The sequence below is a fragment of the Pseudonocardia sp. ICBG1142 genome (assembly GCF_020496255.1).
GTDB lineage: Bacteria > Actinomycetota > Actinomycetes > Mycobacteriales > Pseudonocardiaceae > Pseudonocardia.
Genome location: NZ_JAHLJC010000030.1, coordinates 1,465,381 through 1,577,457, shown reverse-complemented (window position 1 = coordinate 1,577,457; position 112,077 = coordinate 1,465,381). Strand labels below are relative to the sequence as shown.

The window sequence follows — 112,077 nt, the reverse complement described above, 5'->3', positions numbered from 1 at the left end:
CAACGACCGGCGGCGCGGGGTGCCGTCGGCGTCGGCCGCACCGGCATCGTCCGCGTCGCCGGCGTCGGCCGGGTCGGAGGCGTCGGTCGTGCCGGGGGTGTCGGAGGCGTCGGTGCGCCCGGCGTCGCCGGAGCGGACCGGGGTGGCGGACGGGACCGCGGCACCGGAGCGCTCGTCGAGGGCGACACCGCCGGTGCCGGTCTCCTCCTCGTCGGGCTCGTCGGTGCGGGTGCGCGGGCGGCCCGCGACCTGGGGCCTGCGGATGCCGCCCGCGGGGCGGCGGCGGGGGGTGGACATGCGGTGACCTCCTGGGGTGGTCGACCTGGGTGCGGGGCGGCGCGGGGCACCGCCGGGGGCCGGGGGTCGGGCCGGAGGGTCAGCCCGTGCCCGGGGTGACAAGCGGCTCCAGGGCGTCGACCTTCCAGCCGTCGTCGGTACGGACCATGCCGAGCTCGATGCGCTGGCGGGTCACGGTGGGCTGACCGCCCTCTGGCGTGACGTTCACGTCGACGCCGGCGAGCACCCGGGCGGTCCCGGCGCGCGGGTCGACCTCGGTCACCGCGGCGTCGGTGACGGTCGCGGTGGTGGTGCGCTTCTGGTCGGTGACCAGCTTGGCGTAGGCGTCGCGGTTGGACACGAACTCGTCGCGGACCGACCCGGCCGAGGACTGGATCCACAGGTCCAGTCCCTTCTGGGCGTCCTTGTGGTCCAGGGTGTTCAGGTTGATCACCGCCTGGCGGGCGTCACGGAGTGCCGCGTCGCGGGCCTGCGCGACCTGGGTGGCGTCGCTGTTCAGCGCGAACAGCCACAGGCAGCCCAGCACGACCGCGAGCACCGCCGCGACGACGGCGGCCACGGGCAGCGCCCTGGCGAGCGGCCCGGGCGGGGTCTGGCCGCCGTCCCGGCCGGTGGCAGGCTCCACGGGCGCGGAACCGTCGGGGGTGTCCGCCGTCGTGTCGGCCTTCGGGTCGGCCTTCGTGTCGGCGTCGGAGCCGGCAACGTCGGTGTTCATCGGGGAGCGTTCCTCCTCCCGGCTGCGGGGGCACAGCCGCTCGGCGACCGCACCGGGCGGCCGTGGGCCGGCCGTGGGGGTCCGCGTCGTCCGGCGGACGGCGGTCCCCCGCGGTCGTCGTGCCGGCCGGGCCCGGGTGTGGCCCGGCCGTCGTGCCGGTCGCGCCCCGGACGGGGCACGACCGTCGTGCTCAACCGCCCAGGATCTGGGCGAAGCTCGTCACCAGGCCCGGCGTCGCGACCCGCTCGGCACGGTCGTCGCCGAGCGACCCGGCATTCGGCCGCGGGGCCGGCCCGTCGGCGGGGTCGCCGCCGCCGTGCTGACCGTCACCGTGGCCGCCGAACCCCGAGTTGCCGGAGTAGTCCGGCACCTCGAGCGGCTGGGGCCTGGGCACATTCTGCATTCCGCGCACGTTGGTGGGGCTGCCGGGGGGCTCGGCGCAGCGGGCGTCCTCGTTCACCGGTCGCTCGGAGACGTCGAGGCCACCGCGGTTGGGCGTGCCCTCGTAGCCCCGGGTGCAGACCGGCGGGTCGGCGATGTTGACGACCAGGCCGAGGTGCGCGGTCCCGTCGCCGGGCACGACCTTCGGCGCGACCGACACCAGGCCGGGGTAGGTGACGAGCAGCTGACGCAGGCCCGCCTGACGCGGGGCCAGCAGCTCGGTCACCGTCCGCAGGTTCGCGATCGACTCGCCGAGCCCGGGGCCGCTCTCCCGGAGGAGGCCGCTGACCTGGTCGCCGAGGCGCGGGCCGTCGTCGATGATCCGACGCAGGTCCGGGTCGGACTGCTTGAGCTGCTCGGTGACCTCGCGCAGGCCCCGGCTGAACTCCTGGAACTGCGGCGCCACCTCGTTCTGCGTGGTGAGCACCGGGCGGGAGTCGCGGATCAGCGCGGTCGTCTGCGGCAGCGCGTCCGTGGCGGCCCTGGTGAACTCCCCGGTGGTGTCGAGCAGCTGCTGCAGCGGCTGCGCGGTGCCCTCGAAGCCCTGGCCGAGCTCGCGGACGACGGTCTGCAACGAGTCCTTCGGCACCGTCGAGACGAGCTGGTCCAGCTCGGTCAGAAAGGTGTTGATCTGGATCGGGGTCCGGGTGCGGTCCTGCGGGATCACCGAGCCGGCGGCGAGCGCCTCACCGCCGTCGGCGACCGGCTGGAGGTCGACGTACTGCTCACCGATCGGCGAGAGGTTCCCGACGACGGCCCGGGCGTCGGCCGGGATGGACGGCGCGGAGTTGTCGATGTCCAGCTGGACGTCGACGCCGCGGGCGGTCAGCGACAGCTGACCGACCCGGCCGACGCTCACGCCGCGGTAGGTGACGTCGGCACCGGTGAAGATCCCGCCGGAGTCGGCGAGCTGCACCGTCACCGGGTAGGTCGTCGCACCGAAGATGCGGTCGAGACCCGCGCAGCGGAAGCCCGCGTAGCCGACCGCCACGACGGTGACGAGCACCAGCGCGATCAGCTGCCAGCGGACGGTCTTGGTGATCACGATCCGCCTCCGAAGAGTCCGCCGAGCAGGCCGCCGCCGCCGGAGCCCCGCTCCGGCGTCGGGCTCGGTGTCGGGGTCGCCGAGGGCGCCGGGGTGGCCGGCGCGGTACCCGATGCGGGCGGCGCCGGCTCGGTGGTGGGCTGCTCGGGCCCCAGCAGCGGCAGCGCGGGCGCACCCGGGACCGCCGGGTCCGGCTGCCGCGGCGTCGCCCCGAGCAGCGGTGTCAGCAGCTGCGCGGTGGGCGGCAGCTGGGCCAGCTGCGTCGGGTCGAGTGGGAGCCCGAGCTGGTTGGAGTTGAGGATGTTGCGCAGGATCGACCCGAGGTCCAGGTCGAGCTTGGCGTACAGGTTGGCGTAGTCGCCGGCGACGGCGTCGGTGGCCGCGTCGGTGAACGGGACCGTCAACAGCAGCTGCAGAGAGTCCGGCAGGTTCTGGCCGGAGTCGGCCAGGTTCCGCAGCACCGGGCGCAGCGCCTCCAGGTCGGCGAGCAGGTCGTCGCGGGACCGGTTGACCACGTTCGTCGCGACACCAGACAGCCGGTCGAGCGCCTGCAGCATGCCGACCAGCTGGGTGCGCTGGGCCTCGAGCTCGCGCAGGCCGGGGCTGATGTTCTGCAGGGCGTTCTCGATCTGCGGGCGACGCTCGGCGAGCGTGGCGGACAGGCGGTTGAGCCCGTCGAGCGCCCGGTTGATGTCGTCCTTGGAGCTGTCGAGCGAGCCGACGAGCCGGTTCAGGTTGTCCAGCAGACCGCGGATCTGCGGCTCGCGCCCGGACAGCGCGTTGTTGAGCTCGGTGGAGATGGTCCGGATCTGGGCCACGCCGCCACCGTTGAGCAGCAGCGACAGCGCCCCGAGGACCTCCTCCACCTCGGCCGCGCGCCCGCTGGCCTGCAGCCCGATCTTCCCGCTCTGGGCGAGGTCGCCCTCGGCGGGGACGGTCGGCGGGGACAGCTCGACGAACTTCTCGCCGAGCAGCGAGGTCGTGCGGACCCGCGCGGTCGCGTTGGCCGGGAGCTTGACGTCGCGGTTCACCGACACGGTGACCAGCGCGTTCCACGACCCCGGCTCGACGGCGACCTTCTCGACCGCCCCGACCGGCACGTCACCGACGCGCACGATCGACTGCGGGACGAGGTCGACGACGTCGGCGAACTCGATCTGCACCGAGTACGGGTCGTCGCCCAGGTTCGCGCCACCGGGCAGCGGGATGCCCCGGAGACCGCCGTCCACCGCGCCGCAGCCGCCCGCGAACAGCGCCACCGCCGTCAGCAGCGCCGACACCCGGCCGACGCGGCCGCTGGAGCCGATCACGATCCACCTCCGAACAGGCCGAACAGTCCGCCGCCCCCGCGCTCCTCGGTCTCGGGGACCGGGGTGGGAGTGGCCTGCGGGGCCGTCGTGGTCGACGGCGCCGGGGTGGCCGGGGTGCTGGTGGCACCCGGTGCGGGCTGCCCGGCGGGGGCGGGAGCCTGCGGGTCGGCCGGGGCGCGCAGCTGGGAGCCCGGGTCGGTCAACGACAGCGGCGAGCCCCGCATCAGCTGCGGCACGGCCGGGTTGACCCCGGAGCCGCCGGCCTGCAGCTGCTCGAGCACCTGCTGCGGGGTCGGCAGCGGCACGGCGCCGTCGAGGATCGGCGCGAGGCCGTCGCACAGGGCGGCCGTGGGCTGGTCGAGGCCACCCGGGAGCTGGCCAGCGCCGCGGCGGAGGATCTCGCAGATCGCGACCGGCAGCGGGTAGGCCAGCTCGTTGATGTTGGCCCGGGTGTCCAGGGTCTCCGAGGCACCGTTGTAGATGTTGGTGAGGTTGCTCAGTGCAGCCGGGGCGACGTCGGCGATCTCGGACAGCGCCCGCTGGTGGTCGACGACCTCCTGCGACACGCTCGCGAGCTTGTCGACGTTCGACCGCAGGGTCGCCCGGTTGTCCTGCACGAAGTGCGCGACCTCGCCGAGCGCGTAGGACAGCTGGTTCAGCGCGCCGCCGAGCTCGCCGCGCTGGCTCGCGAGGAAGCCGGTCACGTCGGCCAGCTTCCCGTTGAGCTCGCGGATTCCGGGGTCGTTCTCCCGCAGCGTCCCGACGAACTTCTGCAGCTCGGTGACGGTGCCGAACAGGTCACCGCTGGAGCCGTTCAGGGTCGCCGAGAGTCCGCCGAGGTTGCGGATGGTGTCGTTGAGCGCCCGGCCGTTGCCGTCGAGGTTCTTCGCGGTGACGTCCAGGACGTCGTTGAGCGCACCGGTCTTGTTCGCCCCCTGCGGACCGAGGGCCCGGGAGAGCTCGGTGGCGGTCCGGGTGAGGTCGTCGACGCCGAGCGGGAACGCGGTGCGCTCCAGCGGGATCGGCTCGCCGTTCCACTCGGGGCCGCCGGTCCACACCGGGGTCAGCTGCACGTAGCGGCCGGTGACCAGGCTCGGCGAGACGACGGCGGCCTTGACGTCGGCGGGCAGGCGCACCTCGTCGTCGGTGATGGTCATGTCGACCCGCACCCGGTCGCCCTCCGGCGTGATCCGGTCGACCTTGCCGACCGGGACGCCGAGCACGCGCACGTCGTTGTCCTCGAACAGTGCGGCGGAACTGGTGAAGTAGGCGGTGATCTGGCGGCCCCCGCCGGAGGTGATCAGCCAGATCGCGCTCGCCACCAGGACGGCGACGACGGCGATCAGGGCACCGAGCTGGATCTGGCGCCGGTCGTTGGCCCAGGACCCCATCAGCAGTCACCCCCGAGCGGCACGACCGGCGGCAGCAGGCCGCACAGGTAGTTGTCGAACCAACGGCCGTTGCCGAGGGCGTTGCCGAACACGCGGATGAACACCGCTTCCTTGTCGAGGATCTCGCCGAGGTTGTCGCGGTTCTCCTCGAGCACCGCCTGCACGCGGTCGAGGGTCTCCAGCGCCGGACGCAGCTGCGCCTGGTTGTCGGCGACGAGACCGCGCAGCTGGATCGACAGGCGCTGCACGCCGTCGAGCAGGTTCGCGATCGCGTCCTTGCGGCGCTGCAGCTCACCGAGCAGCAGGTTGCCGTCGTTGACCAGCTTCACGACGTCGCCGCGGCGGTCGGCCAGCGTGGTCGACAGCTGCCGGGTGTTGGCGAGCAGCTTCTTCAGCTCGCCGTCGCGGCTGGAGATGGTGTTCGACAGCCGGGACAGCCCGTCCAGGGCCCCGCGGATCTCCGGCGGGGTGTCGCGGAAGGTGTCCGAGAGCGTGGTCAGGCTCGACGCGAGCTGCGTGGTGTCGAGCTGGTCGATCGTGCCGGAGAGGCCGTTGAAGGCGTCCACGACGTCGAACGGGGACTTCGTCCGGTCCCGGCCGATCGGCTCGTCGGGGTTCTGCTCGCCGTCGCCGCGCGGGTCGAGGGCGAGGAACTTGGAGCCGAGCAGCGTCGCGATCTCGATCGACGCCGTGGTCCGGTTGCCGACCCAGGCGTCGTCGACGGTGAACTCGACGTTCACGTGGTCGCCGTCGAGGGAGACCTTCTGCACCCGGCCCGCCTCGACGCCGGCCACGGTGACACGGTCGTTGGCCTGCAGACCCGCCGCCTCGGGGAACTCCGCGGTGTAGCGGGTGGCCCCGGAGAAGATCGCCTCGTAGTTGAACGCGGCCAGTGTCAGCGCCGCGATCAGCACGATTCCGATCACCGCCGTCAGGACGGGGCGCTTCTGCCCTGCCTGTGCCATCAGTTGCCTCCCGGCTGCAGCGCTGCTGTCGGGTCGCTGCTGGAGTCGACCGGGCCGCGGCCTGCCGCCTGGCCCAGCAGGCCGCCGACCGACTCGGTGGTCGGCTCACGCATCAACGGGTTGTTCTGGGCCCGGTTGTCCGGCTGGTCGCCGGGCTGCGAGCCGTCGGTCGGGGCGGTGTTGCCCGCCCCGATCCCGGACGGGTCCGGGCCACAGCGCCGCTCGGGGTTGCGGATCGGGCCGATGCCCAGGTCCTCCAGTGAGGTCGGCGGCAGGATCGGCGAGATGCCGATCTGGCCGTCGAGGCCGCAGAGGTAGAAGTTGAACCAGCTGCCGTAGGAGCCGACGCGGGCGATCCGGTTCAGCTTGAACGGCGTGTACTGCAGGAACCGCTCGATCGTGGGGCGTCCCTGGTCGAGCTGGGTCGCCAGATCGCCGAGGTTGCGGATGTCGTCGCGCAGCGGCGGGCGGGCGTCCTCCAGGAACGACCCGGTGACCTGGGTCAGCTCGCCGATGGACTGGATCGCATTGCCGATGGGCTCGCGGTCCTGGGCGAGTCCGGACACCAGCGCCTGCAGCGAGCTGATCAGCTCGTTGAGGCCCTCGTCGTTGCGGTTGACGGTGTCGAGGGTCAGGTTCAGGTTGTCGATGACCTGACCGATGACCTGGTCGCGGTCGGCGATCGAGTTGGTCAGCGACGACGTCGAGGCGAGCAGGCTCTGCACCGTGCCGCCCTCGCCCTGCAGGACCTGGACGATCTCCATCGACAGCTTGTTGATCTGATCCGGGTCGAGGCCCTGGAACAGCGGCTGGAAGCCGTTGAACAGCACGGTCAGGTTGACCGCGGGCCGGGTCCGCTCGATCGGGATCTGACCACCCGGGGGGAGGTCCTCCCCGGTCGGGCCCGCGCCCTGGTCCAGCGCCATGTACCGCTGGCCGATGAGGTTCTTGTACTTCAGGGTCGCGCTGACCGTCGCCGGCAGCGGGGTGGACGAGTCGACGTCGAACGCCACCTCGGCGACCCGCTGGTCGACGATGCGGACGTCCTTGATCGACCCGACGACGACGCCGGCGATGCGGACATCGTCGCCGGCCAGCAGGCCGGTCGCGTCGGTGAACCGGGCGGTGTACTCGGTGACCTGGCCACCGCGGGCGTTCGCGATGGTCAGGCCGAGCATCGTGGTGCCCAGCGCCGTGATCAGCGCGAAGACCAGGAACTTGACCAGCGCCGAGATCGGGAGCCTGCTCACGTCAGCGTCACCTCCGTGCCGCGCAGGAGCGGGCCGACCAGGGTCGCGCTCCAGGCCGGGACGGCCTGCGGGGAACCGCCCTGGTGGGCGGCCAGCAGCTGGGCGACGACCTGCTGCTCACCGGTGGAGTTCGCGACGCCCATGTCGACCGAGCCGCTCTGGTGCGCCCCGTCGTAGGACGACGGCTGGATGCCGGCCTGGCCGAGCGCGCTGGTCAGCGGGGGCAGCACGCCCGCACCGTTCTGCGCGCTCTGGTCCTGGATCAGACCGAAGCTGTTCGTGCCGTCGTAGGTGCCGAAGGTGTCGGTCCCGAAGTCCTCGGGGTTGCCCATCGGCTGCCCGGCCGGGGCCGGGCCGGGGACGGAGCCGTCGCGGAACGGGCCGTCCGGCGGGTACTGGGTGCCGGCCGGCGACGGGATCGGGTAGCAGCGCGGCCCGCGGTCGTCGCCGTAGCGGGGCTCGTCCTGGTTGGGCAGGTACTTGCCCTTGCTCGAGACGATCTCGAGGGTGATGTTGATGCCCACCCGGTCGGTGCCCGGCCGGATCGCGTCGTTGATCTTCGGGATCAGCTCGACGAGCTGGCGGGTCAGGCAGGGGAACTCGGGCGAGTAGCGCTCGAGCGTCTCCAGCGTCGGCCGGCTGGCCGCCGACAGCCCGATGATGTTCTCGCCGTTCGCGTCGAGGAAGGCCCGCAGGTCGTCCGACGCGCCGGTGATGGAGCGGTAGAGGTTCCGCAGCCCCTCGCGCTTCTCGACGATCGTGCGGCTGGTGACCGTCAGGTTGTCGAGCGCGTCGAGCAGGTCCGGCGCCGCCTGGTTCAGGTTGTCGGAGAACGTCGCCAGCTGGCGGATGTCCTCCTGCAGGTCGGGCACGGCCGGGTTGAGGCCCTCGACCAGCGTGTTGAGCTGGGTGAGGGTCTCGCCGAGCTGGTTGCCGCGGCCCTGCAGCGCCTGGGACAGCGCGCCGAGGGTGGTCGCGAGGTCCTGCGGGCGGACGGTCTGGAGCAGCGGCAGGAGATCGTCGAGCACCCGCTCGACCTCCAGAGCGGCCTGGCTGCGGTCCTCGGGGATGACGTCACCCGCGGCGAGGCGGGTGGTCGAGGGCGCGGCCGGCGGGACGAGCGAGACGAACTTCTCGCCGAACAGCGTCTTCGGCAGCAGCTGCGCGGTGACGTTCTCCGGGATCTCGTCGAGGTACTGCGGGTCCATCGACATGTCGATGCTGGTGGTCGTGCCGTCCGAGACGACCTTGTCGACCTGCCCCACGATCAGACCGTTGATCTTGACGTCGGAGCGCTCCTGCATCTGGGTGCCGACCCGCGCGACGTTGAGCGTGACCGGGACGCCGGAGGAGAACACCCCGGCGTACTGGGCGACGGCGAGGCCGAGCAGGACGACGATGACCGTGACGAAGGCCAGGCCCTGCAGCACGCGCTTGGTGGACCTCATCCGGCCACCCGCACCGAGGTGGAGGTGCCGAACATGACCAGGGTGAGGAAGAAGTCGAGCACCGCGGTGCTGACGATCGACAGCCGCACCGCCCGGCCCACCGCGACGCCGACGCCGGCCGGGCCGCCCTTGGCGGAGTAGCCGTAGTGGCAGTGGATCAGGATGATCACCGTCGCCAACACGATCACTTTGAGATACGACAGCAGTACGTCACTGACCGGCAGGAACAGGTCGAAGTAGTGGTCGTACGTGCCACCCGGCAGACCGTTGAGCAGCGTCACGTTGATCCGCGACGCGGCGTAGCTGGCGAGCAGGCCGAGCGTGTAGATCGGGATGATCGCGACGATGCCGGCGACCACCCGGGTGGTGACCAGGTAGGGCACCGAGGGCACGGCCATGACCTCGAGGGCGTCGATCTCCTCGGAGATCCGCATCGCGCCGAGCTGGGCGGTGAACCCCGCGCCGAGGGTCGCGGTCAGCGCCGAGGCGGCGACCAGCGGGGCGATCGAGCGGGTGTTGAAGTAGGCGGTGATGAAGCCGGTCAGCGCCTCGACGCCGAGGGCGTCCAGGGCCCGGAAGCCCTGCAGGCCGACCAGCGAGCCGACGAACAGCGACAGCGACGCCATGACACCGACGGTGCCGAGGATGACGATCAGCGCGCCGGACCCGAAGGAGACCTCGGCGAGCAGCCGGGCGACCTCCTTCTTGTAGCGGGTCAGCGCCTTCGGGATCCAGAGGATGGACCGGATGTAGAGCGAGAGCTGGTCGCCCAGCTCCTCCAGCTGGTTGAGCGGCGCCTGGGCGGCCCGGCGGGTCCGCGCTCCGAGTCGGGTAACCATCAGAAGCCCTTCGGCGGGACGAGCTCGAGGTACAGGGCGGTGAGCACGAGGTTGATGAGGAAGACGAGGACGAAGGAGATGACGACGGCCTGGTTCACCGCGTCACCGACCCCCTTCGCACCGGGCGGCGGGTTCAGCCCGCGGAACGCGGCGACGACGCCGGCGACGATGCCGAACAGGAACGCCTTCAGCTCGGACACGACGATGTCGCTGACCTGCGCGATCGCCGAGAAGCTGGAGATGTAGGCGCCGGGCGAGCCGCCCTGGATGATGACGTTGAAGAAGTACCCGCCCGCGACGCCGACGCAGGTCGCGAGGCCGTTCAGGACGACCGCGGTGATGCCCATGGCGAGCACCCGCGGGACGACGAGGCGCTGGATCGGCGAGATGCCGAGCACCTCCATCGCCGCGATCTCCTCGCGGATGGTCCGCGCACCGAGGTCGGCGCATACGGCGGAGCCGCCGGCGCCGGAGATCAGCAGCGCGGTGACGATCGGTGCGGCCTGCTGGACGATCGCGAGGACCGCGCCGGCGCCGGTCTGGGACTGGGCGCCGAACTGGCGGGTCAGCTCACCGAGCAGCAGCGCGATCGTCGCGCCGAAGGGGATGGTGAACAGCGCGGTCGGCAGCGCGGAGACCTTGGTGACGAACCAGGTCTGCTCGACGAGCTCGCGCCACTGGAACGGCCGGCGCAGTCCCTGGCGGCCGATCTCGGCGAACAGTCCGAAGAACTTGCCGACCGGGGTGAGCGCCCGGGTGACGGGACTGGTCATCGGTCACCGCCGGAGAGCTGGTGCCGGCCACGGGGGTCGGGGGTGTCGTCGGTGATCCGCGGGTGGATGTCGGTCGGGTGCTCGTCGCGGGCCTCGGAGATCGTGCTCCCGTCCTGAGCGGGGCGGGCGAACCGGGAGGTCGCGTCGGTCTCGGCGTGCTGCTCGCGGATCGCGTCCTGCGCCGACTGCGGCAGCTCGTGCAGCATCGCCTCGACGCGCTCCCGGCGACGGTGCACCGCCTTCCGGTCCGACATCCCCGTCGAGGCCACCAGCTGCGGCTTCATCGGCGGACGACCCTCCAGCTCACCCGCCTCCTCCATCTCCCGGGCAGCCTGCGCAGCGTCCTTCTCCTCCGACATCCCGATCGGACCCTCACGACGCCCGTTCAGGAACTGCGCCACCACCGGCTCGTCCGAGGTCAACAACACCTCCCGCGGACCGAACATCGCCAGATGCTTGCGATACAGCAGACCGATGTTGTCCGGCACCGTCTGCGCCGAGTTGATGTCATGGGTCACGATCAGGAACGTCGAATCCGTCATCGCGTTCAAATCGATGATCAACTGGTTCAGGTACGCCGTCCGCACCGGATCCAGACCCGAGTCCGGCTCATCGAACAAAATGATCTTCGGATCCAGCACCAACGCCCGCGCCAACCCCGCACGCTTGCGCATACCACCCGAGATCTCCCCCGGCAGCTTCCCCTCCGCACCCACCAGACCGACCATGTCGATCTTCTCCATGACGATGTCCCGGATCGCCGACTCCGACTTGCGCGTGTGCTCCCGCAACGGGAACGCGATGTTGTCGAACAAGTTCATCGACCCGAACAACGCACCGTCCTGGAACAGCACCCCGAACAGCTTCCGGATCTCGTACAGCTCGGACTCCGAGCACTTGCACAGATCCACACCCTCGATGACGATCGATCCCCGCTCGGGCTTCAGCAGCCCGATCAGCGACTTCAGGAACACCGACTTGCCGGTACCCGACGGCCCGAGCAACACCGACACCTCGCCCGCGGGCAGGGTCAGGCTCACGTCCGACCAGATGTTGGCCCGACCGAAGGACTTCGTCAGTCCCTCGACCTTCACCTCGACACCGGTCACGTGTCGCCTCCTCGCGCAATAGACCGACGAACCGCACCGGGGCCCGGGAACGCTGGGGAGCGGGGGCCAGTCGTCGGTGCTGAACGGCACAACGAGTCTGCGCGTCAGGGGTTACTTGCGGGTCGGCGGGGTCGCCGATCAGTGACCGTACCGTAGTCTACGTTACGGTTACCGAGGGTTACAGATCACCGCAGATTGTTGCGGACCGTGGGTAACAGTGCTCCCGGTCGGGTAGCAGGGCTGGTCCGAACGGCCTGAATGGGCGCGGTCGGCCGGTTCGGCCACCACCGCCCCACCCGCACAGAGGATCACCCGATCGGCGGCGTCACGTGCGGGGCGTACGACAGGATGAGGCGCTGGTAGTCGTCGAACAGGGCACGCAGGAGATCGCGGTCGCGGGGGTCGCAGGTCTGCTGGTACCCGGCCATCAGCGAGATGCCGAAGACGGCGAGCCTGCGGGCGTCGTCCGGGTCGGGCACCACCTCGGCCACCACCTGTTCAAGCGCGATCCTGCGCTGCACGTCCACGCGCGCCTGGGCACGACCGACCTCCGGGTCGATCTGGGCCCACGCCCGGATCGCGGCCTCGGCGTCGTGTCGCAGGGCCACCGTGAGCTGCTTGACCACGTCGATCCGCTCGACCGGGTCCGCGGTCGCCCGGGCCAGCTCGACGATCCGGTCGGTCTGCTCGGCCTCCCAGTAGCGCAGCAGCCCGCGGACGAAGCCCGCCCAGCCGCCGAAGTGGTGGTAGAACGATCCGCTGGTCACGCCGAGGGACCGGCACAGCGGGCCGATCTTCAGCCCGGCCGCGCCCTCGCGCGCGAGGATCGACATCGCGGCGTCGTAGTACTGCTCGGCAGCGATCTGCCGACCCGTCCTCCTGGCCACCCCGCCCCCTCTCCACCACCCGTGCCGGCCCACCAGGGTGCCACGCCGGACGCGCGTCCGATCAGGAGATCCTGCGCGGCGGGCGTCCGGTCCGCGCGTCACGCGTCGGGCGGACGGAACCCGGAGCAGGGCCGGACCGGCCGACCCGGCGCTGCCCGCCGGGGCCGGACGGCGTCGGTCCCGAACAACCGTGGCGGGCGGCGGAGCGGCTGCGCCCCACTCCCCCGGAAGGCCGCGGGACACCGACACGGGGACCGTCGGGGCGTCGACCACCGTCGTCGACACGTCCACGGCCACGTCCACGCCGACCTCCGCGTCCTCCGAGTCGGGGTACTTCCCCAGTAACGTAATCTACGTTACGTTCCGGTGGCAACGACGCACACTCACGACGACGTGGAGGAACCGTGCCCGGATTCACCGACGAGGACGAGCTGTACCGCTACATCGGCGGCATCTTCGAGACCGCGCTGGCGGACCCGGAGCTGTCGCCGAAGCTCCGCAGCACCGGCCTGGTCCTGCGTCAGCAGTGCACCGACCCGGACTCCGCGCTGATCATCGACCTGCCCGGGGCCAAGGTCTGGAAGGGCTCCGACGCCGGCGCCCCCGAGCCGCAGGCCACGATGACCATGTCCACCGAGACCGCGAACGCCTACTGGCACGGCACGGTCAACCTGACCTTCGCCATGGCCAAGGGCAAGGTGAAGGTCGATGGCACGGTCACCAAGCTCCTGCAGCTCGCGCCGTTGTCCAAGCGCCTGTTCCCCACCTACGTCGAACGTCTCAAGGCCGACGGCCGCGAGGACCTCCTGGTCACCAAGTGAGCCGCCGGGTACTGGTGACCGGTGCCGCGTCCGGGATCGGCGCCGAGGTCGCGCGCCGGTTCGTCGATGCCGGCGACGAGGTCGTCTCGCTGGACCTGAAGGACACCCCCGTCGACGTCGCGCGGCACGTGCACTGCGACCTGTCCGACGTCGCGTCGATCGACTCCGCCGTCGCCGCGCTCGGCGGGGAGTTCGACGCCCTGTGCAACGTGGCGGGAGTGCCCGGCACCGCGCCGGCCGAGCTCGTGCTGCGGGTGAACCTGCTCGGGCTCCGTCACCTGACCGAGTCGGTCGTCGAACGGATCCGCCCGGGTGGCGCGATCGTGAACGTCGCCTCCATCGCCGGCTACGGCTGGGCCGACCGGCTGGCGGCGCTGCGCGAGCTGCTCGCCACCGACACCGTCGACGAGGGGCTCGCCTGGTTCGCGGCGCACCCGCAGGCGGGCAACGCCTACAACTTCTCCAAGGAGGCCCTGATCGTCTACACGATGCTCATGGCCCCCGTGTTCGGCGAGAACGGGGTGCGGATGAACGCCGTCTGCCCCGGCCCGGTCGAGACCCCCATCCTCGGCGACTTCGAGGAGTCGATGGGCAAGGAGAACCTCGACGCGCTCGCCGCGTTCCTCGGCAGGCACGCCACCCCCGCCGACATCGCCGGCCCGGTCCTGTTCCTGGCCGGTCCGGAGTCCGCCTGGATCAACGGACACGCGCTCGTCGCCGACGGCGGCATCAGCGGTGCCGTGTTGACGGGCATGATCCCCCCACCCGAGATCTGATCCGGTTCCGACGACGCAACCGCGAGGAGGCAATCCCGTGACCACCACGGAGAAGCGCCCGTACGACCCGCTCGACATCTCCACCCAGGCGTTCTGGGCCCAGACCCCCGATGCCCGCGAGGAGCGGTTCGCCGAGCTGCGCCGCGAGCGCCCGCTGTCCTGGCACCCGCCGGCCGAGACCGACCTGCTGCCCGACCCCGACGCCCCCGGGTTCTGGGCACTGGTCACCCACGCCGACATCCAGGCCGTCAGCCGCGACGCCGAGACCTTCGCCTCCGGCCAGCAGTACGGCGGCGTGATGCTGGAGGACGTGCCCGAGGACATGCTGGAGGCCGCGCACTCCATCCTCGCGATGGACGCACCGCGCCACCACCGTCAGCGCAAGGTCATCAGCTCGGTGTTCACCCCGCGCCGGGTCCGTCAGATCGAGGAGCAGATCGCCGAGCAGGCCCGGCTCATCGTCGACGACCTGCTCGCCGGTGACGGCTCGGCGGACTTCGTGACCGCGGTCGCGGCGCGGCTGCCGATGTGGACGATCTCGCAGATGATCGGCATCCCGCCGGAGAGGCGGCAGGAGGTCGCCGACGCCGCCAACGCCATGGTCGGCTGGAACGACCCGGACTACATCGGCGACGGCGACCCGATGGCGGTGCTGCTCAACGGGCTGATGACGCTGCACACCGCGTCGTTCGAGCTGTCCGCGCTGCGCCGCGAGGCCCCCGCCGACGACCTGATGACCGCCCTGGTGCAGGCCGAGGTCGACGGTGACGCGCTCACCGACGAGGAGATCGCGGCGTTCTTCGTGCTGCTGTGCGTCGCGGGCAACGACACCACCCGGCAGACCTCCAGCCACGCCATCCTCGCGCTGGACCGCAACCCGGACCAGAAGCGGCTGCTGACCGAGGAGTTCGACGACCGGATCAAGCCCGCCGTCGAGGAGTTCGTCCGCTGGGCCAGCCCGGTGCTGACCTTCCGGCGCACCGCGACCCGCGACACCGAGATCCGCGGGCAGCGGATCGCCGAGGGCGAGCGGGTCGTGCTCTTCTACCACTCCGGCAACCGCGACGAGTCCGTCTTCACCGACCCGCACGTCTTCGACATCACCCGCGCCGAGAACCCGCACGTCGGCTTCGGCGGCGGCGGCCCGCACTTCTGCCTGGGCCACCACCTGGCCAAGACCCAGCTGCGCGCGCTGTTCCACCAGCTCCTCAACCGGGTCCCGGACCTGTCGGTGGGCGAGCCGGAGTTCCTGACCGGGAACTTCATCAACGGCATCAAGCGGCTACCGGTGACGTTCGGGACGGCGTCGTGAAGCTCGGCCTGGCGCTGGGCTACTGGGGCGCCGGGCCGCCGCCCCGAACGGTGGAGAAGGTCGACGCCGCCGAGGACCTCGGCTTCGACTCGATGTGGACGGCCGAGGCGTACGGCTCTGACGCGTTCACCCCGCTGTCCTGGCTCGGCTCCCGCACCACGCGGATGCGCCTGGGCACCTCGGTCGTGCAGATGTCCGCGCGCACCCCGACCGCGACGGCGATGGCCGCCATGACGCTGGACCACCTCTCCGGCGGCCGGATGGTGCTGGGCATCGGCGCGTCCGGGCCACAGGTCGTCGAGGGCTGGTACGGGCAGCCGTACCCGAAGCCGCTCGCGCGCACCCGGGAGTACGTCCGGATCCTGCGCGCCGCGATCGCGCGGGAGAAGGTGCTCTCCGACGGCCCGCACCACCCGATCCCGTACCCGGGCGGCACCGGGCTGGGCAAGCCGCTGCGCTCGACGCTGCACCCGTACCGGACCGACCTGCCGATCCTGCTCGCCGCCGAGGGCCCGAAGAACGTCGCGCTCGCCGCCGAGATCGCCGACGGCTGGCAGCCGCTGTTCTACGCACCCCGGAACGACGCGCAGTACCGCGAGTCCCTCGACGCCGGGTTCGCCGCCCGCGGCGGGCGCCCGGACGGCTTCGAGGTCGTCTGCATGGTGCAGGTCGTCGTCGACGACGACGTCGAGGCAGCCGCGGACCGGATCCGCCCGTTCCTCGCGCTCTACGTCGGCGGGATGGGCGCCAGGGGCGCGAACTTCCACTACGAGGTCTTCGCCCGCATGGGCTACGAGCAGGAGTGCGCCCGCATCCAGGAGCTCTACCTCGCCGGCGACAAGGACGCGGCCGCGAAGGCCGTCCCGACCTCGATGGTCGAGCAGGTGGCACTCATCGGTCCGACGGCGAAGATCGCCGAGGAGCTGCCGGTGTTCCGCGACTCGCTGATCACGACGATGGTCGTGGACGGTGCACCCGACCACCTGCGCACGATCCGCGACCTGGTCGGCTGAAGCCCCGGGGCCGTCCCACCCGCAGGGATGCGGTGGGACGGCCCCGGATCACCGTGCGGCGAGGTAGGCGGGCCAGCTGCCGTGTTCTGTGACGTCCCGGGCCCCGGGCGTCGCCGTCGTGCAGACGATCCCGGCGACCGGATCGCCGTCGTCGAGCAGGACCCGGCCCGGCGCGAGCGGCGCGGGCAGCACCAGGCCCGCGGCGGCCGCGGCGGGCAGGTCGAACACCTCCACCTCGATCGCCGCACCGCCCGCGCCGACCCGGAGCAGCCCGCCGCGCGGGACGTCGCCGTCGAGGGCGAGCAACCGGTACTCCGGCGCGGTCACCCGCACCGCCCGGAACCGGGCCCCGAGGGCGAGCAGCTCGTGGTGCAGCGGCTGGCCCCGCCGGTGCGCGGCGACGACCGCGAACACCCCGGTCAGCACGGCACCTCCGAGACGTGTGCTGCCACGATCCGCCAGGCGCCGCCGAGCCGCGCCCAGGTCTGGGTCTGCCGGCCCTCCCGCGCGCCGTCCGGGTAGCCGAACCGTGTGCTGACGACGGCCGCGTCGCTCCCGAGGGCGAGGACCGTCGTGCCGGACAGCATCCGCCCGGCCGGGACCCCGGGGTTCGCCCGGCGCCACGCGGCGATCTGGGCGCCGCCCTGCTGGCGGTCGGCGACGCCGTAGCGGACGCACCGGTCGTCGTCCCAGAACAGCTCGGTGAGGACGGCGACGTCGGCGTCGCGCAGCGCCCGCTCGTACCGGTCGAACGCAGCCCGCACCTGCGCGACGACGTCGGGCCGGTCCAGCTCGTCGGCCGTGGTGACCGTGCCGCGGGTCATGCCGTGGCCGGGCGGGGTCCGCCGACGGCGTCGGGGCCCTCGGTCGTGGCCGGGGCCGCGGCCGGCCGAGCCGGCTGCGGCTCCGCCGGGGCGACCGGCGCGGCGGGCTCCGGCGCGACGGCATTCCGGGCGGTGGCGCCACGTCGGGTGCCCCACCCGAACGCGGCCAGCACGATCGCCGCGAACAGGTAGCCGAGCGCGATCTGCCCGCCCACGTTCCAGCCGACGGCCTCGGCGTGCATCAGCCCGACGAACCCGAGCACCGCCCCGGCGGCGGAGTAGGCGGCCGCGGCGAAGAAGTTCTTGTCGATGACGAACGCGGTGATCGAGCCGAGCACCAGACCCGCGAGGATCGCGCCACCGCCGAGCAGCACGGTGCCGTGGTAGACCAGCCCGGCCCCGGCGAGGGCCTCCTCGCCCACCCGGGCCGCGGTCGTCCCCGCGGCCGACAACGCGTTGTTCATCAGCCCGGTGGCCCAGGCCGCGATGTTCGGGACGATCGCGATGACGACGGCGACGGCGTGGCGGCGCGGGGTCTCCTGGAACGCCTGGGCCCCGATCAGCAGGCCGATGTAGAGCAGGATCGGCACGATCGCCGGGGTCGGCAGCAGCGCTCCGAGCAGCGAGAACAGCCCGAGGAAGCACATCAGCGAGATGAACACCCCGGACGCCAGCGAGTACGTCGTCCGGCCGCCGGCTGCCTTCCAACCCGGGTGTCCGATGTAGACAGCGGGCGGGAACGGGCAGCCCATCGCGGCACCGACGACCGCGCCGGCGCCGTCCGCGGCGAGCACCGCGCGCATGTTGTACTCGTCGCCCGCGACGGCCGCGGACTCGATGTTCGTCATGCCCTCGGTGAAGTTGTAGATGCCCAGCGGGATCGCCGTGGCGAGCAGCGGGGCGACGTCGGCGAGCCCGGCACCGAGCCGGGCCAGGTCGACGGTCGGGAGGCTGATCGCGACGTCGCCGGCGGCGGAGACGACGTCGGGCACCGACATGTACCCGCCGACCCAGCCGATCGCGGTGCCGACGAGCAGCGCTGCCAGCCCCACCGGGATGTTCCCGGGCAGCTTCAGGTCGGTGAAGAACCCGATCAGGATGATCACCATGACCGGCAGCGCGATCCACAGGGCCTCGAACATCTGCGCGGCCGGTCGCATCGAGATGAACGCGATCGAGACGCCGGCGAGCGTGCCGAGCATCGCGGCCTGCGGGGTGAACCGCCGGATCCACGGCCCGACGAACGCGCCGAGCAGCACGATCAGCCCGATGATGAACGACCAGGCGAGACCGGCCGCCCAGGCGGTGAGCGGGTTCCCGGTGGCCAGCGCGATCGGCAGCATGATCACGAAGACGACGATGAACATGTGCGGCACGGACGGGCCGTAGGGCATGGCGCAGACGTCCGTGCGGCCCTCGCGGTGCGCCAGTCGGCGGGCGAGGTAGGTGTAGTAGACGTTGCCGATCAGCAGCTGGACGCCGAGCGCCGGGAGGATCACCCCGAACACCTCGGCGCCGGGGATGTTCACCACCCCGATGCACAGCCCGGTCAGGGTCAGCACGTTGACCAGCGTGTTGAACCCGAGCCCGAAGAACGCGTTGGTGTCCCCCGCGACCCACCAGGAGAGCCTCATCGGCTGGGGTGCGGTATCCGTCGTGGTCATGCCACGGCCTCCCTGGTCAGTGCGGTGAGCAGTGCGGACGAGGGCGCGACCCAGCCGAAGATGCCGCCCTGGGCGGTCACCATCTCCAGTGCGACGCGGTGGAACTCGGGGAAGTAGGAGCCGGTGCAGTCCGAGAGCACGAGGCACTCGTAGCCGCGGTCGTTGGCCTCCCGGACGGTCGTGTGCACGCAGACCTCGGTGGTCACGCCGGCCACGATCAGGCTGGTGATGCCGCGGGACCGCAGCTCGGCGCCGAAGGTGGTGCCGTGGAACGAGCCCTTGCCGGGTTTGTCGATCACGAGCTCGCCGGGCTCGGGCGTCAGCTCGTCGATGATGTCGTGGCCGTACTCGCCGCGGACCAGGATGCGGCCCTTGGGCCCCGGGTCGCCGATGCGCAGGCTCGGCTCGCCGCGGTTGAGCTTGGCGGGCGGGCAGTCGCTGAGGTCCGGGACGTGGCCCTCGCGGGTGTGGATCACGGTCATGCCCAGCGCGCGGACGGTGCGCAGTACCTCCTGCAGCGGCGGGATGACGCTGCGCAGCAACGACACGTCGTTGCCCAGGGTCTCGCCGAATCCCCCGGGCTCGCAGAAGTCCCGCTGCATGTCGATGATCAGCAGGGCGGTGGTCGCGGGGTCGGAGGTGAAGGTGCCGGGGTCGGCGTCGACCGAGATCACGAGTCACTCCAGGTGGTCGCCTCGACGACGGCGTCGGACGACCCGACGGCGCCGAACACCCCGCCCTGCATGGTCACCATGTGCAGGGCGGCGTCGTGGTTGGCGGGGTCGGTGGCGCCGGTGCAGTCGGCGAGGATCAGGCACTCGTAGCCGCGGTCGTTCGCCTCGCGCATGGTGGTGTGCACGCAGACGTCGGTGGTGATGCCGGTCAGCAGGATGTGGGTGATCCCGTTGGAGCGGAGGACCAGGTCGAGCTGCGTGGCGTAGAACGCGCCCTTGCCGGGCTTGTCGATCAGCACCTCGCCGGGCACCGGGGCGACCTCCGGCACGATCTCCCAGCCGGGTTCGCCGCGGACGAGGATCCGCCCGGCCGGTCCGGGGCTGCCGATCTCCGCCCCGATCCGCCGCGACCGCCAGCGCTTGTTCGCGGGCAGGTCGGACAGGTCCGCGGCGTGTCCCTCCCGGGTGTGGACGACGAGCATCCCGGTCTCGCGGGCGTGCGCCAGCAGCCGGGCGGTCGGGGCGAGGCCCTGTCGGGTGAGCCCGATGTCGTAGCCCATCCGGTCGACGTAGCCGCCGGGCCCACAGAAGTCGACCTGCCAGTCGATGCAGATCAGCGCGGTGCGGGCGGCGGGGACGGTGCCGTCGTAGGGCCAGGGGTAGGGACGGGCCGCGACCGGCCCGATGGCGGCGGTGCGGGTCGCGGCGTCGAGTGCGGGGTCGGGTGCGGTGTCGAGTGCGTCGGTCGTCATGGCGCCTCCGGTTCCGGTGGTCGGTGCGGGCAGAGGGGACGGGCACGGTGCGGGCGGTCTCATCGCGGCGGCCCGAGCAGCGCGGCCGCGGCGTGCAGCAGCCGGGCCTCGGAGAAGGCGGGGCCGAGCAGGGTGACCCCGAACGGCCGCCCGTCGTCGGTGGTCCCGGCGGGCACCGCGACGGCGGCGAGGTCCAGCAGGTTGGTGGCCTGGGTGTAGCGGCCCAGGACGAGGTTGCGCACGACCGGCTCGGCGGCCAGCTCCGCCCGGGTGAACGTCGTCGGCACGGTCGGGAGCAGCAGGACGTCCGCGGTCGCGAACAGCCGGGCGACCTCGGCGCGCAGCTCCTGCAGCCGGTACCGGGCGCGGAACGCCTCGACGGCGGAGAACCGGGCACCCGCCTCGATCACCGCGCGGGTCACCGGCAGCACGGCGTCGCGGTGGGTGTCGAGGACGTCGGCGAGGACGGCGAGCCGTTCGGCCACCCACGGCCCGCCGTAGAGCAGGTCCCCGGCCTCGCGCAGGGCCGCGGTGGGTGTGCCGACGGTGCCCGCGGCCCGGGCGGCGACGGTCGCCGCGACCCGGGCGAAGGCGTCGGCGATCCCGGTGTCGGCCGTCCCGTCACCGCGGTCGAGATCCAGGTCCTCCGGCAGCGCGACGACGACCGGGCCGGCGCCGGGGGCCTCCAGCGGGGCGGCCCGGGACCACGGGTCGTCCGGGTCCGGCCCGGCCAGCACCGCGAGCACCTCGGCGGCCCCGGCGAGGTCGCGGGTGAACACGCTGACGCAGTCCAGCGACCGGCAGGCGGGCAGCATCCCGGCCGTGCCCACGAGGCCGCGGGTGGGCTTGAGCCCGACGACGCCGTTCAGCGCGGCGGGCACCCGCCCGGACCCGGCGGTGTCGGTGCCCAGCGCGACCGGCACCAATCCGGCCGCGACAGCGACGGCGCTCCCCGAGCTGGACCCGCCGGAGATCAGGTCGCCGCCGAAGACGCTCTCCGGCGCCCCGTAGGGCGAGCGGCCCCCGTTCAGACCGGTGGCGAACTGGTCCAGGTTGGTCTTCCCGACGACGATCGCGCCCGCCGCGCGCAGCCGCCGGACCGCGGTGGCGTCGGCGTCGGGGGTGCGGGTGAACGCCGGGCAGGCGGCGGTGGTGGGGAGCCCGACGGCGTCGATGTTGTCCTTCACCGCCACCGGCACGCCCCACAGCGGGTGGCCGGCCGGGTCGAGTCCCTCCAGCTCACGGGCCCGCCGGTGCAGCTCGTCGACCGGGGTGCGGGAGATCCAGACGTGGTCGTCGCCGCGGGCGTCGATCCTGGCGGTCAGCTCCGCGACGACGTCCGCGGGTCGGAGGGCGCCGGAGGCGTAGCCGGCACGGAGGCCGGACACCGTCGCCGAGGGGCTGGACAGCAGCTGCATTCCGTCGATTGTCGACAGTTTTGTGTCACCTCAAGGTGTCCGAGGTAACAGCTGCGTGACGTCTGCTACTGCTCGTGCAGCTCGGGGCCGAGGTAGGCGCGGCCCCCGTGGTGGGCCAGCGCGTCGAGCACAGCCGCCCGGTCCCCGGCCACGACCGCCTCGTACAGCCGACGGTGCCGTCGCGCCCCCTCGGCCGGGGAGCGCTGCTCGGCCTCGCGACGCATGTTGGTCGCCATGTACAGCTGCAGCTGCAGGATGACCGGCTCGAAGACCCGGACGAGGTGCCGGTGCCCGGCCAGTCCGACCAGGGCCAGGTGGAACTCGCGGTGCGCCTCGGCGCGGTCGACCGCGCCGTCGTCGGCCGCGGCGCGTTCGATCCGTTCGGTGGCCCGCTGGAGGCGGGCGAGCCGGGCCGGGTCCCGGCGCCCGCTCCCGGCGAACATCTCGTCCACGGCGAACCGCTCCAGCGCGTCGCGCAGCCCGAACAGCTCGGTCATGTCCCGGGCCGAGAGTTCGCAGACCCGGACCCCGCGCCGCGGGAGGTGCTCGACGAGGCCCTGCTCGCCGAGCTGACGCAGCGCCTCGCGCACCGGCGCCCGGCTGATGCCGAACCGGCGGGTCAGCTGCTCCTCGACCAGGCGCTCCCCCGGCGCGAACACACCCCGCAGGATGTCCCGGCGGATCCGGTCGAGCGCCAGCTCCACCAGGCTCGGGGAACCGAGCTCCTCGAGCGGGGCCTCCGAGCTCACCGGGGCGACTCCTGGGACGACGGGACGGGAGGGTGACCCCACCAGCCTGTCAGATCCGGGTCGGTGCGAGTCGCCCCGGTCGTGCTCAGTACCGGATGAGCCCGCGGATGTTGCGCCCGGAGCGCATGTCCTCGTAGCCCTCGTTGACCTGGTCGAGGGTGTACTCCTTGGTGATCAGCTCACGCAGCTTGAGCTGTCCCAGGTTGTGCATCTCCAGCAGCCGCGGGATGTCGAACTGCGCCGCGGAGCTGCCGAACAGCGCGCCGCGGATCTGCTTCTCGTAGAGCGTGAGGTCGAGCAGCGACAGCGACGCCGTCTCCTCCTCGGCCCGGGCCAGCGCGGTGACGACGACCCGGCCGCGCTTGCCGACCAGCTGCAGCGCGGGCTGCAGGTCCTCACCCATCGCGACGCCGGTGCACAGGATCGCCGCCTCGGCCATCTGCCCGCGGGTCACCTCGCTGACGATCTCCCAGGCCTCGTCGATGCTCGCGGCGACGTGCGTGGCGCCCAGCTCGCGGGAGCGTTCCCGCTTGTGCTCGACCGGGTCGACGGCCACGACGTACCGGCACCCGGCCGCGCGGGCGCCCTGCACCGCGTTCGCGCCGATGCCGCCGATGCCGACGACGACGGCGGTGTCCCCGGCCCGCAGGTCCGCGGTGCGGACCGAGGAGCCGAAGCCGGTGGTGACACCGCAGCCGACCAGCGCCGCCAGGTCGAGCGGGAAGCCCTCGTCGATCTTCACGGCGGACTTCACCGGGACGACGGTGTGCCGGGCGAACGTGCCGAGCAGACACATCTGGCCCAGGTCCTCGCCGCGGGCGTGGAACCGGTAGGTGCCGTCGAGCTGCGGGCCGAGGGTGGCTCCGGCGCCGTCGTTGCAGAGGTTCGGCTGGCCCTTGGAGCAGTACGGGCAGCGCCCGCAGGAGGGCAGGAAGGTCATCACGACCGGGTCGCCGACCTCGAGCTCGGTGACACCCGGGCCGACCTCGATGACCCGGCCGGCGCCCTCGTGGCCGCCGACCATCGGCAGGACCGCGGGCAGGTCACCGGTCACGAGGTGTTCGTCGGAGTGGCACAGCCCCGACGCGGTCAGCTCGACCATCACCTCGCCGGCGTTCGGGGAGTCGAGCTCGACCTCCTCGATCTCCCACTTGCCACCGGGTTCCCACAGCACCGCTGCCGTCGTACGCATGGTGGTGGATCCTGGTCGCGCCGAGACCTCCGGCACACCCGTCGTCCGCGCCAGCGCTGGCCCCCGGGTGCCAGGCCGGCCCTCAGGCGCCGGCGAGCGGCAGGGTGAGACGGGCGACGAGGCCGCCGCCCTCACGCGGGAGCAGGCTCAGCTCACCGTCCATCGCGGACGCGAGCGCCTCGGCGATCCACAGGCCCAGCCCGGCCGTGCCGCGGCGCTCCCCCAGCGCGACGCCCTTGGCCGTCACGACGCCCTCCTGGCCCGCGGGCAGGCCGGGACCGCGGTCCCGGACCTCGGCGGTGAGCACGGCGCCGTCGTGCGACAGGTGCAGCTCCACGACCTCGTCGCCGGAGTGCCGGGCGGCGTTCTCGGCCAGGTTGGTGAGCATCCGGCGCAGCCGCTGCGGGTCGCAGTGGACCGCGGCCCCGGCCGGCTCGACGACCGGGTGTCGCCGGTGGGCGGCGATCCCGGCGGCGTCGAGCACGGCGTCGGCGAGCTCGACGAGCGCGACGCGGCGGGGTCGGTCGCGCCCGAGCGGGCTGCCGTCGGCGACGGCCAGGTCGGCCAGCCCGTCGAGCATGTCCTGGAGGTGGGCGGCGTGGTCGGCGAGCAGCCGCGACGCACGCCGGGCCGCGTCACCGTCGAGCCTGCCCGCCGCGAGGTCCGACGACAGCGCGGTCAGCGAGGCGACCGGGGTCCGGAACTCGTGCAGCACGACGCGGGCACCGTCGAGCCGGGCCCGGCTCTGGGACACGATCCGGTCCCGCAGCGCACGCTCGGACAGGTAGCGCTCGTGTTCGTTCTCCGCGCGGGCCCGGGTGGTCGCGATGTCGGCCAGCTGGTGTTCCAGCAGCCGCACCTGCACCCCGGTGAGCACGGCGGTCGCGAACAGGAAGCCGGTCCACCACAGTCCGGCCAGGAGCGCGTCGGCGACGGCGACGCGCGGCCCGGACCCGAGCAGGACCGCGACGGTGTAGCCGGCACCGAGCCCGAGCGCGGCGAACCGCGCGACGCGCGGCCCCCCGCGCAACGCGATCGCGATGACGACCAGCGGCAGCGCCCCCACCATCGGACTCGCGACGCCGCCGGTGAACCCGCAGGCGAGCACGCTGAGCACGCCGTCGAGCCCGGTCAACACGGCCGGGGGCACCGGCAGCCGCCCCCGCACCAGCGAGACGACGCCGAGCACCGCCGCGTACACCGTGCTCAGCCCGACCAGCACCGCGGCGACGACCGGCCGCTCGCCGGTCAGGTCCGGGCGGCTCACGACCAGGCCCACGGCGGCGAGCACCACGCAGAGCCGCAGCACGACGGCCTGGCGTTCCTCCCGGGTGCGTTCGGGGAGCTCACCGGGGTGCGCGGTCACGGTCGGGACCTCTCGGACGGGGACGCGGGTCGGGGCCACATTAGGCTCGGGGCATGCCGCCCGCGCCGACAGCGCCGCACGTCGTCGTCATCGTCGACGACCACGCCCTGTTCGCGCAGGGGCTCGCCCTGCTGCTGGAGTCCCGCGCCGGGGACACCTTCCGGGTCGCGGGCTCCACCACGGCCGGGGAGGAGGCCGTCGCGCTGGTCGGGCGGCACCGGGCCGGGATCGCGATCGTCGACCTCGCGCTGCCGCCGCTGGGCGGGGTGGAGACGATCCGCCGGATCAAGGCCGCCTACCCCGCCACCCGGGTGCTGGCGCTGTCGGGCACCGAGGACCTGGACCTGGCCGCGGCCGCGATGCGCGCCGGCGCCGACGGCTACCTGGGCAAGTCCGCCGACCCGGAGGTGCTGGTCGCCCCGCTGCTGTCGATCGCTGCCGGGGTGCGGGTGCTGCGCGCGGAGCTGCTCGACGCGCTGCTCGTCGCGGCCGACCGCACCGCCGACGGCCTGCTCGACCGGCTCGGTGAGCGCGACATCGAGCTGTGGACGCTGCTGGCCCGGGGCCTGGAGACCGCCGACATCGCGCGCCCGATGCTGGTCAGCGAGCGCACCGCCAAGCGCATGATCGCCTCGCTGCTGCACAAGCTGGGCGCGGCCAACCGGATCGAGGCGGCCGCGCTCGCCGGGCGCTGCGGACTGCTCGACGAGCACCCGGCCGGGCGCTGAGGGGCGGCACGGCCCGGGCGGGCCAACCCTGGCCCGGTGATCGGCTGCGCGCCCCGGACCACACCGGACACACTCGCCGCGACGCACCGGGCGACCCCACGTCCGGCCCCCATCCCGCGAGGAGGCGCTGATGGCCGTGTTCGCCGACGAGGCCGAGGTCTACGAGTACCTGGGCGGGGTGTTCCGGATCGGCATGGCCGACCCGGACCTGGTCGCGAAGCTGAAGCCGTCGGGCGTCGTCCTGCGGATCACCTACACGAACCCGGACGCGGTGCTCACCGTGGACATGCCGAACTCCGAGATCCACACCGGCGCCGGGCAGGGCCCCGACCCGAACATCGAGCTGTTCATGTCCGCCGACACCGGCAACCGGTTCTGGCTGGGCAAGGTCATCCTCCCGGTCGCGCTGGCCAAGGGCGACGTCCGCGCCAAGGGCCCGGTCTCGAAGGTCCTCAAGCTGCTGCCGATCGCCAAGCAGCTCTTCGGCCCGTACAAGGCCAAGCTCCAGGCCGAGGGCCGGGAGGACCTGCTCAAGGCCTGACCACGATCGGGTGAAGACCCCCCGGCCGTCCGGCCCGCCGCGACGGCGCCCGGCGAGACTGGGGGCCGACCCACCCGACGGAGGCGCCGGCGATGGACGACATCTGGCTGGACGTGCAGGCCTGGCAGCCGCTGCGGGGTGTGCTGCACCGGATGACCGAGATCCAGTGCGACGCACCCGACCCGCTGCCCGACGGCTTCGACGAGTGGCACGACTGGGCCGAGGCCTGCCTGCTGGAGGTCGCGCTGCGCGACGGCTGGCAGCACGGGCGCTACGCGTACACGATCCAGGAGCGGGACACGACCGGCCATCCCGTCCGTGAGATCGGCAAGGACATCTGGGACTACGAGGAGCCGGCTCGCGAGCCGACCGGCTGACCACCGGCGCCGGGCCGCTACCGTCGCCGGGAACCATTCGCGTGACGAGGAGGTCCACGGTGACACGGGGCAGGGGTCCGCTGGCCGGACTGAAGGTGATCGAGCTGGCCGGGATCGGGCCGGGGCCGCACGCGGCGATGATCCTGGGCGACCTCGGGGCGGACGTCGTCCGCATCGACCGGCCGTCGGGCGGGCTGAAGCTCGGGTCCGACTCGGTACCCGACCCGACGGCACGCGGCCGTCGTTCGGTCACCGCGGACCTGAAGGACCCGGCAGGCAGGGAGACCGTGCTCCGGCTGGTCGAGTCCGCCGACGTCCTGCTGGAGGGCTACCGACCGGGCGTCACCGAGCGCCTCGGCGTCGGCCCCGAGGACTGCCACGCCCGCAACCCGCGCCTGGTCTACGGCCGGATGACCGGCTGGGGCCAGGACGGCCCGATGGCGCCGCGCGCCGGGCACGACCTGAACTACATCTCGCTGACCGGTGCGCTGCACGCCATCGGCCGCGCCGGGGAACGCCCGGTCCCGCCGCTGAACCTGGTCGGTGACTTCGGCGGCGGCTCCATGCTCCTCGTCGTCGGCGTGCTGGCCGCGCTCTGGGAGGCGAAGGCCTCCGGGCAGGGCCAGATCGTCGACGCCGCCATGGTCGACGGCGTCAGCGTCCTCAACCAGATGTTCTGGGGCTTCCTGGCGCAGGACGCCTGGGTCGACGAGCGCGGCTCGAACCTGCTCGACGGGCACGCCCCGTTCTACGACACCTACACCTGCGCCGACGGCGGCCACATGGCCGTCGGGGCGCTGGAGCCGCAGTTCTACGCCCAGCTCATCGCCGGGCTCGGGCTCACCGAGGACGAGCTGGGCCCGCAGTACGACCGCGCCGGCTGGCCCGCCATGCGGGCCCGGTTCACCGAGGTGTTCGCCTCCAAGCCCCGCGACGAGTGGGCCGCGGTCTTCGAGGGCACCGACGCGTGCACCACCCCGGTGCTGTCGTTCGCCGAGGCCCGCGAGAACGCGCACCTGGCCGCGCGCGGCACCATCGTCACCTCCGACGGCGTGCCCCAGGCCGCCCCGGCGCCCCGGTTCTCCCGCACGGTCACCGAGACCGCCGGTCGCGGTACCGGCCCGGAGGACGTCGAGGACGTCCTGCGCGACTGGGCCTGACCCCGCACACGACGACGCCCCCGGTTCCGCAGGGAACCGGGGGCGTCGTCGTGTCAGGCGCTGATCAGGCGATCAGTCGGTCTCCTCGTCCGCGACCAGCAGGTTGCGGGTGCGGTTCGGGTCCACCGGGATGCCCGGCCCGGTGGTGGTGGAGACGGTGATCTTCTTGACGTAGCGGCCCTTGGCGGCCGACGGCTTGAGCCGCAGGATCTCGTCGTAGGCGGCGCCGTAGTTCTCCACCAGCTTCTCGGTGTCGAACGAGGCCTTGCCGATGACGAGGTGCAGGTTGGCCTGCTTGTCGACCCGGAAGTTGACCTTGCCGCCCTTGATCTCGTTGATGGCCTTCGTGACGTCCGGCGTCACGGTGCCCGTCTTCGGGTTCGGCATCAGGCCACGCGGGCCGAGGATGCGGGCGATGCGGCCGACCTTGGCCATCTGGTCCGGGGTCGCGATGGCGGCGTCGAAGTCGAGCCACCCGCCCTGGATCCGCTCGATGAGGTCCTCGGCGCCCACGGCGTCGGCGCCGGCGGCCTCGGCCTCGGCGGCCTTGTCGCCGGTGGCGAACACGATGACCCGGGCGGTCTTGCCGGTACCGTGCGGCAGGTTCACGGTGCCGCGGACCATCTGGTCCGCCTTACGGGGGTCGACGCCCAGCCGCATCGCGACCTCGACGGTCGCGTCGGTGTTCTTGCTGGACGTCTCCTGGGCCAGCTTCGCCGCGGCGAGCGGCGAGTAGAGGCGGTCCGCGTCGATCTTCGCGGCGGCCTCACGATAGGCCTTGCTGCGCTGTGCCATCTGTCCTCGTCTCCTCTGAGGTCAGGTCGTGGTAGGAGCCGCGCCCGGCTCTCCCACGCGTACGGGTGGTGTGGGGGGCTCGCTCAGCCGTCGACCGTGATGCCCATCGACCGGGCGGTGCCGGCGATGATCTTGGCGGCCTGGTCGAGGTCGTTCGCGTTCAGGTCGTTCATCTTGACCTGGGCGATCTCCCGGACCTGGGCCATGGTCACGCTGGCGACCTTGGTCTTGTGCGGCTCGCCGGAGCCCTTCTCGACACCGGCCGCCTTGAGCAGGAGCCGCGCCGCGGGCGGGGTCTTCAGCTCGAAGGTGAACGACCGGTCCTCGAAGACCGAGATCTCGACCGGCACGATGTTGCCGCGCTGGGCCTCGGTCGCCGCGTTGTAGGCCTTGCAGAACTCCATGATGTTGACGCCGTGCTGGCCCAGTGCGGGGCCGACCGGCGGGGCCGGCGTCGCTGCGCCTGCCTGGATCTGGAGCTTGATGATCGCGGAGAGCTTCCGCTTCTTGGGGGGCATGTCCGTTCCTCAGTGATCGATGTGCACGCCACGCGGCCCTGCCATGCCGCGGACGTTCCTCACGGGTGCGATCAGATCTTGGAGACCTGGTTGAACCCGAGCTCGACCGGGGTCTCCCGGCCGAAGATCGAGACCAGCACCTTGAGCTTCTGGGCGTCGACGTTGACCTCGGAGATGCTCGCGGGGAGCGTGGCGAACGGGCCGTCCATGACGGTGACCGACTCGCCGACCTCGAAGTCGACCTCGACGGTGGGGGCGCCGCCGGAGGAGGCGGAACCGCCGGACGCGGACCTGCCGGCCTCGGCGTCCTTCTTGGGGGCCTCGACCTTGGGCAGCAGGAACTTCACGACCTCGTTGATCGTCAGCGGCGACGGCTTGGACGTCGCGCCGACGAACCCGGTGACGCCCGGCGTGTTCCGCACCGCGCCCCAGGACTGGTCGTTGAGCTCCATCCGCACCAGGATGTAGCCGGGCAGCACCTTGCGCTGGACCTTCTTGCGCTGCCCGTTCTTGATCTCGGTGACCTCTTCGGTGGGCACCTCGACCTGGAAGATGTAGTCCTCGACGTCCAGGGTCTGCGCCCGGGTCTCGAGGTTCGACTTCACCTTGTTCTCGTAGCCCGCGTAGGAGTGGACGACGTACCAGTCGCCGGGCGCGCGACGCAGTGCGGCGCGCAGCTCCTCCTCCGGATCCACGTCCTCGTCCGGCTCCTCCGCGACGGCCTCGGCCTCGTCGGTGCCGTCGGCGGTCGGGACCGTCTCGCCCTCGCCGTCCAGCGTCTCCGCCTCGGCGCCGGGGGCGCTGTCGTCCTCGGCCTCGGTGTAGTCGCCGGAGACGGCGTCCTCACCGTGCGCCGCCTCGACGTCGGCGTCCTGGACGGACTGCTCGGGCAGCGTCTCGTCGGCCGCGTTCTCGGCGACGGCGTCGATCGCGGCCTCGTCGGCCGCCTCGTCGTACGCCTTGCTGTCGGAGGTCACGTCCTACTCGCTTCCATTGTTCGGTGTCGGTCGGAGCCGGTCGGCGTTCGTACTCGCGTCAGTTGCCGAACAGCAGGGCGACGCCCTCGGCGAACGCCGAGTCCAGCACGAACACCAGCGCCACCATGATCGACACGAAGATCAGGACCGCGATGGTGTACTTCACCATCTGGCTGCGGTCGGGCCAGATGACCTTGCGAAGCTCCGCGACGACCTCGCGCAGGAACCGGGCGAGCCGGGCGAAGAGCGACGGCTTCTTCTCCTTCGTCGCCGCGGCGGCGCGACCTGGGGTGGCGCGACCCTTGCCGGGGGTGCTCGCGGGCCCGGAGGCCCGCCGTCCACGACGGTCGGCGGCGTTGCTCGGGCGCTCCCGCCCGGGCCGCTCCGACTCGTGCTCGTCGCTCACGCGTGTCGCCCTCCGCAGGTGGCGGGCGTCCGCCCGCCCTCGGTCACGTCCTCCGCTTCGGGAGAACCCTCGTCGCTTCGTCCGTGCCGTCAGCCGCGCCGCCGTGATCTCCGGTGGCCTGCGGCGTCGTGGCAGGGGTGACAGGACTTGAACCTGCAACCTGCGGTTTTGGAGACCGCTGCTCTGCCAATTGAGCTACACCCCTTTGCCCCGGTCCACCAGGTGGCCGCGGGGCGGACGCAACGGATCATCCGGTGCGCCCGGCTGGAACGAGTGTACGCACCCGCGCCCGCGGGCCCGTACGCCGGGTCGTCTCACCCGGGGAGGACGACCTCGGCGCGGGCGCGGCCGAGCACCGTCTTCCCCTCGAAGGTCGCCTTGAGATCGACGACGGCGATCCGCTCGCCGTCCTGTTCGCGCACCTCAGCGACGGTGCCGGAGAGCTCGACGGTCGCACCGGTGTCGTCGTCCGGGACGACGACGGGCCGGGTGAAGCGGGTGCCGTAGCTGCGGATCGCGGCCGGGTCCCCGGTCCACGCGGTCAGCACGCGCCCGGCGAGCGCCATCGAGAGCATCCCGTGCGCGATCACACCCGGCAGCCCGGCGACCGCGGCGACGCGGTCGCTCCAGTGGATCGGGTTCAGGTCGCCGGAGGCACCGGCGTAGCGCACCAGGTCGGCGCGGGTGACCTGGACGGTCAGCGACGGCAGTGCGTCGCCCTTGGCGCAGTCCGCGGCGGTCCGCGAGGTCAGCGGTGCACTCACGCGTCCCCCTCGGTGCCCGTGTCCTCGCCGGCGGGGCTGACCAGCATCGAGTGCGTGGTCGCGACCGGCTCGCCCGCCGCGTCGGTGATCTCGCACCGCAGCGTCAGCATGTGGTTGCCGGCCCGGGTGCGCAGCTCGTCGACGTGCAGCACCGTGGTGAGCTCGTCGCCGGCGATGAGCGGCCTGCGGAACGTGACCCGCTGGTCGCCGTGGACCATGCGGGTGTAGTCCCACCCGAAGGCGGGGTCCCGGAGGAAGTCCTCGATGACCGGCATCGTGAAGCAGGTCGAGAACGTCGGCGGGGCCACCAGGTCGGCATGACCCGCGGCACGCGCCGCGTCCACCTCACGGAAGAGCGGGTCGTCGTCACCGATGGCGACGGCGAACTCGCGGATCTTCTCGCGACCGACCTGGTACGGCCCGACCGGGTCCGAGCTGTGCCCGACCCAGGACTGGTCGACCACCGTCAGCTCCGGGAGTCGCTACGCACTCAGCGGGTCTCGCGGTGCGCCCGGTGGGTGCCGCAGTTCGGGCAGAACTTCTTGATCTCGAGCCGGTCGGGGTCGTTCCGCCGGTTCTTCTTGGTGATGTAGTTGCGGTGCTTGCACTCCTCGCAGGCCAGAGTGATCTTCGGCCGCACGTCCGTGGCCTTGGCCATCGCGGGTGCCTCCCAGCATGTCTCGTGAATGATGCGCCAACGTGGTGACGATGGCCGGACTTGAACCGGCGACACAGCGATTATGAGCCGCTTGCTCTACCAACTGAGCTACACCGTCATGCAAGAAGCCTCGCCGCATGCGGCGAGGCCCCTTGTCGAGCCCCCTTACGGAATCGAACCGTAGACCTTCTCCTTACCATGGAGACGCTCTGCCGACTGAGCTAAGGGGGCGGCAGCACCGGTGTCCCGCGGGCCCCGAGGGGCTCACTCTCACCGACGGGAAGAACTTTACACCGAGGTTCCAGGGCCCCGAACGGGGGGCCCCGGAACCCGGTCACCGCACGTCAACCACGGTTCGTCACCAGCTCGACTTGCGGACACCCGGCAGTGCGCCGTCGTGCGCGAGCTCGCGCAGGCGGACCCGGGACACCCCGAACTTGCGGAGGTGTCCGCGCGGACGACCGTCGACCGAGTCGCGGTTGCGGACCCGGGTCGCACTGGCGTCGCGCGGCTGGCGGCGCAGCTCGGCGACCGCGGCGGCCCGCTCGGACTCCGGCGTCGTGGGGCGGGCGATGATCGCCTTCAACTCGGCGCGGCGCTCGGCGTAGCGGGCGACGATCGCCTTCCGCCGCTCGTTCTTCGCGATCTGTCCGGTCGTGGCCATCAGACCTTCACCCCGTTCGCCCGGACCTTCGCCACCGCGGCGGAGACGCCGATCCGGTCCACCGTCTTGATCCCCTTGACCGAGAGCGTGAGCTTCACCCAGCGGTTCTCCTCGGCCAGCCAGTAGCGGCGGGTCTGCACGTTGGGGTCCCAGCGCCGGCTGGTCCGCCGGTGGGAGTGCGAGACCGACTTGCCGAAGCCCGGCTCACGGCCGGTCAGGTCACAGCGCTTGGCCATCGCTCACCGTCCCGCGTGCGGGTAGGGCAGCAGGGCCATCTCCCGCGCGTTGCGGATCGCGGTGGCCACCTGCCGCTGCTGCTGGCCGGTGAGTCCGGTCACCCGGCGGGCGCGGATCTTGCCGCGGTCGGAGATGAACGTGCGCAGCAGCGCGGCGTCCTTCCAGTCCACGTGCTCGATCCCCCGCTGCTTCAACGGGTTGGCCTTGCGGCGCGGCGCGCGCACCGGCTTGGCGCGTGCGGGCATCAGCGCTCCTCCTTGAACTCGACGTGCCTGCGCACCTTCGGGTCGTACTTGCGCAGGACCAGGCGGTCGGGGTCGTTGCGGCGGTTCTTGCGGGTCACGTACGTCGTGCCCGTCCCCGCCGTCGAGCGCAGCTTCACGATCGGCCGGACGTCGGTCGACTTGGCCATCGCGCCCCTCCTCTCAACATGGGAATCGTTTTCGTTTACGATACACCGGACCGCGACCACGTCCGACTCCGGGAGGAAGACATGACCGAGCTGGTGGTCCTGTGCGGGACCGAGGCCGACGGGGTGGAGCGGACGATCACGCGGATGCGCGAGCTGGACCCGGGTGTCGTCGTGCTCCACCACGACCTGCGCGACCTGGGCCGCGGTGTGGTGCACCGGCGGCTGCGCGACGCGGACCGCGACGAGCGCACCGTCCTGGAGCTCGCCCACGGCTGTGTCAGCTGCACCATCCGCGAGGACGTGCTGCCGACCCTGGCCGCGCTGGCCGGGACGGTGGACCGGGTGGTGCTGCACCTGGACCCGCGTCTGGAGCCCGAGCCGGTGTGCTGGGCGCTGGGGGCGGTGGTGTTCGAGCCGCCGGGGCGCGAGGCCTGCACCGCGACCGACCTCGTCGACCTGCGCGGCGTGGTGGCCGTGCTCGACCCGGACAGCTGGCTGGACGACGCCACCGGGGACGCGACCCTGCCCGAGCGCGGGCTGTCCACGCTGCCCGACGACGAGCGGACCGTCGCCCAGCTCGCCGTCGGCCAGGCCGAGTTCGCCGACGTCCTCGTGTTGACCCGCGCGGTCGGGCCCGGGGGTGCGGACCGGACCGCCGCCGTCCTGGACCGGCTGTGCCCGACCGCACCCCGGCTGCTCGCCGGGCGTGCCGACCACCGGGTCTTCTGCGACGGGCTCGACCCCGAGTCCCGCCGCGGCGTCCCCGGCGGGGTGCACGACCCGCTGCTGCGCGGCGCACCCCCGCTGGACGCCGCCAGCGGCGTCCGCACCCTGCTGTTCTCCGCCCGTCGCCCGTTCCACCCGGACCGGCTGCACGAGGCGATCGACAGCCTGCTCGACGGCGTCGTCCGGGCCCGCGGACGGATCTGGCTGGCCACCCGGCCGGACGCCGTGCTGTGGCTGGAGAGCGCGGGCGGCGGCATGCGGATCGGGCACGCCGGCGACTGGCTCGCCGGTGCCGACGAGCAGGCCTGGACCGAGGCGGGCGACCAGCGCCGGGCGATGGCCGCGCTGGCCTGGCACCCGCGCTGGGGCGACCGCGCCCAGGACGTCGTCGCGATCTGCCACGACGCCGACCCCGACGAGATCGACGCGGCCCTGCGCGCCGCGCTGCTCACCGACGCCGAGATCGCGGCCGGCGAGGACGCCTGGTCCGCCCTGCCCGACCCGTTCGGCTGGGCCCACGACGAGCCCTGCGCCGAGTCCGAGCCCGTGGGGCCCGCCGCCCTGGACGACCCCACCGTCCGTTCCGACCGAGAAGGAGACCTCTGATGGCCGTTCCCAAGCGACGGACGTCGCGATCGAACACCCGGCACCGCCGGTCGCAGTGGAAGGCGACCACGCCCGACCTCGTGCCGGTCACCCTGGAGGGACGCCGACACCTGGTGCCGCGCGCGCTCGTCCCGGCCTACCGCCGGGGTCTGCTGCCGCCGCCCACCGGGCGGGACTGAGGAGACCCCTTACCCGCGGACCCCGCGCGGCCCGCGGGACGGCGTGATCGCCCGATGCCCGGGCGGTCCCCTCAGCCGCAGTGTCGTCACCATGCTGATGACACACATCCCGATGGACCCCCTCGTCGCCCTCGCCGAGCAGCGGCAGGCCCGGCTGCGGGAGGAGGCGGACCGGTACCGCGCGGCGCGGCTGCTGCGCGGCGCGACCGGCCCGTCGGCGGTGGGACGGCTGTGGCTGCGGCTGCGTGCCCGGCTCACCGCCTCCCGGCGGCCGGGACGGGCCCCCGGGCCGGCCGGGCCCGCGACGCTCCCGCCCGGCGAGGCCACCGGGGCCGCACCGGGACCGGGCCGTGCGCCGCACCCGGTGCGGGCCGGGACGCGTGGCTGAGCCGCGCGTCCGGGCCGAGCCCGCCGTCGTGGGCCCGGGAGTGTCGGTATCCCGTGCCACGATGCGCTCCATGACGGCGGCAGCGACCCACGGGGGCGGCCCCACCGGCCCGGACACGGACGAGCTGGTCGGCCGCGCGGAGGAGCTCTCCGGGCTGCTCCGCGACCTCGACGCGGCCCGGGCCGGGCAGGCCCGCGCCGTGCTGCTCGCCGGGGAGGCGGGGATCGGAAAGTCCCGGCTCGCCGCCGCGCTCGGCCGGGCCGCCGCGGAGGCGGGCGTGCAGGTCGTCGTCGGGCGGTGCCTGGACGAGGGCGGCGCCGCACTCCCCTACCTGCCCTTCTCCGAGGTGCTCGGCGCGCTGGACCGGGCGGGCACCGCGCTGCGGCCGGTGCTGCACGGGTTGTTGCCCGGTGCGCCGGAGGCACCCCGCCCCACGGGAGGGGACGGGGACTCCGGGCGTCTGCAGGTGTTCGACGCGGTGGCCGGTGCCGTGCGCGACGCGGCCGCGGCGGCCCCGCTGCTCGTCGTACTGGAGGACCTGCACTGGGCGGACCGCTCCACCAGGGAGCTGCTCGCCTTCCTGCTCGCCCGGCTGGGCTCGCAGCGGCTGCTGGTGCTGGGCACCTACCGCTCCGACGACCTGCACCGCAGGCATCCGCTGCGCGCGTCGCTGGCGGAGCTCGTCCGACTGCCCGCCGTCCGTCGGGTCGAGCTCGGGCCGCTCGCGCCCGACGCCGTGCTGGCGCTGGTCCGGGCCCGGGCGGCCACCGGGGGCGTCGACGAGGCCACCCTGCGCCGGATCGCCGCCCGCAGCGAGGGCAACGCCTTCTACGCCGAGGAGCTCGTCGCGGCGGGGTCCGACGGGCTGCCGGGCGGACTGGCCGACGTGCTGCTGACCCGGCTGGACCGGCTCGGACCACCGGCGCGGGAGGTGCTGCGGGTGGCCTCGCTGGCCGAGCGGAGCATCTCCCACGACCTGCTGCGCGACGCGTCCGGGCTCTCCGCGGCCGATCTGGATGCGGGCCTGCGGGAGGCGGTGTCGCACCACCTGCTCGTCGCGGATCCGGCGCCCGGCGCGGAGTCCTACGCCTTCCGGCACGCCCTGCTCCGCGAGGCCGTGCACGACGACCTGCTCCCGGGCGAACGGGTACGGCTGCACTCCCGGCTCGCCGCGCTGCTCGCCCGCCGGGACGACGCCCCCGGGGTGGCCGCCGCGCTCGCCCGGCATTCGCTGGCCGCCCACGACCTGCCGCGGGCGCTCGCGGCGTCGGTACGGGCCGCCGAGGAGGCCCGCCGGCGGCACGGCCCGGCCGAGATGCTGGCCCACGCCGAGCGGGCACTGGAGCTGTGGTCCGCCGTCGAGGACCCCGAGCGGCTCACCGGGGTCACCGAGAGCGCGCTGACCCGGGAGGCGGCCTGGGCGGCGAGCGCCTCGGGCGATCCGGAACGGGGCACCACCCTCGGGGCCCGCGCGGTCCGGGTCGCCGACCTCGGCGGGGATCCGCGGGCCGGGGCCGAGGCGCGCCGGCACTACGCGATGCGGCTGCTCGACAGCGGGTCCCGGGTGGACGCGGCGGTGGCCGCGGCCACGGAGGCCGTCGAGCTGCAGTCCGGGGGCCCGCCCGACACGGAGCTGGCCTGGTCTCACGCCGTGCTCGCGCGGGCGCACCTGAACGCCGACCATGCCGAGCCCGCCTGGTCCCACGCCCGCGCGTCGCTGGCGGTGGCCCGGGCGGTGCACGACACCGCGCCCCCCGCGGACGGGTCGGCCGGGTACCGCGACCTCAGCGCGGTCTGCGCGGACGCACTGATCACCCTGGCCTTCTGCGCCCGGCTGGAGGGGGACCCGCAGGCCGCCCGGGACCGGCTCGCCGGGGCGGCCTCGCTGGCCGCCGCCTCCGGGAACCAGGTCGTCGAGCTGCGGACCGTGTGGAACCGCGGGGTGTCGTTCGTCGAGGACGGCTTGCTCGACGCCGCCGCGGAGGAGCTCGCCGAGGGGGCCCGCCGGGCGGCCGCGTACGGGCTGCTCTGGGGCGGGTACGGCCTGGAGTTCCGGATCGCGCAGGTCCGCGTCGACGTGCAGCGCGGGGAGTGGGACGCCGCCGTCCGCACCGCCGCGGACGTCGACCCCACGCTGCCGCTGCGCGTCACCGGGATGCTGGCGGTGGCAGGCGCGGTGGTCGGCGTGGCCCGCGGAGACCTCGACGACGCCGAGGAGCTGCTCGCCGCGCTGGCCGCCGAGCCGCCGGCGCACGACCAGGCCGCGTTGTTGCAGGGCGTCGTCGGGGCCGAGTCGGCGCGCTGGCGCGGGGATCCCGCCCTGGCCGTGGACCGGGTCGCCGGCGCGCTCGGGGTGCTGCGGGCGGAGTACCCGCACCACCTCGGCGAGCTGGCGCTGTGTGCGCTGGGCGCGGCGGCCCGGGCCGACCTCGCGGAGGCGGCCCGTACCGCGGGCAACCCGGCGGGGGCCGACGCGCACGCCGGGGCGGCGACCGGGCTCGTCGACGAGGCGGCACGCACCGCCGAGCGCGGCCTGCCCCGCGGCACCTCGGTCGGGCCGGAGGGCCGGGCGTGGCTGGCCCGGGCCCGCGCCGAGGCCGCCCGGGCCCGCGGCGACACGGCGCCGCAGGTCTGGGACCCCGTCGTGGAGACCTTCGCCGGGTACGGCGACCTCTACCGCGCCGCGGAGGCCCGGTGGCGGCGGGCCGAGGCCCTGCTCGGGCGGGCGCACCGCGGTGGCCCCGGCACCGACGGCGAGGCCGACCGCCGCGCCGCCGTCGAGGACCTGGCGGTCGCCGCGTCCGAGGCCGACCGGCTCGGCGCCCGCCCGCTGGCCGAGGCCGTCGCCGCGCTGCGGGTGCGGGCCGGCGACGGTGGTCCCCGGCCCGGTCCGGCGGCCGGCGGCGGTGGTTCCCCGCTCACCCCGCGCGAGCACGCGGTGCTGGAGCTGGTCGCGCACGGGCTGACCAACCGGGCGGTCGGCGAGCGGCTGTTCATCTCCGAGAAGACCGTGAGCGTGCACCTGTCCCGGGCGATGGCGAAGCTCGGCGCCTCCGGCCGCGCCGAGGCGGTCGCCGTCGCACACTCCCGGGGTCTGCTCGCCCCACGGGAGTGAACCCTGCCCACCGGCTGTCCCCTCCGGACCGGACCGGGCCCGTGCGGGCCGTGACGTGCGCCACCGGTCGTGCCTAGGGTCGGTCGTACCGCACGTCACCGGCAGACCGATGGAGGTCGCATGGTCGCCCACGGGGTCGTCCCGCCGTCCCGGACCGGCAACGGAGCGGGGGTGCCCGCATGATCGCCCGCTCACCCGCCCCGGACCTGGACGTGCCCGCGCTGCCGGCCTCCGCGACGCTCCGCGGCGCCGCCGACCGGTTCGGCGACGCCACGGTGCTGCACCAGGCCGGGCACGAGCTCTCGTTCCGCGGGCTGCTGGAGCGCGCCTCGGCGTTCGCGCACGCGCTGCACGCCGACGGGGTCGGCCGCGGCGACGTCGTCGCACTGCACCTGCCGAACTGCCCGCAGTACGCGATCGCCTACTGGGGGACGCTGCTGGCCGGGGCCACCGTGACCCCGGCGAACCCGCTGCTCGCCCCGGACGACCTGGGGGCACAGCTCGCCGACGCGGGAGCCGTCGTCGTCCTCAGCTGGGAGGCGGCGCTGCCCGCGGTGCTCGCCGCACGGCCGGCGACGTCGCTGAAGCGCGTGCTCGTCACCGGCGCCCACGGGGACCCGGAGCAGCCGGGGCCGGAGGTGACCGGGCTCGGTGCGTACCTCGACGGCAGGCCGTCGACACCGCCGGGCACCGACCTGGAGGTGGACCCGGACCGCGACCTCGCCCACCTGGCCTACACCGGTGGGACCACCGGCCGGTCCAAGGGCGTGCGGGTCACCCACCGGCACGTGCTCACCAACGCCCTGCAGGCCGCCTGCTGGGGCACCGGCGCCCGGCCGGACGTGACCGCCACCGGGTACGGGCCCGGCGTCGTCCTGGCCGACCCCGGCCCCGTCTCGGAGTTCCCGACCCCGATCGGCACCGGGCGGGCGATCGGCATCGCCCCCTGGTTCCACGCGATGGGGACGATCGGCGGGCTCAACGTCCCGCTGCTCACCGGGACGACGACCATCGTGCACGCTCGCTTCGACCCGCGCGCCTACCTGGCCGACGCCACCCGGTTCGCCGTCACCACGCTGTCCGGGGCGCCACCGGTGTACGCCGCGCTCCTCGCCCACCGCGAGACCGCCGGGGACCTGTCGTCGGTGCGGTCGCTGACCTCGGGCGCGGCGCCGTTGCCTGCCGAGATCATCCGGGCGCTGCGCGACTGGCTCGGCGAGGACCTGGTCATCTCCGAGGGCTACGGCCTGACCGAGGTGACGATGGCCGCCACCCTCGGCCCCGCCGCCCGGTCGGCGGACCGGCGACCGGGCACCGTCGGGCTGCCGGTCGCGGGCACCGAGATCCGCATCTCCGGACCGGACGGCGAGGAGCTCGACGCCGGGGCCGAGGGCGAGGTGTGGATCCGCGGGCCGCAGGTCACCGGCGGCTACCACCGGCGCCCGGCCGAGACCGCGGCCGCCTTCGACGGCGACGGGTGGCTGCACACCGGCGATGTCGGCGTCCTCGACGAGGACGGCTACCTGCGCATCGTGGACCGGCTCAAGGACATGCTGCTCCACAAGGGCTACAACGTGTACCCGCGCGACCTGGAGGAGCGGCTGCTGGCGCTGCCGGGCGTGACCGGTGCGGCCGTCGTCGGGCGCCCGGTGGGGGTCGACGGCGAGCACCCGGTCGCGTTCCTGACCACCGCGCCCGACGTCGACGAGGGCACGGTCCGCGCCGCCGTCGACGGGCTGAACGAGCGTCTGCTGCCCTACCAACGTCTGCGGGAGGTGCATCTGATCGGGGCGATCCCGGTCTCGGCGGCGGGCAAGGTGCTCAAGCGGGACCTCCGCGAGCAGCTGCCGACGCCGCCCCCGCGCGCAGCGAAGGAGTGATGCACGACCACGCTGCGTGAGTGAAGGACCGCTACACGGGTGGGCGTGTACCCCCAACGAGTGGAGTAGTCACTCCGACGGTTGGCGTAGGGGGTGACCGGATAACAGGGTGGTCGTACGACACGACAGACGGGTGGAAGCAGGAGCCGGCGGCGCGCACCGGGTCCCGAAGAACCCCGTATCGACTCCCCCGAGATCGTGGTGATCGTCATGTCCGCGCCAGCCGTCCGCATCCCCAGCCCGCGCCGCCCCCTGGGCGCCGTCCCCGCCACCCCGTCGGTCCCCGCACCGCGGGTCGGTGGGGCCGTGCCGACGGACCGGGTCGAGGGGCGGCACCGTCGTCGCGAGGACCACGTCGACCTGCCCGCGCCCCGCCGGGAGCGTCCGCGGTCGACCTCCCCGCAGGCACCGGGCGTCCCCGCACCGCGGCCGGCGTCGCCGGGTTCGTCGGCGGGGCGTGCGGGTGCGGCGCAGCAGCACCGAACCACGCAGCAGCAGCGCGCCACGCAGCAGTACCGCACCACTTCGGCTCCGGCTCAGCGTCCGGCCCCGGCCCCGGCCCCGCGCCCGGCTGGCACGCCCGCGCCGCCCACGGGCAGTCCCGTCCCGGCACCCCGCACCGGCACCGGCGCTCCTGGCCGGCCGCACGGCGTCGTCGCCGCAGCTCAGGCCGCCGCCGGGCACGGACGCGCCGGCGGGCCGTCACCCGTCGCCCGCACCCTGGACGTCCTGGGCCGGGTCGGCAGCATCACCACGATCGCGGCCATGCTGGTCCTGTCCGCCGCGCTGGCCGGGCTCGCCGACGGCACCCCGCCGACCGGAGCCGCCGCCGAGGTCGCCGTGACGACCCTGCGCTGAGCAGGGGTCAGGCCGCGTCGGAGCGCGTCGCCCGCTCCGGCGGTACCGCCTTCATGACATGGTCCACCAGGTTCAGGACCATCCGGTTGCCGCCGAGGCGGTATCCGAAGTCCTCCCAGCCGAGCAGCTCGCGCGAGATCAGCTCGCCGACCGGTCCGGGGTAGATCCGGGTCGCACGGAACGCGGCCGCGCGGATCCGCATCTTCTCGTGGTGATCCATGGGCTGCGGGTCGGTCATACCCTCACCTCCACGTCAGGGGGACTGGACGTGGCGCGTCCTCCACACTGAGTGGCTCGCCTGCCCTCCATGGTGACACCCCCACGCCCGAGCAGCGGACGACGTGCGCAGGATCTCAGGGCCCGCGTCACCGCGGTGTTCCTCCCCGGTCACGCCGACGTTGCACGGGCGATCACCCGACCGGCCGGGCCCCGGTGGATACCGTGGCCGCATGGCCGACCGCACCCGGGACCTGCTCTGGTCCGACGTCGACACCCTGTACCAGGCGATCCTCGCCCACCCGTTCGTCACCGGGCTGACCGACGGCTCGCTGCCGCACGAGACGTTCCGGCACTACATCGTCCAGGACGCGCACTACCTGCGCGGCTACGCCACGGCGCTCACCGTGTGCGCGGCGAAGGCCCCGACCGACGACGACACCCTGATGTTCGCCGAGCACGCCGCCGGAGCCATCGCCGCCGAGCGCGAGCTGCACGCCGACCTGCTCGGCGCGCTCGGGCTCACCGCGGAGCAGGCCCGCGAGATCCCGGTCGCCCCGGCCACCCGCGCCTACGTCAGCTACCTGCTCGCGACCGCGTACGGCGGGTCCTACGCCGAGGGCGTCGCCGCGGTGCTGCCCTGCTACTGGATCTACGGCCGGGTCGGCGAGCACCTGGTCGGCGCCGGCTCCCCGGACCCGGTCTACCAGCGCTGGATCGACATGTACGCGGGCGAGGAGTACCACGCCGTCGTCGAGGCCGTGCTGGACGCGACCGACCGGGTCGGCGCCGCCGCGTCGCCGACCGAGCTCGGTCGCATGCGTGAGCACTTCACGACGACCTCGCGCTACGAGTGGATGTTCTGGGACGGCGCGTACCGCCGCGAGACCTGGCCGGTCTGATGACCTCAGCGGTCGTCGAACCGGTCCGGGATCACCAGGTGCAGGAAGAACGACACGATCCCGACGACGATCGCGCCCCAGAACGCCGCCCAGAAGCCGTCCACGGCGAACGGCAGGTTCAGCACCGACGACAGCCAGCCCGTCAGCATGAACATGAGCGCGTTCACCACGAGCGCGAACAGCCCCAGCGTGAGGATGTAGAGCGGGCAGCCCAGCGTCGCCACGATCGGCTTCACCACGGCGTTGACCAGGCCGAACACCAGGGCGACGCCGATCAGCGTGAGGATCGAGGTGGTGGTGCCCGCACTCTCCAGCCGGATGCCGCCGACCAGCACCGTCGCCACCCACAGCGAGGCGGCGACGACGAGCGTGCGGATGGTGAAGGTGAGCACGGGGCTCGGTGGGGTCATCGGTCGGTCACCGCCTGCTGGACCAGCGTCTGGAGCTGGGATCGGATCGGGTAGGTGCTGGAGGGGACGAGCTGGGTCATGAAGACGACCGCGATGTCGTCGACCGGGTCCACCCAGAACGCGGTGGAGGCCAGCCCGCCCCAGGCGAAGGTGCCCTCGTTGGCGAAGCCCTTCGTCGCCGGGCCGTCGATCACGGTGGAGAAGCCGAGGCCGAAGCCGACACCGGAGAACGCGGACTCGGAGAAGATGGGGCGCCCGACGGTGTCGAGGTCCCCGCCGCCGGGCAGGTGGTTGCGGGTGGCCCTGGCCAGCGTGCGCGGGCCGAGGATCCGGGCGCCGTCGAGCTCGCCGCCGCGGGCGAGCATCCGGGCGAACCGCAGGTAGTCGCCGGTGGTGGACAGCAGTCCGCCGCCGCCGGAGAGGAACGTGGGCTCGCGGGTCGCGGCCCGGGCGAGCACCTTGTTCTCGACCAGGCCGCCGCCGGGCCGGGCGTTGTAGAGCGTGGCGAGCCTGCCGGCCTGCGGGGAGTCCTCCGGCACCCAGAACGCGGTGTCGGTCATGCCGAGCGGCTCGGTGATCTCCTCGCGGAGGAACTCGTCGAGACGGCGGCCGGAGGCGACCTCGACGACCCGGCCGAGCACGTCGGTGGCCACCGAGTAGTTCCATTCGGTGCCCGGCTGGAACAGCAGCGGGAACGACGCGAACTGCTCGCTCGCGGTCGCGAGGTCCATCCCGGACGGTGCGCCGAACTCGAAGCCCTTGGCCCGGTACATCTCGTCGACGGGGTGGGCGTGGTGGAAGCCGTAGGTCAGGCCCGCGGTGTGGGTCAGCAGGTGGTGCACCCGCACCGGTTCGAGCGCGGCCACGGTGCCCGGGTTCTGCGCGGAGCCGCCGCTGTAGACGCGCTGCTCGGCGAACGCCGGGATGTAGCGCGACACCGGGTCGGTGAGCTCCAGCGCGCCACGCTCGGCCAGCATCAGCGTGGCGACCGAGGTGATCGGCTTGGTCATCGAGTAGATGCGCCACAGCGTGTCGTCGGTCACCGGGGCCGCGGAGTCGAGGTCGCGGACGCCGAGGTGGGTCAGGTGCGCGAGCCGGTCGTGGCGGGCGACGGCGATCGTCGCGCCGGCGAGGCGGCCGTCGTCGATGTACCGGCGGAAGTGGCTGTCGATCCGGGCCAGCCGGGCAGGGTCGAGGCCGACCTCCGCCGGGTCCGCCTCGAGCGTGCCGAAGGTCGGGGAGGTCACGGTCACGACCCTACCCGCGAGCCGCGTCCAGGGTTCTGACGATCCTGGGTCCGGGATCAGACCGGCACGATCTCGTAGCGGGCCAGGCGTTCGCCGCGCAGCGCGGTCGCCCGCAGCGCCGCCGCCAGTGCCCGCGACGCCCGCGGCAGCCGGGCCGCGACCTCGGCGGGTGGGGACGCCGCGTCGCAGGAGGCGGCCAGGCGCAGCCCCCACGGCTCCAGCTCGCGCGGGTCCTCGCAGGTCCAGTCGACCTCCAGCTCGCGCAGCGGGCCCGCGGCGAGCCGCCCGGCCGCGCCGCGGGACAGCAGGTCGGTGACGAGCTCGGCGCCCGGGAGCATCCGGGCGGCGGTGAACACGATCCGCTGCACGCCCTGCTCGGGCAGCAGCGTCAGCACCCGGTCGGAGACGACCAGGTGCGGGCCGGGCAGGTCGCGGGCCAGCTCCAGCCAGTCCTCGTCGAGCGCGGACCCGGCCACCAGGTGCGCCGGGCCCGCCAGCAGCTCGCGGCGCAGCTCGGCCACCCCGGGCAGCTCGACGTCGACCCAGTGCGCCGGGCCCTCGTCGCCGAGTCGTCCCGCGCGGTCGCCCAGCCCCGGCCCCAGCTCGACCACGGTCCCGCCCGGGTGCCGGCGCGCGAACTCGCGCACCCACTCGTCGAACACGGCGACCCGCAGCAACGTGGACAGCGTGTCGGCCCGTCCGGGCGCCGAGCCCAGGTCCAGATCCTCGGCGACGACGGCGGCGGCGTGGTCCCCGACCACCGGACGGCGGCGACGGGCGTCGCGGGCCCTGGCGTGTGCCGCGGGCAGCGACGTCGCCTCGAGCGCGTGCAACCGCGGACGGCGTCGTTGCGTCACGGTGTCCTTCCCCCCTCCAGCGGGCCTCCGCGTGGCGTCGGCGCTGGTCGCGCGAACGTACTAGTTGCCCGGCGGGGTGCCCGAGCCGGGAGGCGTCGGGCGGTGGGTGGCTCGCGGTCGGAGGCGCCGCGGCCCGGATCGGCTACGAGACGGTGCTGTCGGCGACGGCACCGGCCGCCGCGGCCTGAGCCCCGTCCCGGCGTGCGTCGATGACTTCGGCGCTCCCGGGCGGTCGGAGCCGGTGTGGGCACCGTGCCCCGCACCGGAACGGGGGTGGCCCGTGCACGACGACGCGCCGTCGCGGACATGGACCCGCACCGTCGTGCTCGCCCCCGGTGAGGTCCGCCCGCACGTCGAGGACGAGTGGCGGGGCGCCGTCGTCGTGGTCGACGCCGGGCGGATCGAGCTGTGCTGCGCCGCGGGCGGGAGCCGGACCTTCGGTGCCGGTTCGGTGCTGTGGTTCACCGGGCTGGACCTGGTCCGGATCCGCAACCCCGGCCCGGACGAGGCGGTGTTCCGCGGCATCACCCGCGGGCCGCCCTGACCCTCCGGTCCCTTCCGCTCAGCCGGCCGCGTCGAGCGCCCGCTGCCAGATCCCGTTGCGGGTGGCGACGAGCCCGAGCTCGCGCGGGTCGGTCACGCACACGCCTCGGGGGCGGTGGGTGTCCCACAGCGCCGCGTCGTCGAAGACGGCTCCGCAGCCACCGAACCTGCGGCAGCAGTGCGCCCGGTCCGGCCCCACCCACTCGGTCCCGCAACAGGACATCCGCATGATCCGCACGGCGGGCAGGCTACGGGGCACCCCCGACAGTTCCGGTGGGCGGCGGGACCGGGTCGGTGGCGAGCAGGTCGTACCAGACCCCGTCGTCGACGATCTCGTTCTCCGTGCCGTGCACCCCGTCGGCCCGCGGGCGGCCCCACAGCCGGAACCCGGCGCGCTCGGCGACGCGGCGGCTGGCCGTGTTGTCCGCCGCCGCGCCGAGCTGCAGCCGGTGCCGGCCCATCCCGCCGTCGGCAACCGGGGTGAACGCGTGCCGCAGGACGCGCCGGACCGCCGCGGACACCGCGCCGCGGCCGCGGGCGTCGGGGTGGGCGCGGTAGCCGACCTCGCCACCGGTCGGGGAGTAGGGCCGGTCGGTGCCGAAGACCGAGAGAGTGCCGAGGTAGCGGTCGTCGTCCGGGGCGGCGATCACCCAGCCGACGCCGGCGCCCAGGGAGCGCTCCAGCGGATGGTCGCGCAGCCAACGACAGGCGTCGTCGTCGGTGTAGGGCACCGGCAGTGTGGCGCTCCACCAGCGGGCGACGGGGTCATTGCACGCCTCGACCTGCCGGGCGAGGTCGGCCTCGGTGGGCGGGCGGAGCCGGACGCCGTCGCCGTCGAGCACCGGGTGCGGCCACCACGTCGTCGCGGGGGGACGGTCGGCGACAGGTGTGCCGGGCAGCAGGACGGCGGTCCAGGCGTCGACCAGGCCGCCGTCGGCGGGCAGGGCCAGGGTCCGGACACCTTCGAACCGGAACCCGCAGGCGTGCGCCACCCGCCAGGACGCGACGTGCCCGGCACGGCAGTCCCAGTGCAGCGCGGCGAACCCGGCGACGTCGAAGCCCCAGTCGGCGGCCAGCCGCAGCGCGCGGCTCGCGAACCCCCGTCCGCGCGCCCAGGGTGCGAGCAGGTAACCGACCGACGGCACCGGGTCGCGACGCAGGTCGATCGAGCCCGCGTAGCGGGGGCGGCCGTCGTGCTCGGCCTCCACCGCCCAGGCGAACTGGCGGCCCTCGGCCCACCGCTGCTCGGTGAGATCCACCCACTCGCGGGCCTCCCCCGACCCGAACAGTGGGGACAACGTGGTCCAGCGGTGGACGACCGGGTCGCCATGGACCTCGAGCATGGCCGGGGCGTCGGCGACGACGTGTCCGCGCAGGGTCACGACCCCGTCGGTCAGTGCGGGAGGGACGGTCACCGCGTCACCGTCACCGGCCACGCCCGGTCGGGGCAACCGGGTTCTCCTACGATCGACGGTGTCCGCAGGGGGCGGGCGAGGGGGAGGTGTCATGACCGCGCTCACGGAGCGACTGGTCGACCGCAGGCTCGGCTTCGGTGCCGACGAGCCGTACGTGCGCGAGCGTGACCTGCGCGTCCCGCTCTCCGACGGTGTCGTCCTGCTCGCCGACCTGTACCGGGCGCCGGGCCCGCTGCGGCCGCGTCCGACGGTCCTGATGCGCACCCCGTACGGCCGCGACGGCCTCGGGTCGATCATCGGTTCGCTGCTGGCCCGCCGCGGGTTCCAGGTGCTGGTCCAGTCCACCCGGGGCACCTTCGGCTCGGGCGGGCAGTTCCGCCCGTTCCTGCACGAGAGCTCCGACGGGCTCGACACGCTCGCCTGGGTGCGCGGACAGGACTGGTGCGACGGCCGCGTCTCGATGGTGGGCCCCAGCTACGTCGGACACACCCAGTGGGCGGTCGCCCCCTACGCCGACCCGGGTCTGTGCTCGATGAACGCCGACATCACCGCGTCGGAGTTCACCAGCACCTTCTACCCCGGCGGCGCGCCCGGCCTGCTGAACCTCGCGACCTGGGTGAACCAGATCGGCCGTCAGGAGCGCATCGGCGCGGTCACCGGCTTCCTCGCGACGCCGGTGTTCAGCCGTCGCAAGCGACGCGCGGTGACCTCCCAGCCGCTGCAGGCCGCGGACGTCGCGCTGACCGGGGCGCCGGTGGTGTTCTGGCGGGACTTCGTCGAGCACGCCGAGCAGCCGCGCGAGTTCTGGGCGCCCGCCGAGCACGACGGTTTCGACGCCGCCGCGATGCCGCCGGTCTGCATGGTGACCGGCTGGTGGGACCTGTTCCTCGACCGTCAGCTGGTGGACTTCACCGCGCTGCAGCGGGGCGGGGCGACGGCGCGGATCACGATCGGCCCCTGGTCCCACGGCGACCGCGGATCCCTGTCGACCATCGCCCACGAGATGGTCCACTGGCTGGGCATGCACCTGCACGGCGGCGAGCACGACGGCCGCGCCCCGGTCCGGGTGTACGTGCAGCACGCCGACCGCTGGACCGACCTGCCGTGCTGGCCACCACCGGAGGCCCGCCCGACCGAGTGGTACCTCGACGCCGGTGGCGGGCTGGGCCCGGACCGACCGGCCGGGACCACTCCGCCGTCACGGTTCGTCTACGACCCGGCCGACCCGACGCCGACGGTCGGGGGCCCGATGCTCCAGCCGCCGTCCAAGCAGCTGGACAACCGCACCGTCGAGGCCCGCGACGACGTGCGCGTCTGGACCGGCCCGCCGCTGGAGTCCGACCTGGACCTGCTCGGTCCGGTGTCGGCCGTGGTCTACGTGTGGACCGGGGCGGGGATCGGCGACGTGTTCGTACGGCTGTGCGACGTCGGCCCCGACGGGGCCTCGATGAACATCACCGACGCGATGCACCGGCTGGTGCCCGACCGCGAGGCAACCGCACCGGACGGCACGACGGTCGTCCGGATGACGTTGAGCCCGACCGGGTACCGCCTGCGGGCCGGGCACCGGCTCCGGGTACAGGTCGCCGGCGCGGCGTTCCCGCGCTTCGCCCGCAACCCGGGAACCGGTGAGCGGACGGCCACCGCGGTCGACGGGGAACGGATCTCCTACGAGATCCTGCACGATTCCGAGCACCCGTCGCACGTGGTGTTGCCGCACCACGCCTGACATCCCCCGTCCACATTTCCGGCTCCCCCGGAAATGCGGACATCCCCCGCTCCGGTCGGAAGAGCAGGGGATGTCCGAGAAGTGCAGGGGCACCGGTGACGGGACGACGGTCCCGTCACCGGTACCCGGTGGTGCAGGAGCACTCAGTCCTGGACGTTGGTCTGGGACTCGCCCTGCGAGCAGTCGCTGAAGCCCGGGGCGTCCTCGCCGTTGGTGGCCTGGCCACCGAGGATGCCCAGGACGCTGGCAGCGACGTCGGCGCTGTTCAGCGTGCAGGAGAGCACGTTGGCGTTGTTCAGGGCGTTGACGTCACCGACGTTGATCAGGCCGGACTGGACGCTGTTGCGGTCCTTCTCCAGGTTGTTGATCTGGTCGGCGTTGATGCGGTCGCCGCCGTGGCCGTGCCCGTGGCCCTTGTCCCAGCCGCCGTCACCCGCGAAGGCGAGCGGGGAGATGGCGAGCAGTCCAGCGGTGACGCCGGCGGTCAGGATTCCAGCCTTCTTCAGCACAGTTATTTCTCCGTTGTGTACGGGGTCCGATGTCGGACCGGCGTGTTCGGCGTGGGTTCGGGAGCCCCGCCGATGCACAGAACGCTATCCGCTCCATCCCCGATCCAACGAACTTTCTACCACTATCGGATGAGAGGCATTACCGAGCGCGAGGTTATTGCTCTCTTCCGGCAGCCGAGGGTCCGCGGAGATGTCGCTTCCGGACGCCCGTTGCGACGCTTCGTCACCACAGTGGACCCGAATGGACGCGCATCCTTTTGCTGCAACACTCTCCGTGACACGTCGTCCGCTCGACCGTGTCGATGCGTCACCCCGTCGATATCGAAAGAGTCGCTCCGGACACGCCATCGCAGCCGTCCTCGGATGGGTTGTTCACCCGTCACCCCATCGATGACGAGGCCACGAGCAGCGTGGGGGCTGTTCTGCCTGCAATCCGGGGGGGCGGACGCCTCCGTCGCGGTCGCGCTGAGCCGTGGCCACCGGTTCTTCCGGCTGGTCTCGGAGCGCCGGCGCGGTCGCCGGGCTCTGGCGACTGCACACCGCCCTGGTGGGGACGCGCGTCGCCGACCTGCGCGGTCATCGTGGCGCCCGATGGTGTGGGGCACCTCGTGTTGCAGAAGGACCCCGCCGCAGTGTCCGCGGCGCTGCATGTCCGGCTCACGCGTCCGACCGCACGCCCTGTCGCTGACGGTGCCACCGCAGCAGCGACCGTGGGCCCCAGATCGAGCGTCACTTGTTAGTATCGTTTAGTGGTGACGGAAGCACGTGGGCCGAGCTGGGACCCATCGCACTCGGCTCCCATCGAGCTCGAGCCGGTTCGACGACTGGCGAACACGCTGGATCTGTACCGGCACAGGGAGCATCTCGCGACGGCGAGCACCGCGACGGCAGCGCTCGGCCAGGACTGGCCGGGGCGAGGCGGGGTCGCGGACGAGGACCTGCCGCTCCTTCGCGACCTTCGCTCTGCCTGCCGGAACGTCCTCACCCACCAGCCGACGGACTCCTACGTCTTCCCGATGGCCGTCTCCGTTTCCGGCACGTCCATCGACGCATCTTCTGACCGTGCGCCGATCGAGCAGTACTCGACTCGGATTCTGCTGAGTTTGTCCTCAGCTCTGGCGGACAGTCGCATTCGCAGGTTGAAGTTGTGCGCGAACGACGCCTGCGGATGGGCGTTCTGGGATCGGTCCCGACCCGGGACAGGCAAGTGGTGCTCCATGCAGGTGTGCGGCGGCCAGAACAAGGCCCGCGAGTATCGGAAGCGGAAGCGCACAGCCTCATGAGGCCCACCCGGTGTCATCCTGCGCTGGGCGCAGCGTTGGTGGTGGCATCGTGTTCGGCGGTACAGCTTTCTGCCGCGCTCACCGCTCCGCTCGTGGGCCAGCTGGGGTCCGCGGCGGTCGCCGGTTGGCGGCAGGCAATGGGCGCTTTCGTGCTGCTCCTCGTCGTTCGACCGGCGCTACGTGGACGGACGGTGCGGGAATGGACCTGGATCGCGGTCTTCGGCGTCTCCATGGCCACCATGAACGTCGCGTTCTACTCCGCTGTGGCGGTGCTGCCGCTCGGAGTTGCGGCCACGCTGCTCTACCTCGGACCGTTCGCGGTCGCCTGCGCCGGGTTCCGCCGCGGACCGGCCTTGGTCCTTCCGGTGATCGCCTTGACCGGCGTCGTACTCATCAGCCGGCCAGGAACCGTCGACAGCGCCGGCGGCGTAGTCGTGGGGCTCACTGCCGGCGCCGCGCTCGCCGTCTACACCCTCTCGAGCCGCGCTGTGGGACAACGGGGCGGAGTGGACCTCTTGGCTCTCAGCGTCGCGGCATCGGCGGTGGTGCTGACACCGTTCTCGGTTGCTTCCGCACCGTCCCTGAACGGCCCGGGCCTCGCGATCCTCGTGACAACGGGAGCGGTAGGTGTCGCAGGGGCGTTCTGGCTGGACTTCCGAGCTCTACAACTCATCGGAAGCCGTGCGGTCAGCGTTCTGTTCTCCCTCGACCCGGCCATCGGAGCGATCGCCGGTGCGGTCCTGTTGAGCCAGCATCTCGACTTGTTGACCGTGGCAGGCCTGGCCGCCGTCGTCGCATCGGGTGCGGTTGCCGCGACGACGAGTAGCGCCGGCAGCAACGAACACTCCGAGAGGGGCGCAACTACGGGACAGGGACGTCAGCCCCCGGGGCAATGACTCTCCTGTTCGCCCACCACGGATCCTGTGATGTGGCGATGTAGCCGACCGCAGTTCGCGTACGACCACGTGCGTCGCCGGTCAGGACGACGCGGTCCGCCGCCGCGTGGAGGACGCGCTCCGCGACCAAGATCAGTCCGTGCATGGTCCGTGAACACCCGTCACGAGCCGTCCGGAGCCGGACACACCCGGACAACGAAAGAGACCCCCGGTTCCGGCGTTTCCGCTGGTCGGGGGTCTCTTTCACGTGCTGTGGCTGGTCCAGGATTCGAACCTGGGAAGGCTACGCCGACGGATTTACAGTCCGCTCCCTTTGGCCGCTCGGGCAACCAGCCGGGGTGCATCTCGGTCTCGCTGAGTGCGTGAACGAGGATACGACACGACCTGAACGACCCCGCCGAGGGGTCCCCGACCGACCCGGAGGAGAGACGATGGCCGACCCGTCGTTCGACGTCGTGAGCAAGGTGGACCGCCAGGAGGTCGACAACGCCCTGAACCAGGCCGCGAAGGAGCTGTCGCAGCGCTTCGACTTCCGCGGCACCAACACCACGATCGCCTGGGCCGGCGAGGAGGCTCTGACCTTCGAGTCGGAGACCGAGGAGCGGCTGCTCGCCGGCATCGAGGTCTTCAAGGAGAAGCTGATCAAGCGGCAGATCTCCCTGAAGGCGTTCGAGGCCGATGAGCCGCAGATCTCCGGCAAGACCTACAAGGCGAGCGGCAGGATCCTCCAGGGCATCGCGCAGGACAAGGCCAAGGAGATCAGCAAGGCCATCCGCGACGAGAAGCTCAAGGGCGTCCAGGCGCAGATCCAGGGCGACCAGCTGCGCGTCTCGGGCAAGAAGAAGGACGACCTGCAGGCCGTCATCGCGCTGCTCAAGTCCAAGGACTTCGGCATCGCGCTGCAGTTCACCAACTACCGGTGACCAACCGGCCCTGAGCTGCTGAAGCCCTGGCTCAGGGTGCCGGGTACAAGCCCGGTACAACCGTGCGCGGAGTACACCAGCGTCCGGGTCTGGTCGACGGCGTCCGGCCAGTACCCGACGTAGGTGTTCACGGCGGCCGCAGGCGTGGCCTGCTCCACCGTGACCTGACCCGGCTCCTCTAGACCGGCGGCGTCGGCCGCAAGTGCGCCCACGGCCGCGCCCGCTCCAGCTGCGCCGCCAGCGCCAGCAGCAGCGGCTCCGAGCCCGGCCGCCCGACGAACTGCACGCCCAGCGGCAGCCCGGACGCCGTCCGGTACAGCGGTACCGACGACGCGGGCCGCCCGGTCAGGTTCGCCAGCTGGGTGAAGGGGACCGGGGCGAAGTTGGCGTCGACCAGGCTCTCCACCAGCCCGAGCCGTCCGAACAGGCCGGACGCGCCGGCCCGCAGCAGCGCCTGCGCCCCGATCCGGGCCGCGGCCGGCAGGGCCAGCTCCCCGATCGGCCACGGCGGCCGGGCCAGGGTCGGGGTGAGGAGCAGGTCGTAGCGCTCGTGGAACGTGGCCAGTGCGCGGGTGTGGTCCTGGCGGCGGGCGAGCGCGGCGAGGTAGTCCGGCGCCGGGGTGGCACGCCCGATCGCGGCCATCACCCGCGTCTCCGTCTCGAAGGCGTCGTCGCCGCAGCCGGTCAGCGCCCGCGCCGAGGCCACCTGGGCCGAGATCGTGGAGAACCAGGTGGTGAGGAAGTCGGTGGCCAGCGCCCGGCCGTCGAGGGCGGGGGCGGACTCCTCCACGACGTGCCCGAGCGAGGTCAACAGCTCGGCGGCGTCGGTGGCCGCGGCGACCGCCTCCGGGTCGACCTCGGTACCCAGCGGCGACGCGGTGGCCAGCCCGATCCGCAGCGGCGCCGGGTCGTCCCGGACGGCGTCGGCGTAGGGGCGCTCCGGCGGGCGCACGACGTAGGGACCCTCCGGTTCCGGCCCGGCCGTCACGTCGAGCAGCGCGGCCGAGTCCCGCACGGTCCGCGACAGCACGCCCTGTACCGCCGCGCCGTGGAAGCCCTCCGCGACGTCCGGCCCGGACGGCGTCACGCCGCGGCCGGGCTTGAGCCCGAACAGCCCGCAGGCGGCGGCCGGGATGCGGATGGAGCCGCCGCCGTCGCTCGCGCCGGCCGCGGGGACGATCCCGGCGGCGACGGCCGCGGCGGACCCCCCGGAGCTGCCGCCGGGGGTGCGGGCGGGGTCCCACGGGTTGCGGGTCGGCCCGCCGAGCGCGGGCTCGGTGACGGCACGGGCGCCGAACTCGGGAGTCGCCGTGCGTCCGAACACCACGAGACCGGCCTCGGTCCAGCGCCGGACCACCGTCGACGTTTCGGGTCGCGGGTGGTCGGCGAGCGGGCGGGAACCGGAGGCCGTCGGGACCCCGGCGATGTGCTGGGCGAGGTCCTTCACCAGGAACGGGACACCCGCGAACGGCCCGCTCAGCGGGCCGCGTGCACGGGAGCGGGCGGCGTCGTCGAGCCGCAGCCGGATGGCGTTGATGCCCGGCTCGACGGCGTCGGCGCGGGCGACGGCGGCCTCCAGCAGGTCGGCTGCGCTCACCTCACCCGCGGCGACGAGCGCGGCCAGCCCGACGGCGTCGTGGTTGCGGTAGTCGTCCCAGGAGATCCCCACGGCGGGGATACAAACAGATCGGTCAGGGGGTGGACACCGGGGCGGGCGCCGGCGCCGGGGACGCGTCCGAGGTACCGGTGACCCCGACGACGATGCCGAGAGCCAGGACGACCGCGGCCGCGGCACCCAGGACGGCCGGCAGCACCGGCCGGGTGCGAGCCGGGAAGTCGGGCAGCCGGAATCCGCCGGAGGTCCGGGCCGCGCCACCCTCGGGGAGCGGGGCCTGACGGACCGGCTCGGGAAGCGGGGCCCGGCGGACCGGCTCGGGGTGCCGCCGGACGGTCGGGGCCTGGGCCGGGGGGGGCCCGACGGGAACCGCACGGGCGGGCGCTGGCCCGCCGAGGGCCGGCCCGTGAAGGGATGCCGGGCCGCGGGCGGGCGGGCCGGGTGCCGCGGGCCCGCCGGGGCGTACTGCCCGGGGACGTGACCGCCCGGGGCCTGCCGGGGCAGAACGTGGCCGGGGACGTGGCCGCCCGGGACCTGCCGTGGCGGGACCTGGCCGGGACGCCGGCCGCCGGGCCCGGCTGCGTCGCGGGGGCGCGGGACGACGGGCAGCGCGGTGGTCGGTGCGTCGTCGGAGGACCCGCCGCCCGGCGCCGTGTGCGGCGCCGCGGGGCGGGAGGAGCGGGGCTCCGGCGGCGTCGTTCCCGCGGCGGGGGTGGGGCCGGCCGGAGCGTCGGCGTCCGGGTCCGGGTCGGAGGAGGTCGTGGTGTCCGCCTCGGCGACCGTCGGCGCGACCGGGGTGTCGGCGTCCGAGGACGGTCGGGCCGACGGCAGCGCGACCGGCTCGTCCGGGCCGGCCTCGGTGACCACGTCGTCCCCCGGGCGGGCCGGTGACGGGGCCTCGACCGGGCCACCCTGGAGCGGCACCGACGGGGTCTCACCGGTGTCGGTGAGCGCGTGGCGGGGCTTCTGGGACGGGGTATCGCTCATGGGTCCTCTTCCGCAGGGGGAGCTCTGCTCTGAGAGCTTCATCGCTCCCGGCACCCCGAACCGTTACGGAACAGCGACCCGGGGTCGCGCAACCACCCTCGGAACGGTCCGGTCAGCGGCGGACCATCTGCTGGAGCCGCGCGATCCGGTCCTCGATCGGCGGGTGGGTGGAGAACCACCTCGCCATCTTCTCGCCGGGCCGGAACGGGTTCGCGATCATCAGGTGCGACTGCGCCGTGAGCCGCGGGTCCGGAGGCAGCGGGGCGGCCGCGGTGCCGTACTTGAGCTTGTGCAGCGCCGAGGCCAGGCCCAACGGGTCCCCGGTGAGCTCGGCCCCCGAGGCGTCGGCCTGGTACTCCCGCGACCGGCTGACGGCCATCTGCACCACGCCGGCCGCGATCGGGCCGAGGAGCGCGACCAGGATGATCGCGATCGGGTTCGGGCGGTCCTCGTCGTTGCCGCCGAAGATCGAGGCGAACATCGCGAAGTTCGCGAGGAACGACACCGCCGAGGCGAGCGCTCCGGCGATCGAGGAGATCAGGATGTCGCGGTTGTAGACGTGGCTGAGCTCGTGGCCGATGACCGCGCGCAGCTCGCGCTCGTCGAGGAGGTGCAGCAGACCGGTGGTCACGCACACCGCGGCGTGCCGCGGGTTGCGGCCGGTGGCGAACGCGTTGGGTGCGTCGGTCGGGCTGATGTGCAGCGACGGCATGGGCTGGCGGGCCCGCTGGCTCAGCTCGCGGACGATCCGGAACAGCTGGGGGTACTCGGCCTCGGTGATCGGCTGGGCGTGCATCGACCGCAGCGCCATCTTCGCCGAGTTGAAGTAGGCCCACCCGTTCACGGCGAACGCGACGACCAGGGCGATGACCAGTCCGCCGCGGCCACCCAGGACCCCGCCGATCGCGAGGATCAGGGCGCTCATCGCGCCGAGGAGGACGGCCGTCTTCAGACCGTTCATGTGGCTGTGCACGCCGGGGTCACCTTTCCGTGCGGTCCTGCTGGGGTCACCCTTCTCAACGGACGAACCGGGCAGCGCGTTCCCGGGTGTGACCGGGGCCCGGCCCGGGGCACCCGCCACGTGCGGGAGGCCGGCCCGGCGTGGAAGAGTCGGGTCCATGAGCGACGGCGATGTCACGACAGAGGTCCGGACCGAGGTCACCGACGGTGTCGCGGTGCTCACCGTGTCGAACCCGGCACGACGCAACGCGCTGAACCTGGACCTGTCGCAGAAGCTCGTCGCCGCCGTCGAGGCCGCGAACGCCGACGACTCGGTCGGCGCGATCGTCGTCACCGGTCAGGAGCCCGCGTTCTGCGCCGGCGGCGACCTCGCGGAGCTGCAGCAGGCCGACCCGGCGACGCTCAAGCGCGTCTACTCCGGGTTCCTCGCCATCGCCTCCTCCCCGCTGCCGACCCTGGCCGCGGTCAACGGCGCCGCCGTCGGCGCGGGGATCAACCTCGCCCTGGCCTGCGACGTCCGGCTGGCCGGCCCGACCGCACGGTTCGACGTCCGCTTCATGCAGCTGGGCCTGCACCCCGGCGGCGGCTACACGTGGATGGCCCAGCGCGCTCTCGGCGCCCAGGGCAGCGCCGCGATGACCCTGTTCGGCGACGTCCTCGACGCCCGCGAGGCCGAGCGCGTCGGTCTGGTCTGGCGCGCCTACGACAGCGACGAGGACCTGATGGCCGGCGCCCGTGAGCTCGCGGGCCGGGCCGCCGCCGCGCCGCGGGACCTGATCGTCACGACCAAGGCGACGATGCGGATCACCTCCCGGCTCGACGCGCACGCCGACGCCACCGACATCGAGGTCCGTGCCCAGGCCGAGACCGTGCACTCCGAGGCGTTCGCGGAACGCGTCGCGGCGCTGCAGAAGAAGATCAGCAGGAAGTGACCCGCGGCACGAACGTGACGCGGGCCATGTGACGTGATCCCGGGTCTCCGGACAGGGGGACGAACCGGGAGTTAACCTCGATGTATCGAGGGACAATTCGACGCCGAACTGGGGACCATCAGCCCATGACGACCAGCGACACTCCCGTCGAGGCACGCGACTCCGAGGTCGTGCAGCGCGACCGGGTGGTCATCCGGTTCGCCGGCGACTCCGGTGACGGCATGCAGCTGACGGGTGACCGCTTCACCTCCGAGACCGCGAACTTCGGCAACGACCTGTCGACGCTGCCGAACTTCCCCGCGGAGATCCGGGCTCCTGCCGGGACGCTGCCGGGGGTGTCGTCGTTCCAGCTGCACTTCGCGAACTACGACATCCTCACTCCGGGGGACCGCCCGGACGTGCTGGTGGCGATGAACCCGGCGGCGTTGAAGGCCAACATCGGTGACCTGCCCCACGGCGGCGTGCTGATCGTGAACACCGACGAGTTCACCAAGCGGAACCTGACCAAGGTCGGGTACGCGGCGAACCCGCTCGAGGACGGCTCCCTGGAACCCTACGCGGTGCACGGGGTCGCGATGGCGACCCTGACCCGGGGCGCCCTGGAGGAGACCGGGCTGTCCAAGAAGGACGCCGAGCGGGCGAAGAACATGTTCGCCCTGGGTCTGCTGTCGTGGATGTACCACCGGCCCTCGGAGTCGACCGAGCGGTTCCTGCGGGAGAAGTTCGCGAAGAAGCCCGACATCGCCGAGGCCAACATCCTGGCCTTCCGCGCCGGGCACGCCTACGGCGAGACGACCGAGGCGTTCGCGGTCACCTACGAGGTCGCCCCGGCACGGCTCGCGCCGGGGACCTACCGGCAGATCACCGGGAACGTCGCGCTCGCGTACGGGATCATCGCCGCCGGACGCACGACGAGCCTGCCGGTGTTCCTGGGCACCTACCCGATCACCCCGGCCTCGGACATCCTCCACGAGCTGTCCAAGCACAAGGCCTTCGGCGTGACCACCTTCCAGGCCGAGGACGAGATCTCCGGCGTCGGCGCCGCGCTGGGCGCGGCGTTCGGCGGCGCGCTCGGCGTCACCACCACCTCGGGTCCGGGGATCGCGCTCAAGGCCGAGACCGTCGGCCTGGCCGTGGCCCTGGAGCTTCCGCTGCTGGTGATCGACGTGCAGCGCGGCGGCCCCTCGACGGGGCTGCCCACCAAGACCGAGCAGGCCGACCTGCTCCAGGCCCTGCACGGGCGCAACGGCGAGGCCCCGCTCCCGGTGATCGCCCCCTGCACCCCTGGCGACTGCTTCATCGCCGCGGTCGAGGCCGCCGCGATGGCCGTGCGCTACCGCACCCCGGTGATGCTGCTGTCCGACGGCGCGCTGGCCAACGGCTCCGAGCCGTGGAAGATCCCCGACGTCGAGTCCCTGCCGACCGTGGACCCGGGGTTCGCGACCGAGCCCAACGCCCCCGACGGGTCCGGCGAGTTCTGGCCGTACCTGCGTGACCCCGAGACCCTGGCCCGGCCGTGGGCGATCCCCGGCACCGCAGGTCTGGAGCACCGCGTCGGCGGGCTGGAGAAGGCCGACGGGCGCGGCTCGATCTCCTACGACCCCGACAACCACGACCGCATGGTCCGGCTGCGCCAGGCCAAGATCGACGGCATCGAGGTGCCCGACCTCGTGGTCGACGACCCCGACGGCGACGCGGACTTCCTCGTCGTCGGCTGGGGGTCGACCTTCGGCCCGATCAACGCCGCGGCGCGGCGGGTGCGCAAGCTCGGCCACTCGGTCGCCACGGTGCACCTGCGCAACCTCAACCCGATGCCGGCCAACCTCGGCGAGATCCTGGGCCGCTACCGCACGGTGCTCTGCCCCGAGATGAACCTCGGCCAGCTCGCCATGCTGCTGCGCGCCCGCCACCTGGTCGACGTCAAGAGCTACACCAAGGTCGCGGGGCTCCCCTTCGGCGCCGAGGAGCTGCAGGACGTGTTCCTCGACTACCTCACCGGCAAGCACCCGGAGTCCGCGGCCGACACCACCCCACGGCCCGCCAACGAGACCACTGGAGCGCAGGCATGACCGCCACCGATCTCGGTCTGCCGTCCATCGGCGGCCTCGACGGGGTCCCGACGACGGACGCGAAGCAGACCGCGAAGGACTACACCTCCGACCAGGAGGTCCGCTGGTGTCCCGGCTGCGGCGACTACGCCGTCCTCGCCGCGGTCCGCCAGTTCCTGCCCACCCTGGGCATCAAGCGCGAGAACACCGTGTTCGTCTCCGGGATCGGCTGCTCGAGCCGCTTCCCGTACTACCTCAACACCTACGGGATGCACTCCATCCACGGTCGCGCCCCGACCATCGCGACCGGGCTGGCGACCTCGCGGGAGGACCTGTCGGTGTGGGTCGTCACCGGTGACGGCGACGCCCTGTCCATCGGCGGCAACCACCTCATCCACGCGCTGCGCCGCAACGTCAACATCAAGATCCTGCTGTTCAACAACCGGATCTACGGCCTGACCAAGGGCCAGTACTCGCCCACCTCCGAGGTCGGGAAGGTCACCAAGTCCACCCCCATGGGCTCGCTCGACCACCCGTTCAACCCGATCTCGCTGGCGCTGGGCGCCGAGGCGTCGTTCGTCGGGCGTGCCCTGGACTCCGACCGCAAGAGCCTCACCGCCGTGCTGCAGGCTGCGGCCGAGCACCGCGGCTCCGCCCTGGTCGAGATCTTCCAGGACTGCCCCATCTTCAACGACGGCAGCTTCGACGTCCTGCGCCGCGGCGACAACGAGAACCGGCTCATCCCCCTCACCCACGGCGAGCCGATCACCTTCGGCGCCCCGGGTGAGGACGGACGCGGCTCGCACGCGGTCGTCCAGGACGGGTTCGGCCTCGCCGTCGTCGAGACCGCGTCGGTCGACCCCGCGACGATCGTGGTCCACGACCAGACCGACCACGAGCTCGCCTTCGCCCTGTCCCGGCTCTCGGACCAGGACCTCACCCACACCGTCACCGGGGTCTTCCGCAACACCGACCGCCCCACCTACGACGACGCCGCACGCGCCCAGGTCCAGGCCGCGAAGGACGCCAAGCCCGACGCCGACCTGCAGGCCCTGCTCAACGGCCGCGACACCTGGACCATCGTCTAGGACCGGCCCGCGACCGACGACGGCCCCGGCACTCCCCAGGGAGTACCGGGGCCGTCGTGCGTCCACCGGTGTCCGGGCTCAGCGGGCCCCGGGGCGTTCGTTCCACGCGATGAACCCGGCCGCCCGGGCGGCACCCTCCGCGGTGAAGTAGAGGTCCGCCCGCGTACGGACGTAGTAGGGCGACTCGGGCGGATGGAACCGCCGCGACCCGCTGTGCACCTTCACCCGGTGTGTCTCGGGCGGGTCGCCGCCGTCGGCGGGTGCGAGCACCGAGTCCGGGTACGGGCCGGGCCGCACGCCCGGGGGCAGCGGCTCGGACGCCGCCGACGGGCCGATGATCAGGGAGTCGAGCGCCGCCAGCGCCGAACCACCGGCGGGCTGCCGCGTCCGCGACGGGATCGGCAACGGTGCGGGCGGGCCGCCGTCGTCCGACGCGGGGGCCGGCTCGGGTAGCGGCGCCGGTTCGACGTCGTCGCGCAGGGCGTGCCGGCCGGACGGCTCGTCGTCGTCCTCGGCCGCCGCGTCCTGCGGCGCGGGGTTGCTCTCGGGGCGGGGAAGGGGCACCGCGGGTGCCGTGGCACCGTCCGGTGCTCCGGCGCTGCCGCCCGGTTCCCCCACGACCGGTGCGGCGGGGGCTGCCGCGACGTCCTGGGCCGCGTCGCCGTCGGCCGGGGCTTTCTCGGCCGACGCGTCCTCGGTCAGACCGCCCTCGGCCGGCTCATCGCGAGCCGCGGCGACCTGGGCCGGGGCGTCGTGAGCCGCGCTGCCGTCGGCCGGGCCGTCCTCGGCCGGGGCCTCCTCGGCCGGAGCGCTCTCGGCCAGATGGCCCTCGGCCAGATCGCCGTGGGCCGGGGCGTCCTGGGCTACGGCAACGGGTTCGTCGGTCGCGGGTCCGTCCGCCCCGGTGAGGCCGACGGGTCCGTCAGCCCCGGTGGGGCCGGTCCCGCCCACGGCGGCGGTCCCACCCGTGGCCGCGGTCCCGCTCGCGGCGGCCGGCGAGGGACCGGGCGCCTCGGAGCCGGCCGGCACGTCGGCGGCCACCCCGGGGCGGGCTGCCGGTGGGACGACCTGCTCCCCCGCACCGTCGGCCACGGCGGACGGTGGCGGTGCGCTGTCCGGCGGCGGTGTGGTCGCCCCGGTCACCCGGGCCGGGTCGGCCTCCCCGACGGGCTCGAACAGCCCCACGGTCCCGGGTCCGCTCCCCGGGCCGGGCCCGTCGGACGCCTCCACCGTGCCGGGCGCACCCGTGGCCTCCGGACCGTCCTCGACGGCCCCTGCGCGGCGGCGGGACACCAGCACCCCTGCCGCCACGAGTACCACGAGCACCGCCAGCAGTACCCACATCCAGCCCATGCCGGACCTCCGTCCGCCCGGGACCCTCCCGGACCGCTGTCGCCGTGCTTGGTATCACGGATCGTGCCCGCCTCGCCGTCACCGCGCGCGGTGGCACACCCGTACCGGATCATCGTGCCCGTGACCCACCACCCGAAGCGACCATGACCGCCGCCCGTTCCCCCGAACGAACCACACCCGAACGGAGTGAGCGGAACCCCGCCGGGCTCGCCGCGGGCGTCGGCGCGTACGTGCTGTGGGGCCTGTTCCCGGCGTTCTGGCCGCTGCTGGACCCCGCGGCGCCGCTGGAGGTCCTCGCCCACCGCGTGCTGTGGACCGCCGTGCTGATGGCGGTGGTGCTGACCGTGCTGCGCGGCTGGGGCGACGTGCGCGGGCTCGGTCTCCGCGGGTGGCTCGCGACGGCCGCCGCCGCGGTGTTCATCGCGGTGAACCCCGGATTCCGCAGTTCGTGGGCAGATGTGAGGGCTGAATTCGGGGGTTGACCTGCAGGACCGCTGGTGTGGGAGCGGGGTGGGCGTGTGTCCATGCCCGCCGCGGTGCCTGTTGGCGCTGTTTGGGCTGGTTAGGCGGGGTCGAGGGTGGTGATCCGGGGTGGTGGGGTGACCCCGCAGGCCCGAAGAATGCCGGCCTGGGTGGTGGTGAGCTCGGTGGTCTGCACGACGGTGCCGGCCGGGCCGGTGAGGGTGATCGTGTGCAGCCGGCCCAGCTCGCGGGAGATGGTGCGCCAGGTGCGGCCGGTGCGGCGTTCGGCGACCCGGATCAGCAGCAGCGCCAGCCAGCAGAGCAGGACGTGGGCGCGGATGCGGAGTTCGAGGCGGTGGAACACCGGCCGCAGCTCGATGGTGGATTTCAAGTCGCGGAACCCGCGCTCGGCCTCCAGCAGGTTCTTGTAGCCCAGGGCGACGTCCTCGGCCGAGAGGTCCGGGTCGGAGGTGGACAGCAGGTACTTCCCGTCCAGCTTCGCTTCGGCGGCGATCTTGGTCCGGTCCAGTTGCAGCCGCCCGGACGGTGTCTGGCGCAGCCACCGGCCCAGGGCCGGGTGTTCACGCAGCGCGCATTCGGCCTTGACGTGCGCGGCCTCCTCACGTTCGGCGGCCCGGGCGGCGTGCCGCCACGCGGCCTTGCTGGTTGTGGTGGCGGCGCGGCGGGTGCGGGCGGCCTCGCGGGCTCGGGTGCGGGCGGACGCGATGCGGTCGAGCTCGGCGGAGATCCTGGCGATCGCGGCTTCGCGGGCGGCCTGGTCGCGTTCGGCCTCGTCGGGGTTGTGGCAGATGATCCACCGGACGCCGGGGGTGGAGTCGATCCGGACTTCCTTGACGCGCAGGTTGTCCCGAACCTGCTGGTAGCGGCCCTGGCGGGACAGTGCCTGGGCGGCGTGCGGGCTGCCGTCGCGCATCCGTTCGCCGGCGATGTAGTGCCCGCCCGCGCGCTGAAGGTAGGCCAGGTTGTCCCGGGAGGAGAACCCGCGGTCGACCACGGTGACCACGCGGCCCAGTCGCCACCCCCGTAGGTCGTCCTTGACCTGCGGCAGGATCGCCTGGTCGTTGGTGTTGCCGGGCCAGCACCAGCACCGGACCGGGATGCCTTCCCGGGTGACGGCCAGCCCGATGACGATCTGCGGCAGGTCCCGGCGGTGGTCCTTGGAGTGCCCGTAGCGCCGGAACCCGCCCGGGCCGCCTGGGCTTGCCACTGCGTCTGATCCGTCGACGCTGCTGTCGGTGCTGCTGTCGGTGCCCTCGGCGGGGTCGGGGTCCTCGGTGTCGCGCTCGAAGTAGGTGCTGGTCGTGTCGAAGAACAGCAGGTCGACCTCGAGGTTGAGCAGGTCCGCGACCGCGAAGAACACCGCCTCCTGCACCTTCGCGTCGGTGTCGGCCTCGATCAGCAGGTCCATCGCCCGATACGCCTGATCCTCGCTGAGCGCGTCCAGGCCGGGGATCGCCACGTCGTGGCCGACCCACTCGGCCGCGGCCAGCTTCGAGGACGGGTCGATCGCCCGGTTCGCCACCAGCGCGAACAGCACCCGCTCGACATCGGTGGTGAACCGGCGCCCACCCAGCACCTTGCGCAGGGCGGCCTCGACGTCCAGGGCCTTCCACAGCCCGTTCAGCAACCACGCCGCCCCGGCCGGGCGGGAGGCGATCAACCGCAGCCCCTCGGCCGCGGTACCGGCGCCCGCGGACTCAGCGGCGTCCGTGCCGGCGTCGGTGCCGGGTTCGCCCAGGTAGCGGTTGATCGAGCGGACCAGCCGGCGCAGCCCGTCGGGGTCCAGGCGGTCCTCCCGGCCGAGGTTGAGCAGCACGTTCGCCTTCGTGGTGGCACCGACGCGTTGGTTGTGGGCCAGGGCCAGGTAGCGCACGACCGAGCCGTCCTTGTTCCGCCGCTCGGTCGTCCGCAGATACATGACCGCAGCCGATCACACTCCGGGCAGCTCACACAAGCCTCAACCCGCCAAAACGTGTGCCCACGTTTTCGAGCACTCTCACGCAGGCGCAGCACGCTGACCAGGCCTTACTCCCCGCGGACCCCGCTCATGTGCCCATCAACTGCGGAACGCGGGTGAACTGGGGCCTGTTCATCTGGGGCGTCTCGGTGGGGCTGGTCGTCGAGTCCGCGCTCGGCTACTACATGACCCCGCTGGTCGGGGTGCTGTTCGGCGTCCTCGTCCTGCGGGAGCGGCTGCGGCCCGCGCAGTGGGTGGCGCTGGGGCTGGCGGCGACGGCCGTCGTGGTCATCGCCGTCGGCAACGGCACGGTGCCGTGGCTGTCGATGGCCCTGGCCTGCTCGTTCGGGATCTACGGGCTGTTCAAGGCGACCGCGCCGCTGCCCGCCGCGGCCGGGCTGACCGCGGAGGGCCTCGTGCTCGTCGTGCCGGCCGCGGTGTTCCTCGTCGTCCTGGCGCTCACCGGCGGCGGCACGTTCACCGGGCACGGGCCGTGGCACCTGCTGCTCATGCTGTCCGCGGGTCCGGCGACGGCGCTGCCGCTGCTGCTCTACGGCGCCGCGGCGCGACGGCTGCCGCTCACGACCCTCGGGGTGCTGCTCTACGTCAACCCCACGCTGCAGTTCCTGTGGGGCGTGCTGGTCGTCGGACAGCCGATGGCCCCGGCCCGCTGGGCGGGGTTCGCCCTCGTCTGGCTGGCGCTGGTGGTGTTCACCGTCGACCTGCTGCGACGGCGACGCCCAGCGGCGGCTCAGCCCACCCGCTCCACCGTGTAGTCGGTCAGCGTCCGCAGCGCCTCGATCGCCGGGCACGGCGGCAGCACCGCCAGCTCGGCACGCGCGCGGTCGGCGTACCCGGCGACGGTCTCGCGGGCCTTGACCAGCGCGTCACCGGAGCGGAGCAGCTCCAGCGCCTCGGCCACCTCGTCGTCGTCGCTGATCGGGGCGGCCAGCAGCTGCCGCAGCCTGCGCGCGTCGGCGGAGTCGGCGCCGTCGCGCAGGGCGTAGAGCATCGGCAGGGTGTGCACGCCCTCGCGCAGGTCGGTGCCGGGCGTCTTGCCCGAGTCGTCCGACGGCGACGCGATGTCGATGATGTCGTCGGAGATCTGGAACGCGGCCCCGATGACCTCGCCGAAGGTCCGCAGCGCCTCGACGTGCTCGGTCGGCGCACCGGAGAACATGCCGCCGTACCGGCCCGAGGTCGCGATGAGCGACCCGGTCTTCTCCGCGACCACCCGCAGGTAGTGCTGCACCGGGTCGTCCGACGCCTTGGGGCCCCGGGTCTCGCGCATCTGGCCGGTCACCAGCAGCGCGAACGTCTCGGCGATGATCCGCACCGCGTCCGGGCCGAGGTCGGCCACCAGCCGCGACGCGTGTGCGAACAGGAAGTCCCCGGTCAGGATCGCGACCGAGTTGTCCCAGCGCGAGTTCGCGGACTCCGCGCCCCGCCGCATGGACGCCTCGTCCATCACGTCGTCGTGGTACAGCGTCGCCAGGTGGATCAGCTCCACCACGGCGGCCGCCGTGATCACCTCGTCGCGTTCGGGATGCGGTCCCACCTGGGCCGCGAGCAGCGTGAACAGCGGCCGGAACCGCTTCCCGCCGGCCTCGATGAGGTGCAACGAGGTCTCGGTGACGAACTCGTAGTCGCTGTGCACCTCGCGGTGCAGCAGGTCCTCGACCCGCTTCAGCCCGTCCGCCGTGGCCTCGGCCAGGACCGGATCGGCCATCCGGATCCCGGCCACGCTCTGTGTCTCCACCCCCACAGCGTACGAATCTCAGCCCGCGAACGCGCCGCTGGCGGCCCATTCGAGGACAGGTGTGGGAAGAATCCCGAGAACGAGGGTCGCCAGCGTGCCCAGTGTGATGGCCACGGTGGTGAACGCCCCGGGCACGACGACGGCCGGACCGTCCTGGGCGGGCTCGGAGAAGTACATGAGCACCACGATGCGCAGGTAGAAGAACGCGGCCACCGCGGACGCGACCAGCGCGATCACCACGAGCGGCACCATGCCGTCCGCCGACGCCGCCGAGAACACCGCGAACTTGGCGGTGAACCCGCTGGTCAGCGGGATCCCGGCGAGCGCGAGCAGCAGGAACGTCATGATCCCGGCGACGAGCGGGGACCGCTTCGCCAGGCCCGCCCAGGCCGCCAGGTCCGAGGCCTCGCCGTCACCGGTGCGGACCAGCGAGATGATCCCGAAGACCGCGACCGTCGTGAAGCCGTAGGCCAGCAGGTAGAACATCAGGCCCGCGGTGCCCTGCGGGGTCAGCGCCATCGCGCCGAGCAGGATGAACCCGGCGTGCGCGATCGAGGAGTAGGCGATCATGCGCTTCACGTCGGTCTGGGTGAGCCCCAGCACCGCGCCGACGACCATCGACACGACCGCGACCACCCACAGCACGCCGCGCCACTCCCACACGGTGCTGCCGAAGCCGACGTAGAGCACCCGGGCGATCGCGCCGAACGCGGCGACCTTCGTGCAGGCAGCCATGAACGCCGTGACCGGCGTCGGGGCGCCCTGGTAGACGTCAGGGGTCCAGGTGTGGAACGGGGCCACCGAGCCCTTGAACAGCAGCCCCACCAGCAGCAGCGCCAGACCCGCGAACAGCAGTGTGTCCGAGGCCAGGGTGCCCGCGGCGGCCTGCGAGATCGCCGAGAGGCGCACCGAGCCCGCGTAGCCGTAGAGCAGCGCGATGCCGTAGAGGAAGAACGCCGAGCCGAACGCACCCAGCAGGAAGTACTTGACCGCGGACTCCTGCGACAGCAGCCGGCGGCGGCGCGCCAGCCCGCACATCAGGTACAGCGGCAGCGACAGGACCTCGAGCGCGATGAACATCGTCAGCAGGTCGTTCGCCGCGACGAAGGCCATCATGCCGCCGAGCGCGAACAGCACGAACGGGAACGGCTCGGTCTGCATCGTCGGTGCCTCGTCGGGCGCCCCGTAGGAGCGGTCGACGTGCTCACCGCCGACCGGGGTGGCGGGGCCGCCGCCGGCGCGGACCGCGGCCCGCTCGGCGGCCGAGGCGACGAACACCCCGCCCGGCTCCACCGACCGGTCCGCGATCAGCAGCAGGCTGGGGATCGCGAGGACGATCAACGTGCCCCAGAGGAACAGCGCCGGCGCGTCCACCGACAGGGCGGTGCCGAAGGTCAGCACGGCGGCCGGGGACCCGAGCGCGTACCCGGCCAGCGCGACGAGCGCCGCGACCAGCGTCAGGCCGGTCAGCAGCACCTGCACGGGCCAGCGCTGGTGCCGCGGGAGAAACGCCTCCAGCAGCACCGACACGCAGGCACCCGCGAACACGATCCACAGCGGCGCGGTGGCCGCCCAGTCGACCGCGGGCATCTCGATCGGGGCCACCTGGGCGGGGAGAACCAACGAGCTCATCGAGCGATCCCTCCAGCGACGACCGGGTCGGGCAGGCCGAGCTCGGTCATCGTCGCCGTCACCGACGGGTTGATCAGGTCGAGCACCGGGCCCGGGTAGAAGCCGAGCACCACGATCGCGACGATCAGCGGCGCGAGCACGCCGATCTCACGGGCCGTGAGGTCGGGGAAGCCGGAGCCCGTGCGCTGCGCGGCGACCGCCGGGTCGATCATCGACCCCGGGCCGACCGCGCCACCGCGCTCCAGCGCCGCCATGACCGCGGTGCCGCGCACCGGGCCCTGCATCGTGCGCTGGTAGAACCAGAGCACGTAGAGAGCGGCGAAGATGATGCCGATCGTCGCGATCACGGTGAACACCGGCCGGTTCGGGAACGACCCGACCAGCACCAGGAACTCCGAGACGAACGAGTTCGTGCCGGGCAGCGCCAGCGAGCTCATCCCGGCCAGCAGCAGGCAGCCCGCCATCACCGGCGCGATCTTCGCGACGCCGCCGTAGTCGGCGATCAGGCGCGAGCCGCCGCGGCTGATCAGCACGCCGACCATCACGAACAGCATGCCGGTCGAGAGACCGTGGTTGACCATGTACAGCGTCGCGCCGGCGAAGGCCTGGCTGGAGAACGCGAACACCCCGAGCGCGATGAAGCCGAAGTGTGCCACCGAGGTGTAGGCGACGAACCGACCCATGTCGGTCTGGGCGACCGCCAGCAGCGCGGCGTAGACGATCCCGGCGACGGCGAGCACCAGCACCAGCGGCGCGAGGACCTGGCTGGCCTGCGGGAACAGCGGCAGCAGGTAGCGCAGGAAGCCGTAGGTGCCGACCTTGTCGAGCACGCCGACCAGCAGCACCGCACCCACGATCGGGGCCTCGGCACCCGCGTCGGGCAGCCAGGTGTGGAACGGCACCAGCGGCGCCTTGATCGCGAACGCGACGAAGAAGCCGAGGAACAGCCAGATCTGGGTCGACTCCGGCACGCTCGACGCCATCGCCTGCAGCTCGGCCCAGGTGAACGTGCCCTGGCCCAGCTGCTGCTCGCTGACGACGAACAGCCCGATCAGCGACGCCAGCATGATCAGGCCGCCGAGCAGCGAGTACAGGAAGAACTTGACCGCCGCGTACTGCCGTCGCGGCCCGCCGAAACGGCCGATCAGGAAGTACATCGGGACCAGCATGGCCTCGAAGAACACGTAGAAGAGGAAGACGTCGGTGGCGGCGAAGACGCCGACCAGCGTCGCCTGGGTCGCCAGCAGCAGTGCGAAGTACCCGGCGGCCGAGCGGCCCTCGGGCAGCTTCTCCGCCCACGCGAACAGCATCAGCCCGGGCACCAGGAACGCGGTGAGCCCGATCAGCGCCAGCGCGATCCCGTCGACGCCGAACGCGATGTGCGTGCCGAACGCGGGGATCCAGGACATCGAGAACTCGAGCTGGAACCGGGCGCCGGCCTGCGCCGCGGGGATGGAGTAGAGCGCCCACGCGACGACGACGAGCACCAGCTCGAGCAGCGCCGTCGCCATCGCGACCGCCTTGGCGGCCCCGGTGTTGGCACGCAGCGGGTACATGACCAGCGCGCCGAGCACCGGCACCAGCAGCAGGACGATCAGGAACGGGTTGCCCCCGGAGCCGGGGACGATGGGAGCCGTGTCCAGGGGAGTCATGAGACGAACCTCACCGCCAGCATCGCGGCGACGACGATGACCGCCCCGCCGAGCATCGAGAGTGCGTACGACCGGACGAAGCCGGTCTGGAGCCGGCGCAGGCGGCCGGACCCGCCGCCGAACGCCGACGCGGTGCCGTTGACGGCCCCGTCGATGCCGCGGTCGTCGAACCAGGCCAGCAGCCGGGTCAGCGCGATGCCGGGCCGCTCGATGAACGCCTCGTTGAAGGCGTTCGCGCCGAGGTCCGCGCGGGCCGCGGCGACCACCGGCGACACCCGCTGCGGGCGCTGCACCGGCACCGGGGAGCGCCCGACGAACAGGTAGCCGGCCAGCACACCGAGCAGCGAGACGCCGACCACCAGCCACGGGATCACCGCGTGCGGCAGGGCACCGCCCTCGAGCTCGACGCGCTCCCCCACCACCGGGGCGAGCCACTCCGGGATCAGCCCGTAGAGCACGCCACCGCCGAAGACGGAGCCGACGGCCAGCACGATCATCGGGACGGTCATCGTCGCCGGGGACTCGTGCGGGTGGTAGTCGCGGCCGTCGGTGGACCGCACCGTGCGCCAGCGCTCCGCACCGAAGAACGTCATGATCATGAGGCGGGTCATGTAGAACGCGGTGAGACCGGCCGCGAGCGTCGCAAGCCCGCCGAACACCCAGCCCTGCCAGCCCTCCTGCGCGAACGCGGCCTCGATGATCGCGTCCTTGGAGAAGTAGCCGGACAGGAACGGGAAGCCGATCAGCGCGAGGTAGCCGAGGCCGAAGGTCACGAAGGTGACCGGCATCTTGCGCCACAGGCCGCCGAACCGGCGCATGTCGACGTCGTCGTTCATGGCGTGCATGACCGACCCGGCGCCGAGGAAGAGCCCGGCCTTGAAGAAGCCGTGCGTCAGCAGGTGCAGGATGCCCAGCGCGTAGCCGGCCGGCCCGAGCCCGGCGGCGAGGATCATGTAGCCGATCTGGCTGACCGTGGAGTAGGCCAGGACCTTCTTGATGTCGTCGTAGGCGCAGCCGATGATCGCGCCGATCATCAGCGTGACGACACCGATGAGCGCGACGACCAGCCGTCCGGTCTCGGACAGGTTGTAGATCGGCGAGGCCCTGGCGATGAGGTAGACGCCCGCGGTGACCATCGTGGCCGCGTGGATGAGGGCCGAGACCGGGGTCGGGCCCTCCATCGCATCCGGGAGCCAGGACTGCAGCGGGAACTGGCCGGACTTGCCGCAGGCGCCGAGCAGGAGCAGCAGCGTGATCGCGAGGACCGTGCCGCCGCCGACCTCGCCGATGCGCGCGAACACCTCCGTGTACTGCAGGGTCCCGAGCTCCAGCCAGAGCAGGAAGATCGCGATCGCCAGGCCGACGTCGCCGACCCGGTTCATCAGGAACGCCTTCTTCGCCGCCGTCGCCGCCGACGGCCGGTCCTGGTAGAAGCCGATCAGCAGGTACGACGCCAGACCGACGCCCTCCCAGCCGAGGTAGAGCATCACGAAGTTGTTGCCGAGGACCAGCACCAGCATCGCGGCGACGAACAGGTTCAGCTGCGCGAAGAACCGCCGCCGGTTCGGGTCGTGGCTCATGTAGCCCACCGAGTAGAGGTGGATGAGCGCCCCGACCCCGGTGATCAGCAGTACGAACGTCAGCGACAGCGTGTCGATCCGGAGCCCGAAGTCGACCTCCAGCGCGCCGGAGGACATCCAGGACCACAGCGACTGCTCGCGCAGGCGCTCGTCGGCGGGGAGACCGAGGGTCTGCAGGAATATCGTCACACCGACAACGAACGCGCCGACGACGGTCGCGACGCCGAGCCAGTGGCCCCAGGCGTCGGCCCGCCGTCCGGCGAGGAAGAGCACGAGGGCACCGGCCGCGGGGAGCGCGATCAGCAACCAGGCCAGCGAGGCGGCGCCGGTCGCCTGCGGGGCGGCCTGTGCGAGAAGGACGGTCACCTGCGCGCTCCTAGTACTTCAAGAGGTTCGCGTCGTCCACCGACGACGACTGGCGGGTGCGGAAGATGGCCGTGATGATCGCGAGCCCGACGACGACCTCACAGGCGGCGACGACCATCACGAACAGGGCCATCACCTGGCCGTCGAGGTTGCCGTTGATGCGCGAGAACGTGACCAGGGTCAGGTTCACCGCGTTCAACATGAGCTCGATGCACATGAACACGACCACGGCGTTGCGCCGCACCAGGACGCCGACGGCGCCGATGGTGAACAGCAGCGCCGAGAGCAGCAGGTAGTACTCGGGCCTCATCGGTGCTCCCCGGTATCGATGGACCGCGACCCGCGGGTGTCGATGGGCCGCGACCCGCGGGTCTCGGCGGCCTCACCGGAGGCGGCAGTCCGGTCGGGCGCGGGGCGGCCGGTCAGCGCGTGCGCGTCCGGCGTCGTCGTGTCGGGCACGTCGACCGCGACCGACTCGATGATCTCCGACAGCGACTCCGGGGCGATCGAGCCGTCGGGCAGGATCGCCGGGACCGCGACGGAGTTCGCCGTCGCGTAGACGCCGGGGCCGGGCAGCGGGGAGATGCGGGCGTGCTCACCACGCAGCCGCTTCAGCACCGTCGCCCGCTGGCCGATCTTGGTGTGCTGGCTGCTCTGCGAGCCGGACAGCACCATCGCGCCGAGCGCCGCGACCATCAGCAGGGCCGCGGTCAGCTCGAACGCCAGCAGGTAGTCGGTGAAGATCAGCCGGCCGAGGCCGGGGACGTTGCCGTTCCACCCGAGCCCGCCGGCCGCCAGTCCGGCCGGGGTGACGCTGGTCAGGCCGCGGGCGAGCCCGCCGACCAGCAGCGCGGCCAGCGCGACGCCGAACACGAGCGCCGCGGCGCGCTGCCCCCGCAGGACCTCGATGACCGAGTCCTTGGAGTCCCGTCCGACCAGCATGAGGACGAACAGGAACAGCATCATCACCGCGCCGGTGTAGACGATGATCTGCACGAACCCGAGGAATGGGGCGGACTGCACCAGGTACAGCACCGCGATCGAGAACATCGTCAGGACCAGCAGCAGCGCGGCGTGCACCGCGTGCCGGGCGAAGACCAGGCCGAGCGCGCCGGCCAGCGCCACCGGTCCGAGGATCCAGAACGCGACCGCCTCGCCGGTGCTCACCTCCCCGGCCGCCTGGGCCAGGACCGCGGCGGCCGTGGTCATCGGGCCTGCTCCTTGGTCTGGTCCTGGGCGGCGGCCCCGGAAGGCGATGGCACAGCGAGCGTCGGGCCGGAGACGTAGTAGTCCTGCTCGTCCTCGCCGAGGCGCATGGGGTGCGGCGGCTGCTCCATGCCCGGCAGCAGCGGCGCCATCAGCTGCTCCTTGGTGTAGATGAGGTCCTGCCGGTTGTCGTCGGCCAGCTCGTAGAAGTTCGTCATCGTGAGCGACCGCGTCGGGCAGGCCTCGATGCACAGCCCGCAGCCGATGCAGCGCAGGTAGTTGATCTGGTAGATCGCGCCGTAGCGCTCACCCGGCGAGTATCGGGCCTCCTCGGTGTTGTCCCCGCCCTCGACGTAGATGGCGTCGGCCGGGCAGGCCCAGGCGCACAGCTCGCAGCCGACGCACTTCTCCAGCCCGTCCGGGTGCCGGTTGAGCTGGTGGCGGCCGTGGTAGCGCGGTGCCGCCGGCGGGAAGTCCTCGGGGTACTCCTCGGTGACGACCTTCTTGAACATCGTCGAGAAGGTGACACCGAAACCCTTGAAGAAGTCGAACATCTAGCGCGCGTCCTTTCCGGCCGTGACGGCCTTCCGACGCTTCGGGGGTGAGTCGGGGACCACCAGGTCCAGCGGCGGGACGGGGTAGTCCGACGCCGGTTCGACCGGCGGTGCCTCGGTCTGCCGGTCGGGCAGCAGGAACGCCACCGCCAGCACGACGGCCAGCACGAAGCCGATCAGCGACAGCAGCAGCACGTAGTTGTCCGAGCCGGTGTTGACGAAGGCCCGGATGCCGAAGATCGCGACGATCCAGACCAGCATGACCGGGACCAGGACCTTCCAGCCCAGCTTCATGAACTGGTCGTAGCGGAACCGCGGCAGCGTCCCGCGCAGCCAGATGAACACGAACAGGAACAGCAGCACCTTGATGATGAAGGCGACGAACTGCATCCAGCCGTAGGCGTTGAGGAAGCTCAGCGGCCAGGGCCACATGCCGCCGCCGAGGAACAGCGTCACCGCCATCGCCGAGACGGTCACCATGTTCACGTACTCGGCGAGGAAGAACAGTGCGAACTTCAGCGACGAGTACTCGGTGTGGAACCCGCCGACCAGCTCCGACTCGGCCTCGGGGAGGTCGAACGGGGCCCGGTTGGTCTCGCCGACCATCGCGATCACGAAGACCACGAAGCTCGGCAGCAGCAGCCAGAAGTACCAGCCCGACGCCTGCGCCCCGACGATCGTCGCGGTGGACAGCGAGCCGGAGTAGAGGACGACGCCGACCACGGCCAGGCCCAGCGCGATCTCGTAGGAGATGACCTGGGCGGCCGAGCGCAGCGCGCCCAGCAGCGAGTACGGCGAGCCCGATGCCCAGCCGCCGAGCACGATGCCGTAGACGCCGATCGAGGAACAGGCCAGCACCACGAGCACGCCGACCGGGACGTCGACGAGCTGGAGCACCGTCGGCTCGCCGAAGATCGTGACCTCGCCGCCGAACGGGATCACCGAGAAGGCGACGAACGCGGGGATCGTCGAGATGACCGGGGCGATGAAGTAGACCTTCTTGTCGGCCATCGCCGGCATGATGTCTTCCTTGAACGCCAGCTTCAGACCGTCGGCGAGGCTCTGCAGCCAGCCGCCGGGGCCGGTCCGGTTCGGGCCCGGACGGTGCTGCATCCGGCCGACGACCTTGCGCTCCCAGTTGATCATGAACAGGGTCAGCACGACGCCGAGCGCGAACAGCCCGACGACCTTGATCAGGATCAGCCAGATCGGGTCGTCGGCGAGCAGCGCCTGGGTGTGCGTCAGCTGGTCCACCGGGGTGGGCGGCACCTGGGACAGGTTCACGACGCGCTTCCGTTCCCGGCCGGACCGACCGTCACGAGGTCACCGTGGCCCACCCCGAGCGTGGGGCGGACGTGCGAGCCGGGCGAGCAGGCCGGCAGCCAGACGACGCCGTCGGGCAGGTCGGTCAGCGCGACCGGCAGGGTGATCGCCCCGTGGTCGGTGCGGACCGTCGCCTCGGCGCCCTCGACCAGCGCGAGCCGCTCCGCGGTGGCCTCGTTGACCTTGACGTAGGGCCGCCGCGCCGTGCCGGCGAGCGCGGGCTCGTCGATCTGGAGGCTGCCGTCGTCGATCATCTGGCGGGAGGTGGCGAGGACCGCCTGGCCGTAGCCGGGACGCCGGGGCCGGCCCGCCGTGTGGTCCGGCGCGGCGGCGCCGGGGCGGCGCGAACCGAGCCGCTCCAGCTCCCCCGCCGCGGCGGCCGGGGTCTGGGTGAACAGGTCCGCGTCCATCTCGACGCCGAGGGTGTCGAGCACCCGGCAGTCCGGCAGCACGCCGGTCGCGTCCAGTGCGACGGCGAACTCGCGGCGGCGGCCCTCCCAGTTGACGTAGGCACCGGAGCGCTGGGCGTCCGGGGCGACCGGGAGGACGACGTCGGCGAGCTCGGTGACCGCCGAGGTGTGGATCTCCAGGCTGACCAGGAAACCGACCTCCCGCAGCGCGGTGATCGCCGCCGTCGGGTCGGCCATGTCCTGCGGGTCGACCCCGCCCACCACCAGGGCCGCGAGCGCCCCGCTCGCCGCGGCGGCGAGGATCGCGTCGCCGTCGCGGCCGGGGGTGGCCGGCACGGGGGCGCCCCAGACCTGCTCCAGCTCGGCGCGGGCGGCGGCGTCGGTGACGAGCCGGCCGCCGGGCAGCAGGGTGGGCAGCGCGCCCGCCTCGACCGCACCGCGGTCCCCGGCCCGGCGCGGCAGCCAGCCGATCGCCGCGCCGGTGCGGGCGGCGAGCGCGGACACCGCCGAGTACAGGCCCGGCGACTCCGCGGCGCGGTCCCCGACCAGGATCACCGCACCCGGCTGCTCCAGCGCGGCGACGACGTCGGCGCCCGGGTCGGCGACGACCGCGGCCTCCGCGCCGGGCACCGCATGCAGCACGGTGGCGCCGGTCTTCTCCGCGCCGTAGCTGGTGAACGGACCGACCTGGAAGTGACGCAGGCCCTTCTTCCGGTACGCCTTGCGCAGGCGGAGGAAGACGATGCCCGACTCCTCCTCCGGGTCGGTGCCGACGGTGAGCACGGCCGGGGCGTTCTCGATCGCGGTGAACGTGACCGAGTCCTCGGGCGTCCCGCCGACGACGTGCGCGGCGAGGAACTCCAGCTCCTCGTCCGAGTGCGGCCGGGCACGGAAGTCGATGTCGTTGGTGCCGGCGACGACGCGGGCGAACTTGGCGTAGGCGTAGGCGTCCTCGACGGTCAGCCGCCCCCCGGGCAGGACGCCGATCCCGCCGGCCGAGCGGGCCGCGAGCAGCCCCTCCGCGGCGACGGCCAGCGCCTCGGTCCAGGAGGCCTCGGTCAGGGTGCCGTCCGCGCGCCGGACCAGCGGCCGGGTGATGCGGCCCTGGCTACCGGTGTAGCGGAAGGCGAACCGGCCCTTGTCGCAGAGCCACTCCTCGTTGACCTCCGGGTCGTTGCCGGCGAGGCGGCGCAGCACGGTCCCGCGCCGGGAGTCGGTGCGCATCGAGCAGCCGGAGCTGCAGTGCTCGCAGGTCCCCGCGGTCGAGCGCAGGTCGAACGGGCGCGACCGGAACCGGTAGGCGGCACTGGTCAGCGCGCCGACCGGGCAGATCTGGATGGTGTTGCCCGAGAAGTAGGACTGGAACGGCTGGTCCTCGGCGATCCCGATCTGCTGCTTCGCCCCGCGCTCGAGCAGGTCGATGAACGGGTCGCCGGCGATCTCCTCGGAGAAGCGCGTGCAGCGCTGGCAGAGCACGCAGCGCTCGCGGTCGAGCAGTACCTGGCTGGAGATCGGCAGCGGCTTCGGGAAGGTCCGCTTCTTCTCCACGAACCGCGAGTCCGCCCGGCCGTGCGCCATCGCCTGGTTCTGCAGCGGGCACTCGCCGCCCTTGTCGCAGATCGGGCAGTCCAGCGGGTGGTTGATGAGCAGCAGCTCCATCACACCCTGCTGCGCCTTGTCGGCCCGCTCGGAGGTGTGCTGCGTCTTCACCACCATCCCGTCGGCGACGGTCATGGTGCAGCTGGCCTGCGGCTTCGGCATCGGCCGGCCGCCCATCTCCACCTCGACCAGGCACTGGCGGCAGGCGCCGGCCGGGTCGAGGAGCGGGTGGTCGCAGAACCGCGGGATCACGATGCCGAGGCGCTCGCAGGTGCGGATCAGCAGCTCGCCCTTGGGGGCGTCGACGACCTGGCCGTCGATGGTGAGGCGGACGTGGCCCTCGGGGACGGGTGTCTCCTCGGTGGCGTTCCGCTCCGGTGTCAGCGTCATGCGGGGGCTCCGGTCAGTGCTGTTCCGTTGGTCCGTTCCGCGAGCTCCACGTCCGCCAGCTGCTCCGGGCGGTCCACATCGGGCTGCTCCGCGATGAGGTCCAGGAACTCCTGGCGGAAGTACTTGATGGCGCTGGTGATGGGGCTCGTCGCGCCGTCGCCGAGGGCACAGAAGGAGCGGCCGAGGATGTTGTCGCAGACGTCGAGCAGGGTGTCGATGTCGGTCGAGGTGCCCTCGCCACGCACCATCCGCTGCAGCACCTGGACCAGCCAGTAGGTGCCCTCGCGGCACGGGGTGCACTTGCCGCAGCTCTCGTGCTTGTAGAACTCGGTCCACTTCATGACCGCCCACGGCACCGAGACGGTCTCGTTGAAGACCTGCACCGCGGTCGTCCCCAGCATGGAGCCGGCCTCGGCGGCGCCCTCGAAGTCCAGCGGGACGTCGAGGTGCTCTGCAGTGAACAGCGGTGTCGACGAGCCGCCCGGGGTCCAGAACTTCAGCGGGACCCCGTCCTTCATCCCGCCGGCGAGCTCCAGGAGCTCCCGCAGCGTGATGCCGAGCGGCGCCTCGTACTGGCCGGGCCGCTCGACGTGCCCGGAGACCGAGTAGATCTTCGGGCCGGGCGACTTCTCCCGGCCCATCGAGCGGAACCAGGCCGCGCCGCCGTTGACGATGGCGGGGACGCTGGCGATGGTCTCGACGTTGTTGACGACGGTCGGGCAGGCGTAGAGCCCGGCGGTCGCCGGGAACGGCGGCTTGAGCCGGGGCTGTCCGCGACGACCCTCGAGCGAGTCGAGCAGCGCCGTCTCCTCGCCGCAGATGTAGGCACCCGCACCGGCGTGCACCACGATCTCCAGGTCGAAGCCGGAGCCGAGGATGTCGCGTCCGAGGTAGCCCTTCGCCTTCGCCTCGCGGACGGCGGCGCGCAGCCTGCGGATGCAGTGCAGCGCCTCGCCGCGGACGTAGATCGCGCAGAAGTTCGCGCGGATCGCGTAGCTGGTGACGATGCAGCCCTCGATGAGGGCGTGCGGGTCGGCCATCATCGTCGGGATGTCCTTGCAGGTACCCGGCTCGCCCTCGTCGGCGTTGATGACCAGGTACTTCGGCTTCGCGCCGGGTCCGGATCCGCTGCCGTCGTCCTGCGGGATGAACCCCCACTTCATGCCGGTGGGGAACCCGGCACCGCCGCGGCCGCGCAGCCCGGAGTCCTTGACCAGCTGGATGAGCTGGTCGGGGTGGGCGGCGAACGCGGTCCGCAGGGAGGTGTAGCCCTCCAGCTGCTCGTAGGTGTCGATCGACCAGGACCGCGGCGACAGCCAGCGCCTGGTCAGGACGGGCGTGATCGGGTCCGGCTTGCGCACGGGCTCGGTGGTGCTCATGCGATCACTTCTTCTCCGGTAGCGCGGGCATCGCCGGCGGCTCGTCGGGCAGCGCCGGAGCGGTCCAGCCGTTCTCCTGGGCCATCCGGGCCCCGCGCACCGACTCGATCGCGCCGGACGGACCCTCGACACGGGCCGTCGTGTCGACGCCTCCGGCGTCGTCGGTGAACCCGGCCAGCTCCAGCTCGACGGTCCGTAGGTCGGTCAGCGGCGCGCCGCGGGTGGGCTGCGGGCGCTCACCGCGACGCAGTGCCTCGACGAGCTCCACAGCGGACTCGACGGTCTGGTTGTCGAAGTACTCGTAGTTGACCTGCAGCACCGGGGCGAGGTCGCAGGCCGCGAGGCACTCGGCGTGCTCGAGGGTGATCGATCCGGTGGTGCCGGGCTCCCCCGCGGTCTCCTCGTGACCCAGCGGGCGGTCCTCGGTGCCCAGCTGCGTGCGCAGGCGGGCGTAGATGTCGTCGCCGCCCAGCGCCGCGCACAGGGTGTTGGTGCAGACGCTCACCAGGTGCTCGCCGCAGGGGGAGCGCTTGTACATCGTGTAGAACGTCGCGACCGCGGATACCTCGGCCGTGGTGAGCCCGAGGGCCTCGGCGCAGTAGCGGACGCCGTCCGGGCTGACGTAGCCCTCGACCGACTGCACCAGGTGCAGCAGCGGTAGCAGCGCCGACCGGGACTCCGGGTAGAGGGAGATGATCTCCGCCGTGCGCTGCCGGGTCAGCTCGTCGAAGATCGGCGAGACCGGGCTCTTCTCCTGCGGGGGGACCGTCATCGGTCGCAACCTCCCATCACGGGGTCGATCGAGGCGACGGCCGCGATGACGTCGGCGACCTGGCCGCCCTCGCTCATCGCGGGCATCGTCTGCAGGTTCACGAAGCTGGGGTCGCGGACGTGGATGCGGACCGGGCGGGTGCCGCCGTCGGACACGGCGTGCACCGCGAGCTCGCCGCGCGGGGACTCGACGGCCGCGTAGGCCTGCCCCGGCGGGACGTGGAACCCCTCGGTGACCAGCTTGAAGTGGTGGATCAGCGACTCCATCGACTGCCCCATGATCTTGCGGACGTGCTCGAGGGTGTTGCCCATGCCGTCGCTGCCGATCGACAGCTGCGCGGGCCAGGCGACCTTCGGGTCGTCGACCATGACGCGACCCGGCCCCAGCTCGTCGAGCTTGGTCACCGCCTGCTCCATGATCTTGAGCGACTCGTGGATCTCGGCGACGCGCATCCGGTAGCGGGCGAAGCAGTCGGCCTCGGTGGCCGTCGGGACCTCGAAGTCGTACTGGTCGTACACCGAGTACGGCATGTGCTTGCGCAGGTCCCAGGCGAGCCCCGCCGAACGCAGGATCGGGCCGGACGCGCCGAGCGCCAGGCAGCCGTCGACGGGCAGGTAGCCCACGCCCTCCAGGCGCTGGCGCCAGATCGGCTGCCCGGTGAGCAGCCGGTCGTAGTCGGGCAGCCGGGAGTTCATGACCTTCAGGAAGTCGCGGACCTTGTCCTGCCAGCCCTCGGGCATATCCTGGGCGAGCCCGCCGGGCCGGATGAACGCGTGGTTCATCCGCAGGCCGGTGAGGAACTCCAGCAGGTGGAGCACCTCCTCGCGCTCCCGGAAGCCCGAGGTCATACCGGTCAGCGCGCCCAGCTCCATGCCGCCGGTGGCCAGCGCGACGAGGTGCGAGCCGATCCGGTTCAGCTCCCAGAGCAGCACCCGCAGGTGCTCGGCCCGCTGCGGGACCTCGACGCCGAGCAGCTTCTCGACGGCCATGCAGTAGGCGCCCTCGTTGAACAGCGGGGACAGGTAGTCCGCGCGGGTCACGAAGGTGACGCCCTGGGTCCAGGTCCGGTACTCGCAGTTCTTCTCGATACCGGTGTGCAGGTAGCCGATGACCGCGCGGCCCTGGGTGACGGTCTCGCCCTCCAGCTCCAGGACCAGGCGCAGCACCCCGTGCGTCGACGGGTGCTGCGGGCCCATGTTGATGACGATCCGGTCGTCGTGCTCGACCTCGAGCAGGTCGTCCCAGTCGCCGCCGGTGACGGTGTAGACCGTGCCCTCGGTGGTCTCCCGGCCGGGCGCGGCGTACGGGTCGGTGCCCGTGGTGGGGTCCGCGTCGGTGCCGATGCTCGTTCCGCGTGCGCTGCTCTCGGTGGTCACGAGTAGGCCCTCCGCTCGTCGGGCGGGGGGATCTCCGCGCCCTTGTACTCCACGGGGATGCCACCCAGCGGGTAGCTCTTGCGCTGGGGGTGGCCGTCCCAGTCGTCCGGCATGAGAATCCGGGTCAGCGCCGGGTGGCCGTCGAAGACGACGCCGTACATGTCCCAGGTCTCGCGCTCGTGCCAGTCGGCCGTCGGGTAGACGTCGACGACGCTGGACACGGTGGGCGGGTTCGCAGCGTCTCCGATGTCGAGGGCGACCTCCAGGCGCACCCGGCGCCGGTAGGTCATCGACAGCAGGTGGTAGACGACGTGCAGCGGCCGGTCGACCGGCGCACCGTCCGGCGCCGAGTAGTCCACACCGGACACCCCGGAGCAGAACTCGAAGCGCAGGCCCGGGTCGTCGCGCAGGGTGAGGGCGACCTCGTGCAGCCGGGCGGGCTCGACGTAGAGGGTCATCTCGTCGCGGTCGATCGTGACCTGCTCGATCGCCGAACGCGGGATGCCGCGCTCGTCGAGGGCCGCGCCGAGCTCGTCGGCGAACTCGTCGAACCAGCCGCCGAAGGGCCGCTCGGCCGGTGCCGGGGCCCAGCCGGGCAGGCGCAGTCCGCCGTAGCCGGAGGTGTCGCCGGAGCCGCGGACGCCGAACATGCCCGAGCGCGTGCGGGTCTCGGTCATCTTCTGGGCGGGGCGGGCGCCGCCCAGCGCGTCGGACGGGGTGGCCGCGTCCTCGGGGCCGGCCAGGTCGCCGGGGGCCTCGCCGCCCGCCGCCCGCTGTTCCTCGGCCGCGGCGCCGCTCTCCTGCGACGACGAGTGCGCGCCGCCGGTGGGCTCGGTCCCGTCCTTGGAGGTGCCGGTCGGCTCGGTCACGTCGCGTCACCTCCGCGGGCGGCGTCGGCCAGCGACGGCAGCTCCATGGTCTCCCCCGGCGCGAGCGCGTTCGGGGCCGGCTTGGGCTGCGAGCCCGGCTCCAGGTAGTTCGGGACGTCGGGGGTGTGCGTGGTCTTCAGCGCGCCGAGCCGCTTGTGCTTCGGCGCGTACTTGACCGACGACGGCACCATCGGCGTCCGGTACCCGGACTCGGCGAGCTCGGCGGCCCGCTTCGGGCCGAGCGGCTCGTCCATGATCTTGGCGTGGATCTTGAGGATCGCGTCGATCAGCATCTCCGGCCGCGGCGGACAGCCGGGCAGGTACATGTCCACCGGCACGACGTGGTCCACGCCCTGGACGATCGCGTAGTTGTTGAACATGCCGCCGGAGCTGGCGCAGACGCCCATGGCCAGGACCCAGCGCGGCTCGGGCATCTGGTCGTAGATCTGGCGCAGGACCGGCGCCATCTTGTTGCTCACCCGGCCCGCGACGATCATCACGTCCGCCTGGCGCGGCGAGGCCCGGAAGACCTCCATGCCGAAGCGGGCGAGGTCGTAGCGCGGGGCGCCGGTGGTCATCATCTCGATGGCGCAGCAGGCCAGGCCGAACGTGGCGGGCCAGAGCGACGACTTCCGGGTCCAGTTGACCAGCTTCTCGACATTGGTCAGCAGGACGCCGCTGGGCAGGTTCTCCTCGAGTCCCATGACGGCCTCAGCTCCACTCGAGCCCGCCGCGACGCCACTCATAGGCGTACGCGAAGGCGATCGTGGCGATGTAGAGCGTGATGGCCACGAACCCGAAGACGCCGACCGCATCGGCGACGACGGCGTACGGGTACATGAACACCAGCTCGATGTCGAACAGGATGAACAGCATCGCCGTGAGGTAGTAGGCGACCGGCACCCGACCGCCACCGACGACCGGCTGCGGCGAGGGCTCGATACCGCACTCGTAGGAGTCCAGCTTGGCCCGGTTGAACCGGCGCGGACCGATCAGCGGCGCGGACGCGACCGAGAACAGCGCGAAGCCCGCCGCCAACACGAACAGCAGGACGAGCGGGAGATAGGGATCGAGCATTCCTACACCTTCGTTGTCGCGGCGCCACCGTCGTTGGTGGTGATCGACGAGCCGGTCGCGGCGACCCTATGTCCGGCCCCCTGTGACCAAGAACCCAGGCGAGCCTTACCTGGCACGGGGTGCAGGTCACATGTCATCCGCATCCGTGCAGGTCGGCGCGCTGCGGGCCGCGTGACCCCCACCACCCTTGTGAAAAAGTTCACGAACTGCGCGAGCAGTGTAGGACGGTGCCGCGGTGATCGCGTGGGCGGATCGGGCGATGCTCGGGGAGTCCTTGCGGCGCAACGGGGCTCGACGCGGTGTCACCGGGTGGTGACGATCGGTCCGCCCGGCCCGACGAACCCCGGGGCGCCCCGCCGCAGCCCGGACCCGGCGCCCTACTACCGCGGTATTCGCTTACCCGGAGGCTTATTCAGGCCCCGTGAAATAACGATCTAGCCCGGCGTGTCGGGTTGGGCGACAGCCCGTCCATCGCGAATATTGGTTTGCCGAATCAATCCGAGATGAACGGGCTGCCGCAGTATGTACTATACCACTGGTTTCCGGCGTGATGAAATTCAGGATCTTGTCGCTATAGTGTATGAGCAGGATCAGCGGGACGCGACGGAGGCACGTTTGTCTTGGCCGCCGGTTCTGGGGTTGTTCTGGTCGGTGGTGATCACGTTGGCGTATCTGCGCGGGAATCGTGTGCAGTGGGAGTTGGCGGAAACCTATGGGGTGTCGCAGTCGACGGTTAGTCGAGCGATCACGGGGGTGACACCGTTGCTGGCACAGGCGCTGCGGAGTGTCGTTCCGACGGCAGAGGAGCTTCGTGCCGATCGGCAGTACATCATCGATGGAACCTTGCTGCCCTGCTGGTCATGGGCCGCGGTGCCGGGTCTGTGGTCGGGCAAGCATCGCACCACCGGCGTCGTCGTCCAGGTCGCAGCCACCCTGGAAGGGCAGCTGTCGTGGATCTCCGACCCGACCCCAGGCTCCCGACACGACCTATATTGCCTCGACCAATCCGGCGCCCTCGACCACCTCGCCACATACCCCCCGATCGGCGATAAAGGATACATCGGGCGCGGCATGCTCACCCCGTTCAAAAAACCACCCGGCCGGGAACTTCTCGACTGGCAAAAAACATTCAACAAGAGCCTCAACCACACACGCGCCACCATCGAACGAGTCATCGCCCATATCAAAACGTGGAAAGTTCTCCACACAGACTACCGGCGGCCCTACGCCACATTTAAAACGACAATCTCGGCAGTCATCGGACTCATCTTCTACACACTTACCTGACGGAGCCTGAATAAGCCTCCCGGTAAGCGAATACCGGTCCCCTTCCCTGCCGGGTTCCTCGTCGCGATTCCTCGTCGGGAGGCCGGGCCGAGCACGACCGTCGCACGAGGTCCAGGTGGGCCCGGGGTCGCGATTCCGTGACGTGACGCGGTCGGGAGTCGGCCTGCGTCGGACCGGGCCCTGGGGCCGAGGGGAGTGTCGGGAGAACTCGCTTACCGGGTAAGCGAATCCGTGGGTTCCGGTCCTCAGGACCTGGTCCCGGGGAGATGCCGGCTCCAGGGGCCGGCCGGCAGCGGGCGAGACGGCGGGGCGGGAACGGCGGGGCGGGCGCGGCAGAGCGGGGTGGGAACGGCGGGGCGGGGCGAGCGCGGCGGGGTGCGACACCCCGGCGGGGCGAGGCGACCCGGCGGGCAGGACCGGCGGAGTCAGGCCGGCTTGTACGCCCGGTGCAGCGCGACGGCTCCGAAGGTCAGGTTCCGCCAGGCTGGGCGCTCCCAGCCTGCGTCGGCGATCTTGGCGGCGAGCGAGGGCTGGTCGGGCCAGTCCCGGATCGACTCGGCCAGGTACAGGTAGGCCTCGGGGTTCGACGAGACCGTCCGGGCGATCGCCGGGAGGGCGTGGCCGAGGACCGCGTTCTGGTAGAGCACGCGGAAGGGGGCCCAGGTCGGCGTCGAGAACTCGCAGACGACCAGGCGGCCGCCGGGGCGGGTCACGCGGGCCATCTCGCGCAGGCCGGCGACGGTGTCGTTCACGTTGCGCAGGCCGAAGGAGATGGTGACGGCGTCGAAGCTGCCGTCGGCGAAGGGCAGGTGCAGCGCGTCGGCGGCGGCCTTCGGTACGTCCCGGCGGGCACCGGCCCGCAGCATGCCGAGGGAGAAGTCCGCGGCGACGCACCAGGCGCCGTCCTTCGCCAGCTCGACGGTCGAGACCGCGGTGCCCGCGGCGAGGTCGAGGACCTTCTCTCCCGGGCGGAGCCCGAGGGCACGGCGGGTCTGGATCCGCCAGTAGCGGTCCTGGCCGCCCGACAGCGCGGTGTTGGTCAGGTCGTAGCGCCGGGCGACGCCGTCGAACATGCGGGCGACGTCGGTCGGGTTCTTGTCGAGCTCGGCGCGGGACACGGACACAGCTTAGGCGACCCGGCCGGCCCTCACCGCTGACCGAACTGCTCGCGCAGCACCTCGCGCAGGCCCCTCAGGTACTCCGCGCGCACCCGGGCGGCGACGCCGGCCCACTCGGCCGACGGCGTGGCCACCCCGGTGCCGTCGCCGGTGAGGGCGCCCATGCCGTGCAGGGCGATCCAGCGGTGGTCGTAGTCGTGGGGCGCCGCCCGGTCCCAGGCGACGGCGCGGATCGCCGCGCGGCGGACCCGGGCCGGGTCGGCGAAGGCCCACCGGTTCACCGGCTCCCCGAACCGGTCGCGCAACACCGCCAGCGCCTGGGCAGCGGTGGTGTCGGTACAGCGGCAGGCGTCGTAGCGGGCCCGCAGCTGGCCCGCGTAGAACCAGCGGGCGGCCTCGGCCATCTCGCCGTCGGCGACGAGGTTCTCCGACAGGGCGAACAGCACCGGCGGCATCTGCCGGTGCGGGGCGTCGAGGACGTCGGCGCGGGCGGCGGACCGGACCGTGGGCGCGGGGTCGAGCAGATGGGACATCAGGCGGACGGCGGCGGAGGTGTCGACCGTGGCGAGCTCGCCACGGGGCGCGACGACGACGGTGCGGCTCATGGGCCCACCGTCGCCGACCTGCCGCGGCCCCGGATCCGCACGACTACGGAGCCGGCCCGATCGAGCCGCGACGATCAGCCTGACGATCCGGCTGAGAACGATCAGGCCGCGACGATCAGGCCGCGACGCGCTCCGGCGCCGCGGCGCGGAGCACCTCGCCGTAGTGGGCGAGCAGCTCGTCGCCGACCGCGGTCCAGGTGCGGCGCAGCACCGACTGGCGGGCGGCCAGGCCGAACTCCCGGTTGCGCTGCGGCTCGCACAGCGCCGCGACCGCGGCGACCAGCTCACGGTCGGCGGAGTCGGTGGCCGGGTCGCCGGGCGCTCCGCCGTCCGGACGGGGTGCCACGAGGTAGCCGGTGCGGTCGGGCAGCACGAGGTCGCGCGGGCCGCCCGCGTCGGGCGCCACGACAGGGACGCCCGAGGCGAGCGCCTCCTGCACGGCCTGGCAGAACGTCTCGGCCTGTCCGGTGTGGACGAACACGTCGAGGCTCGCGTAGATCTGCGCGAGCTCGTCGCCGCCGCGGTGCCCGAGGAACGCCGCCGACGGCAGCCGCTCGCGCAACCCGTCGGCGCTGGGGCCGTCACCGACGACGACCAGCCGCGTCCCGGGCAGCTCACCCAGCACGGCGAGCCGCTCGACCTGCTTCTCCGGGGCGAGGCGGCCGACGAACCCGATGAGCCGCTCGCCGTTCGGGGCCAGCCGGCCGCGCAGTGCGTCGCTGCGCCGCGACGGGGTGAACCGGCGGGTGTCGACGCCGCGCGCCCACTGGTGCACCCGCGGGACACCGCGCTCGCGCAGCGCCCCGGTCGCCCAGCTCGACGGCGCGAGGGTCCGGTCGGCCATGCCGTGCAGCCGGCAGGTCCAGCGCCACGCCGCCCGCGCGGTCAGCCCGAGCCCGTAGGCGGAGGCGAACCCGGCGACGTCGGTCTGGTAGATCGCGACCGTCGGCACGCCGAGGCGCCGCGACGCCGCCAGCCCCCGTGCCCCGACGACGAACGGCGCCGCCAGGTGCACCACGTCGGGCCGGAACCGGCGCAGCGCGGTCAGGATCCGCCTGCTGGGCACCCCGACCGGCATCGAGTTCACCACCGGCAGCTCGACGGCCGGGATCCGCACGACCGGGATCCCCTCGTGGGAGTCCGGCTCACCGGTGCCCGGCGCGATCACCACGACATCGTGACCCCCTGCCCGCAGGTGCTCGCACACCCGCAGCACCGAGTTGGTGACGCCGTTGACCACCGGCAGGAAGCATTCCGAGACGATTGCGACGCGCACGGCCGGAACGGTGACGGGGTCGGGACAGCGGGTCGGGTCCCTGGCGTGATCAACCACCCAACCCTGGGCGAACATCGAGTGGGCGGGTCACGAGTTGGCGCGTCCGGCACAAGGTGGACACCCGCGCGTCGTCGCCGGGACATCACCCGCCCGGACACTCGGGTCGCATGACGGCCGTGCCCCACACCCCGCCACACACGGTGCCCCCCCTGGTGCCGTCCCCCCGGCCGGTGGACCCGGCACTGCTCTCCCGTGCCCTCGAGACCGCGGGCAGGCTGGCCAACGACGCCGCCGAGGTGATCACCGCGACGCTGGGTCGCGAGCACACCGGTTCCCTCGACGCCTCCGCCAAGGCCAACCCCTTCGACTGGGTCACCGACACGGACCGCACCCTGGAGCGGCACACCCGCCGGGTGCTGGCCGCGGAGTTCCCCGGCTGCCCGGTCGTCGGCGAGGAGTTCGGCGCCGACACCGGTGCCGACACCGCGCCGCTGCGCTGGGTCGTCGACCCGGTCGACGGGACCGCGAACTACGTCGCGGGCCTGCCCTGGTGCGCCTACAGCCTGGCCCTGGTCGACGGCGACGGCCCGGCCGTGGGCGTCGTCGCCGACCCTGGGCGCGGGCAGATCTACGCCGCCGCCCGCGGGCGCGGCTTCCGGGCCAACGGCGTGCCGGTGCCGGAGCGGCGCACCGCCCGGGTCGCCGGGTCGCTCATCTGCGCCGAGGATCCCGAGCCCGGGTTCGTCGAGCGCGCCCGCGCCGCGCACGTCGGCGTGCGGGTGCTCGGCTCCGCCGCGCTGGCGATCACCCAGGTCGCGCTCGGCAACGCCGTCGCCGCGGTGCTGACCCGCTACCACGAGTGGGACATCGCCGGGGCGCTCTGCCTGGCCACCGAGGCCGGCGCGCTGGTGCTGGGCCGCGACGGCCGGTCGACGCCGCTGCCCGAGGGCGGGCTGCTCGTCGTGGCGCCGCAGGTAGTCGCCGAGGTCGGGGCGCTCTGGCGGGGCTGAAGCACGACATCGCTGCCCACCGCCCGACACGGCCGGGCGGCGCGGGCGGGTCGGGCCGGCGGCCTCAGACGGTGCCGGTGCGGGCCCGGCGGCGACGCAGCCACACGTACAGCGGACCGAGGAGGACCCAGCCGCCCGCGATCAGCCCGGCGATCGGGAGGATCCCGTCGACGGCGGTGCGACCCGCGACACGCACGTGCGTCGGGTCGGCGGTGTCGTACTCCACGTAGATGTTCTCGCCCGGGGTGAGCCCGACCGGGTAGGAGATGCCCGCGGCCGGGGTCTGCAGCCGGCCCTCGTCGTCGACGAAGCTGACCAGGGTGCGCCAGTAGTCCGAGCCCGGCAGGACGGTCGCGGCGGTGGTGCCGCGGTTGCCGTCGATCGCCGCGTCCTCCAGGAACGCGCCACCCAGCGCCACCAGCGCGACCAGCGTCCACACCAGCGCGACGACCAGGACGATCTCGGGCAGGTGGTACCGCGTCCGGCGGAGCAGCCGGGCCGCGACGGCCGAGGTCTCGGTCAGCACATCGCCGGTGGGACGGCCGCTCGGACTGGTCACGGGGCCCGATTCTAGGAGCGCCCCGGCACCCGGGTGTGTCCGGTGCCTCGCCCCCTCACGCCAGCCTCCCCGGCGGAGGTTGCCTACTCTCGAAGGGTGACCGTCGCACCGGCCAGCACCGCGTTGCGCGTCCGGACACGCCCCCTGCGACTCGACGGGCGGCTGCTGGACGTGCTGCCCGCCGACGCCGGGGCGCTGTCCTGGGTGCGCGACGGCGAGGGCGTGGTCGGCTGGGGCGAGGTCGCCCGGTTCACCGCGTCGGGGCCCGAGCGCTTCGCCGAGGCCGACCGTTGGTGGCGCCGAGTGGTCGACCGGCTCGACGCCGGCGCCGGCTACGACGATGTCCACCTCCCCGGCACCGGCGCCCTCGCGTTCGCCTCGTTCACCTTCGCCGACGGCTGCCCGGGCTCGGTGCTCGTCGTCCCGCGGGTGATCGTGGGACGGCGCGGGCACCGAGCCTGGATCACCGAGATCACCACCGCCGACGCCCCGGAGACTCCCGGCAGGCTGCCGGTCCCGTCGCCGGTGCGTCCCAGCGGACGGCTGCGCTACGCCGACGGCCAGGTCTCCGCGCACCGGTACCGGGCCGCCGTCGCCTCGGCGGTCGGGCGGATGCGCGACGGGGAGCTGGAGAAGGTGGTGCTCGCGCACGACCTGCTCGCCGTCGCCGACCGCCCGCTGGATCCACGGTTCCTGCTCCGCGGGCTGGCCCGGCGCTACCCGACCTGCTGGAGCTACGCGGTCGACGGCCTGGTCGGCGCCACCCCCGAGCTGCTGCTGCGGCTGCGCGGGCGCACCGTGGAATCGCGGGTGCTGGCCGGCACGATGTGGCCCGGGTCCGGACCGGACGCCGACACCGCGGGCGCGCTGATCGGCTCGTCGAAGGACCGCCGCGAGCACACCTACGCCGTGGACTCCCTCGCCGAGTCGCTGCGCCCGCTGGTGGCCGAGCTGCACGTGCCGGACGCGCCGACGGTGCTCACCCTCCCGAACGTCTCGCACCTGTCCAGCGACGTGCACGCCCGCCTCGACCCGTCCCGGCCCGCGTCGCTGCTGACGCTGGTCGGCGCCGTGCACCCGACCGCCGCCGTCGGCGGCACCCCGACCCCGGACGCGACGGCGCTGATCTCCGAGATCGAGGGTCTCGACCGCGGCCGCTACGCGGGCCCGGTCGGCTGGGTCGACGCCGAGGGCGCCGGCGAGATGGGCATCGCGCTGCGCTGCGCGGAGCTGCAGGGACGCACGGCACGGCTGTTCGCCGGGTGCGGGATCGTCGCCGACTCCGATCCCGACGGCGAGGTGCGCGAGGCCGCCGCCAAGATGCGCGCGGTCCGCGAGTCCCTGGAGGGCTGAGCCCCGACCGGCCGCGACGCGGGCCCGGGGGGCTCAGTCGAGCGCCGCGGCGAGCGTCCGGCGGAGCCCGGCGTGCGCGTCGCGCAGCCCGTCGCGGCGCGCCGCGACCCGGACCAGCCGCCGTCCCGAACCGGGCCGGGCCGCGAGCTCGCATGCGTCGCCGCCCCAGTCGGTCGCCGCCCAGCCCGCCGCCCGGGCCAGCGCGACGACGTCCACCCCGGTCGGCGTGCCGAAGACGCGCTCGAAGGCGTGGGCGTGCGCCGGGCCGCCCTGTTCGAGCAGGTGGAAGATGCCGCCGCCGTCGTCGTCGAGGACGGTGACGGTCAGGTCCGGGGACGGCTCCCCCGGTCCGACGACCAGCCCGGTGGTGTCGTGCAGCAGCGTGAGGTCGCCGAGCAGCAGCGCCGTCGGGCCCGGGTGCGCGAGCGCGGCGCCGAGGGCCGTCGACACCGTCCCGTCGATGCCCGCGACGCCGCGGTTGGACCGCACGGTGAGCCCGGGGCGGGGTACGGCGGCCAACGCGACGTCGCGCACCGGGTTCGACGAGCCGAGGACGAGCTGCCCGCCGTCGGGCTGGGCGGCGACCAGGTCACGGGCCAGCCGCAGGCCGGGCGCACCCGCGGCGGTGCCGTCGTCGAGCGCGGCGTCGAGGGACGTGGCCGCGACCCGGTCCGCGTCGCGCCAGGACCGCACCCAGTCCTCGGGCGGGGACAGCGCAGGCAGCGCGCCGACGGCCCGGACCGTACCGGCGACGTCGGTCCAGGGAGCGCCGTCCGGGCCGGGGTCGGCGAACACCGCCACCGACGGGTCGGCCAGCAGCGCGGCGACCCCCCGGTGCAGGGTGGGCCTGCCGAGCACGACGACCTGGGCGGGGCGCAGCCCGGGGCGGCCGAGCAGCCACGGGCCGGTGCGCAGCGCGTGCGGCCACCAGCGCGAGGACGGCTCCGCGACCAGCGGGGCCCCGCCGAGCAGCGCGGGGTCCGGCGCGGGCCCGCCCGCCCCGGCGACGACGAGCGTGCGCGCCCCCGGGTCCAGCTCCAGCGGCGGCAGCGTGTGGACCGGGCGGGACACCGCGGTCCAGGGCGCGCCACCGGGGCGCCCGGCGGGCAGGTCCGTGCCCGGCGGACCGGCGTCGTGCTGCCCGGTGCCCGGCCCGGCCGGGTCGTCGTCGGGCACGAGCGGGTCGGTGTAGGGCAGGTCGAGGTGCACCGGGCCGGGGGCACCCGCACCGGCACCGGTGGCCGCGGCGAGCATCCGCGCGACGACCGCCCGCCAGCGCCGCGCCTCCGGCTCGGTGCTGCCCAGCGGCACCGGCAGCGCGCCGGCCCAGCGCACCGCGCCGCCGTACAGGCCGGACTGGTCCACGGTCTGGCTGGCGCCGGTGCCGACCAGCTCCGGCGGCCGGTCCGCGGTCAGGACCAGCAGCGGGACCCCCGAGTGCGACGCCTCCAGCACCGCAGGGTGCAGGTTCGCCGCCGCCGTCCCGGACGTGACGACGACCGGGACCGGGCGGCCCGACGCCAGCGACAGGCCGAGCGCGAGGAAGCCCGCGGCGCGCTCGTCGATGCGCACGTGCAGCCGGACCGTGCCGCACGCGTCGGCCCGGGCCAGCGCGAACGCGGGCGGCGCGTTGCGGGATCCGGGGCACAGGACCGCGTCGGTGACACCGGCTCGCGCCAGCTCGTCGACGAGGACGCGCGCCTGCGCGGTCGAGCCGTTCACCCCATCACCCCTCGCGACGACGGTACCGGCGCGGTGACCGCGGTCCGCACCAGGCCGGTACCGATCCGGCCGGAACCGGTGAAATCACCCCACGAGGGCCCTACCGTGACGAAGGCGCAGAAGTCCGTCGATGGGGAGGGACCGTGTCCGAGCCCGGCAGGCCGGAACACCGCGGGTCCCGGGCGACCAGGACCGCGCCACCCAGGACCTGATCCGGTACGTACCGCCCGAACCGCGTCGCGCTCCGGCGGGACGCGGTTCGGGGGCGTAGAACGGGGTCGACCCGTCGCTCACCCCCGGGAGGCCGGAGACGTGCCACGCACCGACTTCACGATCAGCACCCCCGACGGCGACGGCCCGTGGCCGGGCGTGCTCCTCTACCCCGACCCCGGCGGTGTCCGGCCGGCCATCCACGACATGGCCGCGCACCTGGCGTCGCTGGGCTACGCGGTGCTGCTGCCCGACGTCTACCACCGGCACGGCGACTGGGCCCCGTTCGACTTCGCCACCGTGTTCTCCGACCAGCCCGAGCGGGAACGGCTGATGGGCATGGTGCGGTCGCTGACGCCCGAGCTCGTGGCGGTCGACGCCGAGGCCTGGGTGACCGCGCTGCTGGCGCGCCCCGAGGTCCACGGCACGGCGGTCGGCACCACCGGCTACTGCATGGGCGGGGTGATGAGCCTGCGCACCGCGGCGACCCAGCCGGAGCGGGTCGCGGCCGCGGCGTCGTTCCACGGCGGCAACCTCGCCACCGACGACCCGACCAGCGTGCACCGACTCGCCGACCGCATCCGGGCCGAGGTGTACGTGGCCGGCGCGACCGACGACTCCTCCTTCCCCGACGAGCAGAAGCAGCGCCTCGCCGACGCGTTCTCCGCCGCCGGGGTGTCGGCGACCCTGGAGACCTACCCGGCCGCGCACGGTTTCGCGGTGCCGGACGCCCCCACCCACGACGACGACGCCGAGCAGCGGCACTGGGAGGCCCTGCACCGCCTCTTCGGGGCGAACCTTTAGGGGTAGCGTCTGCGCTCGACATGAGCGCGACCCTTCACGTGACGGGCCTGGCCGCGGGCCACGGCGACCGCCCCCTGTTCTCCGGGCTGGACCTCGTCGTCGCACCCGGCGACGTCATCGGGCTGGTCGGTGCCAACGGCGCCGGCAAGTCCACCCTGCTGACGGTGCTGGCCGGCTCGCGGCCCGCGGACGACGGGTCGCTGACCCTGGCCCCGCCCGACGCGACCGTCGGGCACCTGCCGCAGGAGCCCGACCGGCGTCCCGGGGAGACGGTCGCCGGGTTCCTGGCGCGCCGGACCGGCGTCGCCGACGCGCAGGCGACGATGGACGCCGAGGCGGAGGGGCTGGCGTCGGGCACTCCCGGCGCCGACGACCGCTACGCCGCCGCGCTGGACCGCTGGCTGGCCCTCGGTGGCGCCGACCTCGACGAGCGCTCCGGGGAGGTGCTGCGCGAGGTGGGCCTGGCCGTCGGTCCGGACGCCCCGATGACCGGGCTGTCCGGTGGGCAGGCGGCGCGGGCGAACCTCGCCGCGCTGCTGCTGTCCCGCTACGACCTGCTGCTCCTCGACGAGCCCACCAACGACCTCGACCTCGACGGCCTGGAGCGGCTGGAGCGGTTCGTGGGCGGCCTCGCCCGGCAGGGCACGCCGACCGTGCTGGTCAGCCACGACCGGGAGTTCCTGGCACGCACGGTGAATCGGATCGTCGAGCTGGACCTGGTCCAGCAGCGGATCGACGTCTACGACGGCGGTTACGAGTCCTACCTCGCCGAGCGCGAGGTGGCCCGGCGGCACGCCCGCGAGGACTACGAGGAGTACGCGGGGAAGCTCGGGTCCCTCCAGCAGCGCGCCGCCATGCAGCGCAACTGGATGGCCCAGGGCGTGCGCAACGCCCGGCGCAAGACGAAGGACCCGGACAAGAACGTCCGCGCGCAGCGCCAGGAGTCCAGCGAGAAGCAGGCCGCGAAGGCCCGGCAGACCGAGCGGGCGATCGAGCGGCTGGAGGTCGTGGAGGAGCCCCGCAAGGAGTGGGAGCTGCGGATGGAGATCGCCTCCGCGCCCCGGGCCGGGTCGGTCGTCGCGCGGGCCGACGCCGCCGCAGTGCGCCGCGGTGACTTCGTGTTCGGCCCAGCCACCGTGCAGGTGGGCTGGGCGGACCGGGTCGTCGTCACCGGTGCGAACGGGGCGGGCAAGTCGACGCTGCTCGGGCTGCTGCTGGGGCGGATCACCCCGGACTCGGGTTCGGCCGGTCTCGGCTCGGGGGTGCTGGTCGGCGAGATCGACCAGGCCCGCGGGGCGTTCCTCGGGGAGGCGACGCTGCTGCGCGCCTTCGGCGAGCAGGTGCCGGACTGGCCGGAGTCCGAGGTGCGGACGCTGCTCGCGAAGTTCTCCCTGGGCGCCGACCAGGTGCTGCGGACGGCGTCGTCGCTGTCGCCCGGTGAGCGGACCCGCGCCGCGCTGGCGCTGCTCCAGGCACGCGGGGTGAACCTGCTGGTGCTCGACGAGCCGACCAACCACCTCGACCTGCCCGCCATCGAGCAGCTGGAACGGGCGGTCGAGGAGTTCGACGGGACCGTCCTGCTGGTGACCCACGACCGGCGGATGCTCGACACGGTGCGCGCCACCCGCCGCTGGGACGTGCGCGACGGGACCGTCACCGAACTCTGAGTCGCTCCGGGACGACCGTGGCCCCACCGGTGTCCGGCGGGGCCACGACGCGCGGTCGGCGTGGGGTCAGGCCTGCGGGGCGTCCGGGGCCTCGGGCTGCTCGACGATCGCGAAGCGCAGCTCCTGCTCGCCCTGCTCGGTCGCCACGGGCTGGACGGCGAGGACCTTGTCGTCCAGCAGCTGGGCCGCGGCCGGCTCGAGGAAGACGGTGATGCCCTCCCCTCGCAGCACGGTGTCCTGCGCGTCGCCCGCCTGCGCGAGGGCCAGCTCCAGCCCCTGCGCCGGGTCCGGCGCGGAGATGCGCAGGCCCCCGTCCTCGGGCAGCTCGGCGTCGGTGCTCAGGGTCTTGATCGCCTCGGCGGCGTTCTCGGTGATCGCCAACATCGTCCCCACCGTACGGACGTGTGCGCCCACGTCCACCGGGTCGCCCCGTGCCGGGCCCCCGTCGGGTGACGACCGGCGCCGTGCCCACCGGAAACAGTCGGAGTGACACGCGTCACCCTCCCCGTCACGACGACGGCCCGGCGCCCCTGCGCGAGGGTGCCGGGCCGTGGTGTCGCGGGGCGCGGATCAGCCGAAGTCGTCGGGGTCCGGGCCGATGCGCTTGCCGGTGTGGAGCTTCTCCACCGCGGCGATGTCGTCCTCGCTCAGCGCGAAGTCGAAGATCTCGAAGTTCTCCTTGATGCACTCCGGGTTGTTCGACTTCGGGAACACGATGTTCCCGAGCTGGATGTGCCAGCGGAGCACGACCTGCGCGGCCGACTTGCCGACCCGCTGGGCGATCTCCGTCAGCTCGGGCGCCTCGAGCAGTCCCTTGCCCTGGCCGATCGGGCTCCACGCCTCCAGCGCGATGTCGTGCTGCTGGAGGTACTCGCGCAGCTCGCGCTGCACCAGGCGCGGGTGGAACTCGATCTGGTTGACCGCCGGGACCGTGGAGGTCTCCTTCGCCAGCCGGTCGAGGTGGTCGGTCTGGAAGTTCGAGACGCCGATGGACAGCGCCTTGCCCGCCTTCTGCGCGTCCTCGAGGCCCTGCCAGGTCTCGACGTAGCGGTCCTGCTTCGGCTGCGGCCAGTGGATCAGGTAGAGGTCCACGTGGTCGAGGCCGAGCTTGGTGAGGCTCTCGTCGAGCTTGCGGACCGCGGCCTCGCGGCTGTGCCCGTCGTTGTTCAGCTTGGTGGTGATCCACAGCTCGTCGCGCGGGATGCCGGAGTCAGCGACGGCCTTGCCGACGCCCTCCTCGTTGCCGTACATCTGCGCGGTGTCGATGTGGCGGTAGCCGAGGTCCAGGGCCGCCTTGACCTTGTCCGCGGTGTCACCGGGCTCGATCTGGAAGACACCGAAACCGAGCTGCGGGATCTGCCGGCCGTCGTTCAGCTTGATCGTGGGAACAGTCATGTCCGTCGGCTACCCGCACCGGCGCGCGCTCATACCGGCCCGTGGGATCCGTCTCGGGCGGGAATGCGGGCCCGGCTCAGCGCCAGACCCGTGCGACCTCGGCGGCGACGTCCGCCGCCTGCGCCCGGCCGGCCCGCGCCGACGCGGGACGGCGGGCCGGGTCGAGCGGGTTGCGGCCGAACGCCCGGCGCGAACGCCGGTCCGGCTCGACGACGGCGACCCGGGCCAGCGCGCCGAGCGCCTCGGCCTGCACCCGCGGCGTCCCGGCCCCGCCGAGCCCCAGGGAGAGCGGCGCGATGACGACGACGCGGCCGTACCCGGCGGCGAGGTCGGCGTTGGCCGCCGAGCGGGCCCCGCCGTCGATCCAGCGGGTGCCCGTGGCCGTGACCGGCGGCCAGACGCCGGGCACCGCGCAGCTGGCAGCGACCGCGGTGGCGAGCTCGACGCCGTCGTCGCGGCCGAAGGCCCGGAACGCGCCGGTGTGGGCGTCGACGGCGGTCACCCGCAGGTCCCGGTCGGCAGGCCAGTCGGCGCCGTCGAGCCGGGACCGGATCACCGCGATCCGATCCGCCTCCGGCACCGTCTCGGCGTCGAGGGCGAGGCGGCCGATCCGGGCCCGCACCCGGGTCGCGTCGCGCGGGCCGGCGAGCGCGGCGAGGCCGTAGCGGACCGCGAGCCGCAGCCCGAGGGCCGCGGCGATCTCCCCGGACGGCGCGGCGAGCTGGGTCCGGGCGAGCGCGGCCGGGTCACGCCCGACCGCCAGGTTGGCGCCCACCACCGACCCCGCCGAGGTCCCGACGACGAGGTCGGCGTCCCGCAGGTCGACGCCGTCGGCGAGGAGCCCGGCCAGCAGCCCGTACATCCAGGCGACGCCGGTCAGCCCGCCGCCGCCCAGCACCAGCGCCCGTCGGTCGTCGGACATGGGTCCTCCTCGTCGGCGCCCTGCATGATCACCACGGGTGAGGGGTCCGGTGCCGGATCCGGCACCGGGCCCCTCACTCCCGACGATCACCCTCGCAGGGCGCGGTACGCGATCTGGGCCAGGTGCACCGGCTCCCGTTCGCCGGCCTGGCGGACCTGGGTGCGGCAGGAGTAGCCGTCGGCCAGCAGGGCCACGGACTCGTCGGCGGACCGGACCGCGGGCAGCAGGGCCCGCTCGGCACACGCCATCGAGACGTCGTAGTGGCCGTCCTCGAAGCCGAAGTCGCCGGCCAGACCGCAGCAGCCGGAGTCGAGCACGGTGGCGTCGACGCCGAGTGCCGCGAGCACCGCGCGGTCGGGCTCGGAGCCCAGCTCGGCGTGCTGGTGGCAGTGGATCTGCACCAGCGCCGCGCCGTTGCCCTCGCCCGCGACGGCGGACAGCTCGTCGGCGTGCCGGGCCAGCAGCTCGGCGAAGGTCGACACCTGGTTCTTCAGGGCCTTCACCCGGGGCTCGTCGGGCAGGAGCTCGGCGGCGTCGCTGCGCAGCGCCGCGGTGCAGGACGGCTCCAGCCCGACGACCGGGATCCCGGCGTCGAGCGCCGGGCCGATCGCGCGCAGGCTGCGCGCCAGCACCCGGCGGGCCGCGGTGACCTGGCCGGTGGAGGTCCAGGTCAGGCCGCAGCAGACGTTGCGCGGGGGCAGCTCCACCCGGTACCCGAGCCCGGTCAGCACCGCGACGGCGTCGGCGGCGATCTCCGGGTCGAAGTGGTCGGTGAAGGTGTCGGTCCACAACAGCAGCGGGCCGCGGCTGCCGGGCGGAACACCGAGGTCCGGCACCGTCGACATGGGCAGCCCGCGGGCGGCCTGGGCGGTGTAGGTCTCCCGGGCGATCGGCGGGATGGCGCGGCGGGCGTCGATGCCGCCTGCCTTCTTCGCGACCTTCGCCAGGAACGGGACCTGCGCGAGCCGGTTCAGCCCGTCGACGGCCGCGGCCGGCAGCACCCCGACCGCGCGCAGCCAGCGCGGGAGGGCACCCATCGAATAGTGCGTGCGCGGGCGCAGCTTGCGGTGGTAGCGGTTCGCGAGGAACTCGGTCTTGTACGAGGCCATGTCGACCCCGACCGGGCAGTCGGACTTGCAGCCCTTGCAGGACAGGCACAGGTCGAGCGACTCGGCGACCTCGTCGGACTGCCAGCCGTCGGTGATGATCTCGCCGTTCGCCATCTCGAACAGCAGCCGGGCGCGGCCGCGGGTGGAGTGCTTCTCCTCCTTGGTCACGTTCCAGCTGGGGCACATCACCCCGGAGCCGGTGTCGACGGCGCACTTGCCGACGCCCAGGCAGCGCCGGGTCGCCCGGTGGAAGCTGCCGCGGTCGTGGCCGAAGGCCAGCTTCGGCTCGTCCGGCATGGTCGGCATGCCGAGCTGGACGCGCAGGTTCTCGTCCATCGTCGCCGGGCGCACGACGCGACCCGGGTTCATCCGGTCGTCCGGGTCCCAGATCCCCTTGAATTCCTCGAACGCGGTGATGATCTGCGGCGGGTACATCCGCGGGAGCAGCTCGGCGCGGGCCTGGCCGTCGCCGTGCTCGCCGGACAGCGACCCGCCGTGCGCGACGACGAGGTCCGCGGCCGCGATCATGAAGTCTCGGAAGTTCTGCACACCGGGCTTGGTGAGCAGGTCGAAGTCGATCCGCACGTGCAGGCAGCCGTCGCCGAAGTGGCCGTAGTAGATGCCCTTGCGGCCGTGGGACTCCAGGACCTTGTCGAACTCGCGCAGGTAGGCGCCGAAGCGCTCCGGCGGGACGGCGGCGTCCTCCCAGCCGGGCCAGGCCTCGCCGCCCTCGGGCGAGCGGGTCAGCAGCCCGGCGCCCTCCTCGCGCACCTTCCACAGCGCGACCATCCGCTTCGGCTCACCGACGACGACGGCGCCGGTCGTGTAGGCCTTCATCGCGTCGACGACGGCCTGCGCGGCGGCCTCGGCCTCGGCGCGGGTGGCGCCGCCGGTCTCGACGTAGAGCCAGCCGTTGCCCTCGGGCAGCATCCGGCTGGTCGTCTCGTCGGGGCGCAGCGCCCGCAGCGAGGCGATCAGCCCGGCGTCCATGCCCTCGATGGTCAGCGGCTTCTGCTCGCGGACGATCATCACGTTGTCCGCGGCGTGGTAGGCGTCCGGGAAGCCGAGCACGGCCAGCGCGCGGGCGGGCGGGGACTCGACCAGGTCGACGGTCGCGGACAGGATCGTCGCGCAGGTCCCCTCGGTGCCGACCAGTGCCTTCGCCAGGTTCACGTTCCCCGGCACGAGCTGGTCGAGGTTGTAGCCCGACACCCGCCGGGTCAGCTCGGGCACGTGCCTCTCGACGTCGCCGGCGACCCTCGTGCCCAGGGCGCGCAGCGCGTCCGGGATCGCGCCGGTCTCGGTGCCCTCGCCGCCGAGGACGATCCGCTCGCCGCGGTAGGTGAGGACCTCCAGCTCGCGGACGTTGTCGACGGTCTTGCCCCAGGCCACCGAGTGCGAGCCGCAGGCGTTGTTGCCGATCATGCCGCCGATCGAGCAGCGGTTGTGCGTCGACGGGTCCGGGCCGAACGTCAGCCCGTGCGGCTTGCCGGCGTCGCGCACGGCGTCGCAGACGGCGCCGGGCTGCACGGTCGCGGTGCGGGCGTCGGGGTCCACGGACAGGATCGCGTCCATGTGCGTGCGGAAGTCCATCGCGACCGCGGTGTTGACGGCCTGGCCCGCGATGGAGGTGCGGGACCCGACCGGCATGACCGGGACGTCGTGCGCGCGGCACACGGCCATGGCGGCCTCGACGTCGGCGGCGTCGCGCGGGGCGATCACGCCGATCGGGACGCCCCGGTAGTTCGAGGCGTCCGCCGACCACATCGCACGGCTGCCCGCGTCGAACCGGACCTCCCCGCCGATGGCGGCACGCAGGTCGTTCTCCAGGGCGCGGTACGCGGTGGTCGAACGCGATCCGCCTTCGCTCCTCGCGGTGGTGGGACGCGCGGCGCTGTCGGTGGTCACGGGGCTCCTCTCGGCGCAGACTCCGGCCCGTGCGACGGGTCGGGACTGGGAGCCGACGCTACCCCGCGGTCCCCGGGTCGCTCCCGTCGACGGGAACCCGGTTGCGGTGATCCGGATCGCCTCGGCACGCTGCGCCGATGCCCCGTGACGAGCTCGCCGACACCGTGGTGCGTACCTGGGGCCCGGCGGGCGCGACCTGGCTGGCGACCCGGGACCGGCTGCTCGGCGACCTCGCGGGCGAGCTGGGCCTGGAGCTCGGCGCGACGCTGCCGCAGACCTTCCACGCGGTGCGCGCGGTGACCTGCGCGGACGGCACCCCGGCCGTGCTGAAGGCCGGCGTGCCCGACGGCCACCTCGACGCCGAGACCGCCGCGCTGCGCGCCTGGGACGGCGACGGCGCGGTCCGGCTGCTGTGGGCCGACCCGGCCCGCGGCGCGCTGCTGCTGGAGCGCGCCGAGCCCGGCACCGAGCTCACGGCCGTGCCCGACGACCGGGCCGTCGAGGTGATCGGGGGGCTGCTCGCCCGGCTGCACCGCGCGCCCGTCCCGGCGGGGCTCGACCACGTCGCGGTCGAGCGGGCGGCGTTCGACGCGCACCTGGCCCGCCCCGACGCTGTCCTGCCCCGGCCGCTGGTGGAACGGGCGGCGGCGGTGTGGACGCAGCTGTGCGGCTCCGCGGAGCGCGAGGTGCTGCTGCACGGGGACCTGCACCAGCACAACGTCCTCGCCGCGACCCGCGAGCCGTGGCTGGCGATCGACCCGCACGGCCGGGTCGGCGACCCCGGCTACGACTGCGGGCAGCTGCTGTACAACCCCCTGGACGCCGACCCGGCCGAGCTGGCCCGCCGCGCCCCGGGTCGGCTGGAACGGCTCGCCGACGCCGTCGGGATCGGGTGGGACCGCGCGGTGGCGTGGGGGTTCGCGGTGTGCGTGCTGTCGGAGGTCTGGGACGCCGACGGCGACGCCGGGTGGACCGGCCCCGGCCCCGCGCTCGCCGTCGCACAGCGGCTGGCGCCGCTCGTCGCGGACTGAGTCCTTACAGTGCGGCCATGACCGTCTCCGAGACCTTCGATCCGGACGCGTGGACACCGGTCGACGGGTTCGACTTCCGCGACATCACCTACCACCGCGCCCGCGACACCGGCGCGGTCCGGATCGCGTTCGACCGCCCCGAGGTCCTCAACGCCTTCCGGCCGGGCACCGTCGACGAGCTGTACCGCGCCCTGGAGCACGCCCGGACCAGCTCCGACGTCGGCGCGGTCCTGCTGACCGGCAACGGCCCCTCCCCCAAGGACGGCAAGCGCGCCTTCTGCTCCGGCGGCGACCAGCGCATCCGTGGCCGCACCGGCTACCAGTACGCCTCCGGGGACACCGCGGACACCGTCGAGCAGGGTCGGGCGGGGCGGCTGCACATCCTGGAGTGCCAGCGGCTGATCCGCTTCATGCCCAAGGTCGTCATCGCCGTGGTCAACGGCTGGGCCGCCGGGGGCGGGCACTCGCTGCACGCCGTCGCCGACCTCACGATCGCCTCCCGCGAGCACGCCCGCTTCAAGCAGACCGACGCCGACGTCGGCTCCTTCGACGGCGGCTACGGCTCGGCCTACCTCGCCCGCCAGGTCGGCCAGAAGTTCGCCCGGGAGATCTTCTTCCTCGGCCGGACCTACAGCGCCGAGCAGATGCACCACATGGGCGCGGTCAACGCCGTGGTCGACCACGCCGAGCTGGAGACCGAGGCCCTGCAGTGGGCCCGGGAGATCAACGGCAAGTCGCCGCAGGCCCAACGGATGCTGAAGTACGCGTTCAACCTCGCCGACGACGGCCTGGTCGGCCAGCAGCTCTTCGCCGGCGAGGCGACCCGGCTGGCCTACATGACCGACGAGGCGGTGGAGGGCCGGGACTCGTTCCTGGAGAAGCGCGACCCGGACTGGTCGCCCTTCCCCTGGCACTACTAGGTCCTCACTCCGCGGTCGGGCGCGGCCGGGGCACGGGGACCGGCCGCGCCGCGGCGCCCCGCGGGCCGCTCTGCTGCGGGACCGCGACCGCCGGGCGCTGCGGCACCGGGACCCGGACCGGCACCGGGGCCGGGGCGGGGGTCGGCACCGGGGCCGGAGCGCCGACCGGGCCGGACGGCAGCTCGAAGGCCAGTGCCGCGAGTTCACCGGCGTCCGCACGGTGCCCGGAGCCGGCGGGCCGACGGCAGCGCAGCGAGCGCGGGCTCCCGGTCGGGGACGCGTCGGCGGAGGCGGTGTACGGCATGGTGAGCTCCTTCGAACCCGTGACCGGCGGGCGGGTGCGCCGCCGCTCTCACCCCCTGAGTCGGGCGGGAGGCCGTCCGCGTTGCACGTGCCCTACACCGTTCCCCGAATCTGATGAAAGAGGCCGTTCGGACGCTGCTTCCGGTTGCGTGCGTCACGGCAGACAGGGTTGACAGCATGACTGTGCGTGCACTTCCGGTGGACGGCTCCGCGGAGTCGGTGATCCGGCTGGCCGCCGCGCTGCGGGCCGCCCTCGACGGCGCGGGGCCCGCGGTGCTGCCCGTGCGATCCGGGCCCGGTCCGGACGCGGGCGCCGGGCAGGCCGACCCGAACCGGCCCGGCACAGGCCAGGCCGACACCAGGCAGCCCGGCGCAGGGCAGGCCGACACCGGGCAGACCGCCGCGCTGCCGGGGCCGGTGGCGCGGGCGGCAGCCGCCGGGGAGCTGCCCGACGGGCTGGTCGCCGTCGTCGCCACGTCGGGATCGACCGGGGAGCCCAAGTACGTCGCGCTCACCGCGGACGCGCTGCGGGCCTCCGCCGCGGCGACGCACGCCCGTCTCGGCGGCCCGGGGTCGTGGCTGCTCACGCTGCCCGCCGAGCACGTCGCCGGGGTCCAGGTGGTGCTGCGGGCCCTGCTCGCGGACACGGCCTGTGTGGTCCAGGACGTCCGCGACGGCTTCCGGCCCGACGGCCTGGCCCGTGCGACCGGGCGGATGGCGCACGGCACCCGTCGCTACACCAGCCTCGTCCCGACCCAGCTGGCACGGGTCCTCGACCACCGCGCCGCCCCGCTGTACGCCCTGGCCGGGTACGACGCCGTGCTCGTCGGCGGGGCGGCGCTGGACCCGCGGCTGCGCGAGCGCGCGCTCGCCGCGGGGGTGCGGGTGGTCACCACCTACGGGATGAGCGAGACCTGCGGCGGCTGCGTCTACGACGGCGTCCCGCTCGACGGCGTCGAGGTCACCCTCGACCCGGCCGACGGTCGGGTGGTGCTGGGCGGGCCGGTCGTCGCCGGCGGGTACCTGGGGGCACCGGAGGCGACCGCGGAGGCCTTCGTGTCCGACGGGGGCGTCCGCCGGTTCCGGACGGGGGACCTCGGCACCCTCGCGCCGGACGGGACGCTGACCGTCCTGGGCCGGGCCGACGACGTCGTCAACACCGGGGGCGAGAAGGTCGCGCCGGCCGCGGTGGAACGGGCTCTCCTGGCGGTCGACGGCGTCCGCGCGGCGTGTGTCGTCGGCCTTCCCGACGACGAGTGGGGTCAGATCGTGGCCGCGCTCGTGGTGCCCGCCGCGGCCGCCCCGGACGATCACGCTCTGTGCGCCGCGGTCCGCGCGGCCTGCGGTCGGGCCGCCGTGCCGCGGTTGCTGCTGCGGGCCGACACCGTGCCCGAGCGCGGGATCGGCAAGCCCGACCGCACCGCCGTCGCGGAGCTCCTGACGAGGGCACGCTCCGCCTGACCGCTCACCCAGCGGAGTTGTCGGTCACGTTCAGCAGTGGGATCGCACCGTTGCGTCACGGTCTCCACCACCCGATCCGCGTACACACCTTGGAGTTGGTTCACACAGAGTGCGTTGCGCGCGCCCCTGAAATCGAGTGTGCTACGACCACTGGCGACTCAGAACCCACACCCATCACAGGGTTCCCCGTCGTCACACGAGTCACAGCTATCAGCGGGGGTTGTCCATGCGCAGCATCACGCGGGCCGGGCTGCGGGCCATCGGTCTGCTCGCCGCGACCGGCGCGCTCTGTGCCGCCGCCACGGTCCCGGCGATGGCCGGCGAGCCGGGCACGACGTGGCAGCCGGAGCTGAGCGAGGGCACCGGCAACGGTGTCGTCGTCTCGTCCGACGGGGCCCGGTTCGACCGTTCGACGGCCTTCGGGGCCCCGGCGGACGAGGGGGACACGGAGTCCTCCGCGGACCCGGCCGAGGTCGTCCCGACCGGGCTGCTGACCCTCGCTCCGCGCACCCTGGACACCCCGACCCGCGAGGTCGACTCCCGGCTGGTCGCGGACACCCCTCCCGGTTCGACGGCGTCGGTCGACGTCCGGGGCAAGCGGGCAGGCGGTGGCTGGACCGAGTGGATCCCCGCCGAGGGCTCCCGCACCGAGCTGCCGGAGGCCGTCACCGAGGTGCAGGGACGCCTGGTCCTCACCGCCACCGGGTCGGCCGGTCCGACCGTCCGGGAGGTCACCCTCACCGCGACGCCGAGCGCAGGCGCCGAGGGCGAGCCGCTCACCGAGGCCGCTCCGCGCAGCTACTCGGTGTTCGCGACCCGCGAGGGGCTCGTCGGCGGCACCACCGCGAACGGCCACAAGATCGTCAACCGGGACCGCTTCGTCGCGCTGCCGTCGCGTCGGGCGCTCTCGGCCAACGGCAAGACCGACTACTCGGTGAAGGTCTGCGCCCCCAACGGCCGCTGCGCGATCGCCCCGGTGTGGGACATCGGTCCGTGGAACACCAAGGACGACTACTGGAACCCGTCGAACCAGCGCCAGATGTGGAAGGACCTGCCCCAGGGCGTGCCGCAGGCCGCGGCCGCGCGCAACGGGCACAACGGCGGCAAGGACCAGTTCGGCCGCAAGGTCGCCAACCCGGCGGGCATCGACCTGGGCGACGGCATCTTCTGGGACGTCCTGGGACTGAAGGACAACTCGCAGGTCCAGGTCGACTACCTGTGGACCGGGTCGCAGCGGCTGTCCGCGATCCGCACCGAGGGTGCCCCGGACGTGCAGATCCTCGCCCGTCCCGAGGCCGGCGCGGAGTCGGTCGGGATCGCCGTCGACGCCACCGAGGTGCCGGTGCAGTGCACCTCGGGCGCGTTCGTCCGGATCGGCGACGGCCAGTACCTCCCGACGACGGCGTTCGCCGGGCTGCCGGGCGACGTCCCGGCCTGCGACGCCCCGGCCGCGCCCGCCGCGCCCACTCCGTCCGACGCCTCTGCCGCCGGGCCCACGCCCGCTGCGCCGTCCGCGCCCGGCGCCTCCGCTGCGCCTGGTGGGTCTGCTGCGCCCGCCGCGTCCGGTGGTTCCACTGCTCCCGCCGCGTCCGGCGGCACCGCTGCTCAGGCGGCCGCCGGCTCCGCTGCTCCGGCGGCGCCCGCCGGGCCCGCGGCTTCCCCCGCGCCCGGCGGGTCCGCGACCTCTCCGGGACCCGGCGGGTCCGCGATCTCTCCGGCACCCGGCGGGTCCGCCGGGGCGGCCGGCTCACCGGCTCCGGCCACCCCCTCCGCCCCGGCAGGCGTCGCTCCGGCCGCCCCCGCACCGTCACCCTCCGGGGCGGACCGGCCGGGCACCGGGGCTCCGGCCGCCGGCGGATCCACCCCCACGCCAGCACCCACGAGCGACGTCCCCGACGGCGCCAGCCAGGCCGCCCGCGTGATGCCCGGCTCGGCCCAACGCGCACCCTCCGGCACCCCCTGACCTCCCGGGTCCGCAGCCACACCCCTGGGCCGGTCCTCACACCCGTTGCAGCGGGTGTGGCGACCGGCCCAGGGGTGTGGCTGTGAGGTGGGACGGTTCCGGCGGGACGGCCCTGCGGCGGGATAGGTTTCCGGGGTGGCCACCACGGCAGAGTGGGTCGAGGGTGCGCGGCCGCGCACCCTTCCCACCGCGATCTCCCCCGTCCTCGTCGGGACCGGCGCCGCGCTCGGCGCGGGCGCCGTCGCTCCCGGCTCCGCACTGCTCGCCCTCCTGGTGGCGGTCGCGCTGGTGATCGGGGTGAACTTCGCCAACGACTACTCCGACGGCATCCGCGGCACCGACGACGAGCGCGTCGGCCCCCAGCGCCTGGTCGGCTCCCGGGCCGCCGAACCGGCCATCGTGAAGACCGCGGCGTTCGCCTGCTTCGGGATCGCGGCCGTCGCCGGGCTGGTGCTCACGGCGGTCTCGGGCCAGTGGTGGCTGCTGCTCGTCGGGGCCCTGTGCATCGTCGGGGCCTGGTACTACACCGGCGGATCGCGGCCCTACGGCTACGCCGGGCTCGGCGAGGTCGCGGTGGTCGTGTTCTTCGGCCCGGTCGCGGTGCTGGGAACCATGGTGACCCAGGCCGGGCGCGTCGACGCCGCCGCCGTCGGGGCCGCGGTCGGTGCCGGGCTGCTGACCTGCGCCGTGCTCGTCGCGAACAACCTGCGGGACATCCCGGGCGACCGGGTCGTCGGCAAGCGCACCCTCGCGGTGCGGCTCGGGGACCGCGGCACCCGGCTGCTCTACCTCGCGCTGGTGCTGGTGCCGTTCGTCGTCGCGGTCGGTGCCGCCTTCGACCGGCCCGGCGTGCTGCTGGCGCTCCTCGCACTGCCCGCGGCCGTGCGGCCGGTGCGGATCGTGCTCGGCGGGGCACAGGGCCCCGCGCTCATCCCCGTCCTCAAGGACACCGGCCTGCTCCTGCTGGCCTGGGGCGTGGCCGTGGCGGTCGGGCTCGCGTTCGGCTGAGACCGGTCCCGACACCGCCGGCGGATCGATCCGTCCCCGGACCGAGGCGCGCCATCCGCACGTCGGAGTACGGCGGTCGGCCGTACCGGGGCGATCCGTCCCGGGAAGGGGCCCGCGGGCCCACACGTCGGAGCGCGACCGGCCGGCGGGCCGGGGCGTCCGACCGTCAGCGGGCCGGGCCGTCGGCCGCCGACGGGGCCGGGTCGGACCCGGCGGACGCCTCAGCGCCGTCAGCGCCGTCAGCGCCGTCAGCGCCGTCAGCGATCGACTGCGACGCGGCAGACGGGGAAGCGCCCGACGGAGACGCGCCGGACGGAGACGCGGTGGACGGTGCTCCGGTCGCCGACGGGGACGTGTCGGCCGACGGGGAGGCCGGCTCGGCGGGTGTGACAGGGGTCGGCGGCGGGCCGACGTCGCCGCGCAGCTGGGCACGCAGCGACGCCCGCTCGGACGACCGGCGGGCCGTCGACGCGGCGATCGCCCGGTCCAGCCGCTCCCGCAGCCCGCGGAACAGCACCATCGACAGCGGCAGTGCCACGACGAGCGCCACGAGCAGCGCGACGAGCCACGGCACACCGATCAGCGCGAGGACGACCGTCATCACGGCGAGCAGACCGAGCCGCGCGAGCGTGTAGAGCGCCACCGTGGTGGCCAGCCCGGGCTCACCGGCACGCTCCCGCGCCGCGGCCTGCGGCGGGGTCGGAGACGTCATGGCCACCAGGGTACGGGCCGGACCGGCCGGGCCGCGGCTGCCCGGTTCCGCCCGGGCTCGGCACGGACGTCCGGATCGCCGCCACCCCACCGGGTGGCGGTCCCTCCCCGGATGCCCCCGGCTGTCCGGTTCGACTCGTTCACCGGCTTTGCCCTTTAAGAACCCTTTACCCACACAACACCGTTCGAGTACCCGGGGTCTGTGGTGTCACGATGGCCCGGAAAGAGAGAGCGGTACCCGGCCGGATGCCTCCGGCGAGCACCGTGACACATACTCCACGTGCACTTCGGGAGGATCCCCATGGCAGCTCCGACTCAGGCACCCGAGCGACTTCTCACCCCGGGTGAGGTGGCCACGCTCTTCCGCGTCGACCCCAAGACCGTGACCCGCTGGGCGTCGGCCGGGCGGATCGGCTCGATCCGTACGCCGGGCGGACACCGCCGGTTCCGCGAGTCCGAGGTCCGTGGCCTGCTGGCCGACCTCACCAGCGAGGCGAACAGCGGCCTGCGCTGATCCGGACCACGCACATGGGGTGAGGGTCTCGACTTCACCCGTACGTCAGGCCACCTTCGCTAGGCTGGACAGCGGAGGTGGCCTGATGTTGTTCTTCCTGATCCTTCTCGTCGGCGCGGCCGTGGTCGCGGTGCTGCTCGTGCGGACCCTGCGGTCCGAACAGGTGGTCTCCGACCGCATCCCGCGAGCGGAGTTCCCCTGGTCATCGGGCCAGCGGCCCGAGAAGCCACGGGCGACCGGCCCCGACGACGACCCCGACTTCCTGCGTGAACTCGACGAGAAGGTCCGCAACCAGGAGGACCCGCCCGAGCGTCCCTGAGCGGGTTCGCACGGCCGGCACCTCCACCAAGACGCCTTTACCGAAGGGCGGTCCCCCCGACCGGGCGGACCGCCCTTCGGTGTCTCCGCTCACATATCGGGCGTCGCCAGGCCCGTCCGTGGCCCGGGATCAGACCGGGAAGCCGTCGGCGACGGCCGCCGCCAGCTCCAGCAACGCCGTGCGGGTCGCCTCCTCCAGGCGGTCCAGGTCGATCTCCGCGCCCTCCTCCAGGTGCGGGTCGAACGGCACCTTGACCACGGCCCGGCACCGTCCGGAGAAGTGCTCGGCGACGCGGTCGAGGTCCACCCCGCCACCGGTCCCCCGCCGGTAGACGGTGTTGATGACGACGACGGCGTTGCGCACCAGCGCCCCGTAGCCGTGCGCGTCGAGCCAGTCCAGGGTCGCCGAGGCGCTGCGGGCCCCGTCGATCGAGCCCGACGACACGACGACGATCTGGTCGGCCATCCCCAGCACGCCGTACATCGCGGAGTGCATCAGGCCGGTGCCGCAGTCGGTCAGGACGAGGTTGTAGAAGTGCTCCAGCAGGTCGACCGCGCGCCGGTAGTCGTCCTCGCTGAACGCCTCCGACACCGCCGGGTCCTGCTCGCTGGCGAGCACCTCGAGCCGGGACACACCCTGTGAGGTGTAGGCCCGGACGTCGCTGTAGCGGCGGACCCGGTCGGCGTCGCGCAGCAGGTGGCGGACGGTCGCGGTGGTCTCCAACGGGATCTTCTGGCTCAGCGTCCCGCGGTCGGGGTTGGCGTCGACGGCCACCACCCGGTCGCCGCGGTGCGACGCGAACGTCGCCCCGAGGGTCGCGGTGACCGTCGTCTTCCCGACCCCGCCCTTGAGGCTCAGCATCGCGATCTTGTGCGAGCTGATCAGCGGGCGGTTCGCGCGGGCCACGAAGTCGCGCCGGTGCAGCTCCGCGGGGCTCTCCCCCGGGTTCACCAGGCCGCCGGTGAGCACGTAGACCCAGCGCCGCCATCCGCTCGTCGGCGGACGCCCCGCGCCACCGTGCCCCATGCGCGACGGCGCGAGGTCCAGCCCGCCGTGCGGCTCGTCGCTGCGGCGGTGCTGCGCGGCCCGGGCCTCGATCGCCTCGGGGGCCGTCCAGCGGGGCCGCTTCACCCCCGTCTGCGGGCGGCCGCGCGGCGGGGTCAGGGTGCGCTGGGGTCCGGTCTCCGCGGACTCGTCGTCCCACGCCGCGCGCCAGGGACGGTCCGTCTGACGGGGGCGGCGGTCGTCGCGGGACCGGTCGTCACGGGAACGATCCGTCCGTGGGGTCCCGGGCCGGGCGGGGGGCGTCGGGGCGGCTCCGGCGGGCTCCCGTGTCCCCTCGGTGGGAGCCGCGGCACCACGTCCGGGTGCGGCCGGCTCGGCGTACGGCTGATACCCGCCCCGCGCCGCGCGGCCACCGCTCTCCGCGGGGTCCGCGGGCCCCGGACCCGCGAGATCCGTGGGCGCCGGACCCGCCGCACCAGGGTGGGACCGACCCGTGGGATCCGGGTGCGCCACGGCGGCGGGCACGACCGGTCCGTCGTACCCGGCGGGCGCGGAGCGGTCCGAGGAGTCGTATGCAGCGACCGAGGAGCGGTCCCGGGAGTCGGCTGCAGCAGCCGAGGAGCGGTCCGGGGAGTCCGGGTCGGCCGCCGAGGAGCGGACCGGGGAGTCGGGCGCGGCCGCCGGGGAGTCGTCCCCGGACGTCGTGGCGCGGTCGCCGGCGCCGGCGGCCGTGCGCCCCCCGGACCGGTCGGCACGCCAGATGAGGTCCGCGTCGGGGTCGTCGTCGGGCACCGCGGAGGCGGGCACCGCCCACCACGGCTCGGAGTCGGTGCCCCCGGCCCGGTAGAGGCCGGTGTCGTCGGGGCCGTGGTCGTGCACGCCCGGGTCCGGGGAGGCGTCGTCGCGCCGGTGCCGGGGGTCGCCCGCGGAGGCCTGGGCGGGCTCCTCCTCCTCGGCGTCCGCGGCCGCCGCGGTGCCGGCGGGGGTGGTCGGGCGCGGGGTCTCGCGCAGGGCGGACAGGTCCATCCCGTGCGGCGGGGTGGACGGGTCGATCTCGTCGACCAGGTCGTCGTCGATCTCGGGCAGCTCGCTGCCCCACGCCGAGCCCGCCGGCGGGGTCTGCGTGCCGATGGCCGCGCGGCCCGGGGCGGGCGCCGACGCGGCGCGCTCGGCGGCCGTCGGGGTCCGCGGCGGCGTGTCACCGGGCTCGGCGGCCGGCTCCGCAGCGTCGTCACCGCCGGTCCGCCTGCGCCGTCCGAACGACCGGCCGGGGGACTCCGTCGTGGCCCAGCGCTCCCGCACGTAGCGGCCCACCGACCCGTCGGGCTGCTCGCCGGAACCGTTCTCACTCACGGGAAACGACGGTAGCCGGGCGGAACCCGGTGGTCGAGGCGCCTCACACCCCCGCGTACGAGTGCAACCCGGCGACCACCATGTTGATGAAGAACAGGTTGAACACGATCGTGGCGAAGCCCGCCGTGTTGATCCACGCCGCGGCGCCGGAGTTCTTCCACCCCGCGGTGGCCCGGGCGTGCAGGTAGGCGGCGTAGAGCACCCAGGCGACGAAGGCGACGGTCTCCTTCGGGTCCCAGCCCCAGAACCGGCCCCAGGCCGCCTCGGCCCACACCGCGCCGGTGATGATCCCGAAGGTGTAGAGCGGGAACGCGAGCACCGTCACGCGGTACGCCAGCCGGTCGAGCGACTCCGCCGACGGCAGCTTCGCGGCCCACGACGCCGGCTTCCCGTTCCGCTTGACCAGGAACAGCAGGCTCGCCACACCGGGGACGAGCAGCAGACCGGAGGCCAGCGTGATCGTCGTGACGTGGATGATGATCCAGTACGACTGCAGGGCCGGGACGACCGGCGCCGCGTCGAGGTAGAGCACGGTGCCGGTGACGAACATCAGCAGCACGACCGGCGTCAGCACGAACACCCCGGCCGGCCGCAGCCCCGGGTGCCGGCGCACGAGCACCAGCCACGCCCCGACGGCCATCAGGCACAGCGCCGAGGTGAACTCGTACATGTTGCCCAGCGGCCACCGGTAGGCGGCGAAGCCGCGCAGCACGATCGACCCGAGGTGGGTCAGGAACGCCAGCACCATCAGCGAGATGCCGATCCGGCCGTAGCGGTCGGCGCGGGAGCGGCGGCCGTCGTCGGACGGGGGTTCCTCGGGCGCGGCGACCGCCGTGGACCCCGCCCCGACCGGGGCGGGCTCCGACTGCCGGGCGGAGGCCCTGGCGACACGGCGGGCCGCGTACTCCAGCGACGCGAACACCAGCGCCAGCAGCAGCACGACGAGCGTCGCCTGGAACAGGCAGTCGCTCCACATCGCGGTGATCGGGTCGACGAGCATCTCCGGTTAACCGTCCTTCTTGTCCGTCGGGTCGAGCAGCTCGGTCGCGAGCCGGTCGAACTCCTCGCCGTAGCCTGCCCGGTCGGTCCGGGCCAGACCACCGAGGGTGATGCGCGCGCCCCCACCGTCGCGCGTGGTCACCCGCACCCAGAACCGGCGACGCGTGACCGACAGCGACAGCGCGAGGCCGCCGACCATCAGCACCGCCGCGGCCAGCACCCAGGACTGGCCGGGGTCGTGGCCCACCTGCAGGTTCACCCACGGGGTGACGCCGTCGAACCGGACGACCGTGCCGTCCGGCAGCCGGGTGGTGTCGCCGATCCCGAGCCGCGCGGTGGCGACGGAGCGCAGCTCGCCGTCGTCGATCTTGCTCTGGTCGACGCTGAAGATCGACTGGCCGCGGCCGTCGTCGATGCCGAGGTCGCCGAGGAGCACATCGACGTCGGCGGTCGGCGACCGCAGGTCCGGGTGCACCGACACCAGCCTGCCCTCGGGGTCGACCGCGCCGGTCGGCGCGAACGTCCCGGTGACGGCGAGCTGCGTGGTGCGCCGCTGCTCCGGGTCGGTGATGCCGGGGCGCTCGAACTTCGTCGCCCCCTCCGACAGCTGGGTGCCGGACTGGTCGACCGGACGCCACTGGACCTCGCCGGTGCGGCTCTGCCCGTCCGGCCAGGTCACCGTGAACTCCGGGGCGTAGCCGTATCCGGTCAGGTAGACGCGGTCGCCGTCGGTGCGCAGCGGGTGGTTGACCGCGATCTCGTCGGGACGCCAGGTGCTGACGCCGTCACGGACGTCCTGCCCGGTCTGGTACCCGACCGAGGCACCGAAGGTCGACGGCTGGCCGTTCGGCAGCCAGGTGCCGTCGAACCGGTCGACCTTCACGCAGAAGTCGTTGAGGTCGGTGCCGTCGACGCGCAGCCCGGCGCGGAAGCTGTCGTAGCCGAGGATCGAGCTGTTGCAGAACTCGCTGCCGTCGGCGCGCACGATGACGTCGCCCTCGTAGCCGTACATCTTCCCGCCGGCCAGGCCGAGCAGGATGCCGATCAGGCTGAGGTGGAACACGAGGTTGCCGGTCTCGCGCAGGAACCCCTTCTCCGCCGAGATCGTGCGGGAGCCGTCGTCCTCGGTGCGCTCCACGGTGCGCCAGCCACGCAGCAGCCGCCGGGCCCTGGCCAGCTCGTCGTCGACGCCGGCGGTGGTGTCGCCCTCGGCGTGGTGCGGCAGCCGCGCCAGGTTGCGCGGGGTCATCACCGGGGGCTGGCGGACCGAGCGCAGGTACTCGCCGGTGCGCGGGAACACGCAGCCGACCAGCGAGATCATCAGCAGCAGGTAGATGGCGGCGAACCACGGGCTCGCGAACACCTCGAACCCACCGACCGCGTCGATCACCGGCGCGATGGTCGGGTTGTCGCGGTAGAAGTCGTCCACGAGGAACGCGTTCAGCGAGCGCTGCGGCAGCAGGGCCCCCGGCATCGCCGCCAGCGCGAGCAGGAACAGGAGCACCAGCGCGGTGCGCATGCTGGTCAGCCCGCGCCAGGTGTTGCGCAGGAACGCCAGCGCGCGGACCAGCGGCCCGGGCCGCTGCGACGGCGGCGGTCCGCCGTCCGGTGTCGACACGGACGGCTGCGGTGGGGCCTGCGGCGGGGAGCTCATCAGATCGGCGGGGTGAATCCGGCGATCGAGACCTGCAGCGCGACCAGCCACTGGGACCACAGACCGGACACCAGCAGCGCCCCGACCGCGACCAGCAGCGCTCCCCCGGCGATCTGCACCGCCCGGGTGTGACGGCGCAGCCAGCCCAGCGCGCGCACCGCCCGGGTCGCGCCCAGCGCGATCAGCACGAACGGGATCCCGAGCCCGGCGCAGTAGGCCAGGATCAGCACGATCCCGCGCACCGAGCCGCCCCCGGTGCCCGCGGCGACGGCGACGACCCCGGCCAGCGTCGGTCCGATGCAGGGCACCCAGCCCAGGCCGAAGACCGCGCCCAGCAGCGGGGCGCCCGCGAGGCCGACCCGCGGCGTCCAGTGCGAGCGGTACTCGCGCTGCAGCGCGGGGATGGCCCCGGCGAACGCCAGCCCCATCACGATCATCACGACGCCGCCGATGCGCTGCAGCAGCGCCTCGTTGTCGATGAGGACGTCGGACAACCACACGACGCCGACCATGATCGCGCCGAACACGACGGTGAACCCGCCGACGAACAGCAGCGCGGCCCCGGCGACCCGCC

At 73.4% G+C, this 112,077-nt stretch carries 111 protein-coding genes, 4 tRNA genes and 1 pseudogene (2 of these 116 cut by a window edge); 38 read left to right on the top strand and 78 right to left on the bottom strand.

Annotated features, from left to right (window positions below):
- From KPL59_RS21790 to KPL59_RS21735, 12 genes and pseudogenes are all read right to left on the bottom strand, one after another.
- On the bottom strand, positions 1-297 hold the 5' end (the start) of the coding sequence (locus tag KPL59_RS21790) for a nuclear transport factor 2 family protein (protein ID WP_226361833.1). The gene continues 525 nt to the left of window position 1, outside the view; 297 of the gene's 822 nt are visible here — the first part of the coding sequence; the start codon lies at positions 295-297; its stop codon lies beyond the left edge, outside the window.
- Between the two features lie 79 nt (positions 298-376).
- Complete coding sequence (locus KPL59_RS21785) at positions 377-1,012, bottom strand: hypothetical protein (protein ID WP_226361832.1); 636 nt, start codon at positions 1,010-1,012, stop codon at positions 377-379.
- A gap of 190 nt (positions 1,013-1,202) precedes the next feature.
- Positions 1,203-2,498, bottom strand: coding sequence for an MCE family protein (locus KPL59_RS21780; RefSeq protein WP_226361831.1), 1,296 nt, complete (start codon positions 2,496-2,498; stop codon positions 1,203-1,205).
- A complete protein-coding gene (locus tag KPL59_RS21775; RefSeq protein WP_226361830.1) occupies positions 2,495-3,808 on the bottom strand; it encodes an MCE family protein in 1,314 nt (437 codons plus the stop codon). The genes KPL59_RS21780 and KPL59_RS21775 overlap by 4 nt, the downstream gene beginning before the upstream one ends.
- Positions 3,805-5,199: an MCE family protein gene (locus KPL59_RS21770; protein WP_020622225.1), complete on the bottom strand. Its 1,395-nt coding sequence runs from the start codon at positions 5,197-5,199 to the stop codon at positions 3,805-3,807. The genes KPL59_RS21775 and KPL59_RS21770 overlap by 4 nt, the downstream gene beginning before the upstream one ends.
- Entirely contained in the window at positions 5,199-6,164 is a 966-nt protein-coding gene (locus KPL59_RS21765; RefSeq protein ID WP_075310132.1) for an MCE family protein, read from the bottom strand. The genes KPL59_RS21770 and KPL59_RS21765 overlap by 1 nt, the downstream gene beginning before the upstream one ends.
- Before the next feature lie 245 nt (positions 6,165-6,409).
- Positions 6,410-7,399: pseudogene (locus KPL59_RS21760) on the bottom strand (MCE family protein); the annotation flags it as partial.
- A gap of 11 nt (positions 7,400-7,410) precedes the next feature.
- Positions 7,411-8,862 (bottom strand): MCE family protein, encoded by a 1,452-nt coding sequence (locus KPL59_RS21755; protein ID WP_226361829.1) that lies wholly within the window; start codon positions 8,860-8,862, stop codon positions 7,411-7,413.
- Entirely contained in the window at positions 8,859-9,701 is an 843-nt protein-coding gene (locus KPL59_RS21750; protein WP_226361828.1) for an ABC transporter permease, read from the bottom strand. The genes KPL59_RS21755 and KPL59_RS21750 overlap by 4 nt, the downstream gene beginning before the upstream one ends.
- Positions 9,701-10,474 (bottom strand): ABC transporter permease, encoded by a 774-nt coding sequence (locus tag KPL59_RS21745; RefSeq protein WP_020622220.1) that lies wholly within the window; start codon positions 10,472-10,474, stop codon positions 9,701-9,703. Before KPL59_RS21745 ends, KPL59_RS21750 begins: the two co-directional genes overlap by 1 nt.
- Positions 10,471-11,583, bottom strand: a complete 1,113-nt coding sequence (locus tag KPL59_RS21740) for an ABC transporter ATP-binding protein (RefSeq protein ID WP_226361827.1) — start codon at positions 11,581-11,583, stop codon at positions 10,471-10,473. Before KPL59_RS21740 ends, KPL59_RS21745 begins: the two co-directional genes overlap by 4 nt.
- A gap of 308 nt (positions 11,584-11,891) precedes the next feature.
- Positions 11,892-12,470, bottom strand: a complete 579-nt coding sequence (locus KPL59_RS21735) for a TetR/AcrR family transcriptional regulator (protein WP_020625179.1) — start codon at positions 12,468-12,470, stop codon at positions 11,892-11,894.
- Between the two features lie 404 nt (positions 12,471-12,874).
- Between KPL59_RS21735 and KPL59_RS21730 the strand changes: the two genes are divergently transcribed.
- From KPL59_RS21730 to KPL59_RS21715, 4 genes are read left to right on the top strand one after another with little or no spacing between them, the layout of a single operon-like run.
- Positions 12,875-13,291 (top strand): SCP2 sterol-binding domain-containing protein, encoded by a 417-nt coding sequence (locus KPL59_RS21730; protein ID WP_226361826.1) that lies wholly within the window; start codon positions 12,875-12,877, stop codon positions 13,289-13,291.
- Positions 13,288-14,067 (top strand): coniferyl-alcohol dehydrogenase, encoded by a 780-nt coding sequence (locus KPL59_RS21725; protein ID WP_226361825.1) that lies wholly within the window; start codon positions 13,288-13,290, stop codon positions 14,065-14,067. The genes KPL59_RS21730 and KPL59_RS21725 overlap by 4 nt, the downstream gene beginning before the upstream one ends.
- Before the next feature lie 37 nt (positions 14,068-14,104).
- On the top strand, positions 14,105-15,379 hold the full coding sequence (locus KPL59_RS37085; protein WP_226361824.1) for a cytochrome P450: 1,275 nt from the start codon (positions 14,105-14,107) through the stop codon (positions 15,377-15,379).
- Positions 15,376-16,392, top strand: a complete 1,017-nt coding sequence (locus KPL59_RS21715) for an LLM class F420-dependent oxidoreductase (protein WP_226361823.1) — start codon at positions 15,376-15,378, stop codon at positions 16,390-16,392. Before KPL59_RS37085 ends, KPL59_RS21715 begins: the two co-directional genes overlap by 4 nt.
- A gap of 48 nt (positions 16,393-16,440) precedes the next feature.
- Here the strand turns inward: KPL59_RS21715 and KPL59_RS21710 are convergent, their stop codons facing one another.
- The 9 genes from KPL59_RS21710 to KPL59_RS21670 all read right to left on the bottom strand — a co-directional run bounded on the left by KPL59_RS21710 (position 16,441) and on the right by KPL59_RS21670 (position 25,031).
- Positions 16,441-16,818 carry a hypothetical protein gene (locus KPL59_RS21710; RefSeq protein WP_226361822.1) on the bottom strand — a complete coding sequence of 126 codons (378 nt, stop codon included), beginning with the start codon at positions 16,816-16,818 and terminating at the stop codon, positions 16,441-16,443.
- Positions 16,812-17,216 carry an AtzH-like domain-containing protein gene (locus KPL59_RS21705; RefSeq protein WP_226359275.1) on the bottom strand — a complete coding sequence of 135 codons (405 nt, stop codon included), beginning with the start codon at positions 17,214-17,216 and terminating at the stop codon, positions 16,812-16,814. The genes KPL59_RS21710 and KPL59_RS21705 overlap by 7 nt, the downstream gene beginning before the upstream one ends.
- Positions 17,213-18,880 (bottom strand): regulator, encoded by a 1,668-nt coding sequence (locus KPL59_RS21700; RefSeq protein WP_226359276.1) that lies wholly within the window; start codon positions 18,878-18,880, stop codon positions 17,213-17,215. The genes KPL59_RS21705 and KPL59_RS21700 overlap by 4 nt, the downstream gene beginning before the upstream one ends.
- Entirely contained in the window at positions 18,877-19,554 is a 678-nt protein-coding gene (locus tag KPL59_RS21695; RefSeq protein WP_226359277.1) for a cysteine hydrolase family protein, read from the bottom strand. Before KPL59_RS21695 ends, KPL59_RS21700 begins: the two co-directional genes overlap by 4 nt.
- Positions 19,551-20,306 carry a cysteine hydrolase family protein gene (locus KPL59_RS21690; RefSeq protein WP_226359278.1) on the bottom strand — a complete coding sequence of 252 codons (756 nt, stop codon included), beginning with the start codon at positions 20,304-20,306 and terminating at the stop codon, positions 19,551-19,553. Before KPL59_RS21690 ends, KPL59_RS21695 begins: the two co-directional genes overlap by 4 nt.
- Positions 20,307-20,365: 59 nt before the next feature.
- Positions 20,366-21,724, bottom strand: a complete 1,359-nt coding sequence (locus KPL59_RS21685; protein WP_226361821.1) for an allophanate hydrolase — start codon at positions 21,722-21,724, stop codon at positions 20,366-20,368.
- Between the two features lie 65 nt (positions 21,725-21,789).
- Entirely contained in the window at positions 21,790-22,473 is a 684-nt protein-coding gene (locus tag KPL59_RS21680) for a GntR family transcriptional regulator (RefSeq protein WP_226359280.1), read from the bottom strand.
- Positions 22,474-22,558: 85 nt separating this feature from the next.
- Complete coding sequence (locus KPL59_RS21675; protein WP_043277598.1) at positions 22,559-23,665, bottom strand: NDMA-dependent alcohol dehydrogenase; 1,107 nt, start codon at positions 23,663-23,665, stop codon at positions 22,559-22,561.
- An 82-nt stretch (positions 23,666-23,747) separates the two neighbouring features.
- The gene (locus KPL59_RS21670; RefSeq protein WP_226361820.1) at positions 23,748-25,031 is read right to left on the bottom strand and encodes a sensor histidine kinase KdpD; all 1,284 of its coding nucleotides are present in this window, start codon (positions 25,029-25,031) and stop codon (positions 23,748-23,750) included.
- Positions 25,032-25,084: 53 nt separating this feature from the next.
- Here KPL59_RS21670 and KPL59_RS21665 point away from each other — a divergent pair, with 53 nt between their 5' ends.
- From KPL59_RS21665 to KPL59_RS21650, 4 genes are all read left to right on the top strand, one after another.
- The gene (locus tag KPL59_RS21665) at positions 25,085-25,759 is read left to right on the top strand and encodes a response regulator transcription factor (protein ID WP_020623283.1); all 675 of its coding nucleotides are present in this window, start codon (positions 25,085-25,087) and stop codon (positions 25,757-25,759) included.
- Positions 25,760-25,889: 130 nt separating this feature from the next.
- Positions 25,890-26,300: a sterol carrier protein gene (locus tag KPL59_RS21660; protein WP_020623284.1), complete on the top strand. Its 411-nt coding sequence runs from the start codon at positions 25,890-25,892 to the stop codon at positions 26,298-26,300.
- 92 nt (positions 26,301-26,392) lie between these two features.
- Positions 26,393-26,677 carry a hypothetical protein gene (locus KPL59_RS21655; protein ID WP_020623285.1) on the top strand — a complete coding sequence of 95 codons (285 nt, stop codon included), beginning with the start codon at positions 26,393-26,395 and terminating at the stop codon, positions 26,675-26,677.
- A 59-nt stretch (positions 26,678-26,736) separates the two neighbouring features.
- The gene (locus tag KPL59_RS21650) at positions 26,737-27,837 is read left to right on the top strand and encodes a CaiB/BaiF CoA-transferase family protein (protein ID WP_226361819.1); all 1,101 of its coding nucleotides are present in this window, start codon (positions 26,737-26,739) and stop codon (positions 27,835-27,837) included.
- A 72-nt stretch (positions 27,838-27,909) separates the two neighbouring features.
- On the opposite strand, the gene rplA is transcribed toward KPL59_RS21650, so the two are convergent.
- From rplA to rpmG (KPL59_RS21580), 14 genes are all read right to left on the bottom strand, one after another.
- Positions 27,910-28,632 carry a 50S ribosomal protein L1 gene (rplA, locus tag KPL59_RS21645; RefSeq protein ID WP_226361818.1) on the bottom strand — a complete coding sequence of 241 codons (723 nt, stop codon included), beginning with the start codon at positions 28,630-28,632 and terminating at the stop codon, positions 27,910-27,912.
- A gap of 83 nt (positions 28,633-28,715) precedes the next feature.
- Positions 28,716-29,150 (bottom strand): 50S ribosomal protein L11, encoded by a 435-nt coding sequence (gene rplK / locus KPL59_RS21640; RefSeq protein WP_020623288.1) that lies wholly within the window; start codon positions 29,148-29,150, stop codon positions 28,716-28,718.
- Positions 29,151-29,221: 71 nt separating this feature from the next.
- Positions 29,222-30,127 carry a transcription termination/antitermination protein NusG gene (gene nusG / locus KPL59_RS21635; protein WP_226361817.1) on the bottom strand — a complete coding sequence of 302 codons (906 nt, stop codon included), beginning with the start codon at positions 30,125-30,127 and terminating at the stop codon, positions 29,222-29,224.
- Positions 30,128-30,185: 58 nt separating this feature from the next.
- Complete coding sequence (gene secE / locus KPL59_RS21630) at positions 30,186-30,533, bottom strand: preprotein translocase subunit SecE (protein WP_020623290.1); 348 nt, start codon at positions 30,531-30,533, stop codon at positions 30,186-30,188.
- A 129-nt stretch (positions 30,534-30,662) separates the two neighbouring features.
- Positions 30,663-30,738, bottom strand: a tRNA-Trp gene (locus tag KPL59_RS21625).
- A 109-nt stretch (positions 30,739-30,847) separates the two neighbouring features.
- The gene (locus KPL59_RS21620) at positions 30,848-31,297 is read right to left on the bottom strand and encodes a MaoC family dehydratase (protein WP_020623291.1); all 450 of its coding nucleotides are present in this window, start codon (positions 31,295-31,297) and stop codon (positions 30,848-30,850) included.
- Positions 31,294-31,761, bottom strand: a complete 468-nt coding sequence (locus KPL59_RS21615) for a MaoC family dehydratase N-terminal domain-containing protein (RefSeq protein WP_226361816.1) — start codon at positions 31,759-31,761, stop codon at positions 31,294-31,296. Before KPL59_RS21615 ends, KPL59_RS21620 begins: the two co-directional genes overlap by 4 nt.
- A gap of 26 nt (positions 31,762-31,787) precedes the next feature.
- Positions 31,788-31,955: a 50S ribosomal protein L33 gene (gene rpmG / locus KPL59_RS21610; RefSeq protein ID WP_020623293.1), complete on the bottom strand. Its 168-nt coding sequence runs from the start codon at positions 31,953-31,955 to the stop codon at positions 31,788-31,790.
- A 42-nt stretch (positions 31,956-31,997) separates the two neighbouring features.
- Positions 31,998-32,073 (bottom strand) — tRNA-Met (locus tag KPL59_RS21605).
- Positions 32,074-32,113: 40 nt separating this feature from the next.
- Positions 32,114-32,186 (bottom strand) — tRNA-Thr (locus KPL59_RS21600).
- Positions 32,187-32,313: 127 nt separating this feature from the next.
- Entirely contained in the window at positions 32,314-32,619 is a 306-nt protein-coding gene (gene rpsN, locus KPL59_RS21595; RefSeq protein WP_020623294.1) for a 30S ribosomal protein S14, read from the bottom strand.
- Positions 32,619-32,855, bottom strand: a complete 237-nt coding sequence (gene rpmB, locus KPL59_RS21590; RefSeq protein WP_226361815.1) for a 50S ribosomal protein L28 — start codon at positions 32,853-32,855, stop codon at positions 32,619-32,621. Before rpmB ends, rpsN begins: the two co-directional genes overlap by 1 nt.
- 3 nt (positions 32,856-32,858) lie before the next feature.
- Positions 32,859-33,101 carry a 30S ribosomal protein S18 gene (gene rpsR, locus KPL59_RS21585; protein ID WP_020623296.1) on the bottom strand — a complete coding sequence of 81 codons (243 nt, stop codon included), beginning with the start codon at positions 33,099-33,101 and terminating at the stop codon, positions 32,859-32,861.
- Positions 33,101-33,268 carry a 50S ribosomal protein L33 gene (gene rpmG, locus KPL59_RS21580; RefSeq protein ID WP_020623297.1) on the bottom strand — a complete coding sequence of 56 codons (168 nt, stop codon included), beginning with the start codon at positions 33,266-33,268 and terminating at the stop codon, positions 33,101-33,103. The genes rpsR and rpmG (KPL59_RS21580) overlap by 1 nt, the downstream gene beginning before the upstream one ends.
- Before the next feature lie 81 nt (positions 33,269-33,349).
- Here rpmG (KPL59_RS21580) and mrf point away from each other — a divergent pair, with 81 nt between their 5' ends.
- The 6 genes from mrf to KPL59_RS21550 all read left to right on the top strand — a co-directional run bounded on the left by mrf (position 33,350) and on the right by KPL59_RS21550 (position 41,020).
- Entirely contained in the window at positions 33,350-34,600 is a 1,251-nt protein-coding gene (gene mrf / locus KPL59_RS21575) for a ribosome hibernation factor-recruiting GTPase MRF (protein ID WP_226361814.1), read from the top strand.
- The gene (gene rpmF / locus KPL59_RS21570; protein ID WP_060710513.1) at positions 34,600-34,779 is read left to right on the top strand and encodes a 50S ribosomal protein L32; all 180 of its coding nucleotides are present in this window, start codon (positions 34,600-34,602) and stop codon (positions 34,777-34,779) included. Before mrf ends, rpmF begins: the two co-directional genes overlap by 1 nt.
- 97 nt (positions 34,780-34,876) lie before the next feature.
- Positions 34,877-35,167 (top strand): hypothetical protein, encoded by a 291-nt coding sequence (locus KPL59_RS21565; protein ID WP_226361813.1) that lies wholly within the window; start codon positions 34,877-34,879, stop codon positions 35,165-35,167.
- 70 nt (positions 35,168-35,237) lie between these two features.
- Positions 35,238-38,282: a LuxR family transcriptional regulator gene (locus tag KPL59_RS21560; RefSeq protein WP_226361812.1), complete on the top strand. Its 3,045-nt coding sequence runs from the start codon at positions 35,238-35,240 to the stop codon at positions 38,280-38,282.
- A 179-nt stretch (positions 38,283-38,461) separates the two neighbouring features.
- A complete protein-coding gene (locus tag KPL59_RS21555) occupies positions 38,462-40,162 on the top strand; it encodes a class I adenylate-forming enzyme family protein (RefSeq protein WP_226361811.1) in 1,701 nt (566 codons plus the stop codon).
- Positions 40,163-40,372: 210 nt separating this feature from the next.
- Complete coding sequence (locus KPL59_RS21550) at positions 40,373-41,020, top strand: hypothetical protein (protein ID WP_226361810.1); 648 nt, start codon at positions 40,373-40,375, stop codon at positions 41,018-41,020.
- Between the two features lie 7 nt (positions 41,021-41,027).
- Here KPL59_RS21550 and KPL59_RS21545 read toward each other — a convergent pair whose 3' ends face one another.
- Positions 41,028-41,258: a hypothetical protein gene (locus KPL59_RS21545; RefSeq protein ID WP_020623463.1), complete on the bottom strand. Its 231-nt coding sequence runs from the start codon at positions 41,256-41,258 to the stop codon at positions 41,028-41,030.
- A gap of 211 nt (positions 41,259-41,469) precedes the next feature.
- Between KPL59_RS21545 and tenA the strand changes: the two genes are divergently transcribed.
- Positions 41,470-42,138, top strand: coding sequence for a thiaminase II (gene tenA, locus KPL59_RS21540; RefSeq protein ID WP_060714316.1), 669 nt, complete (start codon positions 41,470-41,472; stop codon positions 42,136-42,138).
- Positions 42,139-42,143: 5 nt separating this feature from the next.
- Here tenA and KPL59_RS21535 read toward each other — a convergent pair whose 3' ends face one another.
- Genes KPL59_RS21535 through KPL59_RS21525 form a run of 3 tightly spaced genes read right to left on the bottom strand, consistent with a single transcriptional unit; the run spans position 42,144 to position 44,652 of the window.
- Positions 42,144-42,548, bottom strand: a complete 405-nt coding sequence (locus KPL59_RS21535) for a phage holin family protein (RefSeq protein WP_226358916.1) — start codon at positions 42,546-42,548, stop codon at positions 42,144-42,146.
- Positions 42,545-43,801 carry a serine hydrolase domain-containing protein gene (locus tag KPL59_RS21530; RefSeq protein WP_374111651.1) on the bottom strand — a complete coding sequence of 419 codons (1,257 nt, stop codon included), beginning with the start codon at positions 43,799-43,801 and terminating at the stop codon, positions 42,545-42,547. The genes KPL59_RS21535 and KPL59_RS21530 overlap by 4 nt, the downstream gene beginning before the upstream one ends.
- 50 nt (positions 43,802-43,851) lie before the next feature.
- Positions 43,852-44,652 carry a class I SAM-dependent methyltransferase gene (locus tag KPL59_RS21525; protein WP_226361809.1) on the bottom strand — a complete coding sequence of 267 codons (801 nt, stop codon included), beginning with the start codon at positions 44,650-44,652 and terminating at the stop codon, positions 43,852-43,854.
- 280 nt (positions 44,653-44,932) lie between these two features.
- Here KPL59_RS21525 and KPL59_RS21520 point away from each other — a divergent pair, with 280 nt between their 5' ends.
- Entirely contained in the window at positions 44,933-45,196 is a 264-nt protein-coding gene (locus KPL59_RS21520) for a hypothetical protein (RefSeq protein ID WP_226358912.1), read from the top strand.
- Between the two features lie 18 nt (positions 45,197-45,214).
- Here the strand turns inward: KPL59_RS21520 and KPL59_RS21515 are convergent, their stop codons facing one another.
- Complete coding sequence (locus tag KPL59_RS21515; protein ID WP_226358927.1) at positions 45,215-45,424, bottom strand: hypothetical protein; 210 nt, start codon at positions 45,422-45,424, stop codon at positions 45,215-45,217.
- A gap of 19 nt (positions 45,425-45,443) precedes the next feature.
- A complete protein-coding gene (locus KPL59_RS21510) occupies positions 45,444-46,610 on the bottom strand; it encodes a GNAT family N-acetyltransferase (protein WP_226361808.1) in 1,167 nt (388 codons plus the stop codon).
- A gap of 91 nt (positions 46,611-46,701) precedes the next feature.
- Here KPL59_RS21510 and KPL59_RS21505 point away from each other — a divergent pair, with 91 nt between their 5' ends.
- Positions 46,702-48,339, top strand: coding sequence for a CocE/NonD family hydrolase (locus KPL59_RS21505; protein WP_226361807.1), 1,638 nt, complete (start codon positions 46,702-46,704; stop codon positions 48,337-48,339).
- Positions 48,340-48,482: 143 nt separating this feature from the next.
- Here the strand turns inward: KPL59_RS21505 and KPL59_RS21500 are convergent, their stop codons facing one another.
- The gene (locus KPL59_RS21500) at positions 48,483-48,848 is read right to left on the bottom strand and encodes a hypothetical protein (protein ID WP_020624854.1); all 366 of its coding nucleotides are present in this window, start codon (positions 48,846-48,848) and stop codon (positions 48,483-48,485) included.
- Between the two features lie 1,016 nt (positions 48,849-49,864).
- Here KPL59_RS21500 and KPL59_RS37780 point away from each other — a divergent pair.
- Both KPL59_RS37780 and KPL59_RS21490 read left to right on the top strand, forming a co-directional pair.
- Positions 49,865-50,131, top strand: a complete 267-nt coding sequence (locus KPL59_RS37780; protein ID WP_226358928.1) for a CGNR zinc finger domain-containing protein — start codon at positions 49,865-49,867, stop codon at positions 50,129-50,131.
- A gap of 149 nt (positions 50,132-50,280) precedes the next feature.
- A complete protein-coding gene (locus KPL59_RS21490; RefSeq protein ID WP_226361806.1) occupies positions 50,281-51,027 on the top strand; it encodes a DMT family transporter in 747 nt (248 codons plus the stop codon).
- A 253-nt stretch (positions 51,028-51,280) separates the two neighbouring features.
- Here KPL59_RS21490 and KPL59_RS21485 read toward each other — a convergent pair.
- Positions 51,281-51,362: transfer RNA gene (locus tag KPL59_RS21485), tRNA-Tyr, on the bottom strand.
- Positions 51,363-51,458: 96 nt separating this feature from the next.
- Between KPL59_RS21485 and KPL59_RS21480 the strand changes: the two genes are divergently transcribed.
- Complete coding sequence (locus tag KPL59_RS21480) at positions 51,459-51,950, top strand: YajQ family cyclic di-GMP-binding protein (RefSeq protein ID WP_149662871.1); 492 nt, start codon at positions 51,459-51,461, stop codon at positions 51,948-51,950.
- 178 nt (positions 51,951-52,128) lie between these two features.
- Here KPL59_RS21480 and KPL59_RS21475 read toward each other — a convergent pair whose 3' ends face one another.
- A complete protein-coding gene (locus KPL59_RS21475; protein WP_226362126.1) occupies positions 52,129-53,613 on the bottom strand; it encodes an amidase in 1,485 nt (494 codons plus the stop codon).
- A gap of 28 nt (positions 53,614-53,641) precedes the next feature.
- Positions 53,642-53,764, bottom strand: coding sequence for a hypothetical protein (locus KPL59_RS35900; protein ID WP_255677230.1), 123 nt, complete (start codon positions 53,762-53,764; stop codon positions 53,642-53,644).
- Between the two features lie 215 nt (positions 53,765-53,979).
- Here KPL59_RS35900 and KPL59_RS21470 point away from each other — a divergent pair, with 215 nt between their 5' ends.
- Positions 53,980-54,456: a hypothetical protein gene (locus KPL59_RS21470; protein ID WP_226361805.1), complete on the top strand. Its 477-nt coding sequence runs from the start codon at positions 53,980-53,982 to the stop codon at positions 54,454-54,456.
- Positions 54,457-54,664: 208 nt separating this feature from the next.
- Here KPL59_RS21470 and htpX read toward each other — a convergent pair whose 3' ends face one another.
- Positions 54,665-55,525: a zinc metalloprotease HtpX gene (gene htpX / locus KPL59_RS21465; RefSeq protein WP_075310056.1), complete on the bottom strand. Its 861-nt coding sequence runs from the start codon at positions 55,523-55,525 to the stop codon at positions 54,665-54,667.
- A 145-nt stretch (positions 55,526-55,670) separates the two neighbouring features.
- On the opposite strand from htpX, the gene KPL59_RS21460 reads away from it, so the two are divergent.
- The 3 genes from KPL59_RS21460 to KPL59_RS21450 all read left to right on the top strand — a co-directional run bounded on the left by KPL59_RS21460 (position 55,671) and on the right by KPL59_RS21450 (position 59,580).
- Positions 55,671-56,444 carry an enoyl-CoA hydratase gene (locus tag KPL59_RS21460; protein ID WP_226358921.1) on the top strand — a complete coding sequence of 258 codons (774 nt, stop codon included), beginning with the start codon at positions 55,671-55,673 and terminating at the stop codon, positions 56,442-56,444.
- Positions 56,445-56,569: 125 nt separating this feature from the next.
- On the top strand, positions 56,570-58,513 hold the full coding sequence (locus KPL59_RS21455; protein WP_226361804.1) for a 2-oxoacid:acceptor oxidoreductase subunit alpha: 1,944 nt from the start codon (positions 56,570-56,572) through the stop codon (positions 58,511-58,513).
- Positions 58,510-59,580: a 2-oxoacid:ferredoxin oxidoreductase subunit beta gene (locus KPL59_RS21450; RefSeq protein ID WP_226361803.1), complete on the top strand. Its 1,071-nt coding sequence runs from the start codon at positions 58,510-58,512 to the stop codon at positions 59,578-59,580. Before KPL59_RS21455 ends, KPL59_RS21450 begins: the two co-directional genes overlap by 4 nt.
- Before the next feature lie 78 nt (positions 59,581-59,658).
- On the opposite strand, the gene KPL59_RS21445 is transcribed toward KPL59_RS21450, so the two are convergent.
- Positions 59,659-60,933, bottom strand: a complete 1,275-nt coding sequence (locus tag KPL59_RS21445) for a hypothetical protein (RefSeq protein ID WP_226362141.1) — start codon at positions 60,931-60,933, stop codon at positions 59,659-59,661.
- A 143-nt stretch (positions 60,934-61,076) separates the two neighbouring features.
- On the opposite strand from KPL59_RS21445, the gene KPL59_RS21440 reads away from it, so the two are divergent.
- Complete coding sequence (locus tag KPL59_RS21440) at positions 61,077-61,415, top strand: hypothetical protein (RefSeq protein WP_226361802.1); 339 nt, start codon at positions 61,077-61,079, stop codon at positions 61,413-61,415.
- An 80-nt stretch (positions 61,416-61,495) separates the two neighbouring features.
- Here KPL59_RS21440 and KPL59_RS21435 read toward each other — a convergent pair whose 3' ends face one another.
- Complete coding sequence (locus tag KPL59_RS21435) at positions 61,496-63,334, bottom strand: IS1634 family transposase (RefSeq protein ID WP_226359530.1); 1,839 nt, start codon at positions 63,332-63,334, stop codon at positions 61,496-61,498.
- 155 nt (positions 63,335-63,489) lie between these two features.
- Between KPL59_RS21435 and KPL59_RS21430 the strand changes: the two genes are divergently transcribed.
- Positions 63,490-64,149: an EamA family transporter gene (locus KPL59_RS21430; RefSeq protein ID WP_226361801.1), complete on the top strand. Its 660-nt coding sequence runs from the start codon at positions 63,490-63,492 to the stop codon at positions 64,147-64,149.
- Here the strand turns inward: KPL59_RS21430 and KPL59_RS21425 are convergent.
- The 15 genes from KPL59_RS21425 to KPL59_RS21355 form a co-directional block, all read right to left on the bottom strand.
- A complete protein-coding gene (locus KPL59_RS21425; protein ID WP_226362125.1) occupies positions 64,125-65,102 on the bottom strand; it encodes a polyprenyl synthetase family protein in 978 nt (325 codons plus the stop codon). The genes KPL59_RS21430 and KPL59_RS21425 overlap by 25 nt on opposite strands.
- 48 nt (positions 65,103-65,150) lie before the next feature.
- On the bottom strand, positions 65,151-66,764 hold the full coding sequence (gene nuoN / locus KPL59_RS21420) for an NADH-quinone oxidoreductase subunit NuoN (RefSeq protein WP_226361800.1): 1,614 nt from the start codon (positions 66,762-66,764) through the stop codon (positions 65,151-65,153).
- Positions 66,761-68,416, bottom strand: a complete 1,656-nt coding sequence (locus KPL59_RS21415; protein WP_226361799.1) for an NADH-quinone oxidoreductase subunit M — start codon at positions 68,414-68,416, stop codon at positions 66,761-66,763. The genes nuoN and KPL59_RS21415 overlap by 4 nt, the downstream gene beginning before the upstream one ends.
- Positions 68,413-70,362: an NADH-quinone oxidoreductase subunit L gene (gene nuoL / locus KPL59_RS21410; RefSeq protein WP_226361798.1), complete on the bottom strand. Its 1,950-nt coding sequence runs from the start codon at positions 70,360-70,362 to the stop codon at positions 68,413-68,415. The genes KPL59_RS21415 and nuoL overlap by 4 nt, the downstream gene beginning before the upstream one ends.
- Before the next feature lie 10 nt (positions 70,363-70,372).
- Positions 70,373-70,672 (bottom strand): NADH-quinone oxidoreductase subunit NuoK, encoded by a 300-nt coding sequence (gene nuoK / locus KPL59_RS21405; RefSeq protein ID WP_060710483.1) that lies wholly within the window; start codon positions 70,670-70,672, stop codon positions 70,373-70,375.
- Complete coding sequence (locus KPL59_RS21400) at positions 70,669-71,571, bottom strand: NADH-quinone oxidoreductase subunit J (protein ID WP_226361797.1); 903 nt, start codon at positions 71,569-71,571, stop codon at positions 70,669-70,671. Before KPL59_RS21400 ends, nuoK begins: the two co-directional genes overlap by 4 nt.
- On the bottom strand, positions 71,568-72,122 hold the full coding sequence (gene nuoI / locus KPL59_RS21395) for an NADH-quinone oxidoreductase subunit NuoI (RefSeq protein WP_075310038.1): 555 nt from the start codon (positions 72,120-72,122) through the stop codon (positions 71,568-71,570). Before nuoI ends, KPL59_RS21400 begins: the two co-directional genes overlap by 4 nt.
- Positions 72,123-73,367, bottom strand: a complete 1,245-nt coding sequence (gene nuoH / locus KPL59_RS21390) for an NADH-quinone oxidoreductase subunit NuoH (protein WP_043277392.1) — start codon at positions 73,365-73,367, stop codon at positions 72,123-72,125.
- A 35-nt stretch (positions 73,368-73,402) separates the two neighbouring features.
- Complete coding sequence (locus tag KPL59_RS21385; RefSeq protein WP_226361796.1) at positions 73,403-75,844, bottom strand: NADH-quinone oxidoreductase subunit G; 2,442 nt, start codon at positions 75,842-75,844, stop codon at positions 73,403-73,405.
- Positions 75,841-77,223 (bottom strand): NADH-quinone oxidoreductase subunit NuoF, encoded by a 1,383-nt coding sequence (gene nuoF, locus KPL59_RS21380; RefSeq protein WP_226361795.1) that lies wholly within the window; start codon positions 77,221-77,223, stop codon positions 75,841-75,843. The genes KPL59_RS21385 and nuoF overlap by 4 nt, the downstream gene beginning before the upstream one ends.
- Positions 77,224-77,227: 4 nt before the next feature.
- On the bottom strand, positions 77,228-77,995 hold the full coding sequence (gene nuoE / locus KPL59_RS21375) for an NADH-quinone oxidoreductase subunit NuoE (protein WP_226359114.1): 768 nt from the start codon (positions 77,993-77,995) through the stop codon (positions 77,228-77,230).
- Positions 77,992-79,338, bottom strand: coding sequence for an NADH-quinone oxidoreductase subunit D (locus KPL59_RS21370; protein WP_075312765.1), 1,347 nt, complete (start codon positions 79,336-79,338; stop codon positions 77,992-77,994). Before KPL59_RS21370 ends, nuoE begins: the two co-directional genes overlap by 4 nt.
- Positions 79,339-79,367: 29 nt before the next feature.
- Complete coding sequence (locus KPL59_RS21365; RefSeq protein WP_226362124.1) at positions 79,368-80,114, bottom strand: NADH-quinone oxidoreductase subunit C; 747 nt, start codon at positions 80,112-80,114, stop codon at positions 79,368-79,370.
- 122 nt (positions 80,115-80,236) lie between these two features.
- A complete protein-coding gene (locus KPL59_RS21360; protein ID WP_308187929.1) occupies positions 80,237-80,944 on the bottom strand; it encodes an NADH-quinone oxidoreductase subunit B family protein in 708 nt (235 codons plus the stop codon).
- A gap of 7 nt (positions 80,945-80,951) precedes the next feature.
- A complete protein-coding gene (locus KPL59_RS21355) occupies positions 80,952-81,317 on the bottom strand; it encodes an NADH-quinone oxidoreductase subunit A (protein ID WP_020622119.1) in 366 nt (121 codons plus the stop codon).
- Between the two features lie 522 nt (positions 81,318-81,839).
- Between KPL59_RS21355 and KPL59_RS21350 the strand changes: the two genes are divergently transcribed.
- The gene (locus KPL59_RS21350; RefSeq protein WP_226359944.1) at positions 81,840-82,604 is read left to right on the top strand and encodes a transposase; all 765 of its coding nucleotides are present in this window, start codon (positions 81,840-81,842) and stop codon (positions 82,602-82,604) included.
- A gap of 425 nt (positions 82,605-83,029) precedes the next feature.
- Here the strand turns inward: KPL59_RS21350 and KPL59_RS21345 are convergent, their stop codons facing one another.
- The 3 genes from KPL59_RS21345 to KPL59_RS21335 form a co-directional block, all read right to left on the bottom strand.
- Entirely contained in the window at positions 83,030-83,722 is a 693-nt protein-coding gene (locus KPL59_RS21345) for a demethylmenaquinone methyltransferase (protein WP_043276411.1), read from the bottom strand.
- A gap of 29 nt (positions 83,723-83,751) precedes the next feature.
- Positions 83,752-84,327: a hypothetical protein gene (locus KPL59_RS21340; protein WP_226361794.1), complete on the bottom strand. Its 576-nt coding sequence runs from the start codon at positions 84,325-84,327 to the stop codon at positions 83,752-83,754.
- Between the two features lie 115 nt (positions 84,328-84,442).
- The gene (locus KPL59_RS21335) at positions 84,443-85,603 is read right to left on the bottom strand and encodes a glycosyltransferase family 1 protein (protein ID WP_226361793.1); all 1,161 of its coding nucleotides are present in this window, start codon (positions 85,601-85,603) and stop codon (positions 84,443-84,445) included.
- Positions 85,604-85,770: 167 nt separating this feature from the next.
- Between KPL59_RS21335 and KPL59_RS21330 the strand changes: the two genes are divergently transcribed.
- Positions 85,771-86,613, top strand: coding sequence for an inositol monophosphatase family protein (locus KPL59_RS21330; protein WP_226361792.1), 843 nt, complete (start codon positions 85,771-85,773; stop codon positions 86,611-86,613).
- Between the two features lie 64 nt (positions 86,614-86,677).
- Here the strand turns inward: KPL59_RS21330 and KPL59_RS21325 are convergent, their stop codons facing one another.
- Positions 86,678-87,172 (bottom strand): DUF3592 domain-containing protein, encoded by a 495-nt coding sequence (locus tag KPL59_RS21325; RefSeq protein ID WP_139318916.1) that lies wholly within the window; start codon positions 87,170-87,172, stop codon positions 86,678-86,680.
- Positions 87,173-87,268: 96 nt separating this feature from the next.
- Here KPL59_RS21325 and KPL59_RS21320 point away from each other — a divergent pair, with 96 nt between their 5' ends.
- Entirely contained in the window at positions 87,269-88,525 is a 1,257-nt protein-coding gene (locus KPL59_RS21320; protein ID WP_226361791.1) for an isochorismate synthase MenF, read from the top strand.
- Positions 88,526-88,558: 33 nt separating this feature from the next.
- Here the strand turns inward: KPL59_RS21320 and menD are convergent, their stop codons facing one another.
- The gene (gene menD / locus KPL59_RS21315) at positions 88,559-90,247 is read right to left on the bottom strand and encodes a 2-succinyl-5-enolpyruvyl-6-hydroxy-3-cyclohexene-1-carboxylic-acid synthase (RefSeq protein ID WP_226361790.1); all 1,689 of its coding nucleotides are present in this window, start codon (positions 90,245-90,247) and stop codon (positions 88,559-88,561) included.
- A gap of 312 nt (positions 90,248-90,559) precedes the next feature.
- Between menD and KPL59_RS21310 the strand changes: the two genes are divergently transcribed.
- Both KPL59_RS21310 and KPL59_RS21305 read left to right on the top strand, forming a co-directional pair.
- Complete coding sequence (locus tag KPL59_RS21310) at positions 90,560-91,261, top strand: dienelactone hydrolase family protein (protein ID WP_226361789.1); 702 nt, start codon at positions 90,560-90,562, stop codon at positions 91,259-91,261.
- A gap of 20 nt (positions 91,262-91,281) precedes the next feature.
- Positions 91,282-92,928 carry an ABC-F family ATP-binding cassette domain-containing protein gene (locus KPL59_RS21305; RefSeq protein ID WP_226361788.1) on the top strand — a complete coding sequence of 549 codons (1,647 nt, stop codon included), beginning with the start codon at positions 91,282-91,284 and terminating at the stop codon, positions 92,926-92,928.
- A gap of 66 nt (positions 92,929-92,994) precedes the next feature.
- Here KPL59_RS21305 and KPL59_RS21300 read toward each other — a convergent pair whose 3' ends face one another.
- The 4 genes from KPL59_RS21300 to KPL59_RS21285 all read right to left on the bottom strand — a co-directional run bounded on the left by KPL59_RS21300 (position 92,995) and on the right by KPL59_RS21285 (position 98,262).
- Positions 92,995-93,312, bottom strand: a complete 318-nt coding sequence (locus KPL59_RS21300; protein WP_226361787.1) for an adhesin — start codon at positions 93,310-93,312, stop codon at positions 92,995-92,997.
- A 186-nt stretch (positions 93,313-93,498) separates the two neighbouring features.
- Complete coding sequence (locus KPL59_RS21295; protein WP_226361786.1) at positions 93,499-94,323, bottom strand: aldo/keto reductase; 825 nt, start codon at positions 94,321-94,323, stop codon at positions 93,499-93,501.
- Positions 94,324-94,399: 76 nt separating this feature from the next.
- A complete protein-coding gene (locus tag KPL59_RS21290) occupies positions 94,400-95,245 on the bottom strand; it encodes a patatin-like phospholipase family protein (RefSeq protein ID WP_226361785.1) in 846 nt (281 codons plus the stop codon).
- Between the two features lie 86 nt (positions 95,246-95,331).
- Positions 95,332-98,262: an FAD-binding and (Fe-S)-binding domain-containing protein gene (locus tag KPL59_RS21285; protein WP_226361784.1), complete on the bottom strand. Its 2,931-nt coding sequence runs from the start codon at positions 98,260-98,262 to the stop codon at positions 95,332-95,334.
- A 137-nt stretch (positions 98,263-98,399) separates the two neighbouring features.
- On the opposite strand from KPL59_RS21285, the gene KPL59_RS21280 reads away from it, so the two are divergent.
- Together KPL59_RS21280 and KPL59_RS21275 are read left to right on the top strand one after the other, a co-directional pair.
- Positions 98,400-99,293 (top strand): aminoglycoside phosphotransferase family protein, encoded by an 894-nt coding sequence (locus KPL59_RS21280; RefSeq protein WP_226361783.1) that lies wholly within the window; start codon positions 98,400-98,402, stop codon positions 99,291-99,293.
- 17 nt (positions 99,294-99,310) lie between these two features.
- Positions 99,311-100,213, top strand: coding sequence for a 1,4-dihydroxy-2-naphthoyl-CoA synthase (locus KPL59_RS21275; RefSeq protein ID WP_226361782.1), 903 nt, complete (start codon positions 99,311-99,313; stop codon positions 100,211-100,213).
- A 4-nt stretch (positions 100,214-100,217) separates the two neighbouring features.
- On the opposite strand, the gene KPL59_RS21270 is transcribed toward KPL59_RS21275, so the two are convergent.
- Positions 100,218-100,517 (bottom strand): hypothetical protein, encoded by a 300-nt coding sequence (locus KPL59_RS21270; protein ID WP_226359125.1) that lies wholly within the window; start codon positions 100,515-100,517, stop codon positions 100,218-100,220.
- 176 nt (positions 100,518-100,693) lie between these two features.
- Here KPL59_RS21270 and menE point away from each other — a divergent pair, with 176 nt between their 5' ends.
- The 3 genes from menE (at position 100,694) to KPL59_RS21255 (ending at position 104,948) form a co-directional block, all read left to right on the top strand.
- The gene (gene menE / locus KPL59_RS21265; RefSeq protein ID WP_226361781.1) at positions 100,694-101,977 is read left to right on the top strand and encodes an o-succinylbenzoate--CoA ligase; all 1,284 of its coding nucleotides are present in this window, start codon (positions 100,694-100,696) and stop codon (positions 101,975-101,977) included.
- Positions 101,978-102,203: 226 nt separating this feature from the next.
- On the top strand, positions 102,204-103,940 hold the full coding sequence (locus tag KPL59_RS21260) for a hypothetical protein (RefSeq protein WP_226361780.1): 1,737 nt from the start codon (positions 102,204-102,206) through the stop codon (positions 103,938-103,940).
- Positions 103,941-104,075: 135 nt separating this feature from the next.
- A complete protein-coding gene (locus tag KPL59_RS21255) occupies positions 104,076-104,948 on the top strand; it encodes a 1,4-dihydroxy-2-naphthoate polyprenyltransferase (RefSeq protein WP_226359128.1) in 873 nt (290 codons plus the stop codon).
- Positions 104,949-105,114: 166 nt separating this feature from the next.
- On the opposite strand, the gene KPL59_RS21250 is transcribed toward KPL59_RS21255, so the two are convergent.
- Complete coding sequence (locus KPL59_RS21250; protein WP_226361779.1) at positions 105,115-105,660, bottom strand: DUF4229 domain-containing protein; 546 nt, start codon at positions 105,658-105,660, stop codon at positions 105,115-105,117.
- 300 nt (positions 105,661-105,960) lie between these two features.
- Here KPL59_RS21250 and KPL59_RS21245 point away from each other — a divergent pair, with 300 nt between their 5' ends.
- Together KPL59_RS21245 and KPL59_RS21240 are read left to right on the top strand one after the other, a co-directional pair.
- On the top strand, positions 105,961-106,173 hold the full coding sequence (locus tag KPL59_RS21245) for a BldC family transcriptional regulator (RefSeq protein WP_043276768.1): 213 nt from the start codon (positions 105,961-105,963) through the stop codon (positions 106,171-106,173).
- A gap of 85 nt (positions 106,174-106,258) precedes the next feature.
- The gene (locus KPL59_RS21240; RefSeq protein ID WP_020622554.1) at positions 106,259-106,492 is read left to right on the top strand and encodes a hypothetical protein; all 234 of its coding nucleotides are present in this window, start codon (positions 106,259-106,261) and stop codon (positions 106,490-106,492) included.
- 129 nt (positions 106,493-106,621) lie between these two features.
- Here the strand turns inward: KPL59_RS21240 and KPL59_RS37080 are convergent, their stop codons facing one another.
- The 4 genes from KPL59_RS37080 to KPL59_RS21220 all read right to left on the bottom strand — a co-directional run.
- Positions 106,622-108,010: a MinD/ParA family protein gene (locus KPL59_RS37080; RefSeq protein ID WP_226362123.1), complete on the bottom strand. Its 1,389-nt coding sequence runs from the start codon at positions 108,008-108,010 to the stop codon at positions 106,622-106,624.
- An 883-nt stretch (positions 108,011-108,893) separates the two neighbouring features.
- Positions 108,894-109,850 carry a c-type cytochrome biogenesis protein CcsB gene (ccsB, locus tag KPL59_RS21230; protein WP_226361778.1) on the bottom strand — a complete coding sequence of 319 codons (957 nt, stop codon included), beginning with the start codon at positions 109,848-109,850 and terminating at the stop codon, positions 108,894-108,896.
- A gap of 6 nt (positions 109,851-109,856) precedes the next feature.
- Positions 109,857-111,503 carry a cytochrome c biogenesis protein ResB gene (locus KPL59_RS21225; protein WP_226359131.1) on the bottom strand — a complete coding sequence of 549 codons (1,647 nt, stop codon included), beginning with the start codon at positions 111,501-111,503 and terminating at the stop codon, positions 109,857-109,859.
- Positions 111,503-112,077 carry the 3' portion of a cytochrome c biogenesis CcdA family protein gene (locus KPL59_RS21220; protein ID WP_226361777.1) on the bottom strand. Its footprint extends 289 nt past the window's final position, so 575 of the gene's 864 nt are visible here — the last part of the coding sequence; its start codon lies off the right edge, out of view — the gene reads right to left on this strand; it ends in the stop codon at positions 111,503-111,505. Before KPL59_RS21220 ends, KPL59_RS21225 begins: the two co-directional genes overlap by 1 nt.

Coding starts and splice junctions, on each gene's coding strand:
- KPL59_RS21245 (WP_043276768.1), top strand. CDS start 105,961: ATGGCAGCTCCGACTCAGGCACCCGAGCGACTTCTCACCCCGGGTGAG.
- KPL59_RS21755 (WP_226361829.1), bottom strand. CDS start 8,862: ATGAGGTCCACCAAGCGCGTGCTGCAGGGCCTGGCCTTCGTCACGGTC.
- KPL59_RS21270 (WP_226359125.1), bottom strand. CDS start 100,517: ATGCCGTACACCGCCTCCGCCGACGCGTCCCCGACCGGGAGCCCGCGC.
- KPL59_RS21785 (WP_226361832.1), bottom strand. CDS start 1,012: ATGAACACCGACGTTGCCGGCTCCGACGCCGACACGAAGGCCGACCCG.
- KPL59_RS21660 (WP_020623284.1), top strand. CDS start 25,890: ATGGCCGTGTTCGCCGACGAGGCCGAGGTCTACGAGTACCTGGGCGGG.
- KPL59_RS21305 (WP_226361788.1), top strand. CDS start 91,282: ATGAGCGCGACCCTTCACGTGACGGGCCTGGCCGCGGGCCACGGCGAC.
- KPL59_RS21450 (WP_226361803.1), top strand. CDS start 58,510: ATGACCGCCACCGATCTCGGTCTGCCGTCCATCGGCGGCCTCGACGGG.
- KPL59_RS21260 (WP_226361780.1), top strand. CDS start 102,204: ATGCGCAGCATCACGCGGGCCGGGCTGCGGGCCATCGGTCTGCTCGCC.
- KPL59_RS37780 (WP_226358928.1), top strand. CDS start 49,865: ATGGCCGTCTCCGTTTCCGGCACGTCCATCGACGCATCTTCTGACCGT.
- rpmF (WP_060710513.1), top strand. CDS start 34,600: ATGGCCGTTCCCAAGCGACGGACGTCGCGATCGAACACCCGGCACCGC.
- KPL59_RS21560 (WP_226361812.1), top strand. CDS start 35,238: ATGACGGCGGCAGCGACCCACGGGGGCGGCCCCACCGGCCCGGACACG.
- ccsB (WP_226361778.1), bottom strand. CDS start 109,850: ATGCTCGTCGACCCGATCACCGCGATGTGGAGCGACTGCCTGTTCCAG.
- KPL59_RS21655 (WP_020623285.1), top strand. CDS start 26,393: ATGGACGACATCTGGCTGGACGTGCAGGCCTGGCAGCCGCTGCGGGGT.
- KPL59_RS21685 (WP_226361821.1), bottom strand. CDS start 21,724: ATGCAGCTGCTGTCCAGCCCCTCGGCGACGGTGTCCGGCCTCCGTGCC.
- KPL59_RS21445 (WP_226362141.1), bottom strand. CDS start 60,933: ATGGGCTGGATGTGGGTACTGCTGGCGGTGCTCGTGGTACTCGTGGCG.
- mrf (WP_226361814.1), top strand. CDS start 33,350: ATGACCGAGCTGGTGGTCCTGTGCGGGACCGAGGCCGACGGGGTGGAG.
- KPL59_RS21400 (WP_226361797.1), bottom strand. CDS start 71,571: ATGACCACGGCCGCCGCGGTCCTGGCCCAGGCGGCCGGGGAGGTGAGC.
- KPL59_RS21505 (WP_226361807.1), top strand. CDS start 46,702: ATGACCGCGCTCACGGAGCGACTGGTCGACCGCAGGCTCGGCTTCGGT.
- KPL59_RS21750 (WP_226361828.1), bottom strand. CDS start 9,701: ATGGTTACCCGACTCGGAGCGCGGACCCGCCGGGCCGCCCAGGCGCCG.
- KPL59_RS21295 (WP_226361786.1), bottom strand. CDS start 94,323: ATGACTGTTCCCACGATCAAGCTGAACGACGGCCGGCAGATCCCGCAG.
- KPL59_RS21690 (WP_226359278.1), bottom strand. CDS start 20,306: ATGACGACCGACGCACTCGACACCGCACCCGACCCCGCACTCGACGCC.
- KPL59_RS21765 (WP_075310132.1), bottom strand. CDS start 6,164: ATGGCACAGGCAGGGCAGAAGCGCCCCGTCCTGACGGCGGTGATCGGA.
- KPL59_RS21250 (WP_226361779.1), bottom strand. CDS start 105,660: ATGACGTCTCCGACCCCGCCGCAGGCCGCGGCGCGGGAGCGTGCCGGT.
- KPL59_RS21745 (WP_020622220.1), bottom strand. CDS start 10,474: ATGACCAGTCCCGTCACCCGGGCGCTCACCCCGGTCGGCAAGTTCTTC.
- KPL59_RS21705 (WP_226359275.1), bottom strand. CDS start 17,216: ATGACCCGCGGCACGGTCACCACGGCCGACGAGCTGGACCGGCCCGAC.
- KPL59_RS21240 (WP_020622554.1), top strand. CDS start 106,259: ATGTTGTTCTTCCTGATCCTTCTCGTCGGCGCGGCCGTGGTCGCGGTG.
- KPL59_RS21700 (WP_226359276.1), bottom strand. CDS start 18,880: ATGACCACGACGGATACCGCACCCCAGCCGATGAGGCTCTCCTGGTGG.
- KPL59_RS21415 (WP_226361799.1), bottom strand. CDS start 68,416: ATGACTCCCCTGGACACGGCTCCCATCGTCCCCGGCTCCGGGGGCAAC.
- KPL59_RS21455 (WP_226361804.1), top strand. CDS start 56,570: ATGACGACCAGCGACACTCCCGTCGAGGCACGCGACTCCGAGGTCGTG.
- KPL59_RS21535 (WP_226358916.1), bottom strand. CDS start 42,548: ATGACCCCACCGAGCCCCGTGCTCACCTTCACCATCCGCACGCTCGTC.
- nuoE (WP_226359114.1), bottom strand. CDS start 77,995: ATGACGGTCCCCCCGCAGGAGAAGAGCCCGGTCTCGCCGATCTTCGAC.
- KPL59_RS21515 (WP_226358927.1), bottom strand. CDS start 45,424: ATGCGGATGTCCTGTTGCGGGACCGAGTGGGTGGGGCCGGACCGGGCG.
- KPL59_RS21385 (WP_226361796.1), bottom strand. CDS start 75,844: ATGACGCTGACACCGGAGCGGAACGCCACCGAGGAGACACCCGTCCCC.
- KPL59_RS21290 (WP_226361785.1), bottom strand. CDS start 95,245: ATGTCCGACGACCGACGGGCGCTGGTGCTGGGCGGCGGCGGGCTGACC.
- KPL59_RS21280 (WP_226361783.1), top strand. CDS start 98,400: ATGCCCCGTGACGAGCTCGCCGACACCGTGGTGCGTACCTGGGGCCCG.
- KPL59_RS21355 (WP_020622119.1), bottom strand. CDS start 81,317: ATGCTCGATCCCTATCTCCCGCTCGTCCTGCTGTTCGTGTTGGCGGCG.
- tenA (WP_060714316.1), top strand. CDS start 41,470: ATGGCCGACCGCACCCGGGACCTGCTCTGGTCCGACGTCGACACCCTG.
- KPL59_RS21435 (WP_226359530.1), bottom strand. CDS start 63,334: ATGTATCTGCGGACGACCGAGCGGCGGAACAAGGACGGCTCGGTCGTG.
- KPL59_RS21545 (WP_020623463.1), bottom strand. CDS start 41,258: ATGACCGACCCGCAGCCCATGGATCACCACGAGAAGATGCGGATCCGC.
- rpsN (WP_020623294.1), bottom strand. CDS start 32,619: ATGGCCACGACCGGACAGATCGCGAAGAACGAGCGGCGGAAGGCGATC.
- nuoF (WP_226361795.1), bottom strand. CDS start 77,223: ATGAGCACCACCGAGCCCGTGCGCAAGCCGGACCCGATCACGCCCGTC.
- rplK (WP_020623288.1), bottom strand. CDS start 29,150: ATGCCCCCCAAGAAGCGGAAGCTCTCCGCGATCATCAAGCTCCAGATC.
- rpmG (WP_020623297.1), bottom strand. CDS start 33,268: ATGGCCAAGTCGACCGACGTCCGGCCGATCGTGAAGCTGCGCTCGACG.
- nuoI (WP_075310038.1), bottom strand. CDS start 72,122: ATGTTCGACTTCTTCAAGGGTTTCGGTGTCACCTTCTCGACGATGTTC.
- KPL59_RS21300 (WP_226361787.1), bottom strand. CDS start 93,312: ATGTTGGCGATCACCGAGAACGCCGCCGAGGCGATCAAGACCCTGAGC.
- KPL59_RS21665 (WP_020623283.1), top strand. CDS start 25,085: ATGCCGCCCGCGCCGACAGCGCCGCACGTCGTCGTCATCGTCGACGAC.
- KPL59_RS21440 (WP_226361802.1), top strand. CDS start 61,077: ATGACCGCCGCCCGTTCCCCCGAACGAACCACACCCGAACGGAGTGAG.
- rpsR (WP_020623296.1), bottom strand. CDS start 33,101: ATGCCCGCACGCGCCAAGCCGGTGCGCGCGCCGCGCCGCAAGGCCAAC.
- KPL59_RS21675 (WP_043277598.1), bottom strand. CDS start 23,665: ATGCGTACGACGGCAGCGGTGCTGTGGGAACCCGGTGGCAAGTGGGAG.
- KPL59_RS21340 (WP_226361794.1), bottom strand. CDS start 84,327: ATGAGCCGCACCGTCGTCGTCGCGCCCCGTGGCGAGCTCGCCACGGTC.
- KPL59_RS21770 (WP_020622225.1), bottom strand. CDS start 5,199: ATGGGGTCCTGGGCCAACGACCGGCGCCAGATCCAGCTCGGTGCCCTG.
- nuoK (WP_060710483.1), bottom strand. CDS start 70,672: ATGAGGCCCGAGTACTACCTGCTGCTCTCGGCGCTGCTGTTCACCATC.
- KPL59_RS21470 (WP_226361805.1), top strand. CDS start 53,980: ATGCCGGGCCGCGGGCGGGCGGGCCGGGTGCCGCGGGCCCGCCGGGGC.
- rpmB (WP_226361815.1), bottom strand. CDS start 32,855: ATGGCCAAGCGCTGTGACCTGACCGGCCGTGAGCCGGGCTTCGGCAAG.
- KPL59_RS21350 (WP_226359944.1), top strand. CDS start 81,840: ATGTACTATACCACTGGTTTCCGGCGTGATGAAATTCAGGATCTTGTC.
- rpmG (WP_020623293.1), bottom strand. CDS start 31,955: ATGGCCAAGGCCACGGACGTGCGGCCGAAGATCACTCTGGCCTGCGAG.
- menE (WP_226361781.1), top strand. CDS start 100,694: ATGACTGTGCGTGCACTTCCGGTGGACGGCTCCGCGGAGTCGGTGATC.
- KPL59_RS21550 (WP_226361810.1), top strand. CDS start 40,373: ATGTCCGCGCCAGCCGTCCGCATCCCCAGCCCGCGCCGCCCCCTGGGC.
- nuoN (WP_226361800.1), bottom strand. CDS start 66,764: ATGAGCTCGTTGGTTCTCCCCGCCCAGGTGGCCCCGATCGAGATGCCC.
- KPL59_RS21555 (WP_226361811.1), top strand. CDS start 38,462: ATGATCGCCCGCTCACCCGCCCCGGACCTGGACGTGCCCGCGCTGCCG.
- KPL59_RS21480 (WP_149662871.1), top strand. CDS start 51,459: ATGGCCGACCCGTCGTTCGACGTCGTGAGCAAGGTGGACCGCCAGGAG.
- KPL59_RS21330 (WP_226361792.1), top strand. CDS start 85,771: ATGACGGCCGTGCCCCACACCCCGCCACACACGGTGCCCCCCCTGGTG.
- KPL59_RS21425 (WP_226362125.1), bottom strand. CDS start 65,102: ATGGCCGATCCGGTCCTGGCCGAGGCCACGGCGGACGGGCTGAAGCGG.
- KPL59_RS21275 (WP_226361782.1), top strand. CDS start 99,311: ATGACCGTCTCCGAGACCTTCGATCCGGACGCGTGGACACCGGTCGAC.
- KPL59_RS21565 (WP_226361813.1), top strand. CDS start 34,877: ATGACACACATCCCGATGGACCCCCTCGTCGCCCTCGCCGAGCAGCGG.
- KPL59_RS21360 (WP_308187929.1), bottom strand. CDS start 80,944: ATGGGACTCGAGGAGAACCTGCCCAGCGGCGTCCTGCTGACCAATGTC.
- KPL59_RS21460 (WP_226358921.1), top strand. CDS start 55,671: ATGAGCGACGGCGATGTCACGACAGAGGTCCGGACCGAGGTCACCGAC.
- KPL59_RS21225 (WP_226359131.1), bottom strand. CDS start 111,503: ATGAGCTCCCCGCCGCAGGCCCCACCGCAGCCGTCCGTGTCGACACCG.
- rplA (WP_226361818.1), bottom strand. CDS start 28,632: ATGGCACAGCGCAGCAAGGCCTATCGTGAGGCCGCCGCGAAGATCGAC.